Here is an 84928-nt window from a genome sequence, read left to right as displayed (position 1 = left end):
CCAGCAGGCCCAGCAGGTCCCATCGGTCCAGTAGCTCCGTCAGTTCCAGGAGGCCCAGCAGGTCCAATTGGTCCAGTAGCTCCGTCAATTCCAGAAAGTCCAATTGCAGCAGGCCCAGCAGGCCCAACAGGTCCCATCGGTCCCGCAGGTCCTCTAGGTCCCTGTGGCCCCCTATCCCATTTATATTCATTGGAATGGCTATATTCTTTTTCTTTATCAATATTTTCGGAATGATGATAGTTGCTTTCAGCATGTACTTGATGATGATGATGATGATGTTGATGTTCACTATGATTATGTGTATGCCTCAAATTTCTATCAATTTCATTTTTATGATGAATACTTTTGTAATTTCTTCTTTTTCTATAATTATTCATTAGTTCACCTCCTTTCTTGCAAGATAGTTTATAATATGTGCGCCATTGGCATGAGAGATAGGCAGACTATTAATAAAGATTTCAAACTATCAGGGTGTCTACTCTAATTCAAAATTCGAGAAGATTACTTGAGGGTTTCTATCTATATAATTACCGGTGTTTGTTAAGAGTTGATGAAAAAAAGAGTAGGAATGGAAGGGAACTTCTCTAATCGTCCGAAATAAATGTCACGCCTTTAATTTCTTTAGAAGATTAATATAGTATGAATAGTCTTGGCCATATTTCATAAACAAATATGTTGTAAAATTCGATGTTATCTGACAATAATAGATGTACGGACTTCTTAATTTGTTTGAATACTAGATTATAAAAGCGCATACAAATAATGAGTCGGCCAAATTAAAGGGGGAACTTGAGAATGGTATATGCATTTCCAAACACTGAGGGTTCAATTGTTACTTTTAAAGAGAAATATGATAACTATATTAACGGGCAATGGACTGCTCCTGTTAAAGGTGAATATTTTGATAACGTGACACCAGTTACGGGTAAAAGTTTCACTCAAGTTGCTCGCTCAACATCTGAAGACATTGAACTAGCATTAGACGCAGCACATGCAGCAAAAGACGCTTGGGGGAAAACGTCTGTAGCTGAACGTGCAAATATTTTAAATAAAATTGCGGATCGCATGGAAGAAAATTTAGAAGTGCTGGCTGTCGCAGAGACTTGGGATAACGGAAAAGCAGTACGTGAAACATTGAATGCTGACTTACCACTTGCGATCGATCATTTCCGTTATTTCGCTGGTGCCATTCGTGCGCAAGAAGGATCTTTAAGCCAAATCGATAACGATACAGTAGCGTATCATTTCCATGAGCCAATCGGTGTGGTTGGACAAATCATTCCTTGGAACTTCCCATTGTTAATGGCAGTTTGGAAGCTTGCTCCGGCACTTGCTGCAGGAAACTGTGTTGTGTTGAAACCAGCTGAGCAAACACCAGCTAGTATTCTAGTCTTTGCTGAACTAGTGGGCGATTTATTACCACCAGGTGTTATGAACATTGTAAATGGTTTCGGTTTGGAAGCTGGTAAGCCACTTGCATCGAATCCACGTATTGGCAAAGTTGCTTTCACTGGTGAAACAACTACAGGCCGTATGATCATGCAATACGCTTCACAAAACTTGATTCCGGTAACATTGGAACTTGGCGGAAAGTCACCGAACATTTTCTTCGAAGATATTATGGACCAAGACGATGCTTTCCTTGATAAAGCGGTAGAAGGCTTTGTATTATTCGCATTGAACCAAGGGGAAGTGTGTACATGTCCTTCACGTGCACTAGTCCAGGAATCTATCTATGATAAGTTCATGGAAAAAGTATTGGCTCGTGTTGAAGCAATCAAGACAGGGAACCCACTTGATCCGAATACGATGATGGGTGCACAAGCATCAAGTGAACAATTGGAAAAAATCTTGTCTTATTTGGATATCGGGAAACAAGAAGGCGCAGTATGCTTAATCGGTGGAGAGCGTAATAACATTGAAGGTGATTTCGCTGGTGGCTATTATGTGAAGCCAACTGTCTTCAAAGGGAATAACAAAATGCGTATTTTCCAAGAAGAAATCTTTGGACCGGTTGTTTCTGTAACAACGTTCAAAACGCAAGAAGAGGCACTTGAAATTGCAAACGATACTTTATATGGTCTAGGTGCTGGCGTATGGTCTCGTAACATGAACACAGCATACCGTTTCGGCCGTGCTATTCATGCGGGCCGAGTTTGGACAAACTGTTACCACGCGTACCCAGCACACGCTGCATTCGGTGGTTACAAAATGTCAGGTATCGGACGCGAAAACCATTTGATGATGTTAAACCATTACCAACAAACGAAAAACTTGTTAGTTAGCTACAACGAAAACAAATTAGGATTCTTTTGATAGAAAGGGGAATGACCAATGATTGAACGTGTCATCGCAACGGACGCTACGCTTGAACTAATCGAGTTGTTGAAAAGCAAGCATGGTCCCGTCATGTTCCACCAATCGGGAGGTTGCTGTGATGGGTCTGCACCGATGTGCTACCCGGAAGGTGATTTGATAGTGGGAGATCAAGATGTACTACTCGGTTCAATCGGCGACAGTCCCTTCTATATGCATAAGAGCCAATACGACTACTGGAAACATACTCAGTTAATTATTGATGTGGTAGACGGTCGAGGCGGCATGTTTTCACTGGAAGGCGTGGAAGGGAAAAGGTTTCTGACTAGATCTCGCGCGTTCACGGCTGAAGAGAATAAAGAAATTCAAGCAAGCTCAAATTAATAGTTTTTGAAAACCGTTATGTTTCGAGTGAAAACTTGAGGCATTGCGGTTTTTTTGTAATGACCGGAAGGGAAGAAACCCCTCGTGAAAAGGAACAAACCAAATTGAAAGGGAATAAATGCTGCGCAAGAGAATTAAAGGGGATTTCCTAGTGTTTGTAGAAAAGTTATGAAATAGATTTAACCCTAACTCATAAGAGACGGATAAAGTACAATCAACTAAAAGGAGTGACGGGATGGGCTACATATTTTTAGCAATATTAATCGGTGTGATTGCTTGGACACTTTGGAGATTGGGAACTAAACGTCGCTTACCAATGAATCATTACATGCCATTTGATGATGCAATGGAAGGAAAGAAAGATGATAATAATGCGTCATCGCTTCACGATACAAAGCATGAGATTGAATATGAAGAAACCAAACCTAAAAAAGAAGATTAATCTTTAATTGAAAGCGGGTATCGTATGCTATTTCGAAGAAAAATGTACACCATTAAACCTGAAATGCTGGAGACGTTTAATCACTTTTTCCACACCTATTTATTGCCGAATCAATTAACGCATGGTGCACGTTTAATAGGGCGTTGGGTGAACGTGGATAAAACAGAAATTATGGCTATGTGGGGTTACCGTGACCGCGAGGATTTTGAGCGTGTGGATCAGGAGATTCGGGTTTCTGAACTTCATGAAACGGCACAAAACTTCCGAAAAACATTACCACCATTATTTGAGACAAGCTCTGAAGATTTTATGGAATGGACAGGTGATTATTCAACTCCGCGATATGTGGTGGCGGTCTCTGCTTTCATTCAAAATGAAGCGGGGGAAGTATTGTTGGTTCGAAATGGTCACAGATCCGATACATATGAAATGCCAGGGGGACGAGTTGAACCGGGTGAGAGTTTAAAAAAAGCCGTTGCAAGAGAAATATTTGAAGAAACGGGAATCCATGCGAAAATTGGGGACATGGTCGGCGTTTATCAAAATGTCACTAGCGGAGTTTTTTGTATTGTATATGCAGGGAAGGCGGTAGCAGGGACACCTACACCACAACCGGGCGAAACGATAGACGTTCAGTTTGTTGAATTGAATGAAACGAATATCAACGAATGGGTTACAAGAGAGCAATTTGCTACTCGTATTCATGATGCCATGAAACCTGGAAATGTCGCATACGAATCGTACGAAACAAAACCTTATCGTTTGCTTGAACGAGTGGATAGTAAGGAATGAAAATAAACCATTTGTTGTTTTCCGTTTCTGATTTGGAAAGTTCTATTAGATTTTATGAGGAAGTATTCGGAGCCAAGCTAATGATGAAAGGCAGAAAAACAGCGTATTTTGATTTGGAAGGATTATGGCTAGCACTAAACGAGGAAACCGACATTCCGCGAAATGAAATAAAGGAATCCTACACACATATGGCTTTCACAATTACCGAGGAAGAATATGAAGAAACACTAGTCAGGCTGAACCAATTGAACGTTTCGATTTTGCCTGGCAGGGAGCGGGATGAGCGGGATAAAAAGTCCATTTACTTTGAAGACTTGGATGGACATAAGTTTGAATTTCACACGGGCACATTGCAGGATCGACTGGAGTATTACAAAAACGAGAAAGAACATATTGAGTTTTATGGCTAATCTTGAGAATGAGTTTTAGAAAGTAAAAAAGAAAGCTGAACATGGTTGGAATTTAATGTTCATGGGACTGAAGGAATTAGTTGAGACTGGAAAAGTTAGCTATACAGGATAAAAAACGTTTGAGCAATCAAAAGTAGTTTTAGAATACTTGAATAATAACAAATAGGACGCTTTCTTTAGTAAGAATGCGTCTGTTTTTTGACTTATTCTTGAGGATGATTTCACTTCACGGTAGCCTTTTAATCTTACTTAAGAACCGACCTAATTCCCGCTATAGTAAGGAGGCAATTGGCCTTTTTCACTATGTGCAGTCAAACTTCCTCGTTCAACTTTATAGGATATAGTATAAATACCTTCTCCAGCACGTTGACTCCAACGCCAACGTTCTGTAAAGGTAACTAGATAAATTTCCTTTCCGATTTCCTTTGCATTACTTTCTCTAGTCACTTGATAACCATTAATCTTGCCTTCCCACTGACCAACTTCTCTAGGAAAATGATCGATTATCGTTCCATCTCCAGAAGTTGCGAATTCTATGGCATCTCCTTTTGTAAAAGGGGGCAAGAGTGGCGAAGTAACATGGAAATATGCCCATACTATCAGAAGGGAGGCAAGGGGTAAGAGGAAAAACCATTTAATACTTTTACTTTCTGCCACTCTTTTATAAAACCATTTGTCTATCATCGCATATAACAAAGCAGCCAACATCCCAGCTAAAGCAAACTGTCTTTCTTGAAAAAACAACCCGTTTGCTAAGCCAAAAAGACTAAGGATTAACACATAGAGCCAATCGTGTTGTTTAAACCATTTCCGCTGAAAATACTCCATCCCTACAGAAACCAAATTCCCGTAAATAAGAATGATAGCCCCGATGTACATAAAGAAAATAAGAAACCATCCGATGAAATGTTCCCCTTGGTTGTATATGGTTTCTATAGGTCCTTGTGTGCTGAGAATAGCGAGCAACAAAGAAGAAATTGTGGTGGCGACAAACGTTGTTACTAACTTTCTGAAAATAAGGCTTCCGATTTCGTTTTGCATAGACTCCTCCTGTCTGCAATTCCTCTTTATATATGTTCGTTTCTCTTTCCATCTAACATGATTATTCTCAGCCGTTCTTTTAAAGCCTCTTCATTAGTTCACTTAATTTCAAATGACAACGCTTTACGCAGAATGTCTGCATAAACTTCATGCCAATCTTCACAATGCAGGGTAACTTCAAAAGGCTGGATAAAAATCCTTTGAGCAGATTCGTAAATGGCATCAAACGGAAGTATGCGAGTAATATCCATTCGATACATGGCTTGATATCCTATTAAAGGATAGGGACTATTGCTATTCCAAGCTGGGTTTTCACTGTGGTTGACTTCAACATAGCCAAGGTACGTGCAATCTCCCTCAACACACGCTTCCTCCATCACTTCACGTTTCACGCATTCAAGTGGTGATTCATTTTGTTCAATATGCCCACCAGGAAAATTCCATCCGCGGTTTTTTATATCCACTAACAGCAATTTGTCTTGATGAAAGCAAAAAGCATGCACACTTGTTATTAATTCAGGTTGAGGCAGTGTGTAAGACGATATCCAGGTTAATTTTATTCGAGACTTCCCCCAGTTTACATAGGTCGTTGTCATGTTAAAATCCTCCGTTACTAGAGAATGTATTGATAATCCTATTAGATGTCATTTGAAGTAATTAATTTGTATTTACCTGAAAATACCTTCCAAAGGTTCCAAAGGGTGAACGACATAGGTGAATTTATTCTCAAGTACAGCAGGATCATTCTTTGCAATTTCTTCTGCATCTTTCAATTCATTAACATCCACTATTACCAAACCACCGGTATGGTCCATGAAGGGACCTGCTGATTGTTTCATCTCCTCTAATTGCTACAAAGACTATGTTTTAACGCTATCCAAATTTTTAAATCTACGTCATCTACAGGTCCTATATCACTAGACAAATCCCATAGAGTGATACATTCCATTTCGTCATTCGGAATAAAAGTAGTTAAGTTTGCAACTTTACAAAAGTAAATAGGGTTGTATTTTATATGTTGTGAGTTCAGATTACGGATTTTGGCTAATCCTTGAAATTTTAAATTCGGCACCGTTTGTCCTGTTTCTTCAAACAATTCTCGGATGGCACATTCTTTAGCAGTTTCATTTATTTCTCTTTTACCTGCCGGCAACTCCCACCGTTTCCGAAATCGATTAAATGCAAAAAGCACCTTATGATTAATTTGAATGATTGCATAGGATCCTGCCAATGGTTCATATGGATGTAATTCATCCTCATTTAAATGGAGGAACTCAATAAACTCTAATGAATGGTCAACCTCCATTCTTCATGCCTCCTTAATTCGTAAGAAAAGGATTTAATCATTATTGTATTCGTCATCTAAAAACCAAATGCCTTCTTTTTCCATATTAAAGGAGATTGAAATGCCAGAGGAGAATAGAAAGGAGTGGGCAAGAAGTTTTCATTTTTGTAAGAAGAAAATCACTAAAAAAATGTGAAGGAAGGTTATTATGGGTTCAAGAATTATGCATAGTATTATAGCCTATAAGATTACTGAATCAGTTTCAATATCAGATAAAGCTTCATTTATATTAGGAGGGATAGCACCAGATGCGGTGTCTCCTAAAGAGTTATCACATTTCTTTTCAGGCGAAGTAGATGATTATTCAAGAAATGTGGATTATGAAAATTTTATTGAAAAATACAGTTCTGTTAAAAATAATTCATTTATTTTAGGGTATTATTCACATCTCATCGCAGATGACTTGTGGTTAAAGGGGTTTTATTTACCGTGGTTAAAAAACAGGATGGAAAACGATAAAAATATTTTAAATCTGTATCATGGGGATTTTCAAACTCTAAATGGGTTGTTATTGGATTATTATGGAGTCGCAGATGGAATTAAAGAGATTTTTGATAGTAATGGTTCAGTTATAGATATTGAAGAAGTACACTCAAAAGACATTAGTGACTTTATTCCATATGTTTTAGAAGATATGAAATATGAAAATACACACAGTAAACAACAATTAAACGTTTTTACTTTTGAGCAAATCATTGGATACATAGAGACATCAATTCAAAAAGGAATCATACATATAAAACCTCTTCTAAGTTGCTGCGATACAACTAAAGGGCAGTTTAGTTCAATAAAAACCAATGATAAAATGATGTGAGTTACTAACGGTTGGGCTCTATGGCACAGTGTTTTTTGTTGTATGGATGGCTAACGGGGCAGGTTAATGAAAATAAATTTATATTAGTAACGAAGAATGAGGTGGGAGAGTTGAACAGAGTCACGTATTTTATCGTAAATGCATTTACTACAGATCTTTACAAGGGAAATCCCGCGGCAGTATGTTTACTGGATTCAACAATATCTGAGTTGACCATGCAAAAAATTGCTCAGGAGATACCCGTACCAACAACAGCTTTTGTCCAAAAAAGGGGGAATGATTTTTTTCTTAAATGGTTTACTCCAGAGATGGAAATTCCGATTTGTGGACATGGAACAATAGCCAGTGCTTTTATTGTTTGGCAACAATCGATTTTACCCTTAGATTCCCCTATTACATTCCAGACTTTAAGCGGTCCTTTGCAAGCAAGATGGTTTAATGAACTGGTAGAAATAACAATTAAGAAGTACCAATTAGAAGAGATTGAATGTCCTTCAGAACTTGAAGAATGGCTCGGTACGAAACCGAAATATGTAGGGAAAACAGATTTGGATTATATTGTGGAACTAAGTCATGAAGAATACATTGCAGATTTTGAACCTGATTTTTCTGCAATGAAACAGTTTCCTGTACGTGGTGTTTGTATCACGAGTATGTCTAATGAGGAGGGAATTGATATTGTCTCTAGATTTTTTTCACCAGCACAGGGCATTGATGAAGACCATGTAAATGGTTCTACCCACGGTGCATTAGGACCTTACTGGTGTGAAAAGTTATCAATAGAAAGTATTGTCAGCAAACAGCTTTCAAAACGAGGTGGGTTATTATACGTAACACCAAAAGAAAAAGATGTTGCCATTGCAGGTACAGCGGTACGGATATTATGGGGTGAATTATTAATCTAAGTCTCTAATATCGAGCTAAAACAACTAAAAGGTAATAGCTTTTCTTCTACAACTAACGGGGCAGTTTAGTTGAAGAAGAGAGATTTCTTAAAAGGTATTTTAATAAGGATTTGCAGAGTAGTATAAGGAGGTCAAATTCCTTTTGAGAAAAACACAAATAAAAACTCCTTGTGGTTATAATTTCCCCCAAGGAATTTATGTTTTTAGTAAAGCTCTGGGGTTGGATATTGAGTGTTGGTATATATCTAGATGGGACATCCTTTCTGATCCTCTATTACAAGATTATCAGGTGGGTCCTATATAAGTGTTAGGTTTAACAGATGCGGTTACCTGTTTCCACTGATTTTCATTCATACCATAGGTATACGACATAATATTTGAAGGTGTAAAATTTAAAATGTTAGAACCCCAAATTACTTGAGGAGTGGGTGCATTAAAAATCGCCAAAAGATGTGTGTTATCAACTTCATTATTTGTGAATACAGCATATGAAACCCAGAGTTGGGGTACTTGGGGTACCATAATTAAGAAAAAAATTTTCGAATCACTTTACAGAAAAAGCCGGCTCACTATAGTAATAGTGAGGCCGGCTCTTTTCGTATTTTTAATTATTGGTGCAATACAGTTACTGTTTGCGGACTTGTCGTTACTTTAAAGCCTTGCTTGTTTACTACTTCTGCTGAAACTGTATACGTACCGCTTGGAATATCCGCTTCTGGAGTCCATTTTAAGTGAATTTCATGCTCATTTTCAGCTACAATCGTGTCAACTACCGTGCCGTTTACATCTTTAACGTTTATTGTCCAGTTCACACGGTTACTGGCAAACGCATTAATTTGGGCAGGGGTGGTTGTGTTTACGTTGTTGTTTGGATACACGGAGAAATAACTTACAAGCATTTCTTCATTAATATAAGAAGGATCTCCCCAAACCGTATAGCTGTGGTTAAAAGCATGGTCTGCACCTAACACTACCACACTCTTCGGCTCTTCATTTACTAGTACAGAAGTTTGTCCCGGCTGTAAGGATTCATACTTACCGTTATACCAGATGATTGCTGCGTTATATCCGCTACCGCCCTCGTTGTCCACTGCCTTGAAAGAAATTTCATATTGTCCTTCTTTTGGCTGCACTTGAATATCAGATACAACTGGGGCAACAGAATCAACACGGATTGGAAGCTTCACTTCTTGTGGCTTCGCATTTGGGTAATCTAGTGTTGTTTTAATAACAAAGTTGTATGTGCCATCCTTGACTGCTTGTCCTGCCTGGTCTTTTACGTCCCATAAATAACCACTATTCATATAATCACCGTATGCCATAACATTTTTACGGAACTTCCACGGTTTCCCAGTATATTCACTAAAATCGCCTAGGTCTTGAACCATTTTTCCTTGATCATTCTCCACGTACATTTCTGTCTTCTTTAAGTTGCGAAGTGCTGTAAATGTTGGGTATACACCTGGCAAGACAAAGTTTGGAGAAATGACAATTCGGTCCATATTAAAGGTTCCCGTATACGGGTCATATCCCAACGGGAATTGTGCTCCTTCATCGTTCCAAAGCACGGTATATCCTAAGAATGCATCTTTATCCCATGCAACAGGATCAATGTTCTGCGGCTGATCCCAATCTCCATAGTAGCCCATATACGGAACGGTTAACGGAACTGCCGCCTTGCTGTTTTTGCCTGTTGGCACTAGGCGAACAAATCCTTCAACAAACGTCCCTTCCTCCAAGCTTTCAGGTAATACAAGTTTTACGTCTAGGTTCTTTTCTTGACCCGGTTTAATCTTCAATTTCGCACCTTGTGTATGTGTCACTTTCTCGCCATTTATAGATGAAATAGCACCTTTTACATGCTTGCTTGTTAAAGTTAAATATTCTTTAGAATCCAATTTCCCGTCTTCGTCTAAGTCAAATTCTTTTGTTTCTTTTCCATCCGTCAAAACATCTACAAAGACCGTGTATTCTAAATCTTTTACATCTACATTTTTTAAGGCTTCCACATTCAACTTGAAGTTCGTACTTTTTTTATTAATCTCTTTTAACGCTACAGCTCCGGCTTGCTCTAACGGAGTATCCTTGCTTGTCACAATAACAGGTGTTTTAATTGCATCTTGAATTTTCATTAAGCCGGATCCTTGTACACGCGGTGAGTACGGTACTTCATTATTTGTGCGCGGATCTTGTACTACCTGCGCTGTATTCATCAATGCGATTTTTGCCGTTAGTGCTGTATTCTTTGAATGAGATAATCCTTTTTCATATAATGCTTGCATTAACAATGCCGAACCACCTGCAACATGAGGAGTTGCCATGGATGTTCCACTCATAACCTCATATTCATTGCCCGCAACAGTTGAATAAATGTTGCCACCCGGTGCTGAAAGCTCTGGTTTAAAGTCTAACGTATGCGGAGTTCCGACAGATGAAAAGTCGGAAATGGTATTATTATCAGGATTATCAAGCCAAATACCCTTTGTCATATTCATCTTAACAATTTGACCACTTGTAAGCTTTGTGATTAACGCATCTCCTGCAACCTTACTTGTTGTAGCAGCTGGAGTAGATAGATAGCTGAAATTTAGATATGGGAAATCTGCCATTGTGGTTGGCGGTACTAGAATAACTGCTTTCGCACCATTCTTCTTTGCTTCCACTTGAATATAAGAATAAAATGCATAGGGTACTTGCGGTTTCGCAACTACTATTTTGCCTGCGACGTCTTTTCCAGCGAAGTCTGCCTTTCTTCCTTCCCCTACATACACCATTTCATAGCTCTCAGTAGGTGTTAGTACTCTGGAGAGTTTAAAATTAAATTGCGTTTGGTCTTGGTACGGAAGCTGTAAACCGTTTTCTTCTGCAAGCGTGGTTTTATGCATTTTTGTGTTTTCATAGGAAGCAACAGATAACGCATAGGGGCTTACTCCTGGTTCTCCAACTGTTCCAATATCCGGATTCTCAGCATATGGTTTTTCGGAAGAAGGCAAGAGATTATTTTTTGTGCTGTAAGCAGCGTTACCACCTGCTACAACAACTAGCGTGCCTTGTTCAGTTGCTTGACGAATTGCTTTTTGAATTGGGTCGTTCTCTTCGCCAACAAATCCCGCGTCAGAACCTAAGCTCATGTTGATAACATCGGCGCTTAATGTTACCGCGTGCTCGATACCTGCGATGATATCATCTTCATAAGCTCCACCCCCATTATCGGAGAAAACTTTTTCTGCCAACAACTGCACACCTGGTGCAACCCCTTGTACTCCATCGTTTGCTTCATCACCATTAGCTCCTACAGTTCCTGCAACATGCATACCATGTGAACTTCCATATTGACCGCGTGGAATTACGTCTGTATCTTTATCAGCCCAGTCATAACCTGTCGGAACTTTGTCGCTGTACCATACTTCGTTTACTGCTGTTTCTGCGAGTTCCCCTTGAATGTTCTCTTGCGTCCACTTCTCTTTTTCCTTTCCTTTTTTTGTCAACGTCATATCTTTATGAGTATAGTCTAGTCCGGAGTCGACAATCGCAACAAGCAATCCTTCTCCTTCATATCCGTATTGTTCCCATACCTTTTGTGCTTGTACCAATTCTTTGCTTGCCCCCATAGATGGTTGGAACGTCCTTGCGATATGCACGTTTATAACACCTGGAGTTGCCTGAATTTCTTTTACATTACTAAACTCCGTTTCCATACTAAAGCCGTTAAAGCTTTCATAGAATCGATGATTTACTTTAGAAGCTGAATTTTCCTTAGAAATTTGTGCAATTACTTGATCTTGTTTTTGTTTATACTTCGTCTTTTTGTTTTGGACAGATTTTTCCAATATTATTGGCTGCTCTACCTCCACAATCAAGCGCACCTTTTCATCCGGCTTATACGGTTTAGCTAAGCCGTCTTTTTTCAAATTCTTGTATCCAAGCCTATCAGCTGCTTCTATAGCAGCTTGGTTTTGTTCATCTTGGAAAATTTGCAATCCTTGCTTCGCAATCTCCTCTATATTTGGAGAGGAAACCGAATTATTCTGTGGCCCTTCCGCAAACACTGTTGTCGTTAACAACATCGCAGCCAAAGTCGTCGTTGCAAATACCTTGTACGGAAATTTTCTTCTCATTTTTTACCCTTCCCCCTTTTTTTTAATGAAACAAAAAATACTTACTTCTCAATTTTTTAATAGTTTTAAAATTAAGAATATTTCAATATAATTGTATTATTCGCCTAATAGGAAGTAAATGGGGGTAATTAGTTAGGAATAAATAGGGATTTACTTATGAAATTTTAATTAAATTATGTAAAATAATTATTTTCACTAGATAAAAGCGCCTCTAAAACTTACTTCTTCTTACAAATAATATATTGATAGAGCATTTTCTTCATATTAATTATCCCAAATACTAGTTTTCCAAATGGGCTAGTCGGATTAAAGTATTGTTCCTCCTAGCTTTCTAGTCCTTATGTGAAAAACTGACATCTGATATATCCATTTCTTCTAAAAATGTTACATGTAAATAAGAATAAAGGAGTTGATGGTACATGGATGAAGGATTAATTATTAAACTGTATCGTGAACGAGCTGGTTTGACTCAAGCACAACTGGGAAAAGGGATTTGTTCTGTCACTCATGTAAGTAAAATTGAACGTGGACTAACCCAATGTTCAAAAGAAATTATCAATCTTATTTGTGAGCGACTTAACATCGATTTACAAAAAGAATTAGAACAATATGATAGATTGAAAAAGAAGCTGAATGAATGGCTTGAAGTAATGGTCAAACAACAGATGGCAGATATAGAACTTCTCAAACAAGAAATCGAAGACAACACTTTTGTCCATATATCAGAAGCACATCATTTTTATCGTATCCTAGTAGCACGCTATTTCTTAATAAAAGGGGATGTGGAAAAAGGAAAAGACATTTTAAAGAGCTGTCAAGCTCATTGGAATGAGTTGGATCGTTATGAAAAAAATTTGTTGGAACATACATTGGGAATCTATTACCTTACTTTAAATAAAAGTAAAGAAGCAATTCATCATCTGAAGAATATTAACCCGATGGAGTACAATAACCATGAATTTTATTTTCATCTTGCGTCTGCTTCTCATTACACAAATGCTAAAGTAAAGTCCTACTATTATGGAAATCTTGCCTTAACTTATTTTCGAAAAACGAATAATTTCAAAAGAATCCTGGATTCAGAAATGCTAATGTTAGCGCAAATGGCATCTAACGACCTTGATCATTTCGAAGATACAGTTCAGCAATATCAGTCGTTAATCAAAAGCTGCCGAACTTATCAAGAAGAGGCAAAGGAAATCAACGTATGGCACAATTTGGGAGTTTAATACTTTTCAAAGGAATATTACAAAGAAGCAGTTGACGTATATAAAAAAGTACTTGAAATGTGTAAATCATTCCAAAATCCTCATTTAAAGCTAAGCGCGTTAAGAGGATACGTACACAGTTGTCTCCACATAGAGAATCTAAATAACAAGGAAGAATTAAAAAAATGTATTTGTGATGAAAATAAAGTGAAGGAAGAGCAAATTCCGTTAGGTTCCTCTAAAATTGGTGGTCTACCAGATTTGCCGGAAGATTGGGAGTTTCCAAGCTACAACAATCGCTCGCTCTCTTTTTTAGGGCAATTTAACTTAAAGGAAATAAAGCCATATAACGCGGAAAATAATCTTCCGATTAGTGAGATCCTTTATATATTTTATGATGTAGTAGAACAGCCCTGGGGTTTTGAAGAAGACGAGGGTTGTTTTAAGGTTTTATACTTTGAGGGAGACGAAAAAGAGTTAAAAAGGACAGAATACCCGGAAGAGACAGAAGACTACTTCCCTTTACCTGTTTTTAAAGTTACATTCACAAACAAGCTGACATTACCGGAGTATCCAGAAGATATGGAGTTTAGTGATGAGGATGAAGAAAACTACTCTGAAATGAGGCACGAACTTATCCAGCCAAGTGATGAGAAAGGTAACTACGAACCGGCTCATTATATGTTAGGGTATCCATTTAGCATTCAAAATGATGTTTTTGATGAATTTGATTTAAAACCAGAAGAAGCTGTTCTTCTCCTACAGATTGATTCAGATGAAGAAGATTTAAAATTGCTGTGGGGCGATTCAGGCATCATTTATTTCTGTATAGATAAGACCTCACTAGCTAATAAGCAATTCGATAAAGTTCAATTTACATTGCAATGTTTCTAATCCTTAATTAAAACAAAGGGCTACGCTATTAATGTGGCCTCTTTTGTTACTTTATTAAGGTTATATATAAAAATGACAAATTTATACAAGGCATTGATTCAGTGAGAAGTTTTTTTCTTATTCTACTAACGGGTGCTTTAGTTAAAGATCGTGGAGTTGCTTAGGCAGCTCTTTTTTCTTATTTAACTACGGGGCAGGTTAGTTGAAGAACGATTCAATTGTTGAAATTTCAAAAAAGAAATAAAAATAAGGAGTGGTTATTCTGAAAAAAAACTTCCCAATAATACTTCAAACTATTGGTCTTTTAGGGTTTGTTTTAGCCTTTTTACAATATGAAATCGGGTTTTTTATTGGATTCTTTTGTACAGGTATTTTCTTTATATTGGACAAAGAAAGTAAGCAAAAAAACTTCAGTAAAATAGTTGGGGTCTTAGCCCTTTTATATTCATTTTATAACCTATTTACTAAAGTAAATCTTTTCTGATGATGAATAACGTATCCATTATTTAGGCTATATAGAAGTTGTTGAACTAACGGGTGCTTTAGTTGAAGAAAAGGAATACTTCCTAATCGGGGTGTTATGTCAACATACTGTGTATGTCCTATACAATAGGTTTAACGAATAATATACTTGTAATTTACCTTTATTTACTTACCGTTTCGGCGGGAGTAACCCCTTCATTTTGAAAATAAGTTGTTATTATTTTAGTAATAAACCAGTTTGTTCTATAGGGCTCTGGATTCATTTCTACAGTAATAACCTTATGTCCTCTGCCGAAATTTTCATATGAAGTTAGTAAATCATATGAAATTGTATATTGTAACTTTGTATCACTTATTTTATTTACTTTTACAAAATGAACGTTAGCAACCCACGGACTTGATTGTCCAGTCACCCAACCTTTTTCTTCGAACTGTTTCTGTGTAAGTTTTTGAAGAGATGGTGATAGCACAGCATATTGAACAGCACCACTTCGATTTTCTACACCCAATATCCATAATTCCGCAGCTTGTTTGGGGGTTCTAGGTTGCAATCCGTAAATAAATGAATTTAATTGACTCTCCAAATCTTGTCACCTTTCGAACATGCTTTTCTAATAAGATATGTTTCAAATGACTTTTAAGTCAGAGATAAATTGGAACAGGCTCCTTTAATGGAGAGGACTTTTTTCATTTCCTCTTCTAATTCGGACGAAGGGGTCAAACTGAAGAAATATAAAAAAGAAGGTATTGAAATTGTGAATAAGATTAATTTGAAGGAAAAGTAGCCGTCTACTTTCCTTTTTTTTATGAGTTTTTTAAACTCAGTTTATCTCAATTCAGCTTCTCTCCTCAATCAAGTAGCTAAGTAAATCTTTTATTTTTTGCAGCCAGGAAAATAAAATCCACCAGCAGCTATTTATGTGTTTTTGTCTAATTTTTCATAAAAACAATAATAATTTACAAGATATTTACAGAAAATCAATATTGATTGTGTATTATTTTTTTACATAGGTAATTTGTGTGAGTGCATTATTTTATGCTGTTTTGAGGTGGCGTCTATGTATTCCCCCTATTCTGGGAGGTGAACTTCAAAATATCGGCGTGCCAGGATTAAAGCACCGTTTCAGTTTAATGAGAATAGTAGAAGGAGAGAATCAAGGTTCCAATATTGGAAACGAAAGGGGGATTTCCGTGACGAAAAATCTCCTCTCATCCTGATCGATTGGAGGATGCCCACCATCCTTGTAAAGAGGGGCGACCTTCTCCATCACAATGGAGTCGTCGACATGTTCGATATAATCAATGAGTTCCGCATCAAAGTTTCGCTACGGTTTTGTTTTTTACTCAATTTTTCAAGATTTTTGAACAGACTCTTAAAATACTTAAAATATGGAGGTTTTCTGTAATGAAAAGAATTTTATCCATTACCCTCGTATTAACGATGATATTCGTTATGTTAACGACCACCGCAGGCGCATCGGGCGACAAAATCGTCAAAATCGACAATATGCAGCCGATTTACGGTCAAACGATTACCGCCAGTGTGATCAAGGGTAAAGGTTCAAAGGGCAAAAATCTAACATTTCAATGGCAAGTACAGGATTCACGTATAAGCGATAAATATATTAATGTAAAATCGGGTGGTACATCCAAAAGCTACACCGTAACGTTAAATGATATTGGTAAAAAATTGCGTGTTGTAGTTGGTTTACCATCAAATAGTGACAGAAAAACTTCATTGCCCACGAACGCAGTATTAAATGCCAATCCCCTTATTGCATCGATGAAATTCGATAATAATTTAAAGGACGATGCAAATCAAGAGAACTTGGAAGGGAAAGGAAATTATAGTTATGTAGACGGTGTATTACCCGGGACCAAAGCTCTGCACTTAGAAAGTGGAGACGGCAATTATGTCGGTACAAAGCATAGCTTGAATTTTGGTAATGACAGTTATACCACATCCTTCTGGTATAAGGGTGACACTAACAATAATCAGGTAATATTATCAAACAAGGATTTTACTAAGAGCTCTAATGAAGGCTGGGCGATTTATACATCAGCCAATTCGGTCAATATGAATTTAGGATTCCCGACCACATCAGTAAAATTTGGGCGCGACACGTTTAATGCTTCCGATTGGCGTTACGTGACATTTGTTGTAGACAGAGATAAAATGCTCGGATCGTTGTATATTGATGGTTACAAAATGACTGAAACTTCGCTGGGAATCGGATCTTTAGATACATCGAACCCATTAAATATAGGTAGCGACGGATTGGGCAAACATGGCGGTAATTCATTCGATATAGCTGATCTGAATGTTTGGAAAGGTGCATTTAGCAGTGATGTAGTCCAAGCTAATTATAATAGTTACGCTGTAAATAAAGTAGATATGAACGCACTTAACGACACAATATCAGAAGCAAATACACTAATAGCAGACGGACTTGGCAAAGGCTTCAGCGAAACCGATTTTGATCATTTGAAAAAGGTTTTGAATACTGCAACTTCGGTTGCAAGAACGCAAAAAGTAAAATTATATACACAGGAAACCATCAATTATTACGAACGTGAACTAAACAACGCCCTATTCATCTATCAAAAAAGCAATAAAACATTAACTCCCGCCGGTTTAAATATGATTGTGGACAGCGACCCGGAAATCAGTGGTAATCCCGCAACACACGCGCGCATTGAAAAAGATTACAGAACAGAACTGAGACTATTCCCACAGGCCGACGTACTTTTTATTCCTGGCGACGTTACCGGCGGTAACAATGCAAATGAATATGTATGGATGAAAAATCTGACAGACATACATACTAAACTTACAAATGAGGGTTTGTTAAAAAATACGAAGTTTTATATGGTAAGAGGCAACCATGATATGGGCGGAGCCGAACAATTTATTCCTGTCGGTTCGGCGGGCGCGTGGAACGAGTCAACGAATTCATACGATAACAATTTCTTTAACGATTCTTATAGGGTAAAGGTAAAAGGATATAATTTTGTGGGTTTTGACGGAAATTATAACAACGAAAAAACGGTGGGAAAAGCCACCAATTTCCTCGACCAAATTAGAAAAGAAGAGGATTACGATCCAACCAAACCCATATTTGTATCTTCTCACTACCCTATAAGCGGAACCGCGTGGGGATCGGCATGGAGCAGCGCGGCAAGTAATAATGTAGGTAAATATATTGCCGACAATAATTTTTCACAAGTGGTATATATGTCAGGTCATACGCAATACGACCCGACCGACGAACGTTCTCACTATCAAGGTGCGGCTACGTATCTCGACAGCGGTGCGAGTTCATATTCCAGTTATATTGATAACGGACCGTACGGAGGATATATAGAAGGCTCGTATATCAAATACCATACCACACCTCGCATCGCGAATTTCATAGAGGTTTACGGTTCAAAAATTATCATCAAACAGTATAATTTGAGTACAGATGAATATGTAGGCATACCTTCTGTAAAAGTCGTTGGTGAAGGCAAAGATGCCTTTACCTATAGCAGGAGCGATATAAGAGAACTCATAGCTCCGCAGTTTGAAGAGGGTATTACGGTCGATTCCTACAAAAACAACGAACTTGCTTTTACAATAAAGCAAGCAAATGACAATGTGCGCGTTTTGGAATACAATATTCAGCTTATCAACAAGCTCACCGGGAAAGTGGACAAATCGTTTAACAGCCTTTCACTGCCGCTAGACAAACCATTCGATGAATACAGACAGTATAAGTTTACAGATTTGTCGCCGACTACTCCATATATACTCAGGGTATTTGCCGACGATTCCATGTATAACCGTTCGTCGCAGGACATTGACATTGAGGCTCAAAGTGTTAATTTAAACAGCATCACTGCGCCTGCTGACATAACAGGGTTGACAATCGGAACGGCGAAGACAGCGGACGCCCTTGGATTGCCTGCATCAGTATCCTTGGATACTGATGCAGGCAGGGGAGAAGCCAATGTGACATGGAATGTAGATGCTTCAAACTATGATCCCACTGTAAAGACTGCACAAACCTTCGCTGTCAATGGAACTGTAACTTTGCCAACTGGGGTGAAAAATCCCAATAACGTCCCTTTGACAACAAGCACTAAAGTAACGGTTAATAAGATCACTCAGTCTCAAATGACGGCAACGGCGACAAGTCAGGAAACGATTGGTGAAAATAATTCAGCATCCATGGCGATTGACGGAAATTCACAAACTTTTTGGCATACAAAGTGGGATAAATCTGATGTTCTCCCTCAATCGATCACCTTAAATCTTGGAGGAACTTACCCAATCGATAAGGTCGCGTATTTACCAAGGCCATCAGGCAGCAACGGGAATATTACAGGATATAACGTTTATGTAAGTACAGATGGAGTGACCTTTACTAAAGTTGCAAGCGGAACTTGGGCAAACGACAATGCGGAGAAAGTAGCAACTTTTGATCCGACAGATGCATCATATGTCAAGCTCGAAGCAACGGCGGGTGTTAACGGCTGGGCAGCGGCCGCGGAGATTAGCGTCCTTGAAACAGAAACTGTAAAGAATTAGCTTCTAACTTTAAGAGAATTTATTGAACGCTGGATACGGTGAATTAAGGAAAGACCATTACAAGTGAGGATTGGCACATGGTTAAAGATGCAGATATCAATCATAACGACAAGATTAATTTTGCAGATTTAGTTTGGATCGCCAATAAGATTTTGCAATAGCACCAGATAATAAGGAGAGAAAAGTAAATCTTTTCTCTCCACTTTCTATGAAATGAGGTCCCATTATGATTCGACGTTCATTCCTGTCATTGTTTATCATCTTATTATTTTTTGGAACTGCCACAACTTCACTTGCGCATTCCATAGATATGAATTACTCGGATTTAAACATTGAAGGGAACGAGATTCTCTATGATCTTTTTATTGAACAAACAGACTTGTTTCCACAATTCGGTACTGACTTGGATAATCTGGTGAACGATGAACTGGCCTCGCAAAAAATTGAATCCTATCTACAGAAAGGTCTTCGCATAGATGCGGATTCGAAGCCCTTAACGATGGAATTGGTTTCGATGAACATGGCGCAAAAGGGTGCCGTAAGAGGCATGGAAATTCAACTGACGTTTATTGCCGATGAAGAAATCGAACAATTTAATCTTCATTACGATTTGGTGTTTGACGATGCGCCTGCACATACGAGTGTACTCATGGTCCATGCAGGAGAATATTTTCAGCAGGATATGATTGATAGCACTAATAGAGATATTCTGATCAACCTTCCCCAGGACCTTCCTCAGGAACTTCCCCAGCCTGAAATTGGATCCGTCCTATGGAAATACTTTGTACTTGGAATCGAACACATTTTGACCGGGTACGATCATTTGCTGTTTTTGTTATCCTTAGTATTAATCGCATCTCGCTTCAAGGATGCATTGAAAATTGTTACTGCTTTTACAATCGGCCACAGCATAACACTATTCTTGGTGGCCACCGACCGTATTCAGGTCAGTTCGCATTGGGTCGAAGCCTTGATTGCCCTGACGATCTGTTATGTGGCAGTGGAAAATATGTTTGTTCAAAAGGCGAAATGGCGGTGGCTATTGACGGCCTTATTTGGCCTGATTCACGGCATGGGCTTCGCCGGGGCTTTGGCCGAAACGGGACTTCCAAAGAGCAATCTGATTGGCTCACTCCTGACGTTTAATTTAGGTGTGGAAGCGGGCCAGATCATGTTCCTATGCCTATTACTTCCCTTCTTGCTATGGCTGCGAAGGTTCCCATGGTATCGTAAAATGATGATCTCAACGTCTTGCCTTATTTTTGTGCTGGCATTTTATTGGTTGATTCAAAGATTGTAATTAGGCCATTTATTGATCAATACGAGAGTTAGCGGTATTTTTGCTAGCTCTTTTTTTTATTGCGTGTCTAACCAAGTCAGGCACGACTATCTGGTATAGTCCGGTCGAGGTAAGAGCCTAGTGGATGCTCTTCTTTTGTGGGTAATTTTTTAATAAAAGATGTTCTCGATATGGAACCATTATATTTAATGATAAGTATGTCACTCCTATTCTTTACATCAAGGAGTGAATATAGAAAAGCGAAAAAAGAATGGGTAAAAGAATGAACTTGTTCAACTAACGGGGCAGGATAGTTGAACATTAGTCTCAGCTTTTAAAATTAAATTCCTATTATTTTATTGTCCTAAATAAGTGAAATCGTCCATAAATATACTGTGGGTATGTTAAGACTTTAATTAGGATAGGAGTGAATAGGCAATAATGAAACAAACGATGCGCGTTCTTATTTCTGGTGCAAGCATTGCCGGTCCGGCACTCGCTTACTGGCTTCATCGTCATGGATTCAACGTGACTGTAATTGAACGTGCTCCAGCATTGCGCGCGGGTGGATTCGGGGTTGATATCCGTGGTGCAGCCATTTCCGTGCTTAAGGGGATGGGTATACTCGATCAAGTTCGTGCAGCTGACACGAACATGACTGGTGTTTACTTTGTGAACAGCAAGAGCAAGATACAAGGTCAAATAAGCGAAGCAAGTATGGGGAACCAGTATGGTCTGGACATCGAAGTCATGCGAGACGATCTAAGTAACATTTTGTACGATTTAACCAAGGATACTGTTGATTACATTTGGGGCGATTCGATTACCGCTATAAATGAGACTGAAGCTGGTGCAGAAGTTCAATTTATTCATGGCAAGCCACAGACATTTGACCTTGTCATCGGTGCAGACGGGCTTCATTCTAATGTTCGAACCTTAACTTTTGGAGATGAAGCACAGTTTAAACGGACGCTTGGCTGTTATATCTCGATTTTCACTCTCGAGAATTACCTCAACCTCGACCACCGCCAACTGTTATATACGATACCAGGCAAAACTGTAGGTATGTATAGCGCTCGTGACAATACCGAAGCAAGGGGTATGTTCTTGTTTCAATCAGAGGCATTGAAGCACGACCGCAATGCTACAGAATCTCAAAAGAAACTAGTAGAAAATGCCTTCTTAGGCGATTCAGGTTGGGAAACCTCGCATCTACTCAAAACCATGAAAGATGCGACAGACTTTTATTTTGACGAGGTTTGCCAGATTCACATGCCGACATGGTCAAAAGGGCGGATTACATTGGTAGGCGATGCGGCGTATGGTCCATCTCCTCTATCAGGTCAAGGATCTAGCCTGGCGCTTGTCGGGGCTTATGTATTAGCTGGTGAACTTAAAGCTGCAGATGGCGATTTCGCCCGTGCATTTGTAGCCTACGAACAAAAAATGAGAAAGTTTGTTGAGAAGAATCAAAAAATAGGACTAATGGCTGCCAGGAGTATGATTGAAAAATCAAACTTCAAAATCTTTCTACGCAATTTAATGTTGCACATACCCCCGATTATGATCGTACAATTTAAGATGATTTCAAAAATGATAGCCAAAGCTGCTAACGGGATCGAGCTGAAAGATTATTGATATGGATTTATTGGTTGGAGGGTTACTACCAACAAGTGACACGATCAAAAAAGGCTGTCTATTTTCAGTAACCATATAAAATCCGAACAAATTTCTGTTTAGCCAGCTAAGCGCAAACATGCCCTTAAGCCCTTTAAATACATTTTTAGTCTTCCGCAAGCCGGAGCGATTCTTTAGCAGGGATCGCTTTCTTTATTGAGTTAAACAATGAACGGTAGCGGCTGCTCTTTTTCTTTTGAACTTATAAGAAAGCAGAAGTTGATTAATTTTCTCCCGAAAGAGAAGTTGGCTTAGCAGAATCAAGCATTGCCAGCGAAGTAGCACAATAAGAAAAAATCGTCCGATTGAACGGACGATTTTTTTATTTAACATTATGTCAGTTGGATTATATACAAATGTTAAGCCAGTTGCCTTTAAAGGGCAGCTTTCTTTATGGATTAATGTCGAATACTTCCCAATCCGGATGTTATGTCAACACGTTGTGCATACACCATACAAGCCAGTTCATTTTTTTACTACCTGCAGGAAGTATTTTTATGTTTGTAGAATTCTCAAGGGAAAATGCATATGTTATTCTATAGTTGCATTAAGGAAACTTTTTTTCTTCAAGGAAATAAGCTCGGATTTTCTTGCATATTTTTATATAGGAGGTACTTTATGTTTGTAGGATTCTTAAGAGAACATGCATTTGCTTCTAATTCATTACCTGTATTGTTTTGGGCGACTTCTTTTTATGTTTGTAAAATTCTTAAGAGAAAATGCTTATGCTTCCCCAACATGGAAGACTAATGGTTTTTGACCAAAAATGATCACTTCCTGATCCTGATGTTATGTCAACACGTTGTGCATGCTGCACACTCGTTCAGCGATAGAATAGATATGTTACTGAACGCATTTCTTCTTCAACTAACTGAAAATCATCTTTCTTATTGTACTAACGGGGCAGGTTAGTTCAATAAGAAGTTGCAGTTTTGTTAGTAAAGAAAAAGAGGAGGAGAGGATGAAAATGGAACAAGTGAAAAAGTTTTTACGCTCTCTCATCTATAAAAATTACGATGAATTTGCGAAAGTTTTGGGCTACAAAGATTGGAAAGTTGCTGAAGAAAACACGTTTTATGTTTGGCGTCTAGGAGAAGACGCAGGTTGGTATGCGACAGAACTCCCTAATAAAAAGTGGGCAGTTTGGAATGATGAAGGACAACCACCATATTCTATCAAAGTCTTTTTAACGTGGTCCGAATCAATTGAACAACTTCGAAAGTTATTTGAGGAAAAAGGATTACCAGAGGATTACTGGCTACCTGAAGGATTTGATGAGAATGAAAATATATTTATGAAGGAACCAGACAGAGACAAAAAGATGTAAATATAATGAGAATAACGTTATTCAACTAACGGGGCAGGTTAGTTCGATAAGAAAAGCGATAAAAATAGGTATAAGAGATATTGTTAATTTTAATTACGTTCCAGAGGGGGTTTCAAATGAATTCGATCAAAGAAAAATTAGACCTATTACATAATATGATAAAAGAAGTGAATGGGATAGTAGACTTTGATTGGTGTGTAAAATTGTTTTACCCTTATTATGAACACTTTAACGACGATAATTTGAGATATAGGGGGGGGTCCCTTATTGCTTTTTGGGGTCTTTTGATAGAGTGGGAAGACCGAAGTGGATTTCCATTCTATATAGGTATAGAAGGATACAACCGTCACTATTTTGATAAGTATCTCAAAGAGTTTCTAAAACATACTTCCAACATTAAAAAGCAATATCCAAACATTTATTTTGTTATTATTCAAACGCTAAATCATTTAGATAAAAGAGAGGATCTTGAAGGTAAATTTCCTAATATTCCAAGTGACCTATTTAGTACCATTAGAAAAGAATTATTGCAGATTGATGTTCAAAGAATAAACACTGAGATTTATCGAAATGCCTTTAGAGAAGCTGGTATGTCTTATTAAACTAACGGGGCAGGTTAGTTCAATAAGATGAAACTTTGTTTAGTTCATTTTCGCCTAAAAGACAAAGGAGAAATTAAATGAAAAAAGATTTATGGATAGAAGCCGAAGAGTGGGCAGACGGAGAATGGGATGTAGAAGATGTAAATACGGATGTCAAAGTAACATTTTCAGACAGTTCTGTTTGGATGGCAACTTTTTTTACATATAGAAACATTCAAAGCCTAAGAGAAAAGAATGTTAAGACGGGCGAAAGTATGAACGGAGCCTACTTTCATGCTAGTGAAATGGTTTTAATTGATATTGCGAGTAAGGAAAGGATTTATGAAGTTATTAATTATCTTATCGATAACGGTGAGTTTGAGTCTGTATTCACTAAATATCCAGATGTAGATAGTGAAGAAGATCATTCATAACCAGAAAACTTCTTCAACTAACGGGTGCTTTAGTTGAAAATCATCGGGCTGCTTTGGCAGCTCTTTTTTCTTATTCAACTAACGTAGCAGTTTAGTTTAATAAGGCGTGCGTTAAAATAAAGAAAAATACTAGGGAATGATTTGAGTGAAACGATTAAAAATTGGTGATGTTTTTGAGATAGTTACATCAAATGGAATAGGGTTATTTCAATATGTTCATAAAGACGAAACCATTGGAGAGTTAATTCGTATATTACCCTGCTTATTTAAGGAGGGTTATGTTATAGAAGATGAAATAGTGAAAAAGAAGGAATTATATCTTATTCATTTCCCTTTAGGAACTGCATTAAATCAAAAGTTAGTAACTAAAAAAGGTAGTTATACCATTCCACAAGATTTTAAATTACCTAAAAAATTTAGAAGTGAACATATGGTAAATGGTGAATTTATTTGTTGGCACATCATTGATTATGATACTTGGAAAAGAGAAAAAGTCGAAAGAATGACTGAGGAACAAAAGCAACTATCACCGTGGGGAACTTGGAATGACACCTTACTTAAACTGAGATTAGCTGAAGGATGGACATTGGATAGATGGTTTTAGTTTATTAAACTAACGGGGCAGTTTAGTTGAACAAGAAATTATTGTAAGAAGTATATGGTATTATAACAATAAATAAATTAAAGGGGTTGATGAGGATGAGGTTATTATTACTTAACACCACGGGCATCAGTAGAAGAACAAATGGAAAAAGATGTGCGGGAATACCTTTACACAGAACGGGGATATACTGAGGAAGAAATTCGCGAAGTTGATATTAGATTTGACGCTCTGAAAGAAACGGGGATTCAACGCTATAAAGCTATTGTTTATTTTTCAGACGAGCCAGAAACTGATTATGGATTCATGTATATTGATGGGGAAATAGCACCGGCCTATATTGGCAATGGCAAACACAATCCGGAATAAGTGGTTGTGACTAAAAAAAGACTGTATTACCGAATAAACGCAAAAAAAAATCGTATAATTGCAATAATTTTGGGGATTTGCATGAGTTGTTGAACTAATGGGTGGCTTTTTTACAATAAAATTTATCGGTAGTGAACCAACTGTTGAATGCTTACACTGGGAATATATAGATATATATGGACCGTAAAATTAATCTGTCTAATTCAACTAACGGGTGCTTTAGTTGAAGATTCGATTTCTGAAATAATCAATCTTTTTTATAAAAATGAATAGCAATAAACAGGTGAAACCTCGTATTTTCAAAATACGAGGTTTGTTTTTTACCTAGAAATTGATTATGCTCGCTAAATTTTAATTAAAATTTTTTTCAATGGTTACACTAAGATAGTTCAAAGGACAATAATTCGTTTTCTGTTATGTTGAATGATTGTCCAAAAGTGGTAAAGAAACCTGGTACGTTTCTACTTATCTTATTGTTAATTACTTTTAGTATATATAACATTAATTCTTGTTCCAAATCTTCTCTATTTTCAAGAGATGTCTGAAAGAGTGACCTTTTAATTTTAGGCTGAATTAACTCTATTATTGCTCTTATTTCTTTTTCCTCAATAATATTCATTATGAATTCACTCCTTTGTTTCCAACAACTTTTGCTAAGTTTTGTATTGTGTTATCGAGAGATTCAATCTTTCTTTCAAAGCGATGCAATAAATAAATGGTCATGACAATCGGAAAACCAAAGTTGCCTACTAATTGGATCATACTCGCTTCATCTAACATCGTTCATTTCCCCCCTTAGTTTCTTCAATGCTACATTCTTCGTATTAGTAACAAACTGCTGTGAGAGAGCTAAAGTTTTCGCTATCTCAACATCTTTTAACTCCATTACAAATACATAAAATAAAATTTCTCTTTGTTTATTGGTTAATTTTTTTATCGAAGAATGCAATTTAAAATCTGTTATATAATCCTCTAACTTGTTTGAATGAGTTTCTTCTCTGGGAGGTGGTACTTCAATTAAATCTAGTAACGTAGAATTATCTTCGTTTGGTCTATCTAAAATTGATTGATAACGTTGCTTATACAGTCGATTTTTTCTATCTAATTTTTGACTTTCAAAGTGCAAACTTTTTAGTATATAAGCAATCGAACGGATTCTAAAATAAAACTCCTTAAATCTTTCATCTAAAATTTTTTGGTTAATGCCTGTTGGATTCCTAAGATACTCTTGATATAGCTTTCGATTCCTATCATCTTGAAAAAACTCTGCAAGTAGTCGATTTTTATTCATTTCAAACTTCCACCTCCCATTTCTACGAATGTATGTTCGCTTTTTGAGTAAAAAATATAGAACATGAATAAAATCATGTCCTTTATTATTAAAGGGATATATAGTATAAATATAACAACCAGTTTATGCTAAAAAATCTTTTTCTTAGGTTAATTTTACATGATTTTCATAAAAAATCATATATATTTTGATAGTCAAAGCATTGGGGGAGAGGTTCATGCCAATAGAGTTTCACTATTTCTCATTGATTTTATTTGGTTTAATACTAGTTCGAATCTTTTTAAAAGAGAAAAAAGAAAGATTTAAGAAGATTAATGCTTATATAACAGTAGTCAACATTGGAATTCTTCTACTTTTTAATTTAATTACCTATTACTTGTCGGATCAATATCGATTATTTTTCATAAACCAATTTAATACCTATTTATTGATAGTTATATTCATTATTATTCACATTACTCTTATACTTGATATAATCAAAACAAATAAAAAGGACGAAGCTTAGTAGCTATCGTCCTTTTTTATTTTTTTATATAAATATTACCATTTTATATAGTTAATTTGACCGTTTTGAGTCCTTTGTACATTACCGTACTGATCAAGTGCTTCCCATTTAATTTGAATGGCACTTCCATTATCGTACATAGTTGTTCGTAGCCCCCAACCAACGCGTGGGTCTGGCCAATCTTCGTCTTTAGTGTCAAAAGCACCAATTTCTTCCATAGTAAAGGCAGCAGTAAAAAGTGTTACATATTTCGCTATAACTCCAGTTGCTGTAAGCCCTATTGCTGTTCCTACGAAAAGAGCAACAAGTTTACTAGTCTTAAATTGATCGACATCAGCTTGAGTAAAGGTTTTCTTTTGAGTATGTGTGCCAAGCAGTTTTACTGGTCTAATAAAATAATCGTAAATTGCACCTCTAACTGCATCAACTTTGACGTAGTATTCTCCGTAATATGGAACTTCTACATATACAGGGTTTTTAATTACCAAAAGACTTTTTGGATTTTAGTAAAGGGTAGGAGTAGGATAACAGGCAACAGCATCTATAAATCTTGGGTCAATTCCGTAGAATTGCCAGAAGGAACCGTTCCATCTATATCCAGATACTTCACCATATTCCACGCGAGTTGGGTAAAACCAGAATTGGTCCCCATTTATAAGCCATACATAAGTGTTTTGATATACACAGTCAATTATATAGGATACAGAAGGTTTTGTTGGTATGAGAGGTGGGGGAGGGGAAGTTGGTGCCATTGTTCCCTCGGGCTGGAAAAATCCCATGTTATTTCACTCCTTTAATTTAGGGTCTAAATATTATATGTTGAAAAGAAGTAAAAGGATTATTTAACTGGACTATCAAAAACTAAACATTGTGAAGTAATGTACTTAAACTCCCATGAAAATTAAAATCAAAAAAAAGCAAATTAAAGTAGACCCAGAAAACACTTTTTAAAAAAAGGCTGAGCCTTGTAAGATTTATTATTAATCTAATCTGTCAGATAATCAAAAATCCTCCCTAGAGTAAAAAGTATAGGAGGATTGGCTAGTGCAACGACTGAGTAGGATTAATCTTCCACGAGTGCTATCCATAGTTCATCGTCCTCTCTCACCCAGCCGTAGTAATCCTTTTGGAGGCTCTGTGAAAGTATAGTAGACGTTACGTAAAAACCCCACGTAACGAGATCATCCGATCCAGTGACGTGGGGTTTAAGGTTTACACTATTTGACTTGGCGATCGATTTTGATTTGATTCCACACAGCTATACTGACGATTTCCGAAACGTCTTGCAGTTTTTCTTTGCTGATTTTATCTATAGTATCTTGTGGCTTGTGGTACCAAGGCTCAGCGGGATTGTGGATGAATAGGGCAGCGGGAATGCCTGCCTTTGAAAAGGGTACATGGTCGCTGCTATCACCTTGATTGTAAGGTGTTGGTGCACCGTTTAGCTGTGTGCTGGCATCCTGGGCGAGTTCAGTAACAAGGTTAGGCTTATTATCGACCGTTTGCAAGATTAGTTCCCCGGCATCTTTGCTACCGACCATGTCCAAATTGAAATTTGCCACGATTCGGCTGATTTCATTTTTCGGTAACTGTTCGACATAATGATTGGATCCAAGTAATCCAAGCTCTTCCGCACCGAACGTGATAAAACGAATTTCTGTGTCGGTTGGAATGGTTTTCAAGACACGTGCAAGTTCAAGTGTCATGGCAGTTCCTGATGCATCGTCATTAGCACCCGGCGCACTTGCAACTGAATCGTGATGAGCACCGATGACCAATATATCATGAGATGCTTTGTTGGAAACGTTGGGCTTTTTAGTTGCAATGACATTGTGCGATGTATTTTGAGCGGATTTAGCACCTTCAATGTTCAATGAGACAACAGCACGCGGGTTTTTGTTGAGATGAATCAATATCGCTTCTCCTTCTGTCTGGGTCAACAGCACAGACGGAACATAAGCCTTATTTGGTTCACCTAAACTTCCCATGATGGTTCCTGGTGCATTGTTGTAAAATATGACCCCGGCAGCACCTTTCGCAGCCACATTCAACATTTTCTCCTTGAAGCTGATGACGCCACGTTGCAGGAGTATGATTTTTCCGGTAAGGTCCAATTGTGCGATGTCGTTTTTCTGACCAAGTCCCGCGAAGATAACTTCCGCGGTAGCTTTTCCACTAACCGAATATTCTAAAGCCTGCGGATTCAGTTTTTTCGAAAATCGCTCGACATCCAACCCGATGGAATTAGGGGCTGTATAGTCATTGAAAGTGAATGCTTGAACTTCGGCTTTATACCCGTAAGATTCGAATTGCTTTTTGATATAAGCAACTGCAGCATCTTCTTGCTGGGTCCCAGCGACCCTAGGTGTTTTGGATAAAAATTTAATATTGTTATACATATTATCTGCATCAAGAGACTGCAGTATTTTTGTTTCAAGATTGGTTTCTTTTTCATTCTGGGTGGACGTGTAATGAGTTGCGAAAGTGGCGATAGGAGCTATGACACTTAGGCAAAGAATAGCTCCTATCGCAAATTTATAAAATTTATTTTTCATTTTGTTCCTCCATCATGTTAGTTCCATTAGGATGAACAAAAATGAGAATTTTACTAACAAAATTTTTTAATCTTCCTCTACAGGATTTTCTTTTAACCACTCCGCCCCAAAATCAACTAGCTGTTTCATTTGAATGATGCGGCAGTCGGCTTGACCTAATTTCCCTACATGATAGGCATCGGGATGTTCTTTTTCAAATGCTTCTCCAAGGTCTGGGAAACGATCCGAGTCTACATCAAGTGTTTGGTACTCAATCCACTGACGCTCACCGTCCACCAGCATCGCTGCACCCTGATTCATGTAAGTCTTCTTTTCAATTAAATTCTCCGATAGGTGCAAAGCTGTACACGAATCATATCCGACACCAATTAACAGGATTTTAACATTTTCATTTAAAAATGAACCGAGTGGGGAAGTCATTCCAAATGAATCCTCAAGTGGATGTTCCATCATCCATTTTTCAGCATCCTTGCCCCAGGCCATAAAGCTGTGAACAGGGTGATAGCTGCGAATGGTTTTAGGATGACGATGAAAGCATTCCGCTATTTTGCCCATTCCACGTAGTGGGGTCAAATGTGGATCGTAAGCGGGAGTATGTTCTCGGATAGGCGCATGCCATTCTTTTGGAACTGGCGGCAGCATCCAATAGGAAGGCTCTGAGTTCTCGGCAGATTGGGCTGGCATGATAATGGTCCCTTTTTCCGTGATAGTTTCCATCAATGCGTCGATGACAGCTTTTGCACCACCGGCAATCCACCCCATTGATTTGATAGATGAATGAACCATGATAGCATCTCCTGCTTTGATGCCAAGTGTCTGCAACTGTTGTTTCAACGTTTCAACTGATTGGAAAGATGTAGTTTCTTGTACAAGATCAAATTCACTCATGTGGGTGACCTCCGCAATCTTTAATAACTTAATCATATAAGAGTAGAGATAAGATTAACAATCGAATATTTTTTTGAATGAATGAAATGGAACTTTATGTATGCTACTATAATTAGGAAATAAACTGTAAATAATTGGAGGTGTTGAATTTGTTCAACCTGTTTTTAATGATTCATATTGCAGCTGGATGCATTTGTTTGATTACTGGTTTGCTGGCTGGTATTTCTAAAAAGAGAAAAGGCAGACATACAATCAGTGGAGAGATTTATCATGGATTTTTCCTGTTGGTATTTATCAGTACTGTCGTGATGTCTATTATGCACTGGAAAGAAAGTGCCTACCTCTTTTATATAGGAATATTTTCATATGGTCTTGCATTGCTTGGCTATACATCTGCAAAAATCAGATGGAAAAACTGGCTGCGTATCCATATCGGAGGGATGTTGGGATCTTACATAGGGATATTTACAGCCACACTGGTTGTTAACATTCATCGAATACCACTTCTAAACGAATTGCCTGTGCTTATCTTCTGGTTCTTGCCAACCATCATCGGAACACCAATTATATTTAAAATCGGTAAGAAATATCGTCCCGCAAAAAGAGAAAGAAAAACCGTTTTGGAATAAACCAGAACGGCTAAAATTGTTATTCGATTTTCGATACTTTCACAATCGCTTTCCCAAGGTTTACGCCTTTGAAAAGATCGAGAAATGCGTCAATCGTATGATCGAAACCTTCCGTAATCGTTTCCTCGTATTTCAGTTTGCCTTCTTTGAGCCAAGTTGCCAATTCTTTTGCGCCTTCTCCAAAACGAGAAGAGTAATTGCCAACAGTGAAGCCTTGCATCAATGAGCTCGTCTTGATTAAGTATCCTTGAACACGAGGTCCAACGTCCGCTTGTTTATTATTATAAGAAGAAATTGCGCCACATACAGGAATACGCGCAAAATTATTCAAAAGAGGGAAGATAGCATCTGAAATTTCCCCACCCACGTTTTCGAAGTATACATCAATTCCATTTGGACAAGCTTCGCGTAACGCTTGAGCAACATCCTGAGTTTTATAATTTATTGCCGCATCAAAACCCAGTTCCTCGACCAAAAACTTCACTTTCTCATCAGAACCAGCAATTCCAACGACACGCGTGCCTTTAATTTTCGCAATTTGTCCCACGATGGACCCTACAGCACCTGCAGCTCCTGACACAACCACCGTTTCACCTTCTTTAGGTTTCCCGATATCCAGTAAGCCAAAGTAAGCTGTCAAACCAGTCATGCCCAGCACACTCAAATAAGCAGAGGCAGGCGCAATACGGTGATCAATTTTACGGACGGCACTTTCTTTTACCACACTATATTCTTGCCATGGCAATGATCCGAGAACGACATCGCCTTTTTCGAAAAGTGAGGACATCGATTGAACGACTTGTCCTATGATTCCGCTTGATATCATTTCATTCAACTCAAAAGGTGGAATATAAGATTTCGCATCATTCATCCGACCACGTAAATATGGATCCACTGAAATGTAAACAGTTTTTACTACTACTTCACCTTCAAACGCACTGTCAATGGGTGCAGTGACAATTTCGAAATTCTCTTTAGTTGGTGTGCCCGTTGGTCGATTGATTAATTTTATTTGTTTTTGCATTATCTTACCTCCATTTTATATTTTCTTTTATGTAGTAATGTACCTTACATTGGAGGTTTCTACATGAAAAGAGCCCTCAACGAAGGTCAAGGGCTCAAATTAATTTTATTTTGTAACTACAATTTCTTTTTTCTCATCATTTTGCCACGTGATACTTGCTTCAAGTAATGTGTAATTATCTTCAATGCCAAAAGCGCTAACAATTTGGTCAATAATTACTTCTTCAGACATGTTTTCTTTTAATCGCATTTTTACCAATAAAGGCTTCAATTTTGCCATGGCTTCCTTACCAGTAGCCTCACTACTACCATCTGCTACATTTTTGTATTCCGCGTCGGTAGAGTCTTTTTTTTCCTCATAATTTACATCAAGCGCTTCTGGTTGGTCAGGATAATCTACTTCTAGTTCAAATTTCCTAAATTCAAATGATTCACCGGTATCTGCTGGATTATCACCTGGAGCATTATCCTCGATATCATTTCCTGTATTGTTATTGGTCACATCTTTTGTAATCTCGTCCTTATCTCCACAAGCCCCAAGGAAGAGGGCAGAAGAGAGCAATAAACTTGCCACGGTGAATGTCTTTTTCGATTTCATGTATATCATCCTTTCGATATAATTCTTTGTAGTTGGTATATCCCAAAATTCTCTAAATATCCGTTTTTTCTATGCAAATTTAAATAAGAAATGGAAGTAAACAGTATGGATAGTCATAAAATTTTATTAAGCTTATCGAAGTTAACCAATCAGGAAATTACAAATGTAAAACGATTATCGGGTGGTTTCCAAAATGTTGTGTTTCACTTTCAGATGAATAATCGACCTTATATTGCCCGTTTGACACCAATTCTTAAAAGGTCAAAAGCATTGATAGATGCTGAACTGGGATATGTCGAATCACTAAAAAGAAATCAAATACATGTGCCAGACGTAATCACGATTAATGACAAATACATATCAACATTAATAATCGACAATGAAAGCTATTGGCTGACGGTATTTCAATATGTAGAAGATAAAGAAATAGATGTGTCGGATCTCTCTCAGTGGAACAATGCATTCTTTTACGAGTGGGGAAAAACAATTGCAAAATTGCATGGCATCAGTGAAAACATGGAAGAGAAAATCAATCGCCCCGTTTGGATGGATGATGAAGAAATAAATCCAATGCCATCCATGTTGGAAGAGAGTGAACCTTGGCTAAAGGAAATTTACGATGACTACAAGTCAAGATTGGCTACTTTTCCAAAAACCAAAGAACGCTTCGGATTGATTCACAATGATTTGCATCAAGGGAATTTTTTCGTGAAAGCTCAACAACTCATTATTTTTGATTTCGATGATTGTGCTTACAATTGGTTCGTCCAAGATTTATCGACTTCTATTTATCATGCTCTGTGGACGGGAAGCTCGTATCATCCAGAATGGACCACGTTCCAACAAGAATTTTTGAAGCATTTTCTGAAAGGATATACAAGTAGTCGGTCACTCACTGAAGCCGATTTAACCCAACTCACACTGTTCCTACAAATAAGGGAAGTATTTTTGTATCTGTTATTTCAGAAATCCTGGGACCATGATCACTTGGAGCAATGGCAATCAGACAAGTTAATTGAACTTGAAGAGAACTTGCGTCAAAAGAAAGTTCCATATGAACAAGAATTGAGAATGTGGATGAATGAAACTTTTAATCATCATTCTTCGTAAATGTTGGTAAAGGGAGTGGATGATATGACGATGGATAAAGTGAAACAAGATTTGCAAACAACATTTGAACAAGTAAAGAACGCAGTTGGATGGACTACCGATAAACGAATTACGTTATCGATAGCAAATTACTATGTCACGACAGGTAAAACGTTTGACGGTAAACGCTTCTTGGCAACCTCGGACGCAATCAAACAAAAAACTGGTTGGACATCTCCACTCCGCTCACACATTCACTACATGATGGTTGCATTTTTGGCGAAGGAAGATGAAGATCCTGCCATTTCAATTGATAATCTAATGACGAAGCAAGGTAAATTAAAATCAGCAGGGTTCAAAAACAATGTATACAGTTATTTAGCAGCACTTTTGATGAGCGATGATGCAACTCTACAAGGACTACATGCCGAACAAGCAAAACACTTATATGATGCGATGAAATCACATCACCCATTCCTGACGCAGCCTGATGATGTGCCGTATGCAGTCATGCTTGGAAAATTACCGGGCGATACGAAAGAAAGAGCAGCCACTATGAATCGCTATTACACGGAACTTAGACCACAAGGTTTTTATATGGGGAATGAACTTCAATGGATGTCGCAAGTTCTTACATACAATAGTTCGAGCTATCAAGCTAATCTGGTTGGGCAAGCTGTGCATATACGAGATCAGCTGAAAAGTGCCGGAATCAAAGTGAAATCCATGCACTATGTCATGATCGGATTTTTGGCTGCCTTGGAAATTAAAGATGTAGAATTGCAACATGTCATTGATACGTACCGTCAACTGGAAACAATGAAGCTTTTCAATTGGTACAAAGATATGATTTTACCTATCGCAGTCCAACTCGAAACGAAACACATTATCGATAATGAAGGAACAACCTCAGTCAGTTTTGCCACTACCATTGAACTAATGTTGCAAGCGCAACAAGCCGCCATGATTGCTACGATGGCAGCAACGAATGCGGCAGTCGCGTCAAGTGTTGGAGGAGAATGATAGAATAATGAAGAATGTATATATATCAACCTCAGGAGGTGTATCTTTTGAAAAAAACCGGACTTTGGATTAATGGAGATTGGCGCGAAGCAAGTGAAACATATGATTTGAAAGCTCCCTATGATGGAAAATTACTTGCAAAAGTGGCAAAGGGATCACCGGATGATGTGAAAGTAGCAATTGCTGGTGCCGAACAGGCTTTTCATTCCTTCAAAAAATGGACGGCATATGATCGGGCAGAAATTTTATATAAAGTGGTCAACATTATGCGAGAGCGTAAAGAAGAACTCGCAATGACATTGGCACAAGAAGCGGGAAAACCGTTGAAAACGGCACGTGGTGAAGTAGATCGCACGATTGCGACCTATCAATTTGCTGCAGAAGAAGCGAAGCAGTACCGTGGGGAAACCATTCCGATGGATGCTGCCCCTGGAGGTGCGAACCGAATCGGATGGACAAAAAAAGAGGCTATTGGCGTTGTTGCGGCAATCACGCCCTTTAATTTCCCATTCAATTTAGTGGCGCATAAACTGGGACCTGCTTTTGCAGTTGGAAATACGGTAGTCTTAAAGCCGGCAACACAAACACCATTGAGTGCATTGGTTATGGCTGATATTTTCAAGGAAGCTGGTTTGCCGGATGGTGCCCTTCAAATTATAACAGGGAGCGGGAGTGATTTAAGTGACTCACTCATTACACATCCAGCGGTCAAAAAAGTGACATTTACCGGAAGTGTTCCTGTCGGATTGAAAATTAAAGAAAAAGTAGGTCTACGCAAAATTACGCTTGAGCTGGGTTCAAACGCAGCCTTGATTGTGGAGCCAAGTGTGCCAATCGAAAAAATTGTTAAACGTTGTGCGGAAGGGGCATTCAGCTTTTCAGGACAAGTATGTATTTCTTTACAACGCATTTACGTAAACCGCGAAGTGTACGATGAATTCGTGCAAGGATTCGTGGAAGAAACGAAAAAATTAATAGTGGGTGATCCACTGGATGAACAAACCGATATAGGTTCCATGATCCATCCGGACGAAGTAAAACGCATCGTTGGCTGGATTGAAGAAGCCAAATCGCAAGGAGCAACTGTGGCCACAGGTGGCGAATTTACAGAGCGTCAGTTGCATCCAACTATTTTGACAGGTGCTAAAGAAGACATGAAAGTTGTATGTGAGGAAGTCTTTGCACCCATTGTTTCCGTCATTCCTTACGATACACTGGATGAAGCAATTGAGTGGGTGAATGCTTCACAATTTGGATTGAATGCAGCGATTTACACCAATGTCTTAACGGATGCTATGAAGGCCGCAGATGAAATTGAAGCGGGAGCCGTCATCATAAACGACATTCCTACTTTCCGTACAGACAACATGCCGTATGGTGGCATCAAGATGAGTGGATATGGGCGTGAAGGCATTAAGTTTGCCGTCGATGAAATGACCGAACTGAAATTTATTACGATGAAAACCGTATTTTAGAAGTGACGAAGCAACCCAATTGTAAAGCTCAATTGGGTTGCTTTTTTTCTGACCATTCGCTGTGGGTTTTCATCCATTCAAGTTGGTTTTATGACCAATCAATCAAGGTTTTTGTCCATTCAAGTTGGTTTTTCGTCCACTCAATCTCAGTTTCTGACCATTCGCTGTGGAATGGACACGATTCTTCTTCAGAAAGACACATCACCATTCCTGTTTTATTAAAGGAGAAGGAGTAACGGGAATAAAAGAGAATTAGTTAAATTAAACTTGAATGATTGAATGTAGTTTTATCGGTGTGAGTATTACTAATTAGAGCGAGGTGAAAGAAAGATGAATAGTTTAATCGCAACACTGTTTTTATTGTTCGGGTGCCTTATATTGACGTTGACTTATTTTAATACTTTTATGGAACCAATTGGTATTCGATGGTTGGCGGTAGGATTAATTGCAACAGGTATTTCAATATTTGCAAACGAGCTCATGAAAATAAATGCTGAACAAGATGCACAAAGGATAGCTGGGAAATAGACAAAGGTGCCAGTGATAACATTTATTCGTTTAATAATAGTTGATATTTTTATTTCCAGAAGCCCGTGCAACCAATCGAATTAACCAAATCCAATAAACAGGAATCGGGCAATAAAATCACATCATGAGAAAGATTATTCTATGTTAAAACAACGTTATAACTTTGCTGTACTGATCGTCAAAACTGTAATTTCCAATTACGTAAAAGTGAATTTTTATTTCACTTCAGCCACAAAGGTGTAGGAAACTTCACCGTTTTTCCATTTTGCTAACACTTCATATATATATTGACCTTTACTTGCAGGAACCGTTATTTGATTATCTTTCAATGTAATTTCTTTTTCTCTTCCATCCTTATTCCATAAGTAAACATATAGTTCGGGATTTTCTTCAACATCAATCGTCACTTTTTGATTCTGTTCTAAAGCAATGGCTTTGAAATCTTCAGCGATTTGGTATGGGGAAGCGGAGTCAGTTTGGACAACCTGAGTTTCAGAACCTTGTTTTCTTTCCCATTTATAACCTCCAACTACCATTTCATGTTGTGCATTATTAACTCTAACGACTCCAGAAATAGATGGAGGAAATTCATTTTCATTGACCTTAACTTCTTTTCCTGCGGTAACCGTATCGTTCGAACATCCAGTAATCCAAAGCGAAGTAAATAATAAAATGGCAATTAACAAAGGTTTCATTTTCAAATTTCTTCCTCCTTTATATAACTTTGACGAGTAAGGAAACATAAGTGTTTCACTTTCCTAAGGAAGATGAAAAAATTTAAACTGTAACGCACGAGTTTTATTCGGCCTCAACTAGTATTTATTCCGTTTCCCCCAACTCTCTCCTGAAAAAAGACCACATACGAATGCGCATGAGGTCCAAACTAGTTTTATACGATTTCCACTGATTTCGATGCAGCAATCAACTCTCTGATACTATCAAGATTTCCTTCATGCAATGCATCAACTATACGGCTTCCCACAATGACGCCGTCTGCCAGTTTACCCATTTCCCGAACCTGCTCAGGCGTGGAAATCCCGAAGCCTGCCATGACTGGAACTGGGCTCACTTCTTTAAGCTTCGCCAAATGGTCTCCGACGTTCATAGCAAACTCTGCGCGCGCACCCGTAATGCCCGTCACCGTAACGGCGTACAGAAATCCTTCTGAAGCTTTTGCAATTCGCTCAATACGCTCGGGAGGGCTTGTTAAACTGACCAATTGAATGAGAGCCAAATCGTGTTTTGAGAACTCATCCTTCACCATCCCACTTTCTTCAAGTGGCAAATCTGGAACAATCAATCCACTCACGCCGACATTTGCACAATCCTTAGCGAATGCCTCTATGCCATAACGGAACACCGGATTCAAATAGGTCATCAAGACAATCGGAATCGTAACTTCACTATGAACTCGTTCGATTTCTTCCAATACACCACGCAAGGTCACACCTTCAGCCAACGCACGTTTCCCAGCCTCTTGAATGGTCGGTCCATCTGCAACGGGATCTGAAAAAGGAATTCCTAGTTCTACCGCAGTAGCACCAGCATCTTGAAGAAACAGTAATTGTTCACGGAGTTTTGATAACCCTCCGTCACCGGCCATGACATAAGGAATAAATGCTTTTCCACCTGTTTCGACTTGTTGTTCTATGGCAGTTTGCAACTTCAGTTTAGTCATTCGTTCCACCTCCAAGCGCATCACGCACTGTGACAACATCTTTATCTCCACGACCAGATAAACAAATCACGACAATTTCATCTTTATCCAAATCAGCAGCCAGTTCAGCGGCAAAATGAATCGCATGAGCTGATTCGAGAGCGGGGAGAATGCCCTCCGTACGAGCTAACAGTTGAACACCCGCCAAAGCCTGTTCGTCTGTTACTGATGTGTATTCAACACGGCCATTTTCATGTAAGTAGCTATGCTCGGGTCCTATTCCTGGATAATCGAGTCCTGCTGAAATAGAGTGTGCTTCTTGAATCTGACCTGCATCATCCTGCAGTAAATACATTAGTGCTCCGTGCAAAACTCCTACAGAACCTTTCGTCAATGTGGCGGCGTGCTTATCGGTATCCAGTCCTGCACCAGCAGCTTCGACGCCGAATAATTTCACGTCTTTGTCTTCTATGAAGGGATAAAACATTCCCATGGCATTACTGCCTCCACCAATACAAGCAACAATCGCATCTGGCAGACGGCCTTCTTTTTCAACGATTTGCTTACGCGTTTCATCCCCAATGACACGCTGGAAATCACGCACAATTTTAGGGAAGGGGTGTGGTCCTAAAACCGAACCCATAATGTAATGAGTATCCTCGACATTTGTCACCCAATAACGCAGCGCTTCATTAACCGCATCCTTCAACGTTCGACTGCCTTGGGTTACGGAAATAACTTTCGCACCAAGCAGCTCCATGCGGAATACATTCAGTTGCTGACGACGGACGTCTTCTTCTCCCATGAAAATCACACACTCTAAATCCAGCAGTGCACAAACCGTTGCAGTTGCCACACCATGCTGGCCAGCGCCTGTTTCAGCAACGACTTTTCGTTTACCCATACGGACCGCAAGAAGTGCCTGTCCGATTGTGTTGTTGATTTTGTGAGCGCCTGTATGATTGAGATCTTCACGTTTCAAGTAGATCTTGGCGCCGCCCATTTTTTTCGTCAAACGCTCAGCAAAGTAAAGGGGATTTTCCCGTCCCACATAATCTTTCAAGTAGTAGCGGAATTCCTCAAGAAATGCTTCGTCCTTGATAGCTAAGTCGTAAGCTTCCTCAAGTTCAATCACGGCTTGCATTAATGTCTCGGGGACGAATCGACCGCCGAATCTGCCATAATGACCGGTAGTGTTTGGTTGGTTGTAGGTAGTTTGCATGCTCATCTCTCCTCACCTCGAACTGCACGGATAAACGTGCGGATTTTTACTGCATCTTTTCGTTGCTCCGTCTCGACTCCACTGGATACATCCACCATAAAAGGATTGACGGTTTTAATTGCTTCTCTTACGTTGCTTTCATTCAGACCGCCAGCTAATATGACTTTCTTAAGTGGAATATTAGCTTTTTCAAGGAGTTTCCAGTCAAATGACTGCCCCGATCCTCCGCGAAACTCCACACCTGGTGCATCAAACAAGAAATAATCGACTTCAAATTGCGAAGCCTTTCGCACATCTTCAAAACTTTTTATCGATAAGGCTTTAATGGTAGGAAGGAATATTTGTCGAACATATTCGGGTGCTTCATCTCCATGTAGTTGAACCATATCCAATGATACTTCTCCTGCGATGCGATTCACTTCATCCGGTGTTTCATTGACGAATACACCAATTCTCAACACATCATTTGGAACTGCACTAGCAAGTTTCTTGGCGGTTTCAACCGTTAGCTGGCGTCGACTAGGAGCGAATACAAAACCAATTGCGTCTGCTCCAGAATCAACTGCTGTTTTTACATCTTCCAGTTCCATCAATCCGCAAATTTTGACTCTTGTCATCACAATTCACCACGTTTCACGTGAAACGAACGCAATATTTCGTCAATATTTTCACTACCCATTAACGTTTCTCCAACCAGCACGCCGTGCGCTCCAGCATCCGCAACTAAAACAGCATCTGAGATGTTGCCAATCCCACTTTCACTAATCAAAACGCGTTGTTCATGAAAAGGGAAGTGAGCGGCAATTTGCGATGTGTTTGCTAAATCTACTTCGAACGTTTTGAGATTACGATTATTTACGCCGATTATTTTTGCATTAATCGCCAACGCTCTCTGCAATTCTTCGACATCATGAACTTCAACCAAAACTTCAACATCCAACTTACTAGCATAGTCAAATAATTCACTAAGACTCTGTTGATCAAGCGCAGCGACAATCAACAGAATGATAGATGCGCCAGCACGTTTTGCCTCTTCAATCTGCAAAGGGTGAATGATAAAGTCCTTGCAGAGGACGGGAAGATTGACGGCTGATGATACTGCATGTAAATCATCCATCGAGCCTTTGAAAAATTGTTGATCAGTCAATACAGAAATTGCAGCTGCACCAGCTTTTTCATAAGCGAGTGCCTGCTGTACGGGATCGACATTACCATCAATCAAACCTTTCGAGGGGGAGGCGCGTTTAATTTCAGAGATGACTTGTAAGTGCTGCGTGTTATATAAAGTCTCAAATAAAGAAGGCTTATCAGTAAGTGTTTTAGAAAATTCAAATGGTCCTTCTTGTTCCAATAACTCTATCACTTCCAGTTTTTTTACTTCTAAAATCTGCTCTAAAATCGTCATGCGTTCACCTCCAAATGACTTCGATTTTGACTGTAAGTGACGACTGATTCCAACACACTGAGTGCACTACCTGTTTCAATGCTTTTTCGTGCTTGGTGAACGCCTTCTTGAATGGTTGAAACGATGTCTGCCGCAAACAAACCGATTCCCGCATTCAACAATACGGTATCCAGATAAGGCGAAGATTCACCCCGTAGCACGCTTTTTAAAATGGCTGCGTTATCCTTGGCGTCCCCACCGCGAATTGCTTCAAGTGGAGCAAATGACAAGCCCATTTCTTCGGCATTCAATGTAAAAGGGATGTAGTCGCCGTTTTTCATAAGTACGAGGTGGTTGTCTCCGGATAAAGAAGCTTCATCCATTCCATCGGCACCACTCAAGACGATTGCTCTTTTTCGGCCCAGACGATATAGGACTGCTGCGATATCCATCAATTTATCCTGGCGATATACGCCGACCATTTGGGATGTTAATGTCACGGGATTGGTTAATGGGCCAATCATATTGAAAATTGTCGGTTTTCCCAGAGACTTACGAATGGATTGAATCCGTTTCATTTTCGGATGGACATATGGGGCGAATAGGAAAGCGATATTCGTTTGATTTAATAAGTCTTCCACTTCGCGTGGTTGGAAATCCAAAGCAATGCCGAGCTCTTCGAGTACATCCGCGCTGCCCGTTCTGCTCGAAATGCTGCGGTTCCCGTGCTTGGCGATTTTCAGTCCTGCTCCCGCCAAGACAAAGGCAGAAGTGGTGCTGATATTAAAACTTTGGGAACCATCGCCTCCAGTTCCGCAATTATCGAATACATGGGGGGAGGTAACAGGAATCTGTGTAGCATTTTCACGTAACACTTCAACAAGTGCAGTTATTTCTTCGGTAGTTTCGCCTTTTTTTGATAGGGCACTTAAAAAATTCGCGATATCCACGCCTGCAATATCTTCTGAAAACATGGCGTTCGTTGCTTCTCTCATCTCACTGTACGTCAGTGACGTTCCACTACGTACACTCTCTGTAAATCTTCTCATCTCAATCTCTCCTCTGACTAAATCTCTACTGGCTGAGCTATATCTGTTAAAAAAGCTTGAAGGATTTTATCCCCATCACGCGTTCCAATTGATTCTGGATGGAACTGCAAGCCATAAAGCGGGTAATCCAAATGTTGAATTGCCATAATACTTTGATCGTCCATCGAAATGGCTGTTGTCTTAAAACATGAAGGCAGATCCTCCAATACGAGCGAATGGTAGCGCATGACGGGTAAGGGTTGCGGCAGGTAGGCAAACATTCCTGCATGTGAATGCCGAATGGCAGATACTTTTCCATGCATGACCAGTGTTGCCCGTTTGATTTTGCCACCAAATGCCACTCCAAGAAGTTGGTGACCCAAGCACACCCCGAGCATTGGGATGGTTTGATGGAATTCATTGATGATTGATAAAGAGTGCAACTTGTCATTTGGTGACCCAGGACCGGGCGATAGCACGATTGCTTTTGGGTTCAACTGACGGATTTCATCTATCGAAATTTCATCATATCTGACAACTTTTACTTCTTCACCGAGCATCGATAAGCTTTGATACAAGTTGTACGTAAACGAATCGTAGTGGTCTAGCAGCAAAATCATGACAGCACCTCCAATAACGACTTCGCTTTGTGCAACGTCTCTTCGAATTCTGCTAGTGGATTGGAATCATAGACAATGCCTGCACCTGCCTGGACATAAGCGGTTTGATTTTTGATGACCAATGTTCGAATGGCTAACGCGATATCGATATTGCCATTAAAACCGATGTAACCAACTGCTCCGGCATAAACGCCTCGTTTTACATTTTCCAACTCTTGAATGATTTGCATGGCACGAATTTTCGGTGCACCCGATACCGTTCCTGCAGGTAAACAAGCGACTAGTGCATCAAGAGGATGCTGATCATTACGCAACGTGCCAGCAACTTCGGAAACGATGTGCATGACGTGCTGGTATTTTTCAATGCTCATGTATTTCGTTAGATGGACGCTGCCCACTTCGGTAATACGACCCAAATCATTTCTTCCCAAGTCCACCAGCATCCGGTGTTCGGCAAGTTCTTTCGGATCGGCGAGCAATTCTTTTTCAAGTTGTGCATCTTCTTCAGGTGTGTGACCTCGTCGTCTAGTTCCAGCAATCGGATTTGTCGTCACCCGATTACCTTGAATGCTCATTAAACTTTCTGGAGATGCACCGAGCACTACATGTTCATCAAAATCTACGTAAAACATATAGGGGGAAGGATTGTCTTTCCGTAATTTCCGGTAAAGCATGAAAGGGTCACCTGTATACGTTGCCTGCAATCGTTGAGATAACACAATTTGAAAAATTTCTCCCGCCCGGATACATTCTTTTGCGCGCACTACGTTATCGATAAACGCTTGTTTGCTCACATTGGATGTGAAGGGAAGGGTAGATTGTACACATTCTTCTTCACATTCCTTTCCTGCCAGTTGGCGTACAACATCATTGATAAGAGAAGGGGCTGTGCCGTTATGCAAAATGGTGACATCTTGTTTTTGATGGTCATATACAACGACGGTTTCATAAACGAGCAAATGGATATCGGGCATATCACGTTCGTCAGGGAGGGCTGGCCCAATGTCTTCATAGTGTGCGATGACGTCATAGCCAATGTAGCCAATTGCACCACCATTGAAAGGGAATTCCAGGTCATCTTCAACAATGGGAAGTAACGTTTTCAATAATTCGATAGGCTTTCCGCAGTGCACGGTGATTTCACCTGTTAGAAGTGAATGCTCTATCAAATCGTTGGCTGAACCACGAAATTCTTTCACTGGATTTGCGCCGATGAAGGAATAACGACCCGACGCTTCATGTTTCAAAGAACTTTCCAGCAGGAATTTCCGCGTTCCCTGTAACCTTTTGAAAATGGCGATGGGCGATAAAGTGTCCCCGTTGATGGTAATTCGTGCTGTTTTTACTGAATGTGTTTGCATGTAAATCTCTCCTCTGCTCAGCTCATTTGCACCCGGAAAACAAAAAAATCCTCTGTACATGAACAGAAGAGTTCATGTACAGAGGACGGAATGACCGTGGTGCCACCTCAAATTAAAAGCCAATAACGGCTTTCGCTTTAGGACCTGTAACGTAGATCACACGTTTTCCCGTACTGACATTCTGGGAAACTCTCCAAAGACCATTCACACCAAGTTGCCTATCAGCTTCCACCAGCCGCTGACTCTCTATGAAGACGCACTTGTGCTACTATTCTTTGTCATCGATTTTTCTCAACTCAACTCATCTCAACTCTTGGTGTTCTCACCGGCGATGTCGCTCCCGACACCTTCTGCCTAAATCCCGAACAAAAAAGTTGTTCCTATCGTAGTACGCATGAAAGAAGATGTCAACTGAAATCTTTTTGTAGAAAAAATTGAGGGCAGATGTGTGTCGGTGTCTATGCCATTTTATCCGTGGGGACTAGCAATTTAATTGGGGTCCCTTCGGATATATTTTGTGGTCTTCAAGTATTTTGTTGGAAGTGGAATTTCTCTCCGTCAAATCATTTCGGGAAACGAAAAAAACCCTCAAACTATATTGAAATATTCTAAAAAATTTGATATCTTTTAATAATAACAATAAGTAAAAATTCATAATAATAAAAATATGAGTCAATGGCATGAGGGGGACATCAAGAATATGAAATTTTTTATCTCGATCGATATGGAAGGGATTACAGGTTTACCTGATCACACTTTCGTAGATTCGAAGAAACACAACTATGAACGCGCCCGTCGTATCATGACAAACGAAGCAAATGCCATTATTGAAGGCTTACTGAAAAAAGGGGCTACCGATATTTTGGTGAACGATAGCCATTCACAAATGAACAACTTACTTGTTGAAGATTTGAATCCTGAAGCCATGCTGATCACGGGTGGAGTGAAACCTTACTCAATGGTACAGGCACTCGATGAAACTTATGATGGTGCGATTTTCGCAGGCTATCATTCACGTGCAGGACAACCAGGTGTAATGAGTCACTCGATGATTTTTGGAGTGCGAAACATGTTCATCAATGACGTGGAAATTGGAGAGCTTGGGTTCAATGCATATGTGGCGGGTCATTTTGGTGTACCGGTCATCATGGTTGCTGGAGATGACGGAGCATGTCGTGAAGCAGCGGCACTCATTCCAAACATCACAACAGTTGCAGTAAAAGAGTCAATCACTCGCCAAGCGGTCAAAACGATGCATCCGGAAAAATCACATGCACTGCTGACTGAACAAATCCAAAAAGCAGTGGACAATCGTCATTTGGTTAAACCACTTACCCCACCAAAAACCCCAACGTTGCGAATTGAATTTGCCAACTATGGTCAAGCCGAATGGGCAGCCATTATGCCTGGCTGTGAAATAGAACCTGGAACAACGATTGTGAAATTTGAAGCAAAAGATATTTTGGAAGCGTATCGAGCAATGTTAGTTCAAGTGGAACTGGCGATGCAAACGACGTTCTGTTAAGGGGGACTTAATATGTTCTCATATACCATCAAACGTTTCTTTATGATGATCATGACCATTCTGATCATTGCGACCCTGACATTTATCTTGATGCACTCAATTCCAGGATCGCCGTTCAATGAAGAACGTACGACAAATGAAACGATTCAAGCCAATTTAGAACGCTTTTACAAGCTGGATGAACCACTTCCGGTCCAATATTTGTACTACCTAAAATCCATTGTCACGTTGGATTTTGGACCTTCAATCAAAAAACCGAATGAAACGGTTAATGAACTGCTCTCTCGTGGCTTCCCGATATCCTTTGAGCTCGGGATGGTAACCATTTTGGTAGCAGTAATTTCGGGTGTTTTACTCGGAACCTTTGCAGCACTGCGTCATAACGGGATTATTGATTACTTTGCAATGACATTTGCGGTAATCGGAATTTCCGTACCAAGCTTCGTACTGGCTACATTGCTTATTCAAAAACTGGCAGTAGATTATAATATTTTCCCACCAGCCACCTGGTCGAGCCCGATGCATATGGTACTTCCGGTGCTCGCTCTTGCTACGGGTCCAATGGCCATCATTGCACGTTTAACGCGTTCGTCGATGCTTGAAGTATTGACGCAGGATTACATAAAAATGGCGAGAGCAAAAGGATTGTCACCGTTTCGCATTGTTGCACGACATGCGTTGCGCAATGCCTTAATGCCAGTTGTCACAATTATGGGGACGATGCTTGCTGGGATTCTGACAGGAACGTTCGTCATCGAGAAAATATTCGCAATTCCCGGGATGGGAAAATACTTCGTTGAAAGTATCAACAACCGGGATTATCCGGTCATTATGGGAACGACCGTATTCTACAGCACGATTCTCGTAGTTATGTTATTCATTGTCGATTTGGTTTATGGATTCCTAGATCCACGTATTAAATTGCATAAGAAAGAGGGGGATGCGTGATGACTATCAACCACGAATCGACACCCGTATCACCCAACCGAGTACCTGATGAATGGTTCCGTAAGAAAGATAGAGATTTAGTCGAAGCGGAAGCCGTTGTTCGACCTTCATTATCCTATTGGAAAGATGCATGGCGTCGACTTCGCACAAATAAGCTGGCAATGACGGGTTTAATTTTCTTAGTTCTTTTGACGTTACTTGCGATTTTTGGTCCGATTTTCTCTCCGCATCCCGTGGATGGCATGGATTTGCCGAACCAAAACAAAGCACCTTCAAGTGAACACTGGTTTGGGACGGATGAAATGGGACGCGATGTCTTTACACGCACCTGGTATGGCGCTCGTATTTCATTGTTTGTGGGACTTGCCGCAGCATTGATTGACTTCTTTATCGGTGTGATTTACGGCGGTTTTAGTGGCTACAAAGGTGGACGTACAGATGCCATAATGATGCGTATCATTGAAGTCCTGTATGGCTTGCCGCATTTATTAGTTGTTATTTTATTATTGGTTGTAATGGGTCCAAGTTTAACGACAATTATTGTCGCTCTGACCGTTACCGGATGGGTCGGAATGGCCCGAATTGTAAGGGGACAAGTACTGCAAATCAAAAACTATGAATTCGTGACAGCGTCCAAATCATTTGGAGCAAAAACACCACGAATCATTCGACGAAACTTATTGCCGAACACCATGGGTCCAATCATTGTCCAAATGACCTTGACGGTTCCGAGTGCCATTTTCGCGGAAGCCTTCCTGAGTTTCCTTGGACTCGGTATTCAAGCCCCATTTGCAAGTTGGGGTGTTATGGCGAATGATGCCTTGCCAGTTATCCTATCAGGTCACTGGTGGAGACTATTCTTCCCGGCATTCTTCATTTCATTAACTATGTTTGCATTTAACGTCCTTGGTGACGGACTACAAGACGCACTTGATCCGAAGTTAAGGGGGTGACACATATGAACGAACAGCAACTAGAAAACGCCCGGGAATTGGCGAGAGAAAGACGCGCGGAAGTCGGTCGTACTCAACAAGCGGTTGTGACGGCGCACACGCAAAAAATGAAACGTAAAAAAGTCATAACCGAGGACATCATTTTGTCGGTAGACAATTTACATGTGTCATTCAAAACATATGGTGGAAATGTACATGCCGTCCGTGGTGTTTCCTTTGCTCTCCGAAAAGGAGAGACGCTTGCAATTGTAGGCGAATCGGGTTGCGGAAAATCCGTGACATCCAATGCCATTATGGGGCTTATTCCACAGCCGCCGGGGCGTATTTTAGATGGCAAAGTGATGTTCAAAGATGTCAATCTTACGAATATGACGAAAAAAGAACTTCGCAAAATACAGGGTGTCGACATCTCAATGATTTTCCAAGATCCGATGACGGCACTCAATCCGACACTTACCATTGGCGAGCAGTTGATGGAGGGTGTGCTCACACATACCAAAGCAAGCAAAGCGGAAGCGAAAGAAAAAGCGCTAGCCATGCTTCGCTTAGTAGGTATCCCAAATCCGCAAGAACGTTTAAAACAGTATCCTCACCAGTTTTCAGGCGGAATGCGTCAACGGATTGTTATTGCCATTGCGCTCATTTGCGAACCGGAGTTATTAATCGCGGATGAACCGACAACTGCACTAGATGTAACGATTCAAGCGCAAATCCTCGAATTGTTTGAAGAAATTCAAGCAAAAACAGGAGTATCGATTGTTCTGATCACTCATGACCTGGGAGTTGTAGCAAAAATCGCAGATCGTATTGCGGTGATGTATGCTGGCAAAATCATTGAACTCGGTACGAAGCGTGAGATTTTCTATACGCCACAGCATCCGTATACGCAAGGCTTGCTCAATTCGGTTCCGCGTCTCGATTTGATTGCGGAAGAACTGCAGCCAATTGAAGGGACACCACCTGATTTATTTGCGCCACCTACAGGGTGTGCATTTACAGCGAGATGTCCATTTGCAATGGAAGTTTGTGAACACGTACATCCAGACACAACGGTTAAAACAGCTACTCATCGCGTCGATTGTTGGTTACAGGACGAACGTGCACAAGCGTTTTTGGAAATAGCTCAAAAATAGGATGAACGCACTTAGGTGCATAATCATAAAGCATGAACACAATTCCAAGGGGGAAAACACACATGAAGAAATGGCTCTTGTTTTTACTGACAGCCGTATTCGCACTTGTACTATCAGCATGTACAGCGAATAATGATGCAGGCGAAAAGCCAGCTGACAAAGGCGGAGACGACAAAGAAACAGAAACAGCTGAAGAAAAAGTGCTTTACTTGAACAACGGCACCGAGCCAACATCATTCGATCCATCGGTCGGCTTTGATGCTGTTTCTTGGAATGCATTGAACAACTTGATGGAAGGGTTAACTCGTTTAGGCGAAGACCATCAGCCAGAAGAAGCAACGGCTGAAAAAATTGAAGTATCTGAAGATGGTTTGACATATACATTCCACATTCGTGAAGATGCAAAATGGTCTAATGGAGACGCAGTTACTGCTAAAGACTTCGTATATGGCTGGACACGCATGTTGGATCCGAACACAGCTTCACCAGCGGCTTTCCTTGGTTACTTCATCGAAGGTGCAGAAGCATTCAACACAGGTAAAGGTAAGATTGAAGATGTAGCAATGAAGGCATTGGATGAAAAAACATTTGAAGTAAAATTAACTGCACCAACTGATGCATTTTTGAATATCATTACAAACCCAAGCTTTTTCCCAATCAATGAAAAAGTGGCAACAGAAAACGCACAATGGTTCACTGAATCAGAATCATTCGTAGGAAACGGTCCATTCCAATTAGCATCATGGGAACATGATGTGAAAATGGTATTTGAGAAAAACCCAGAGTATTGGGATGCTAAAACTGTGAAGCTAGATAAAGTAGAGTGGGCAATGGTCAACGACTCCAATACAGAGTACCAAATGTACCAAGCGAATGAACTAGATGTATCTGACGTTCCATCTGAATTGGCTGCTGATTTAATGGACAGCGAAGAAGTATCAATTCAAGACCAGGCAGGTACTTATTTCTATCGTTTCAACACAACAATGGAGCCTTTCACGAACGAAAAAATTCGTAAAGCTTTCGCAACAGCAGTCAACCAAGAAGAGATTGTTGAATTCGTAACGAAAAACGGTGAAAAACCAGCGCATGGTTTCGTTTCTTACGGCTTCCAAGGTCCGGACGGTTCTGAATTCCGTGACACGGTTGGCAATTTAGTAGAATTCAACGCTGAAGAAGCGAAGAAATTGTTAGAAGAAGGTATGAAAGAAGAAGGCTACGATAAATTACCGACTGTTACTTTAACGTACTCAACTTCAGATACACATCAAAACATTGCGGTTGCTTTGCAAGCGCAGTTTAAAGAAGCTTTAGGCGTGGACGTGGAATTAGCGAATGTAGAAGGAAGTGTATTCTCTTCTGAACAAAAAGAATTGAAATATCAATTGTCCCGTTCTTCATTCTTACACGACTATGCAGATCCAGTGAACGCGATTGAAAGCTTCGTTACAGGTTCATCAATGAACCGTACTGGTTGGTCAAATGCAGAATTCGATAAACTGATTGCCGATGCAAAAAAAGAAACAGATGCAGAAGCTCGCTGGCAGTTATTGATGAATGCTGAGAAAGTATTAATGAAAGAAATGCCGATTTTCCCAATCCACTTCTATAACCAAGTGGCATTGCAAAAACCAAGCGTTTCTGGAATTGTGCGTCACCCAGTAGGTTACCTAGACCTTAAATGGGTAGACAAAAAAGCGGAATAATATAGAAAAGCGCAGCAGGCCATGATAGACCGACTCCGACGTTGGAACTGTCGAATCGAAAACCTGTTTTCGAATGAGACAGTGAAACGGAGGTGCGGTCTGGCCTGCGGAGCTAGACACAACTGATTTCGAATGAAATACCCATAAATTTATACTTTCAAGACAATAAAAACAAGAAGTTGCGGCGTCTCAATCTGGCGCCGCACCCTTCTGTTTTCAAAAGAAGTTATACTTAGGCGAATAACTTTTTTTGAAAATAGAAGAGAGGAGCAATATAAGCATGCGCATACGACCAACACGATTACAAAAAGGGGATACGATTGGCATTATAGCCCCGTCAAGTCCTCCCAACTTAGAAAGCTTGCAACGCTCGCTCACATTTTTAGAACAACTGGGATTAAACGTCAAAATGGGCAAATATATCGAGAACGTGCACGGCTATTTGGCTGGTACCGATGATGAACGTCTGGAAGATTTACAAGCTATGCTTGCTGATCAAAGCATAAAAGGGATCATTTGTGCAGGAGGCGGTTACGGGGCAGGGCGTTACGCTGACCGAATCGACTTTCAATTAATGGCGGAACAACCGAAAATTTTATGGGGCTATAGCGACATCACATTCCTCCATACAACAATCGGCCAATTCGCCAATGTAGTGACATTCCATGGACCGATGCTTGCATCGGATGTAGGGAAAGATACGTTCCATGATTTGTCCGCACGTATGTTCAATCAGCTGTTTGAACCAATCGAACTGCATTATACCGAAGATATTTCTCCATTGACCACATTAGGTGGTGGGAATGCACAAGGGGAACTTGTCGGTGGGAATCTTTCATTGCTAGTGAGTGCACTGGGCTCTAAATATGAAATCGATACTCGTGGCAAGTTACTGTTGATTGAAGACGTGGATGAAGAACCATATAAAGTAGACAGCATGTTGAATCAATTACGATTGGCTGGGAAACTTCAAGATGCAGTTGGCATCGTAGTTGGGGATTTTGCCCGAGCAGTACCTAAAAAACGAAAAACGACATTGACACTTGGTGAAGTATTGGAACATTACTTGGGTGATTTAGGAAAACCAGTCGTTTCTGGTTTTAAAATCGGTCATTGTGAACCACACTTTGCCGTTCCACTAGGAGTGGAAGCAAGACTCGATGGCGATGCCAAAACATTGACCATCTTACCAGGAGTTAAATAATCGGGAGGGGAAACTACCATGATTCTACATTCAATTGAAACCTTTTCGGTTGCGGTACCGCTCACAAAACCGTTTAAAACCGCACTTCGTACCGTGACGATTGCTGAATCCATATTTGTGAAAATTACAACTGAAGATGGAAGTGTCGGTTGGGGGGAAGCACCCCCTACCCACGTCATCACAGGTGATTCGCTTGGGAGTATTCAGTTTGCTATCGATCATGTGATAGGCCCCCAACTGATTGGACTTGATTTACATCATTCGGAGCGGGTATTCCAAAAATTGCATCGCTCCATGGTAGGGAATTCAAGTGCTAAAGCAGCACTTGATATGGCCCTCCATGATTTGCTTGGCCAACTTGCAGGGATTCCGCTTGTCACATTGCTTGGTGGATACCGAGATACACTAGAAACGGATTTCACGGTCAGTGTCAATGATGCGGAAGAAATGGCTGAAGACGCAGCTCGTTATGTAAAAAAAGGATTTAATGTATTGAAGATAAAAGTAGGCATCGATGATATCGAGAAAGACGTTGAACGAATTCGTGCAATCCGTGAAAAAATCGGCTATGAAACGAAGCTTAGACTGGACGCTAATCAAGGCTGGGAAGCGAAAGAAGCGGTCCGAGCAATTGGGCAGATGGAAGATGCCGGGCTTGAAATCGAACTCATCGAGCAGCCCGTGAAAGCGAATGATATCGAAGGTTTACAGCATGTGACCTTGAATACACATACGCCAATTATGGCGGATGAAAGTATTTTCACACCGAAAGACGCAATACGCGTTCTTCAGCTTCGAGCAGCGGATTTAATCAATATCAAACTGATGAAAGCTGGTGGCATTTATCAAGCGTTGAAAATCAATGCTTTAGCAGAAAGTTATGGAGTGGAATGCATGACTGGGAGCATGATCGAGACGAAACTCGGAATTTCCGCAGCGGCTCATTTTGCTGCAAGCCAGCCAAACGTGACACGCTTTGATTTTGATGCGCCGTTGATGCTTGCAGAAGATATCGTCGAAGGTGGCATTGTTTATGACGGTCGACATATTCGTTTCTCTCGTGAGTCAGGGCTCGGAATACATACAGATTTAATGAATAAACGATTTCATCGTAAAGGGTAAGGGGGATTTTCATATGCTAGTTCAATCATCCACGACTTGGGCTTGTTCGGTAGCGGTGGCGACAGTATGGACTTCGCCTGAGTCTGCACGTACTCAAGACACCCATGGGCTTGAAAATCCAGTCCGTTTCACAAAATGGCTGGAAGCAATGAAGTATGAGGATTTGCTTGATTTGTGCAACGATAACCGCGTGCAAACACAAGTCCTTTACGGGGAACCTGTATTGATTGAAGAGATCGTTGGTGACTGGGCAAAAGTAATCTGCACATGGCAACCTTCCAAAAAGGACGGCCGTGGCTATCCGGGATGGATACCCGTTGCTCAATTAAAAGAAATGGAACGCATCTCAGATTTCGGCTTTGCCAAAGTGACACAGCCTAGAGCGCAACTTTGGACGAAAGATTTAAAGCCTTTGCTGGTGGTTCCTTTCAACACGATTCTTCCTATACTCGATAATAATGAACAATTTACTTTAGTTTCAACACCTCATGGTGAAGCCCTTATTTCAAGCGAAGAAATCGAGCATGGGCCAGGAATTGAAGCTTTCATTGAACGTTCAGGGGATGACGTAGTGGCGAGTGCCATGCGATTTTTGGAGCTTCCATACTTCTGGGGCGGAATGTCTTCGTACGGCTACGATTGTTCAGGGTTTAGCTACAATATGTTAAAAGCGCATGGTTATTTCATCCCTCGGGATGCGGATGATCAAGCAAGAAATGGTGAAGAAGTGGATATGGCCAACATGACTCAGTGGGAGATTGGCGATTTATTGTTCTTTGCGAACGTAGGGTCTAGCAATGTTCGGCACGTCGGTATTTACACAGGCAACGGGCAAATGATTCATTCGCCTTCCACTGGACAACACATTGAAGTAATAGAACTTGAAGGAACAAAGTTCGTAAAAGAATTGTGCGCCGTAAGACGCTACGCAAGAGCTGAGGGGGAAGCGTCATGACTGGTCAAGTATTGCTTGAAGTAAAAGATCTGAAACGCCATTTTGATATAGGCAAGAATCAAACATTAAAAGCTGTGGACGGCATCAGTTTTGAAATTTACCAAGGAGAAACATTCGGACTTGTTGGTGAATCGGGCTGTGGCAAATCAACTGCAGGACGGACGATTATGGGTTTATATAATCGGACGGAAGGGGAAGTAACGTACGGTGGGAAAAATGTACATACGATGGGCGAAAACGATCGTTATGCATTTTTGCGCAACATGCAAATGATATTCCAAGATCCGTATGCATCACTTAATCCTCGTTCAACTGTTTTTGAAATCATTGCAGAACCGATGGAAGTCCATGGGTTACATAAGAAAAAAGAAGATATGCAACGACGGGTTTATCAGTTATTGGAGGATGTTGGACTCAATCGCGACCACGCCAACCGTTATCCGCATGAATTCTCGGGAGGACAACGTCAACGAATCGGCATCGCGCGTGCGCTGGCACTGGATCCAGACTTCATCATTGCCGATGAACCAATTTCGGCACTCGATGTATCCGTTCAAGCCCAAGTCGTTAAGCTACTGCAAAAACTGCAAAGCGAAAAAGGCCTGACGTACTTGTTCATTGCGCATGACTTGTCGATGGTCAAATACATCTCGGACCGTATTGGTGTAATGTACTTAGGACATATGGTTGAATTGACGACGAGTGAACAACTGTATGCAAATCCACTTCATCCTTATACGCAAGCGTTGTTATCCGCCATTCCGATTCCAGATCCGGACATTGAAGAATCACGCGAACGTATTTTGCTCGAAGGGGAATTGCCGAGTCCAATCAATCCACCTTCAGGCTGTGTGTTCAGAACGCGTTGCCCGATGGCGATGGAAGTCTGTGCGAATGTTAAACCCGCTTGGCAAGAACAGGAACCAGGCCATTTTGTGGCATGTCACTTGTACGAGTAACTGCGATTGTATAAAGCTTGAAACTTTTCATTCGCAGTAGTGTTTTGTATGATGAGACTATCCAGCAATGAAGGGGAGAACATCATGACAAATACAGTACCCATGAGCCAGTCGCGAACAATCCAAACACATTTGGTTTTACCGCCCGATACGAATCACCACGAAACGATTTTCGGGGGTAGAGTTCTATCTTTTATAGATGAAATAGGTGCTATTACTGCGATGAAACATTGCAATAAGCCTGTTGTTACGGCTTCAATCGATTCAGTAGATTTTCTATCATCCGCTCGAGTTGGGGATGTGTTGGAGATGGAAGCAATCGTGAGCTCAACTGGCCGCACTTCCATGGAAGTGTATGTACGTGTGCAATCGATGAACTTGTTGACAGGAGAAACAAAGTTAACGACGGAATCCTTCTTGACGTTTGTAGCGGTAGAAAATGGAGTTCCAATGCCTGTCCCAGGAATACTGCCTGAAACTGAAAACGAACACCGCCTATTTGAATCAGGTCCTGCAAGAAGAGAACATCGGAAACAACGAATTCAAATGAAATTATAGAAAGAAAGCGGTGGCTTACAGGCTGCCGCTTTTTTTTCTTGCTGACTGGGGCAACTATTGGCTTGATTGGGGCAACTTTTCATGTAACTGGGGCAACTAACCATTTCCCTCCTAATTTCCCACTAATAAAAAGTGATTTAAATCAAAACGGTGATATTTAATGAAAAACGAGAGAGTACATTTGCGACTAGCAAGCCGCAGAGCGAGAAGCGTGAGACCCAGAAGTATACGGTTTTCATATTTGACGTGTTTAAGTAAAGAAGGAATAAATGTGATTCTTATGGAATTTATAGGTAAAATATGCATATAACATCATTCAGTTTTGAAGGGGGAATTCCAGGATGAAGATGCGAAAAGAAGTAACACCTAAATTCTTAATAATAATGTGCGTGGCGTACAGTCTATTTGTCATTAGCCAATGCTTACAAGTCATGTACACACCATCTACAGTTTTAAAAGTAGTCAACTTGATCGCTATCGTCTTTCTGTCTGGAGTAATCGGAGCATTTATCCGAGAGATTTTCATTTTGAAAAAGAAGCGATTGTTAGAAGAGATGAATAACGACGAATCACCACAACTGGGAGGGAAATAAATGGTCACATTAAAACCTATGAGACAAGAGGATTTTCAGCAATACCTTGAAATTGCAGTAGAGGACTATGCTAAAGACAAAGTAGCTTCAGGGAATTGGAGCGAAGCGGAAGCATCGGAGCTTTCCAAAAATGAATTTAACCGTCTGTTGCCTGACGGTGAAAAATCGAAAGGGAATTACATATTTTCTATCTTCCATGATCAACAAATAGTCGGAATGATATGGATGGCACAAAAATCTCCTGAAAAAGCTGATGAAGGTTATATTTATGATTTTAGTATTTTAGATGAATATCAAGGAAAAGGATATGGCAAGGAAGCAATGAGAGAAATTGAAACAATTGCGAAAGAACTAGGAATGTGCAAAATTGGACTTCATGTTTTTGGTCACAACCAAGTCGCGCGGGGCTTATACGAGAAGATGGGCTACGAAATCACCAATATAGTCATGGCGAAGTCAATTTAAAAATCCTTTTAATACGATAAGCGAAAAAGTCCTAGAATCAAGACAGGTATACAAGGGGGCAATGCTCTATCCTACCTATTTGGTGCTCTATAAATAGTTCCTTACACAATAAGTTTGGTTATCCTACATTCTTCTATAACTATGAATAAAGATCGCCAGTCCACTACAATTAAAAACTACGGAGTGATAATGATGGATATTAAAATAGATGATTTATCGGGCTCTGAAATTACTAAATTGATAAACGAGCATCTTCATGGTATGACACTGCATTCACCACCAGAAAGTATACATGCTCTCAATCTTGAGCAGTTGCAACAACAAGATATTACATTTTGGAGTGCATGGGAAGGAAATGAATTGGTTGGATGTGGGGCACTTAAAGAAATTGATGGTCAGCATGGAGAGATCAAATCAATGCGAACCTCTTCATTCCATCTTCGCAAGGGGGTTGCAAAAAGACTACTTCATCACATAATTGAAGAAGCCACACGACGTGGCTATCGGAAGTTAAGTTTGGAAACGGGATCAATGGATTCTTTCGATCCAGCTAGAAGACTTTATGCAAGGTTTGGGTTCAACTATTGTGACCCGTTTTCCGATTACAAGGAGGACCCAAATAGCGTATTTATGGTAAAGAATTTATAAATTTGCTCGTACCTATCTATAGCGAAAGAGTAGTGAATATATTTCGGCTCTTTATATAATCACAAGTAACCCTGAAGGTTTCGATTATGAAGAAATGTTTAAGGAAGAGGACTTCAGTAGGGGATTTTTAGTATTGGCTAAATTAACGGTCCATTTGTTTAATGACAGCATGAACATAACACCATATTTTGCTCCACAATCGCGCCCGTTTGTGGAACAAGAAAATTATTCTTTTCTGCCGTATTAACATAACCCAAGTACTAGTTCAAGGCACTTTCTATATTCATCCTCTTCTAGCTGAACATGTATTTAGGGAAGCAGAAAGTTTATTGAAATTATAGCTATTTGAAGCAAGTCTCAGAAGATAAAATTAATACTACTGAGGTTTAAACCTCAGCAGCTTCTTTTCCATTTATTGTTTTGGTAGCAAATAGCTTTTCTTTAAGAGTTGGCATAATCATACCATCTACCCCATATCTTCCAGCATTTATAGCAGAAACAAGGATAAACATAGATAATAGAACAAGTTGTGGATTGGTACTTGTGGTGCCACTAAACAGATAAGCGAAGTTCATAGCCAGGCCAAAAAAGACAGCTGTTTTAGTGAAACAACCCACCAATAAACCTATCCCGACGAGGAATTCTCCCCAAGGTACTAACGTATTAAATATCTCTACATTAGGGATGGCTACATTTTCAAGAAATACAACCCACCATCCCTGAACAGCCGGATGCTCTCCTGTTGCATTTGCCAACGCACCCTGTAAGAAACCAGAAGCATCGAATTGTCCGCTTGCTATTTTCCCCCAGCCAGCCATAACCCACGTATATCCGAGATACACACGCAATACAGCCAAAAGAATAGAGACATTTTTGTTATGCCTTAAAAGATCAATAAACATACTTTTCCTCCAATAATTTAAAAAATAATTACTAGAAGATAATAACATAATTGATAATGATTTTCGTTATCAATTATATTAAAAATATGTTAAAAAGATTTCACTACCATCGGAAGTAATATAGTCCACGTTAAAGATACAGATTATACATTGTAACGAACTCCTTTGGGCTCCAAGAGGGTTCACAGAAGGATGGTTTGACTTATCAAATAACCGAGGAAATTAGTTAAAGAAATACATGGTTATTTGGTAAGGTGAATCACTTTAGTGATTCACCTGTGAGATAAATTAATCCCAAATACGGGCGTTCGGTGGGAAGATGTTATTTTAGTGAAAATATTAGAGCACAGTCAGCATATTTACTACTTTATTGAACCTTTAAAGGTCCCTTCGCTTCTTCTGCATGGGACATGTCGCCAATCATAGTCAATTCGCGTCTATCAGTATCGATTTCTAACACTGTCAGACTCGTTCCGTGAATGAAAGGTGGATCCCACAATAAATCAAGATCAGCTCCACTGAAGTGATTAATCAAGCATTTCTTAACGACGCCATGCGTGACAATTAGGACGTGACCATTCGGGTGAGCTGCAGCAATTTCTTCCACTGCACGTAATACGCGTTCTTTCAACATGTGAAAACTTTCCCCGGAAGTCGATTCATATTGGCTCGGGCGTTCATAATAGGTTTTGACTTGCTCCGCATAATCACGATCAATATCAGAAGATAGCATTCCTTGCCATTCACCTACATGGATTTCACGTAAATCTTCTTTTTGAATAAGAGGAATGTTACGTTCCCCAATAATGAGTTGAGCTGTATGAACCGTTCGTCCACTTGTACTACTATATACAGCGTCGAGTGGGACATCATTAAGACGCGTTCCTAGTTGAGACGCTGCTGCCATTCCTATGTCAGTTAAAGGTGAGTCTGCCCAGCCTTGCATGCGCGATTGTACGTTCCATTCTGTTTGTCCATGGCGTGTAATATATAGGGTTAGCATCCAATTCCTCATTCCTTTTAATCGAATATATCTCTTATTTTACCAAATGTGAAACTTTTTATCAGGTTTTGCGTAGTACATATAAAGGAGCGAAACATACATGCTAGCAATCTTCGATAAATACCAAAACATCATTATCAGCATTATCTTAGTTTTCTACATCGTTAATTCCATCTACATAGGTTCTGATGGATTATCCTTAATGTTGTTCATACTGGTAATCCTCATGCAAATCATCCGTTTGAGAAATTATATTAAGCAATTGTCCTTTGTACAATTACTCGCACTCTTCGGTATATTGGCGGGTTCTATTGTTGCACTGGTACTGATTTTCATGAGTTTGAATCATTTAATCGGTGCAGGTATTCTGTCATTTCCTGACTGGATGATCATGGTCCTTCAAATTACCTTGATTATTTTGTTTATCTTAACTGTGAGTGCAATCATGCGTAATTTATATCAACGTTTTACCCAGTCAAAAGTATAGAAAAAAGGATGCCTTTATCAGAGGGCATCCTTTTCTATTAGTTTAATAAAGTTGATAAAATTACTTTTTAATAAATATTACTCTTTAATTACAATTTAGTGAAATTCAGAAACAAGCAAACCATATAAGTACATGTCATGACGCTTCCCGTTACGTTGTAAAAACTCTCGGAACGTTCCTTCGGGCTTAAAACCAAGAGATTCATAAAGTTTGATGGCACCTACGTTATAGCCGAATACCGTCAGCTGCAAACGATGAAGATTCAGTTCATTGAAACCATAATTCATCAACAATTGCATGGCTTCTTTCCCAAATCCTTTGCCGTGAAATTCTGGCCCAAGAGCTATGGACAGCCAGCCTACACGATGCGACCATAAAATATCTTCGATGGCACAAACACCTAAAAATTGCTCCGAATCAATCGGTCGAATGGCAAAGCGAAAACTACGATCAGAATGGTCCATTAACTGTTCTGCATTTTTTTCTGATTCTTCACGAATGGGAAAGGCATTATAAAAACGTCCAAAAGATTCCAAGCCATTCCACAGTCGATACGTTGGCAAATCTTCTTTTCTCATTGCAGTCAAACGAATTTTAGAGCCAATAAACATCGAATATTCTCCTTGTCATAAGTTTTTCTTATTGTACTTCATTATATCATCGTCATTTTCTTAATTCGAGACACGAAGTACAATACAGTTAATAAGAAAGACAGGTGATTAAGTTGGATTATTTTCTATTGTATTTTATAGGGGTAACCGCAACGACAATCGGCACATTGGCAGGTGGCGGGGGCCTTATCAGTTTGCCAACGATGTTGTTGCTCGGCATGCCGATTCATTCAGCTATTGGGGCAAATAAAGTTTCCAACACGGTAAGTTCATTCTCAAGTTTCTTTACATTGTATAAACGAAAACAAATATCGTTGAAGGATTCTCTTTGGCTAATCCCAATCAGTTTGGGTGGAGGCGTGACCGGGGGATTTATTGCTTCACAGCTGTCCGCAAATAATTTGTATGCACTGGCAATTTTTCTTCTGGCATTTGCATTTGTTACTTCATTTATTGGCAAAGGTAATTTCACAGGCGAAGAACCATTGAAATTAACAAAGGTCAGTGGACCAGGGCTGTTTGGTATTGGAATTTATGATGGACTTTTTGGTCCGGGACAAGGCACGTTAATGCTATATTTGTTCAGCTACTTGAACATTGCGTATGTGAAATCAGTGGGATTGGTCAGGCTGGCTACTTTTTCAAGCTGTTTCGGCGCAGCAATCAGTTATATTATATCTGGAGCTATTATTTGGCCATTGACCCTTGCTTTGATGGCGGGGTCTATTACCGGAGCTCAGCTTGGAGTCCGTATCGCAGAGAAAATAAAACCTCAATACGTAAAGCCCATCTTACGTGTCGTGACTGCGTTACTCATTTTGCAATTGGTTGTTGAAAACATCCTATAGTATCATTGAAAACTTTCTTTCAAACCGACATACTGATAAAAAGGAGTGATGACCATGAACAAGCAAGATATTCAAGAGAATTGGGTAAAAAACGTGGATCCACAAGAGCAAATAGAGAGCTCGCATGAGCATTATGATGAAGAAAAATTTTGGAATAAAATTGTGAAGTATGGCAAAAAAGCAGGAGAAAAAACAGTGTATACAAGCTTGTTGCTTTATTTCACAGCTCAAAATCCAGCGGTGCCGAAATCTGCTAAGCTGACCATTGCGGGAGCACTTGGCTACCTAATCTTCCCGGCAGACGTACTTCCAGATTTCATTCCAGTTGTCGGTTTGGTAGATGATGCAAGTGTAATTGCTTATGCTTTATATCAAGTGATTTCCCATATCGATGAACCAACGAAACAACAGGCATACGAGAAAATGAAATCCTGGTTTGGAACAACTGACAATAGTATAGAAGACCTTATGTTGCCTAAAAAATAAAAAGAGCGGACCGATGACGGTTCGCTCATTTACAATTCGTCTAACATATGTCCAAACTCGTGTAACAATGTACGTCCACTAGAATTACTGCCCTCAGTTAAACCGACAAACAACCCCACTTGGCCTTTGTACATAAATAAGCCCACATCATGCTCGACATCATCCAATTCGCCTGTTTTGTTGAAGAAAACAAATTGATCGCTTTTGACACCAGCTGGAACTTTATTCTGAAATTGCTGCTTTTCAAGGATTTGAAGCATGTCGTGAAAAGCGTGTGAGCTGACCATATGTCTTAAGCAGGCAACCATATCGCGACCACATGTGACATTGTCCCGGCCCTCCGAAATAGCAACCAGATCTCGCATTTCCCGACCCAATACGGTTTTTGTCATTCCGAGATGTTGTATATAAGAATTGAGCCGTTTCAACCCGTAGCGTCTGATTAGTATGTTAGTTGCCGTATTATCCGAAACCACCATCATGAGAGCAAGTAAATCACGAATTGAAAATAATCTTGGTTGTGTAACAAGTGTTTGCAATACGCCTGATCCATCCACGATGGCTTCTGGGGATACTTCCATCTCTTCATTTGAATCCTTTGCATGGTGCAAACCATATAAGAAAATAGGAAGCTTTATGACGCTTGCTGATTTGAAGATTTCATCAATATTTTTCGAATAACGAACGACTCCAACTGGATACTCCATATGTAAACAATATTTCTCGGGAAATAATGTAAAGCCCATCTGAACCCCTCCTTTCTACTAGTTTAATTCAAAAACTTTTCCAAATAAATCCTTAATATGAAATAAAAACGAAACCAAGAGTCATGTGTTTCGTATATAAATATGGACGTAGATTGGATAGAACTTTTTAACTAGTCATTTCGTCTTAGTAAGTAAATGAAGGATGTCTCATATTAAGGAAGGTGAAAAGCGTGGAACAACAACCAATCGTTGAATTAAAGAACTTGTCAAAAACCATTGGCAAAAAGAAAATTATCGATAATTTGAACCTGCAATTATTCCCTGGTCAAATTACGGGTTTTCTGGGGCCAAATGGTGCTGGTAAAACAACAACGATTCGCATGATGGCCGGTTTAATGAGGCCGACAAGCGGAGAAGTAGTGGTGGAAGGTCAAACACTGACAGACCACTTTGAAGAAACAATGAGCAAAGTAGGGGTAATCGTCGAAAATCCGGAAATGTACAAGTACATGTCGGGGTGGAAAAACTTACTGCATTTCGCACGCATGAACAAAACCATTTCAAAAGAACGCATCGCTGAAGTCGTCGATCAAGTAGGCATGCAAAATCGTATTCATGAAAGGGTTTCTACTTATTCGCTAGGTATGCGTCAGCGTCTAGGCCTTGCACAAGCATTGCTGCATCGTCCGAAGTTTTTGATTTTGGATGAACCAACCAATGGTCTGGATCCTGCCGGAATACGTGAATTCCGTACATACTTGCGTAAAATCGCTGTTGAAGATGGCGTGTCAGTATTCGTATCGAGTCACTTGCTTTCAGAAATTGAACTGATGTGTGATCGAATCGCCATTATTCAAAACGGACAACTTATTAATATCCGTGAAATTAATCAAGAAGAAGAAGCTCATTATTATATTGAGGCGCAACCGGCTGACCAGGCACGTGAACTATTATCAACACAAGGATTAACTCTTGAAAATAGTGGGGCTGGCTTCATTGTCAAAGTTGAACAGGACCAGATTCCTTCCATCATTCAGGCGATGGTCTCGGCGAATCTTCAAGTGTTCGCTGTGCACCCGTTCCGTAAAACATTGGAAGATCAATTCCTCGAAATGACTGGAGGTGGCCAAATTGCTGAATCTCATAAGAAATGAATGGATGAAACTGTGGCATAAAAAAGCCACTTGGATAATGGCTGGGTTATTGGTCCTCATATTAATCGGGATTACAGGCATCATTAATTGGGCGATTGACCGAACGGTACAACCGTCAGACCAACCCACTTGGGAAGAGGATGCGGCTGTAAATCAAGCAAATTTAACAGCTGAACTGGCAAAGCCAAATCTTGATGCCGAGACTAAAAAACAGTTAAAAGAAGAACTGGCCATCACTGAATACCGCTTAGCGGAAAACGTGGCACCGTTCAGTCCCGGTGATAGAGAACAAAATTTGATGGATTCCCATACGATGCTTACATTGGTTCTAATGTTTGCCGTCATTGCGTCCGCTAGTATAGTGGCATCTGAATTTTCTCAAGGAACGATTAAAATGTTGTTAAGCAGACCTGTGAAACGGTGGAAAATTCTAACGTCCAAATACATCACATCATTGCTTTATGCATTAGTATTATCCATCATTGCCTTAATTGCGAACGTAGTTGCTGGATATATATTCTTTGATGCTGGAAGCGGTGCGATGCTGGATGTTCGTGGCGGGGAAGTAGTTGAAGTATCTTACTGGGGACGGGTTTTAGCCTTATATGGCTTAACTTATATCGGAATCATGGTATTCACGACATTTGCATTTATGATTGGAAGTGTTTTCCGTACAAGTTCACTTGCCATCGGATTATCGATCTTTCTGATGTTTATGGGTCCAAATATTGTCTTTTTCTTAAGTAAATACGAAATTACGAAATACATCCTGTTTGCGCATACTGATTTAACTGGTTACATTACAGGCAATATGTTCATTTCAGGCATCACCTGGCCATTGTCAGCCGCTGTGTTGACTGTATATGTCGTATTGTTCTTATTCATCAGCTATTGGTCGTTTACAAAGCGAGACGTTACAGCTTAATTATGGTAGAGTCGTTCCTTTTCGGAGGAGCGACTTTTTTATTCATTCGCCTAATCGTCAGTTTGAATCATTGAAAGCTCTGGAGAATTTACGTAAGATGAAAAGCAGCGTGTGGGAAAGGAGGAGTTCGTGTGAAACGATTATGGACCGTTTTGAATATTATATTGTGGCTCGTCATCGGCGGACTCTTCTTTGTTTGGATCCACAAGGAACTAGAATTTAGAGAAGAACTTCAAGAACGCCCTTTACCGGAAGGTTTGCATCCCATCGTGGCAGAAAAGAGCAATCAATTGATCGGAAAAGCTGAGGAAATCGGTATTCCGATATTAATCAGTGATAGCTTCCGTTCCGTCGAATCTCAAGATGTCCTTTATGAAAAAGGACGCTCGATTGAAGGTGACATCGTCACGTATGCACGCGGCGGTGAAAGCTATCATAACTACGGACTCGCCATCGATTTCGTCCTGCAAAACAGTGACGGGACGATTAGTTACGATTTACAGCGTGATTTGAATGGCAACGGGGAAGCGGACTGGTACGAAGTTGCAAGCATTGGCAAAGACTTAGGCTTTGAATGGGGCGGAGACTGGCCTAGCTTCAAGGACTACCCACATTTAGAATATACTTTCGGCTTATCGATCAGTGACTTGCAAAACGGCTGGCGGCCAGAGGATAAGGTGGAAAAATGAAATAGAATCAAATAGCCCTCCTCGAAAGTCTTGAGGAGGGTTTTAAGGTTCTATAAAACAGCCAAAATTACTTTACTATTTCGACAGCCTCCAATAATTTCTTCGTCTTCCTATCTCCTCAACTCTTTTTTAGACAGTCTTTAAGTTAATTTATCCTCATTTTCAGCAAACCATTGTATTGCTTTCTGTTCCATTTCTTTGACGAATAAATTTTTTGCCGGACTATATTCGCTGTTATTCTCAAACTGTTGAGCTAACTTTTCTTTAAAGTGACTATATTTAACCACATCTTCTGGATGAGAACGCAAATAGTCGCGGAAAATTAAGTGGCGAGCTATTTGTGGATTGTCGTATTGATAGAAATGAATATGATGAGTTCTGTTTTCTCCGCCTTTTCGGAATAACCTTCTTCCATCAATACCGTATTCTCCGACCACATCGTATCCTAAAGAATCCATTTTCTCATTTAAGGAATCAATTTGATGAATGTCTTTTACGAGACACATCATATCGATTACTGGTTTTGCTTTTAGACCATGAACAGAAGTACTGCCGAAATGTTCAAATTTAATGATTTCATCTCCGAAAATTTCACTTAAAAAATAAACTTCTTTTTGAAACATAAGTGCCCAGTTTTCACTGAAGTCAGTAAGTCGAACTTTCATTTATTTCCCCTCCGCACAGCTCGATTTAATAGTTTCCTAAAAGGTTTACTCAAAAACACTCAAATCCACCCGTCCATCACTTAAGAAAGCAACGTCTTCACCCTGAAGTAACATACGTTGCAACTCTTTCGATTCTTCATTGGGCACAGCAATTTCACCACGTGCATTGACCACGCGGTGCCATGGCAAGCCATGTTTTTCACTCATCGTATGTAAAATCCGTACCACTTGTCTTGCTGCGCGGGGGCTCCCCGCCATGCGCGCGACTTGTCCGTAGGTAACGACGTATCCCTCTGGTATTTCTTTTAATATCCGAACTACTTCTGCCGTGAATGGTTGCAAGATGCTGTTACCTCCTTTGACATTTCCGCTCTACCCTAACTACTTTCATTGTAATCAAACCTCGTTCATCATGTCGACTTAATATGGTATATTACGGGTAACAAAGTATTTAATGTAAAGTTGTGGGTAGCCGCTATGTCAAAAATGACTGCTGAGGAAATATTAAAAGCTATGGAAGAAATGGATAATGGGGAACGTATTAAACTATTAACAGTATTAGCTGTAAAACATTTTGGAAGGAAACCACCTACAATAGAGGAAATAGCTAGACTAAACTATATAGCCTTTTATCCTGAGGACTTTGAGGGCAAATGAAAAAGAGGCTATTAGCTGTAATTAGCCATACCTAGATACACATATGTTTTGGCTGTGAAATTGTTCGCTGGGAAGGAAAAGGACGAGATTGTTATGTCCGCGATCCATTCGGAATGGTCTTTAATGTGTGGGAAGAATAGGAAAGATAATCGATAGAGTTGTTTAGTGGCTACAGGTCAGTATACAATGAGGGAAGTTCAATGAACTGACAAAGGAGAATGCCACATGGAAATTACAAATCACATGGTTGAAAAAATGAACGACCCTACGGGCATTATTGTTGGAGACCGTTTTGAGTTTCTGCTTGCCGTTGAAGTTGATGAAGATGATGAGTTATATACAGAAGGCGGATTAGAATTGCGTGTCATTTTGGCTGTCGAAGAGGATGTACATCGCATCGTGCAGTATCATTTTACCGATAAAGCTTCAAATGAAGTTTTGGATTTTGCTTTAGAAGATGATGAAGAGGCAGAAATTCTCGCGTATTGCAAAAATACATTGGCATAAAATAAAACCCTTTTTCAAAGCTCGTTCTTATCAGAAGATAAGATCAAGCGATGAAAAAGGGTTTTTTATTAATATATTTTAAGGTTATCGATAACGGATAACCGGACTGCTGATAAAAACAATTATACCAAATTCCACCATTCCGCAACAGGATAGTCATCAGAACCAATTACAACAGACTGTCCAATTTTTGGTGTCGTAATAGCTACGTCACGTGCTTTCGCAGCTTTTGTGACGCGCTCAATAGGATCGGTCCATGCGTGAAACGCAAGTGTAAAAGCGGACCAGTGGATTGGCATCATCAATTTACCATTTAAATCGAGATGGGCTTGTACCGTTTCTTCGGGTTTCATATGAATGGTTGCCCAACGATCGTCATACTGGCCACATTCCATCATAGTGAAATCAAATGGACCATACTTTTCGCCAATTTTTTTAAAATGCGTATCATACCCGCTATCCCCACTATAAAAAATACTCGTTTCTCCACTGCGAAAGACCCAAGAACCCCATAAAGTAGAATTGTGATCGAACAGACTGCGGCCAGAGAAGTGACGTGCAGGAGTACTGATAAATTCAATGTCTAAATGGTCAAAAGTGTCCCACCAATCGAGTTCTTTAATTTTTTCAGGTGCTACACCCCAACCTTCCAATCTACTCCCGACACCAAGAGGGACGATAAATTGCCCGACTTTGTGCTTCAGCAAATGAACAGAATCGATATCCAAATGATCATAATGATCATGAGAGTAAAGGACGATATCAATAGCGGGTATATCATTAATGTCAAATGGCAATTTCTCACTATATCTCTTTCCACCGATCTGAGGAAAAGGGGAAGGAGAGCTACCAAGCATAGGATCGATGAAGATGGTTTTACCATGAAGGTTCAGTAATATAGTTGAATGTCCGAACCATGTCACATTTGCTTGTGAATCAAGAAGGTGATTCCATTGGAAATTCTCCATCGGAAGCGATCGAACTGGTGTCAGATCAGGATTTTTTTGAACATAATCTTTAATCATGGAGCCTAAAGTTTTTAAATCATTAGACATAGTCGTATCTGAGGTATTCTTGAATTTGTTTTTTTCATAGTTGGGGGATGCTATTAATGTTAATTTCTTCTTGGCGTTCGGAGCTTTCCCAAATGCCGGATAATGCTGCAAAAAGAGAGTGGAAGCAGTAGCAAATGCTGCCACTCCGAATAAAGTTTTTTTCATCAATGGCACCTCAAATGTGTTTTGGGTTATAAAATTTTTCTGATATATGTAGCATAAAAGAAATAAAGAAATTAGTCATATTTTAAGAGAAATGGTTAAGTGCATTTATTGACTCTAATTATTCTGTCTAGTTATCGATAAACATTCAACTTCCTCCAAAAACGTGAGGAAGTTTTTTTATGTAAATTTAATCGTTTCAGTGTCCATTTAATTCCAAAAACCACAAAATCCATAATGACGATAAATAATCGTTCAGACATTATTTATCCGCTTACATGCATGTTATTTGCTATAAATGGATGAATATTCTTTAAATTCTATTTATTCTATATATTTATCGTGTCGAATCGTGTTACTGTAGTACACATTACTTCGTGCAACGAAGTGAAAGAGAAAAGTAATGGGGGTAGGGAATCAATATGTCACAGATGCTAGCTTTAAGTATTTTAGTTTTCATTCTTTTTATTGGGGATGTCGTCGCGATCCGTACGAAAGCGTGGGTTCCTTCAATTTTTATCAGTGCCGTTCTTTTCTTAATCGGCTATTGGACATTCTTTCCCGCAAACATTGTAGAGTTATCAGGAATTCCATCAGTTGTAGCAGTCATGTTAATTTACTTGTTAATTACCAATATGGGCACCTTGCTATCTTTGCAGGAACTGATAAACCAGTGGAAAACCATTTTGATTGCATTGGCAGGAATTCTAGGAATCATTGCTGGATTATTTGGAATCGGTACTTTCCTATTCGGCAGTGAAACAATAATTGTAGCCATTCCACCTTTAGTGGGCGGGCTTGTATCGGCACTTATTATGTCTGAAGGCGCCGCAGAGGCAGGACTTCCAAGCTTAGCTGTTTTCGCCATCGTTATTTACGTGATGCAAGGGTTCGCAGGGTATCCTTTGACATCAGTCATGTTGAAAAAAGAAGGAAAACGTTTGCTTCAACAATTGCGCAATGGGGAAATTGATTTGAAGCAAGTAGGGGAAGAAAATGAAGAGACACATTCAAGAGAATTAAAATTATTTAACTGGATGCCTGAAAAATACAATACGGAATTCTTCAAATTTTTCCGCTTGGCTTTTGTCGGATTTTTAGCGTACCAAGTATCTACATGGCTTGCACCATTTGTGACCATCAGTCCATTTGTTCTCTGTTTACTATTTGGAGTAATCGCGAGAAGCGTAGGATTCTTGGAAAAACACCCGTTGAAAAAAGCGAACGGATTCGGATTCGCCGTTTTAGGGTTAATGCTGTTCATTTTGGACGGCCTGAAAGCAGCAACGCCAGATATGATGATTGATCTAATCTATCCGTTGATTGGCTGTATTGTCATCGGTGTAGCTGGCATGTACGTGTTTTCGTTCATCATGGGCAAGGTGTTAAAAGTAAGCAAAGAAATGGCGTTTGCCGTATCTTTAACGGCCCTATACGGATTCCCGGCGGACTACATCATCACTAACGAAGTCATCAATGCGTTAACTCAGGATGAAAGAGAACGGGAAGTGTTAACAAGTCACATGTTACCACCAATGTTGGTTGCCGGCTTCATCACCGTAACGATTGTTTCCGTTATATTAGCAGGTATATTCGTTGGATTCCTATAATCGACAAACAAAAATGACCTTTCCGAATGAATGGAAAGGTCATTTTTAGGTTGAAATGAGTTACTAGTAAAATTAGATGTCAAGGTAGACAGAATTGCGATCCAGGTAGACAGAATCCCATTCCAGGTTGCACAAATCTTAGATTACAGTGAATATCTTGAACTCACGCAACTATTCAACCTATCGCTCGCATGCAAATTGGTCTTTATCACGGTCCATTTTCGGTTGATAGGCCGGATGGTCACTCGGCACTCCGTTCGGATACTTGGTACGGAGGTGCGTACAATTATCGAACCATTCCGTTGTTCCTGCGGGATTGGTAGTCGCAGAACTATTTGAAGCTCCTCCAGTTGAACTTGAAGAGTTATCGCTGCTGGAACTGCTCTTTGAAGAAGTCTTTGATGAGCTTGCAAATCCTGAATCCGTGGCGTAGTCCTCAATTGCCCAGAATCCGGCTTTCTTCGACTGAGCTTCTTTTTGTGCTTCTTCATAAGGATTTAAATGACGAGTATTTGGTGGATAGACATACGCAACGCGTGCCAATCCTTCACGGATCAATGTTTCCTGTACACTTTTGCCGTCGACGTATACATAAGCCAATAGACGTCCGTATTTATCGCGTTTTTCACCAATATCAAATTCAAGTGTTAACTTTCCACTGTTTACGAGAGCACGATTTCGCTCCTTGGCTTCAGGCCCGAAAGGTTGTTTTCCTAAACGTGGGTGACTCGTCTCCGGTGTATCGATTAACAAGTAACGGACCGGTTCGTCCACGCCTTTATACATCACGCGAATCGTATCCCCGTCCGTCGTCGAGACCAATGTCACCGGGATTTGATCCGTCGTACCTTGTTGAGGTGCTGTTATGATTTTCGTAGCGGACTTAGTTTCCGCTGTCTTTCCGGTAGTTGCTTTATTGGCAGGCTTTTCGTCTTGCTTTGAATCGTCCACGACGCTTTCTTGATCTGCAGAACCGGAATCTTCGTCTGTCGTCTCTTTTACAACAGGCTCATATTTCTCATCGTCCATGCTTGTCGTGCCACAACCAGAAAAAATAAGGGCACTACCTACAATCAAGCATGTTAATTTATTTTTGAAACTAAAAGTCACTTTTAATATCCTCCTTGAGATTTCCTTTTCTAGTATAACAACAACCTCCGTCTATAAAACATAATATTTAACAAAGTGTGTTGCCATACCAATTGACCGAAAAGCTACACAAAAAACCTCCTCTGGATTTCTGAGGAGGTTTGGTTAATTTTTCGATGAAACGACCAAAAATCGTACATCGTTTTCGGTATGGTTGAACCAATAATGTGTCTTACGTGCATCGAATAAAATGGATTCTTGTTCACGGAGTTCCGCTCGATTGCCATCCATTTCGACCGTTAATACGCCTTCTACTACGAACAGAAATTCATGTCCACCGTGTGAAAATGCATTCCCTTCATTTTCTCCTGGTTGAAGTGTGACTAAAATAGGGGAAAAGCTGGCATCTCGAACTCCATGGGATAAGTCCTTGTAATAAAAACGCTCTCTTCGGATAGCCAAATTGTCATGTGAATATTCTTCTGCAAAAAATACACTCGGATTTACACCTAATGCGTCTGCAATTTTCTTTAGCGATTCAAGCGTAACACTCGATTTTCCCCGTTCCACCTGTGATAAAAAACTAATGGATACCCCGGTTTGTTCAGACAAAGCCTTTAACGTCATTTTCCGTTCTTTGCGAAGACTTTTTAATGTATCCCCAATTGATTCTTGTGGCATAAGAATTCCTCGCTTCATCTAATCTCTTACTCTCATAATACATCACTCAAACAGCAATGAAATATAAATTGTGACAAAGTATTGACAGAAAATTTATAACTGTCTAAAATGAATCTCGGAAGATAAATTAAAGTGTCACTTCAATTTTCATTTTTCACAAGGGGGATTTATGATGGATAAAAAACAAACCCGTCGCATCTTGATTGCGAGTTTAGTAGGGAGTTCAATCGAGTGGTTTGACTATTTCTTATACGGAACAGTTGCTGCACTTGTTTTCAACCAACTATTTTTCGTTAATGAAGATCCGACTGTAGGACTTTTATTAGCATATGCGTCATTTGCTTTAGCTTTTTTCATCCGTCCGTTTGGCGGCGTGATATTCAGTCATATCGGTGACCGCATTGGGCGCAAGAAAACACTCGTCTTAACGTTAAGCTTAATGGGGATTGCTACGTTTGGAATGGGCTTATTGCCAACTTACCAAGCAATAGGCGTTTGGGCTCCTATCTTATTGATTACACTTCGCTTAGTGCAAGGTTTGGGAATCGGTGGGGAATGGGGAGGCGCACTTTTACTCGCAGTAGAATATGCACCACCTGAAAAACGTGGATTGTTTGGTAGTATCCCGCAAATGGGCGTAACAATCGGGATGTTGATGGGAACGATCGCTTTATGGGTGATGACGTTACTTCCTGAAGAGTCATTCATGACCTGGGGATGGCGTGTGCCATTTATTTTAAGTGCTTTATTAGTTATTTTTGGTTTATGGATTCGTAAAGGCATTGATGAAACACCTGAATTCAAAAAAGTGCAGGAATCTGGCGATATTCCAAAATTGCCGATTGCAGATACACTGAAATACCACTGGCGTGAAGTGTTGATAGCTATTGGAGCAAAAGTGGTGGAGACTGCACCTTTCTATATTTTCAGCACATTCGTGGTGTCGTATGCAACAACAAATTTAGGATATACACGAACATCTACATTAACTGCCGTTATGATTGCTACCGTCGTTACGACGATATTAATCCCAATCATGGGGAACTTATCGGATAAAGTAGGACGCAAAAAGTTATACGTTGCTGGTACGGTCGGCATGGCACTCTTTGCTTTCCCATACTTCTGGATGATTAAACAAGGGTCAGTTGCATTATTGATCATCGCAACAGTTATTGGACTCGGAATCATTTGGGCACCGATTACAGCGGTTCTTGGCACGATGTTTTCGGAAATCTTTGATGCAAAAGTACGCTATACGGGCATTTCATTAGGCTATCAAATCGGTGCAGCATTAGCGGGTGGTACAGCTCCACTTGTGGCTACGGCATTACTAGCACGTTTTGATAATTCGTATGTACCGGTTGCACTTTACATCGTGTTCACTGCACTTATTTCACTAGTTGCAATTTGGGCTGTGAAAGATCGCAGTCGACAACAATCTAAACGAATCGTGGTAGGAAAAGAGAGTCGCGCGTAAGCGGCTCTTTTTTTCTCTTAAGTTCAGCTCACCACACGAAATCATTTATTAGTGTGGGAAGTAATGTTTTTTGTTAGGAGGAAGACCATGTTAATCATCAACGAACAACAGATTCAACAACTCTATAAAATGGTTGATGCCATTGAAGATATCGCAGCGGTATTAAAGGCTAAAGAAGCAGGGAAAATCAATAACCCCCATCGCACAGTACTCGAATTTCCTCAACACGAAGCATCCGCATTATATATGCCGAGTGCCGATATGGCTGGCGAAGTAACAGCGGTCAAAGTAGTAACGATTTTTCCAGGAAATCCGACCGAAGGAAAGCCAACAACACAAGGGGTCGTGCTACTTTCCGATGCGACCAATGGCGAGCATGTCGCAATGATGAACGCATCGTATTTGACACGACTGCGAACAGGTGCACTTAGTGGCATCGCAACGGATTTATTGGCAAAAAAAGATAGCCGAATCCTAATAGTCATCGGAACAGGTGCAATGGCTTTTGAACAAGTTCTTGGCGTGCTGGCGGTTCGTACCATCGAGAAAATCATCTTGGTTAATCGGACACCGGAAAAAGCGCAAGCATTTGGCGAGAAATTACGTACATTTGGAGTGAACGTGCCTTTTGAAATCGAAATTGATGTTTCAAAAGCGGTGAAGCATGCGGACATTATTTGCTGTGCCACCCGATCAAACGAACCTGTATTCATGGGATGTGATTTACAACCAGGAACCCATATAAATGGCGTAGGTTCCTACTTGCCTCATATGCGTGAAGTGGACGAAACAACAGTGTTGAGTGCAGGCAAAATTGTGGTGGACGACCTTGCTGGCGTAAAAGATGAAGCTGGTGAATTGATGCACGCAGCAGATAGTGGAAACTGGTCATTTGAAGACGTTCATGCCCAACTCGGAGAACTTGTTGTTGGAACGAAGTCGGGAAGAGAAGTACAAGAAGAAATCACCTTCTTCAAATGCGTAGGAGCTGCCTATTTCGACCTTGCTGTTGCAAAAGGCGTCTATTCTAAAGCAAAAGAAGCAGGGATTGGTATGGTTGTAGAAGTTTAATATCTTATAACAGTATAAGAGCATCGGCTAAGCCGATGCTCTTTTGTTAAATCCATTCAATGTGAAGTTTCAGTATGTGCGGTGATTTCTTCGGCAAGGTCATGTTTCACCAAATGTTCGCCCAGATGGTCGCTGCTACAAAAAATCAACCCTTCGTACACCACGCAGATATCTTCTTCATAAATTTCCCCGTTACAGAAATCGCAGTTATAGATCACGATCGCTTGTTGTGGATCACTAGGCAGTCCTGCACCTGTAATCATTGGATTTTCAATTTGCATCCAAATCCTCCTTGTTTTTAGTATTTAGTTTCTCTGAAAATGAGTTATGCCTTATTTTTCACTAATTTTTGCAGTTGACTCAGAACATCGGCAAACTTCATTTCATCTGCTGCATCCCGGAAATCCCGAAAAGGATTCCCTTTGTTTTTCAGGCGTTCCAAAACGGCGGGTATGGAAAATAGATCAGGTTTCAAGGAATCGTCTACTTCATTCCAAGTTAACGGTGTGGCAATCAAACCTTTTTCAGTTCCTCTAGCAGAATAGGGTGCGATGATGGTTTTCCCTTCATGGTGCTGCACATAGTCCAAATACAATTTGTTGTGGCGGTTCTTAATCAAGCGCTCTGTTGTAAACCATTGAGGTTCCTGTTCGCATAAAAAATCACAAACAAATTTTGTGAACACGCGTGTTTCGGTATAAGAAAAACGATCAAAAGGCAAAGGAATGTAAACTTGCAAACCTTTGCGACCAGAAGTTTTCACAAAGGATTCAAGACCAAATTGATCAAAGATAGCTTTCATTCGCTGCGCGGCTTCTATGGCCAATGAAAACTCTTGAACGGATGGAGGATCCAAGTCAAACACAATCTCAGTCGGCTTTTCTGTTCCTATTGTCTGGAAAGGAATATGTAACTCTAATGCCAACTGATTCCCAAGCCATAGTAAGGATTCCAGGTTATTGCACACCATATGTGTGATGTCATCTCCTGATGAGGTCGCAAGAAAATCCGGAAATGTATCAGGTGCATTTTTTTGATAAAAACTTTCACCTTCAGCACCATGCGGGAAGCGGATGACGGTCAGTTGTCTATCCTGCAAGAAAGGCAACATATGGGGAGAGACATGTTGCAAGTAAAGTAAGTAATCATCTTTGTTCAAACCTAATAATGGCCACACGGGCTTGTCCGGATTAGTGATTTTTACATTTTCGGGTAAAGGATAAAGCTGACGTTGCATTTGTTTCCAATCGCAATCGGCAGGGTCTTTGTCAAAGACGAATGCATGAAATCGCGGTTCCCTTAGGTGTTTGCCATCGAAATCAATGCATGCAATTTCTACGCAAATGGATGGTTCAAGTTCCCATACATTCGAAGAAATTAAGGTGCCATTTGATTCGAATAACGTCCTTAATGTATTCATTTCTTCTTTTTTCAGCCCGTGGCGAAAAGTAACAACTTCAATCAACTGTCCTTTGCCATAAATGGATCCATGGAAAAAACCATTGTTGTGATCGTATTTGGATAAAATGACCGTGACATATCTCCAGTTTTTAATTTTCATCCAGTTGCTGGTGCGTTTATCACTTTGCCATTTGCTCATTTTTTCTTTGGTAACGATACCTTCACCATTACTTACTTTTACTTCATTCCACAATTTCTTGCTGTGTTTGTTTTCCTCAACCATTTGAATTCGTGCAAAATCCTGATAATCGACGGAATGTGGCAAGTTGAGGGATTTAAACACCTTACGCATAAGCTGCTTACGCTTTGAAAAAGGAACACTTTGTTGCGTTTCGCCTTTGCAGGTTAACAAATCAAATGCAACATAATGACAAGGGAATTCCTGAGCATGTTTACTGATGACGCTTTGTGTTCGCATGCGGCTTCTCATTTGTACAATGGAAAAGTTACTTTGTTGGTCATTCACCAAATAAACCAGTTCTCCGTCAAGCATCAAGGGCAAAAATGAGCGGATATTCTCATAAATGTCCTGACAATAATCAATGATTTCCGGAAACATCGGATTGAGCACTTTGCCATTCCGGCTTTTGAGAGTGGGCGTTTCATCCACCCATTCAAGAAGGCAACGAAAGCCATCGTATTTCACTTCGTACAACCAGTCTTTTCCTGTTGGAATTTCTGTTGCAGTAGTTAAAAGCATCGGCTTCAATTTTTATCCTACTCTCCATTGTTTTTCCTAGCTTTTGTAATTTTCCGAACCTGATACATAAATATAGGCAAAAAAAGCATAGTAAGAAAAAGAAATGTAGGTGGTGAATCGAATATGCATACTGTTTGGAAAGGAAGTATCAGCTTTGGACTGGTCAATATTCCAGTTAAGCTTCACGCTGCGACAGAAAATAAGGATATTAAATTACGACAATTACACAAAGAGTGCAACACGCCAATCAATTACCAAAAGGTATGTGCCGGTTGTAAAAAAGAAGTACAAAGCGAAGACATTGTAAAAGCTTACGAGTATTCGAAAAATAAATTTGTGGTGTTGGACGACGATGAACTGGAGAAATTGAAAAAGGAAAATGAAGACAAAGCAGTGGAAATTATTGATTTCGTGAAATTGGAAGAAATCGACCCCATTTACTTTGAAAGAAGCTACTACATGGCGCCGGATGGGGGAGGAGGGAAAGCGTATTCCCTTCTGCAAAAAGCATTAACTGAATCCGGGAAAATTGGCGTTGCCAAAATTATGATCCGTTCAAAAGAACAGCTAGCAGTAGTGCGAGTTTACGACGAAATTTTAATTATGGAAACGATTCATTTTCCAGATGAAGTACGAAGTGCGAAAGAAGTCCCAAATATCCCGAGTGAACCGGCTATCGTTCAGAAAGAACTTGATACTGCCTTGTTATTGGTGGAGCAATTAACGACGACGTTTGAACCCGAAAAATACACGGATGACTACCGTACTGCACTGATGGAATTGATTGAAGAGAAGAAAACTGGTAACGAGACCGTAACGGCGAGTGAGAAACAAGCTGCAGCACCTTCAAATGTGACCGATTTAATGTCTGCACTTCAAGCGTCGCTGGATAAAACCAAAAAGAAAAAGCCGGTTCCCCGAAAGAAGAAAGCGGCAAAAACGTCTTAACATACATTGGACCTGGTCCTTTGTATGTTTTGCTTTTTCTGGCGTATCTCCTGTACCATTAAAGCAAAGGAGGGTTGTCGGGTGATGAATAAAGAACAACACGCCATGATTGTTTACACGGAAGTAGAACGAAAAATCGACTTTTATTACAAGCTACAGAAAATCGCCACGCATCATGAACTAACCATCACATCTGAAAACGTGACGACAGCCAGAACAAAATTCACGCTTAATCAGGTACTGGATGTTTCCTACAGGCCTTTTTCTTCAGAAGCGGGAATTTTATACCTCCATACCAATCAAGGCGTTTTTCCATTTAACATTCACAGCAATCCGCAAACCTTTATCGATACTTTTCGCTCGTTCAAATAATGTGGGTAATCTTGCATTCGTGATGCCTGAATAATCTAAACTAAAAAGAAAACAAAAAGAAGCCGTTAAAGCTGACGGCTTCTTTATAAACTGACTTCTGGCTTAGGGTTTAAAAGACTTACCTCGAAAATATCAATGATTTCAATAAACCGTTCGGCTTCTCTAAAAACATGATCCGCTAAAAGAGGATGAATATCACTCTTAATCCGGCATGCTTCAATTAAATCACGGGCTGTTTTCTTGAAGTCCCTTAATGCAACGACGGACACCCGATTTTGATCTAAAAAATGATCGAGTAGAGGGGTCGTTTCTGATTGTGGTCTCATGCTATCCAAGTCAATTGCCTGGAACATTAACTGATCAAAATCGTTGCTAAATTCTCTTGCCTGATCTACCAATTTTCGTTCGCTTGGGTCTAATAAATGCCCGATAAACTTCGCATGGTCCGCCATAATCTTAAGGAAGAATACATTTTCTTCAATGATGGCCTCGGGTAAAGGCTGTAATTTACCTTCATTCAAATCTTTTAATCGATTAGCAAAATAAGCGGCTTCTCTACTCGTATGATCAACCAGTAAAGGGTAGTTATTTGACGTGATTTCACAACGAAGAATGAGTCCTAATACTTTTCGCTTATACGCCCAAATGGATGCAACTGCTTGATACACCTGCGTGTTGAAAGCTTTAATCTGTCGTGGATCGGTATGCACTGAGTAACCGGCTAATTGCTCTTCAATTCTTTCAAAGACAGCAATGAACTGTAGAGCTTCCTCAATAAGCTTTTTGTCATTTGCAGAAAATCCTAAACTTAAAAATAGAGCATGTTCTTTCATAATTCTTGCCCAAAATCGAATTTCGTCTAATGACCTTACCACAAACTCGTTCGACATCAATTCGCCTCCGTTCGTCTGCCTACAAATAATTGTATGCCAGGCTTTGTCAAACATGCTTTAATTTAGACAAAATTGAAGCTACAAACAATCCTCAGTTGCACCCAAGTTAGCTACTAGATAAAAAATGAATCCAAAAGATAAGGCATAGGGAACAAATCACAAAAAAGAGGATGGCTTTAGAGCCGTCCTCTTTCATTTACCGATTATTTTTCAATAAACGTCAGTTCATTCGTTAATACGTTCAGGTGTCTTTGGGTGTTCTCATAGTGCGTTTGATAGCCAGGTAAATAAGATTCCGTTAACAAATGCATAGGGATGACTTCGAAGTCACGCTTGTTTTTGTAGTAACCATAAGTCGGTACGAAACTAGGGTGATCCAATTTGATAACCGTTTTCTCCGAATCCACGACCTTCGTTATTTCCACGCCACCAATGCCACCTGTCAATTTCTCCAAGCCCTCTTGGCTAGATAAAAAGTTTCCTAAACTATACATGACGAATGTTCGCGTTCCGTCCGGCCGTTCAATCCAATCAACGGGTTGAAGAACGTGAGGATGATGGCCAATGATAATATCAACGCCCATGCTTGAAAGCTCATTGGCTAAATTAATTTGTGTGTCGTTTGGTGTTTTTTCATATTCATTTCCCCAGTGCATGGATACGACCACCACGTCCGAAATGGTTTTCGCCTTTTTCACGTCCTGTTCAATTAACGGCAAGTCAATCAAATTAATCAAATAAGGTTTGCCTTCAGGAACTGGCATGCCGTTCGTGCCATAACTATAGGACAGGAAAGAGAAAGTGATGTCATTCTTCGTGACAGTCCGTACCATATTCCGGTCGTCTGGCGATTTGAAAGCACCCGTATATGGCATCTCAATATGATCCCAATAGTCTATGGCGTTAAGAATGGCTTTTTCTCCCCTATCCAGCGTGTGATTGTTTGCGATGGTCACTAAATCGATTCCCGAGTACTTCAACGCATCTCCAATTTCATAAGGACTGTTGAACTTGGGGTAACTGGAAAGCCCCAGCTCTGGACCCCCAATCATCGTTTCTTGATTGGCAACTGCAATATCGGCACTTTCGATAAAAGGCTTCACTTTTTCGAACATGGCCGTAAAATCATATGTTCCGTCAGTCGTTTTTGCATCTTTATATACGGGTTGATGTAGCAGGATATCGCCAATTGCAACAAGTTTCGCGGTTGTTACCACGGGTTTTTCAATTTTGAATGCTTTGACTGTAATTGGCTTTACAGGTCTTTTTGCCATTTCAGTTTCCATTGCATTGGCGACAGGTATACTGTCGATTGGCAATTCAGGGGCAGAAAAATGTGAACAGCCAACGATTAACATACATAAGGCGATTAATAAATAGTACTTTTTCACGACGTTCCTCCAAAATATTCATTAGCTACGATATAAAAAGAGTGATAACAACTTGTATCGCAAATTAGTAACTAGTGTTGACAAAAGATGCGACGATAATACGTATGTAGCAATGAAGATTGATATGCTGGAAGAATGAAAAGTTCAATAATAGTATCTTGTCATGAGGTTATTCTATAAATAGATGAAAAGTCCTGCTGAAATGAGTTCCTATAATTGACAAAATTCTGAAATTCGCATATTCTGAATTTGTAAAAGAAAGATCCGAAAGAGGAGTTTATTTATGAGTGTGGCAGTTCTTAACTAATCCGTCATTTTAATACGGTCTTGAAAGTAGCAAAAAACCAAGAAAATGCTTGGTTTATTTAGGTTGCGCTTTTCAAGAATTGTTAAGAACAAGCATCATAGCAAAGAAGAATGAAATTTCCAGCTATGGCATGTATTTGTCATCGCTTTTTTTGTGTCTATAAACGGTCATTTGTTTGATTTTCGTCAACCAAAGCCGATTTTGTGCACAAATCAGGGATTCCATTATATGCAATATCTTCTAAGCCGTCATGAGTGTTTTCATGTCGGCTTTTTTATTTGGAAAAAAGGGAGGATTTAATAATGAATCAACAAACCATTGATGTATTGGGATATCAAGAAATTTTACAGGAAGTAGGGAGCTTTGCGATTACGGAGCGGGCGAAGAACTCAATCGAGGGATTGCGACCGACCACGAATAAGAAAAGTATTGAACATGGATTAGGTGAGGTGCATGAAGCACTGCAAATTATGAAAATCAGTGCCAGTGTGCCGATTCATACATTAAGTGATATGGAGCAATACATCGAACAGGCAAAGAAAGGATTGTACATTCGGGCTGATCAATTTACCCGTGTCCTTTCTTTCCTGGATCACTGTAATAAACTGAAGCGCTTTATGAAAGATAAACAGTACGCAGCACCTACTATACATTTGTATGCGGAATCAATAGGGGATTTAAATGAGTTGGAAGCTGAACTGACGCGCTGCTTGAGACACGGTCAAGTTGACGATTATGCTACGAAAGAACTTTCAACTGTTCGAAGACAGTTATCCATGCAACTGGCTAAGGTGAAGGAACGAGCACAAACGATGGTGAAGTCAAAAACGTTTGCGCAGTTTTTGCAGGAAGCGATGGTTTCCGAAAGAAATGGACGCTATGTGTTTGCCGTCAAAAGGGAATACCGAACTAAAGTAAAAGGGACTGTTATTGATACCTCTGCATCAGGCGCTACGTTATTCATGGAGCCGAAAGAACTGGAAGAAATGCAGGAATCGATCGAGTACTTGAGAATTTCAGAAGAGCATGAAGTGGAGAAGATATTGTACGAACTGACCGAAAAATTCTTAGAACAAGAACTAGCAATCAACATTGCTATGGACACGATGCATCATTATGACATTATTTTTGCGAAAGCAAAGTACAGCGTCTCCATTGATGGGGAACGTCCGACGTTGAACGAGGACTATATCATTCATTTGAATGGGGCGAGGCACCCTATGCTGAAAGGGAATGCAGTTCCTTTATCCTTCCATTTCGGAGAAAAAGATCGGGCACTGGTCATTACGGGTCCGAATACTGGCGGGAAAACCGTCACGCTAAAAACCATCGGACTGCTGACCATGATGGCACAAACAGGTTTGTTCATTCCAGCGGAAAAGGGAAGTTCACTCCACATTTTCCATCGAATCTATGTGGATATAGGAGATGGCCAGAGCATCGAAGCGAATTTAAGCACATTCAGTTCACGCCTTTTGAACATTATCGACATTTTAAAGAAAACCGATAATCAATCACTTGTACTACTGGATGAGCTTGGTTCTGGAACGGATCCGAGTGAAGGGATGGCGTTGGCCATCGTCATTTTGGAGCAATTGTTTGAAAAAGGAGCAACACTCTTTGCAACGACCCATTACAGTGAAATGAAAGATTTTGCCGACCGGAAAGAAGGGTTTGTGAATGGCTCGATGGAGTTCAATCTCGAGACACTGCGACCAACGTATCGTTTGTTATTGGGGGAAAGCGGGAAAAGCCAGGCGTTTGATATTGCATTGAAGCTTGGATTGCACCCGCAGTTAATCAGAAAAGCACACGACATATCGTATAAAGGAGAGCAGACATATCCTCATGATGCAAGCGAGGCTGATTTGAAGGACCTTCATTATGTGCAGCAAATCACGACAAATAAATACGCCAGAAAAACTCGACAAAATAAGGAAGCCATTGAAGAAAAGGTAGCGCAGTTTGAACAAGGAGACAATGTCACGATACCCGCTACGAATGAGACGGGGATTGTATATAAAGGACCTGACAGCAATGGGAATTACATCGTGCAAGTGAAAGGCGAAAAGAAAGCCTTTAACCATAAAAGATTGCAGCTTCACATTAAAGGAAGTGAACTGTATCCTGAAAACTATGATTACGATATCATTTTCAAATCCAAAAATTATCGGAAAGTGAAGAAACAGCTCAATCTCAAGCATGTTAAAGGGTTAAGTCTCGAGGATGAGGAGTAATTAACTAAATGCAATATTAATGCTAAATAAGCCACAGAAAGCACATAGCTTTTTGTGGCTTATTTTATGAAAAAAATGATTTATTTTCACAATATGTAGTGTCGAAAAATAAAGTTAACACCATATATTGATTTACATGGATTTGCGTTATATAATAAAAATGTAAAGTAAATGGTAATAATTATGAAGGAAAAACCCTTCAATCAAGCTTATCGCAACCATAGCCCTGTGTTTAAAACGCTTTTCTGACTGACCGCTAGAACTTATGTGCTCTCAAAAATCATATGGGTATGGAGGAAGGGAAATATGAATACGCCAACGATAGGTAAAACGAACGTAACGTTGAAACAAATCAACAGTAAAAAAAGAGAAATGTATAAGAAAGCAAAGCACTTGGGTATGAGTCATCCCAACGTCGTCATGTGCAGTCAAGAGTTGGATGAGTTACTCAACCACTATCAAGGGATTTATCAATTCAATTTTGTCGTATAGCTTAAGATTAGCCAATAAAGAGTGCGAAGCAAGGTGATCATGTCACTTCGCTTCGCTTTTTTTTGTATGGGGCTGCGAATATAAGGTTCGCGAATAGAAGTGTCAAAAGCGTGAATAGACCGGCTGGAAACGCGAATAGCCTATTTTTCAAGTTATACAGGGTTGCCCATAATATGTCTCACTCTAGTAAAAAAAGCGATAACGGTCTGAAAAATGGGAAAATGCATTTTTTTCTTGCGAAATACCTAGAATTTCCACTCATATCATATAATAAGAAGTACAAATAAAGAGAAAAGTAGGGTGTTCTATGTATCCAACGAAATACAGAAGACGCAATACCGTCGCTTTTACCGTGCTTGCTTATTTCACATTCTTTGCAGGTGTAGTCATGTTCGCAATCGGTCTTTACAATGCGGATAATTTACAACTAAATGAAAAAGGCTATTACATCGCAGTCATGATCTTGGTGGCAGTGGGTGCAATCCTAACACAAAAAGTGACACGTGATAATGCGGAAGATAACGATATTTTGGCAGAACAGGAAAGACAATTTAACAATACACGAATTCCAAGTGGGTCGAAGGAATCGTAATGAAAACTGAAATAGTTAACAAATTGCACTCCATTTTGGGGTGTTTTTTGATGGAATGAAAAGACACTCTTGAATTGGAACTTTTTTACTTTCAGTACGTATAAAGAGACACATGCGTTAATTTAATCTTGAATCGTTTAATATCTTTATGTATTCCTTGTAGAATGGACGCAACTGCCTGCAGAGGACATTCTTTTAAAAAGTGAGTATAAGGCAAAATAAATTGATTTATAGATGAAATCTGAGGAGGGGAACTTTTGTTTATTGTAAATGTAGAGGGCGCAATTTATCACGATGGAAAGTGGTTGTTAATCAGACGCAGTGAAAAAGAAGAACATGCGGGTGGATCGCTGTCTTTGGTTGGGGGCAAGGTAGAAATAGAAGGAGTTTCATCGGATATTTTAGAAAGAACACTAAAAAGAGAAATTGCGGAAGAAGTGGGCATTGAAGTTTCAAATCTTCGGTATGTGAATAGCTCATCATTTGTTACGGATTCAGGCATCCATGTAGTAGATATTATATTTCTTTGCGACCACCATTCGGGAGAAGCGTATGCTAAGAGTCCAGATGAAGTGGACGTCGTTCTGTGGATGACCACTGAACAAATCGTAAATCATCATGATGTACCGGGTTACTTGAAGGACAATATCAAACTTGCGGATAGATTAGCTCAACAACATACAATAGTAAATTTTTAAAGTCATGATTAAAGATACAGAGGGGATAAGAATGAAGAATAATCCTAGGAAAAAAGAAATGGTTTTTAAGAGACATGGACAGATGGACAGGGAGATTCGAGATTCGATCCTAATTGAAATTATTTTAGGCATCCTCACCTTTATCCCGAGACTAATCATTCGTGTAGTAAGGAATTTATTTTAATTGGACTAGTTAACGATAAATGTATGGAAAGAAATCAAAATGAAAAACACCATCCAACAACCAATATTAAGCACCCAAATAGTAAAACGTATGATATAGTACGGCTGCGATAACTGCAATTTCCTGTGTTGTTGCTTGAATGACAACGGTATCAATTGTTGAGATTTTAGTCGCAGAAAGTCTCGAAACAGTGGCAACGTGTGTATTGTTGCATTTCAAGTGACCGACACCT

General features: G+C 39.8%; 89 protein-coding genes, 2 pseudogenes and 1 other annotated feature (1 of these 92 running past the window's edge). Of the genes and pseudogenes, 52 read left to right on the top strand and 39 right to left on the bottom strand.

The window, feature by feature from the left end:
* Positions 1-377 (bottom strand): annotated as a pseudogene (locus HMPREF1210_RS18230) (collagen-like protein); the annotation flags it as partial.
* Between the two features lie 418 nt (positions 378-795).
* On the opposite strand from HMPREF1210_RS18230, the gene adh reads away from it, so the two are divergent.
* From adh to fosB, 5 genes are all read left to right on the top strand, one after another.
* The gene (gene adh / locus HMPREF1210_RS11225) at positions 796-2316 is read left to right on the top strand and encodes an aldehyde dehydrogenase (RefSeq protein WP_016428808.1); all 1521 of its coding nucleotides are present in this window, start codon (positions 796-798) and stop codon (positions 2314-2316) included.
* A gap of 18 nt (positions 2317-2334) precedes the next feature.
* On the top strand, positions 2335-2700 hold the full coding sequence (locus HMPREF1210_RS11220; RefSeq protein ID WP_016428807.1) for a DUF779 domain-containing protein: 366 nt from the start codon (positions 2335-2337) through the stop codon (positions 2698-2700).
* 235 nt (positions 2701-2935) lie between these two features.
* Entirely contained in the window at positions 2936-3142 is a 207-nt protein-coding gene (locus tag HMPREF1210_RS11215; protein ID WP_016428806.1) for a hypothetical protein, read from the top strand.
* A 24-nt stretch (positions 3143-3166) separates the two neighbouring features.
* Positions 3167-3934 carry an NUDIX hydrolase gene (locus HMPREF1210_RS17385; RefSeq protein ID WP_016428805.1) on the top strand — a complete coding sequence of 256 codons (768 nt, stop codon included), beginning with the start codon at positions 3167-3169 and terminating at the stop codon, positions 3932-3934.
* Positions 3931-4344: a metallothiol transferase FosB gene (gene fosB / locus HMPREF1210_RS11205; RefSeq protein ID WP_016428804.1), complete on the top strand. Its 414-nt coding sequence runs from the start codon at positions 3931-3933 to the stop codon at positions 4342-4344. The genes HMPREF1210_RS17385 and fosB overlap by 4 nt, the downstream gene beginning before the upstream one ends.
* Before the next feature lie 261 nt (positions 4345-4605).
* Here fosB and HMPREF1210_RS11200 read toward each other — a convergent pair whose 3' ends face one another.
* The 4 genes from HMPREF1210_RS11200 to HMPREF1210_RS11185 all read right to left on the bottom strand — a co-directional run bounded on the left by HMPREF1210_RS11200 (position 4606) and on the right by HMPREF1210_RS11185 (position 6691).
* The gene (locus tag HMPREF1210_RS11200; RefSeq protein ID WP_016428803.1) at positions 4606-5385 is read right to left on the bottom strand and encodes a hypothetical protein; all 780 of its coding nucleotides are present in this window, start codon (positions 5383-5385) and stop codon (positions 4606-4608) included.
* A 98-nt stretch (positions 5386-5483) separates the two neighbouring features.
* Positions 5484-5981, bottom strand: coding sequence for an NUDIX hydrolase (locus HMPREF1210_RS11195; RefSeq protein WP_016428802.1), 498 nt, complete (start codon positions 5979-5981; stop codon positions 5484-5486).
* Positions 5982-6053: 72 nt separating this feature from the next.
* A complete protein-coding gene (locus HMPREF1210_RS17730) occupies positions 6054-6224 on the bottom strand; it encodes a YciI family protein (RefSeq protein ID WP_081637813.1) in 171 nt (56 codons plus the stop codon).
* A gap of 5 nt (positions 6225-6229) precedes the next feature.
* The gene (locus HMPREF1210_RS11185) at positions 6230-6691 is read right to left on the bottom strand and encodes an NUDIX domain-containing protein (protein WP_016428800.1); all 462 of its coding nucleotides are present in this window, start codon (positions 6689-6691) and stop codon (positions 6230-6232) included.
* 187 nt (positions 6692-6878) lie between these two features.
* Between HMPREF1210_RS11185 and HMPREF1210_RS11180 the strand changes: the two genes are divergently transcribed.
* Both HMPREF1210_RS11180 and HMPREF1210_RS11175 read left to right on the top strand, forming a co-directional pair.
* A complete protein-coding gene (locus tag HMPREF1210_RS11180) occupies positions 6879-7544 on the top strand; it encodes a zinc dependent phospholipase C family protein (RefSeq protein ID WP_016428799.1) in 666 nt (221 codons plus the stop codon).
* Between the two features lie 101 nt (positions 7545-7645).
* The gene (locus HMPREF1210_RS11175; protein WP_369758005.1) at positions 7646-8449 is read left to right on the top strand and encodes a PhzF family phenazine biosynthesis protein; all 804 of its coding nucleotides are present in this window, start codon (positions 7646-7648) and stop codon (positions 8447-8449) included.
* 285 nt (positions 8450-8734) lie between these two features.
* Here the strand turns inward: HMPREF1210_RS11175 and HMPREF1210_RS18435 are convergent.
* Both HMPREF1210_RS18435 and HMPREF1210_RS18560 read right to left on the bottom strand, forming a co-directional pair.
* Positions 8735-8968, bottom strand: a pseudogene (locus HMPREF1210_RS18435) (cupin domain-containing protein); the annotation flags it as partial.
* A gap of 89 nt (positions 8969-9057) precedes the next feature.
* Positions 9058-12567 (bottom strand): S8 family serine peptidase, encoded by a 3510-nt coding sequence (locus tag HMPREF1210_RS18560; RefSeq protein WP_016428797.1) that lies wholly within the window; start codon positions 12565-12567, stop codon positions 9058-9060.
* A gap of 419 nt (positions 12568-12986) precedes the next feature.
* Between HMPREF1210_RS18560 and HMPREF1210_RS18080 the strand changes: the two genes are divergently transcribed.
* Entirely contained in the window at positions 12987-13796 is an 810-nt protein-coding gene (locus HMPREF1210_RS18080) for a helix-turn-helix transcriptional regulator (protein WP_016428796.1), read from the top strand.
* Between the two features lie 186 nt (positions 13797-13982).
* A complete protein-coding gene (locus HMPREF1210_RS18225) occupies positions 13983-14669 on the top strand; it encodes a YwqG family protein (RefSeq protein ID WP_196930521.1) in 687 nt (228 codons plus the stop codon).
* Positions 14670-15313: 644 nt separating this feature from the next.
* Here HMPREF1210_RS18225 and HMPREF1210_RS11160 read toward each other — a convergent pair.
* Entirely contained in the window at positions 15314-15736 is a 423-nt protein-coding gene (locus HMPREF1210_RS11160) for a hypothetical protein (protein ID WP_016428794.1), read from the bottom strand.
* A gap of 821 nt (positions 15737-16557) precedes the next feature.
* Here HMPREF1210_RS11160 and HMPREF1210_RS11155 point away from each other — a divergent pair.
* The 8 genes from HMPREF1210_RS11155 (at position 16558) to HMPREF1210_RS11120 (ending at position 25990) form a co-directional block, all read left to right on the top strand.
* The gene (locus HMPREF1210_RS11155) at positions 16558-19722 is read left to right on the top strand and encodes a discoidin domain-containing protein (RefSeq protein ID WP_016428793.1); all 3165 of its coding nucleotides are present in this window, start codon (positions 16558-16560) and stop codon (positions 19720-19722) included.
* Positions 19723-19948: 226 nt separating this feature from the next.
* Positions 19949-21022, top strand: a complete 1074-nt coding sequence (locus tag HMPREF1210_RS11150) for a HupE/UreJ family protein (protein WP_016428792.1) — start codon at positions 19949-19951, stop codon at positions 21020-21022.
* A gap of 420 nt (positions 21023-21442) precedes the next feature.
* Positions 21443-22639 carry an FAD-dependent monooxygenase gene (locus HMPREF1210_RS11145; RefSeq protein WP_016428791.1) on the top strand — a complete coding sequence of 399 codons (1197 nt, stop codon included), beginning with the start codon at positions 21443-21445 and terminating at the stop codon, positions 22637-22639.
* A gap of 1000 nt (positions 22640-23639) precedes the next feature.
* Positions 23640-24005, top strand: a complete 366-nt coding sequence (locus tag HMPREF1210_RS11140; RefSeq protein WP_016428790.1) for a hypothetical protein — start codon at positions 23640-23642, stop codon at positions 24003-24005.
* A gap of 116 nt (positions 24006-24121) precedes the next feature.
* On the top strand, positions 24122-24607 hold the full coding sequence (locus HMPREF1210_RS11135; RefSeq protein ID WP_016428789.1) for a hypothetical protein: 486 nt from the start codon (positions 24122-24124) through the stop codon (positions 24605-24607).
* A 77-nt stretch (positions 24608-24684) separates the two neighbouring features.
* Positions 24685-25020 carry a hypothetical protein gene (locus HMPREF1210_RS11130; protein WP_016428788.1) on the top strand — a complete coding sequence of 112 codons (336 nt, stop codon included), beginning with the start codon at positions 24685-24687 and terminating at the stop codon, positions 25018-25020.
* A 145-nt stretch (positions 25021-25165) separates the two neighbouring features.
* Positions 25166-25624 carry a hypothetical protein gene (locus tag HMPREF1210_RS11125; RefSeq protein WP_016428787.1) on the top strand — a complete coding sequence of 153 codons (459 nt, stop codon included), beginning with the start codon at positions 25166-25168 and terminating at the stop codon, positions 25622-25624.
* A 141-nt stretch (positions 25625-25765) separates the two neighbouring features.
* A complete protein-coding gene (locus tag HMPREF1210_RS11120) occupies positions 25766-25990 on the top strand; it encodes a hypothetical protein (RefSeq protein ID WP_036659572.1) in 225 nt (74 codons plus the stop codon).
* 379 nt (positions 25991-26369) lie between these two features.
* On the opposite strand, the gene HMPREF1210_RS11115 is transcribed toward HMPREF1210_RS11120, so the two are convergent.
* The 7 genes from HMPREF1210_RS11115 to HMPREF1210_RS11085 all read right to left on the bottom strand — a co-directional run bounded on the left by HMPREF1210_RS11115 (position 26370) and on the right by HMPREF1210_RS11085 (position 31229).
* Entirely contained in the window at positions 26370-26609 is a 240-nt protein-coding gene (locus tag HMPREF1210_RS11115; RefSeq protein WP_016428785.1) for a hypothetical protein, read from the bottom strand.
* A complete protein-coding gene (locus HMPREF1210_RS17715; RefSeq protein ID WP_016428784.1) occupies positions 26609-26770 on the bottom strand; it encodes a YvrJ family protein in 162 nt (53 codons plus the stop codon). The genes HMPREF1210_RS11115 and HMPREF1210_RS17715 overlap by 1 nt, the downstream gene beginning before the upstream one ends.
* Positions 26760-27281 (bottom strand): sigma-70 family RNA polymerase sigma factor, encoded by a 522-nt coding sequence (locus HMPREF1210_RS11110; protein ID WP_016428783.1) that lies wholly within the window; start codon positions 27279-27281, stop codon positions 26760-26762. The genes HMPREF1210_RS17715 and HMPREF1210_RS11110 overlap by 11 nt, the downstream gene beginning before the upstream one ends.
* A 540-nt stretch (positions 27282-27821) precedes the next feature.
* Positions 27822-28274 (bottom strand): hypothetical protein, encoded by a 453-nt coding sequence (locus HMPREF1210_RS11100; protein ID WP_016428781.1) that lies wholly within the window; start codon positions 28272-28274, stop codon positions 27822-27824.
* 15 nt (positions 28275-28289) lie between these two features.
* On the bottom strand, positions 28290-28565 hold the full coding sequence (locus tag HMPREF1210_RS11095) for a hypothetical protein (protein ID WP_016428780.1): 276 nt from the start codon (positions 28563-28565) through the stop codon (positions 28290-28292).
* Positions 28566-29003: 438 nt separating this feature from the next.
* Positions 29004-30341 (bottom strand): M28 family peptidase, encoded by a 1338-nt coding sequence (locus HMPREF1210_RS11090; RefSeq protein ID WP_016428779.1) that lies wholly within the window; start codon positions 30339-30341, stop codon positions 29004-29006.
* A gap of 66 nt (positions 30342-30407) precedes the next feature.
* On the bottom strand, positions 30408-31229 hold the full coding sequence (locus tag HMPREF1210_RS11085; protein ID WP_016428778.1) for an aminoglycoside N(3)-acetyltransferase: 822 nt from the start codon (positions 31227-31229) through the stop codon (positions 30408-30410).
* A gap of 143 nt (positions 31230-31372) precedes the next feature.
* On the opposite strand from HMPREF1210_RS11085, the gene HMPREF1210_RS11080 reads away from it, so the two are divergent.
* The gene (locus HMPREF1210_RS11080; RefSeq protein ID WP_036659570.1) at positions 31373-31858 is read left to right on the top strand and encodes a hypothetical protein; all 486 of its coding nucleotides are present in this window, start codon (positions 31373-31375) and stop codon (positions 31856-31858) included.
* Positions 31859-31877: 19 nt separating this feature from the next.
* On the opposite strand, the gene HMPREF1210_RS11075 is transcribed toward HMPREF1210_RS11080, so the two are convergent.
* Positions 31878-32882: an NADP-dependent oxidoreductase gene (locus HMPREF1210_RS11075; protein WP_016428776.1), complete on the bottom strand. Its 1005-nt coding sequence runs from the start codon at positions 32880-32882 to the stop codon at positions 31878-31880.
* A gap of 105 nt (positions 32883-32987) precedes the next feature.
* Complete coding sequence (locus HMPREF1210_RS11070; RefSeq protein ID WP_016428775.1) at positions 32988-33479, bottom strand: YusW family protein; 492 nt, start codon at positions 33477-33479, stop codon at positions 32988-32990.
* Positions 33480-33584: 105 nt separating this feature from the next.
* Here HMPREF1210_RS11070 and HMPREF1210_RS11065 point away from each other — a divergent pair, with 105 nt between their 5' ends.
* From HMPREF1210_RS11065 to HMPREF1210_RS11050, 4 genes are all read left to right on the top strand, one after another.
* The gene (locus HMPREF1210_RS11065; protein WP_016428774.1) at positions 33585-34589 is read left to right on the top strand and encodes a phosphotransferase enzyme family protein; all 1005 of its coding nucleotides are present in this window, start codon (positions 33585-33587) and stop codon (positions 34587-34589) included.
* A gap of 24 nt (positions 34590-34613) precedes the next feature.
* The gene (locus tag HMPREF1210_RS11060; protein WP_016428773.1) at positions 34614-35591 is read left to right on the top strand and encodes a DUF4003 family protein; all 978 of its coding nucleotides are present in this window, start codon (positions 34614-34616) and stop codon (positions 35589-35591) included.
* Positions 35592-35638: 47 nt separating this feature from the next.
* Entirely contained in the window at positions 35639-37066 is a 1428-nt protein-coding gene (locus HMPREF1210_RS11055) for an aldehyde dehydrogenase family protein (RefSeq protein WP_016428772.1), read from the top strand.
* A 330-nt stretch (positions 37067-37396) separates the two neighbouring features.
* Positions 37397-37594 (top strand): hypothetical protein, encoded by a 198-nt coding sequence (locus HMPREF1210_RS11050; RefSeq protein WP_016428771.1) that lies wholly within the window; start codon positions 37397-37399, stop codon positions 37592-37594.
* Between the two features lie 215 nt (positions 37595-37809).
* Here HMPREF1210_RS11050 and HMPREF1210_RS11045 read toward each other — a convergent pair whose 3' ends face one another.
* From HMPREF1210_RS11045 to trpE, 8 genes are all read right to left on the bottom strand, one after another.
* Positions 37810-38289 (bottom strand): hypothetical protein, encoded by a 480-nt coding sequence (locus tag HMPREF1210_RS11045; RefSeq protein WP_231391138.1) that lies wholly within the window; start codon positions 38287-38289, stop codon positions 37810-37812.
* Positions 38290-38483: 194 nt separating this feature from the next.
* On the bottom strand, positions 38484-39272 hold the full coding sequence (gene trpA / locus HMPREF1210_RS11040; protein WP_036659568.1) for a tryptophan synthase subunit alpha: 789 nt from the start codon (positions 39270-39272) through the stop codon (positions 38484-38486).
* Positions 39265-40473 carry a tryptophan synthase subunit beta gene (trpB, locus tag HMPREF1210_RS11035; RefSeq protein ID WP_036659566.1) on the bottom strand — a complete coding sequence of 403 codons (1209 nt, stop codon included), beginning with the start codon at positions 40471-40473 and terminating at the stop codon, positions 39265-39267. The genes trpA and trpB overlap by 8 nt, the downstream gene beginning before the upstream one ends.
* 2 nt (positions 40474-40475) lie before the next feature.
* On the bottom strand, positions 40476-41090 hold the full coding sequence (locus tag HMPREF1210_RS11030) for a phosphoribosylanthranilate isomerase (protein WP_016428767.1): 615 nt from the start codon (positions 41088-41090) through the stop codon (positions 40476-40478).
* The gene (gene trpC / locus HMPREF1210_RS11025) at positions 41090-41878 is read right to left on the bottom strand and encodes an indole-3-glycerol phosphate synthase TrpC (protein ID WP_016428766.1); all 789 of its coding nucleotides are present in this window, start codon (positions 41876-41878) and stop codon (positions 41090-41092) included. Before trpC ends, HMPREF1210_RS11030 begins: the two co-directional genes overlap by 1 nt.
* Positions 41875-42906, bottom strand: coding sequence for an anthranilate phosphoribosyltransferase (gene trpD / locus HMPREF1210_RS11020; RefSeq protein ID WP_016428765.1), 1032 nt, complete (start codon positions 42904-42906; stop codon positions 41875-41877). The genes trpC and trpD overlap by 4 nt, the downstream gene beginning before the upstream one ends.
* Positions 42907-42923: 17 nt before the next feature.
* Positions 42924-43505, bottom strand: coding sequence for an aminodeoxychorismate/anthranilate synthase component II (locus HMPREF1210_RS11015; RefSeq protein WP_016428764.1), 582 nt, complete (start codon positions 43503-43505; stop codon positions 42924-42926).
* Complete coding sequence (gene trpE, locus HMPREF1210_RS11010; protein WP_016428763.1) at positions 43502-44866, bottom strand: anthranilate synthase component I; 1365 nt, start codon at positions 44864-44866, stop codon at positions 43502-43504. Before trpE ends, HMPREF1210_RS11015 begins: the two co-directional genes overlap by 4 nt.
* A gap of 78 nt (positions 44867-44944) precedes the next feature.
* Positions 44945-45157: a binding site (T-box leader), on the bottom strand.
* Positions 45158-45566: 409 nt separating this feature from the next.
* On the opposite strand from trpE, the gene HMPREF1210_RS11005 reads away from it, so the two are divergent.
* The 13 genes from HMPREF1210_RS11005 (at position 45567) to HMPREF1210_RS10945 (ending at position 57635) form a co-directional block, all read left to right on the top strand.
* A complete protein-coding gene (locus HMPREF1210_RS11005) occupies positions 45567-46391 on the top strand; it encodes a M55 family metallopeptidase (protein ID WP_016428762.1) in 825 nt (274 codons plus the stop codon).
* Between the two features lie 12 nt (positions 46392-46403).
* Positions 46404-47339 (top strand): ABC transporter permease, encoded by a 936-nt coding sequence (locus HMPREF1210_RS11000; RefSeq protein WP_016428761.1) that lies wholly within the window; start codon positions 46404-46406, stop codon positions 47337-47339.
* Positions 47339-48292: an ABC transporter permease gene (locus HMPREF1210_RS10995; protein ID WP_016428760.1), complete on the top strand. Its 954-nt coding sequence runs from the start codon at positions 47339-47341 to the stop codon at positions 48290-48292. Before HMPREF1210_RS11000 ends, HMPREF1210_RS10995 begins: the two co-directional genes overlap by 1 nt.
* 107 nt (positions 48293-48399) lie before the next feature.
* A complete protein-coding gene (locus tag HMPREF1210_RS10990; RefSeq protein WP_036659937.1) occupies positions 48400-49425 on the top strand; it encodes an ABC transporter ATP-binding protein in 1026 nt (341 codons plus the stop codon).
* A 62-nt stretch (positions 49426-49487) separates the two neighbouring features.
* Positions 49488-51131, top strand: coding sequence for a peptide ABC transporter substrate-binding protein (locus HMPREF1210_RS10985; protein WP_016428758.1), 1644 nt, complete (start codon positions 49488-49490; stop codon positions 51129-51131).
* Positions 51132-51411: 280 nt separating this feature from the next.
* A complete protein-coding gene (locus HMPREF1210_RS10980; RefSeq protein WP_016428757.1) occupies positions 51412-52335 on the top strand; it encodes an LD-carboxypeptidase in 924 nt (307 codons plus the stop codon).
* 18 nt (positions 52336-52353) lie between these two features.
* Positions 52354-53457, top strand: coding sequence for a mandelate racemase/muconate lactonizing enzyme family protein (locus tag HMPREF1210_RS10975; RefSeq protein WP_016428756.1), 1104 nt, complete (start codon positions 52354-52356; stop codon positions 53455-53457).
* A gap of 13 nt (positions 53458-53470) precedes the next feature.
* On the top strand, positions 53471-54412 hold the full coding sequence (locus tag HMPREF1210_RS10970) for a C40 family peptidase (RefSeq protein WP_016428755.1): 942 nt from the start codon (positions 53471-53473) through the stop codon (positions 54410-54412).
* A complete protein-coding gene (locus HMPREF1210_RS10965) occupies positions 54409-55371 on the top strand; it encodes an ABC transporter ATP-binding protein (protein ID WP_016428754.1) in 963 nt (320 codons plus the stop codon). Before HMPREF1210_RS10970 ends, HMPREF1210_RS10965 begins: the two co-directional genes overlap by 4 nt.
* 84 nt (positions 55372-55455) lie before the next feature.
* Complete coding sequence (locus tag HMPREF1210_RS10960; RefSeq protein WP_016428753.1) at positions 55456-55929, top strand: acyl-CoA thioesterase; 474 nt, start codon at positions 55456-55458, stop codon at positions 55927-55929.
* A gap of 341 nt (positions 55930-56270) precedes the next feature.
* A complete protein-coding gene (locus HMPREF1210_RS10955) occupies positions 56271-56522 on the top strand; it encodes a hypothetical protein (protein WP_016428752.1) in 252 nt (83 codons plus the stop codon).
* Complete coding sequence (locus HMPREF1210_RS10950) at positions 56523-56987, top strand: GNAT family N-acetyltransferase (RefSeq protein WP_016428751.1); 465 nt, start codon at positions 56523-56525, stop codon at positions 56985-56987.
* Positions 56988-57179: 192 nt separating this feature from the next.
* Positions 57180-57635, top strand: coding sequence for a GNAT family N-acetyltransferase (locus HMPREF1210_RS10945; protein ID WP_036659564.1), 456 nt, complete (start codon positions 57180-57182; stop codon positions 57633-57635).
* A 386-nt stretch (positions 57636-58021) separates the two neighbouring features.
* Here HMPREF1210_RS10945 and HMPREF1210_RS10940 read toward each other — a convergent pair whose 3' ends face one another.
* Positions 58022-58537, bottom strand: coding sequence for a DoxX family protein (locus tag HMPREF1210_RS10940; protein WP_016428749.1), 516 nt, complete (start codon positions 58535-58537; stop codon positions 58022-58024).
* A 367-nt stretch (positions 58538-58904) separates the two neighbouring features.
* Positions 58905-59540 (bottom strand): histidine phosphatase family protein, encoded by a 636-nt coding sequence (locus HMPREF1210_RS10935; RefSeq protein WP_016428748.1) that lies wholly within the window; start codon positions 59538-59540, stop codon positions 58905-58907.
* 100 nt (positions 59541-59640) lie between these two features.
* Here HMPREF1210_RS10935 and HMPREF1210_RS10930 point away from each other — a divergent pair, with 100 nt between their 5' ends.
* Complete coding sequence (locus HMPREF1210_RS10930; RefSeq protein WP_016428747.1) at positions 59641-60027, top strand: hypothetical protein; 387 nt, start codon at positions 59641-59643, stop codon at positions 60025-60027.
* 95 nt (positions 60028-60122) lie between these two features.
* Here HMPREF1210_RS10930 and HMPREF1210_RS10925 read toward each other — a convergent pair whose 3' ends face one another.
* Positions 60123-60638, bottom strand: coding sequence for a GNAT family N-acetyltransferase (locus HMPREF1210_RS10925; protein ID WP_016428746.1), 516 nt, complete (start codon positions 60636-60638; stop codon positions 60123-60125).
* Between the two features lie 113 nt (positions 60639-60751).
* Here HMPREF1210_RS10925 and HMPREF1210_RS10920 point away from each other — a divergent pair, with 113 nt between their 5' ends.
* On the top strand, positions 60752-61486 hold the full coding sequence (locus HMPREF1210_RS10920) for a sulfite exporter TauE/SafE family protein (RefSeq protein ID WP_016428745.1): 735 nt from the start codon (positions 60752-60754) through the stop codon (positions 61484-61486).
* A 54-nt stretch (positions 61487-61540) separates the two neighbouring features.
* Complete coding sequence (locus HMPREF1210_RS10915; protein WP_016428744.1) at positions 61541-61972, top strand: YkvA family protein; 432 nt, start codon at positions 61541-61543, stop codon at positions 61970-61972.
* A 29-nt stretch (positions 61973-62001) separates the two neighbouring features.
* Here HMPREF1210_RS10915 and HMPREF1210_RS10910 read toward each other — a convergent pair whose 3' ends face one another.
* Positions 62002-62718, bottom strand: coding sequence for a serine hydrolase (locus HMPREF1210_RS10910; protein WP_016428743.1), 717 nt, complete (start codon positions 62716-62718; stop codon positions 62002-62004).
* Positions 62719-62909: 191 nt separating this feature from the next.
* On the opposite strand from HMPREF1210_RS10910, the gene HMPREF1210_RS10905 reads away from it, so the two are divergent.
* The 3 genes from HMPREF1210_RS10905 to HMPREF1210_RS10895 all read left to right on the top strand — a co-directional run bounded on the left by HMPREF1210_RS10905 (position 62910) and on the right by HMPREF1210_RS10895 (position 65447).
* Complete coding sequence (locus tag HMPREF1210_RS10905; protein ID WP_016428742.1) at positions 62910-63833, top strand: ABC transporter ATP-binding protein; 924 nt, start codon at positions 62910-62912, stop codon at positions 63831-63833.
* Positions 63811-64758: an ABC transporter permease gene (locus HMPREF1210_RS10900; protein ID WP_016428741.1), complete on the top strand. Its 948-nt coding sequence runs from the start codon at positions 63811-63813 to the stop codon at positions 64756-64758. Before HMPREF1210_RS10905 ends, HMPREF1210_RS10900 begins: the two co-directional genes overlap by 23 nt.
* A 131-nt stretch (positions 64759-64889) precedes the next feature.
* Positions 64890-65447: a M15 family metallopeptidase gene (locus HMPREF1210_RS10895; protein WP_016428740.1), complete on the top strand. Its 558-nt coding sequence runs from the start codon at positions 64890-64892 to the stop codon at positions 65445-65447.
* A gap of 140 nt (positions 65448-65587) precedes the next feature.
* Here the strand turns inward: HMPREF1210_RS10895 and HMPREF1210_RS10890 are convergent, their stop codons facing one another.
* Both HMPREF1210_RS10890 and HMPREF1210_RS10885 read right to left on the bottom strand, forming a co-directional pair.
* On the bottom strand, positions 65588-66112 hold the full coding sequence (locus HMPREF1210_RS10890) for a GrpB family protein (RefSeq protein WP_016428739.1): 525 nt from the start codon (positions 66110-66112) through the stop codon (positions 65588-65590).
* A 45-nt stretch (positions 66113-66157) separates the two neighbouring features.
* A complete protein-coding gene (locus HMPREF1210_RS10885) occupies positions 66158-66454 on the bottom strand; it encodes an MGMT family protein (protein ID WP_016428738.1) in 297 nt (98 codons plus the stop codon).
* A gap of 135 nt (positions 66455-66589) precedes the next feature.
* Here HMPREF1210_RS10885 and HMPREF1210_RS10880 point away from each other — a divergent pair, with 135 nt between their 5' ends.
* Both HMPREF1210_RS10880 and HMPREF1210_RS10875 read left to right on the top strand, forming a co-directional pair.
* Positions 66590-66769, top strand: coding sequence for a hypothetical protein (locus HMPREF1210_RS10880; protein WP_036659562.1), 180 nt, complete (start codon positions 66590-66592; stop codon positions 66767-66769).
* A gap of 225 nt (positions 66770-66994) precedes the next feature.
* A complete protein-coding gene (locus HMPREF1210_RS10875; protein WP_016428737.1) occupies positions 66995-67276 on the top strand; it encodes a DUF6509 family protein in 282 nt (93 codons plus the stop codon).
* A gap of 122 nt (positions 67277-67398) precedes the next feature.
* Here HMPREF1210_RS10875 and HMPREF1210_RS10870 read toward each other — a convergent pair whose 3' ends face one another.
* Entirely contained in the window at positions 67399-68496 is a 1098-nt protein-coding gene (locus HMPREF1210_RS10870; RefSeq protein ID WP_016428736.1) for an MBL fold metallo-hydrolase, read from the bottom strand.
* 419 nt (positions 68497-68915) lie between these two features.
* Between HMPREF1210_RS10870 and HMPREF1210_RS10865 the strand changes: the two genes are divergently transcribed.
* Complete coding sequence (locus tag HMPREF1210_RS10865; protein WP_016428735.1) at positions 68916-70103, top strand: hypothetical protein; 1188 nt, start codon at positions 68916-68918, stop codon at positions 70101-70103.
* Positions 70104-70283: 180 nt separating this feature from the next.
* On the opposite strand, the gene HMPREF1210_RS10860 is transcribed toward HMPREF1210_RS10865, so the two are convergent.
* Positions 70284-71213 carry a thermonuclease family protein gene (locus tag HMPREF1210_RS10860; RefSeq protein ID WP_016428734.1) on the bottom strand — a complete coding sequence of 310 codons (930 nt, stop codon included), beginning with the start codon at positions 71211-71213 and terminating at the stop codon, positions 70284-70286.
* A gap of 144 nt (positions 71214-71357) precedes the next feature.
* Positions 71358-71873 (bottom strand): helix-turn-helix domain-containing protein, encoded by a 516-nt coding sequence (locus HMPREF1210_RS10855; protein ID WP_016428733.1) that lies wholly within the window; start codon positions 71871-71873, stop codon positions 71358-71360.
* Positions 71874-72045: 172 nt separating this feature from the next.
* On the opposite strand from HMPREF1210_RS10855, the gene HMPREF1210_RS10850 reads away from it, so the two are divergent.
* Positions 72046-73350, top strand: coding sequence for an MFS transporter (locus HMPREF1210_RS10850; protein WP_016428732.1), 1305 nt, complete (start codon positions 72046-72048; stop codon positions 73348-73350).
* A gap of 87 nt (positions 73351-73437) precedes the next feature.
* On the top strand, positions 73438-74421 hold the full coding sequence (locus HMPREF1210_RS10845) for an ornithine cyclodeaminase family protein (RefSeq protein ID WP_016428731.1): 984 nt from the start codon (positions 73438-73440) through the stop codon (positions 74419-74421).
* Between the two features lie 56 nt (positions 74422-74477).
* Here the strand turns inward: HMPREF1210_RS10845 and HMPREF1210_RS10840 are convergent, their stop codons facing one another.
* Both HMPREF1210_RS10840 and HMPREF1210_RS10835 read right to left on the bottom strand, forming a co-directional pair.
* Positions 74478-74702, bottom strand: a complete 225-nt coding sequence (locus tag HMPREF1210_RS10840; protein WP_016428730.1) for a hypothetical protein — start codon at positions 74700-74702, stop codon at positions 74478-74480.
* 44 nt (positions 74703-74746) lie between these two features.
* Positions 74747-76591, bottom strand: a complete 1845-nt coding sequence (locus tag HMPREF1210_RS10835; RefSeq protein ID WP_016428729.1) for a DNA ligase D — start codon at positions 76589-76591, stop codon at positions 74747-74749.
* Between the two features lie 114 nt (positions 76592-76705).
* Here HMPREF1210_RS10835 and HMPREF1210_RS10830 point away from each other — a divergent pair, with 114 nt between their 5' ends.
* Positions 76706-77530, top strand: coding sequence for a Ku protein (locus tag HMPREF1210_RS10830; RefSeq protein ID WP_016428728.1), 825 nt, complete (start codon positions 76706-76708; stop codon positions 77528-77530).
* A gap of 84 nt (positions 77531-77614) precedes the next feature.
* Positions 77615-77902: a hypothetical protein gene (locus HMPREF1210_RS10825; RefSeq protein ID WP_016428727.1), complete on the top strand. Its 288-nt coding sequence runs from the start codon at positions 77615-77617 to the stop codon at positions 77900-77902.
* A gap of 83 nt (positions 77903-77985) precedes the next feature.
* Here the strand turns inward: HMPREF1210_RS10825 and HMPREF1210_RS10820 are convergent, their stop codons facing one another.
* Both HMPREF1210_RS10820 and HMPREF1210_RS10815 read right to left on the bottom strand, forming a co-directional pair.
* Entirely contained in the window at positions 77986-78792 is an 807-nt protein-coding gene (locus tag HMPREF1210_RS10820) for a DUF2935 domain-containing protein (protein WP_016428726.1), read from the bottom strand.
* Positions 78793-78998: 206 nt separating this feature from the next.
* Positions 78999-80186, bottom strand: coding sequence for a CapA family protein (locus HMPREF1210_RS10815; RefSeq protein WP_016428725.1), 1188 nt, complete (start codon positions 80184-80186; stop codon positions 78999-79001).
* A gap of 609 nt (positions 80187-80795) precedes the next feature.
* On the opposite strand from HMPREF1210_RS10815, the gene HMPREF1210_RS10810 reads away from it, so the two are divergent.
* The 4 genes from HMPREF1210_RS10810 (at position 80796) to HMPREF1210_RS10795 (ending at position 84512) form a co-directional block, all read left to right on the top strand.
* Complete coding sequence (locus HMPREF1210_RS10810) at positions 80796-82730, top strand: MutS2 family protein (RefSeq protein WP_016428724.1); 1935 nt, start codon at positions 80796-80798, stop codon at positions 82728-82730.
* A gap of 306 nt (positions 82731-83036) precedes the next feature.
* Complete coding sequence (locus HMPREF1210_RS10805) at positions 83037-83222, top strand: aspartyl-phosphate phosphatase Spo0E family protein (protein WP_016428723.1); 186 nt, start codon at positions 83037-83039, stop codon at positions 83220-83222.
* Positions 83223-83529: 307 nt separating this feature from the next.
* Positions 83530-83814 carry a YiaA/YiaB family inner membrane protein gene (locus tag HMPREF1210_RS10800; protein ID WP_016428722.1) on the top strand — a complete coding sequence of 95 codons (285 nt, stop codon included), beginning with the start codon at positions 83530-83532 and terminating at the stop codon, positions 83812-83814.
* 257 nt (positions 83815-84071) lie between these two features.
* Positions 84072-84512 (top strand): NUDIX hydrolase, encoded by a 441-nt coding sequence (locus HMPREF1210_RS10795; RefSeq protein ID WP_016428721.1) that lies wholly within the window; start codon positions 84072-84074, stop codon positions 84510-84512.
* Positions 84513-84762: 250 nt separating this feature from the next.
* Here HMPREF1210_RS10795 and HMPREF1210_RS10790 read toward each other — a convergent pair whose 3' ends face one another.
* Positions 84763-84928, bottom strand: partial view of a hypothetical protein gene (locus HMPREF1210_RS10790; RefSeq protein WP_016428719.1) — the 3' portion only. 353 nt of this gene lie beyond the right edge of the window; 166 of the gene's 519 nt are visible here — the last part of the coding sequence; its start codon lies beyond the right edge, outside the window; it ends in the stop codon at positions 84763-84765.

The organism is Paenisporosarcina sp. HGH0030 (genome assembly GCF_000411295.1).
GTDB lineage: Bacteria > Bacillota > Bacilli > Bacillales_A > Planococcaceae > Paenisporosarcina.
The sequence above is the reverse complement of the archived record's forward strand: the minus strand, read 5'-3'. Positions and strand labels throughout refer to the sequence as shown.

What these genes read in the sequence shown, in the direction of transcription:
- adh (WP_016428808.1), top strand. Translation starts at nt 796, where the DNA reads ATGGTATATGCATTTCCAAACACTGAGGGTTCAATTGTTACTTTTAAA.
- HMPREF1210_RS11220 (WP_016428807.1), top strand. Translation starts at nt 2,335, where the DNA reads ATGATTGAACGTGTCATCGCAACGGACGCTACGCTTGAACTAATCGAG.
- HMPREF1210_RS11215 (WP_016428806.1), top strand. Translation starts at nt 2,936, where the DNA reads ATGGGCTACATATTTTTAGCAATATTAATCGGTGTGATTGCTTGGACA.
- HMPREF1210_RS17385 (WP_016428805.1), top strand. Translation starts at nt 3,167, where the DNA reads ATGCTATTTCGAAGAAAAATGTACACCATTAAACCTGAAATGCTGGAG.
- fosB (WP_016428804.1), top strand. Translation starts at nt 3,931, where the DNA reads ATGAAAATAAACCATTTGTTGTTTTCCGTTTCTGATTTGGAAAGTTCT.
- HMPREF1210_RS11200 (WP_016428803.1), bottom strand. Translation starts at nt 5,385, where the DNA reads ATGCAAAACGAAATCGGAAGCCTTATTTTCAGAAAGTTAGTAACAACG.
- HMPREF1210_RS11195 (WP_016428802.1), bottom strand. Translation starts at nt 5,981, where the DNA reads ATGACAACGACCTATGTAAACTGGGGGAAGTCTCGAATAAAATTAACC.
- HMPREF1210_RS17730 (WP_081637813.1), bottom strand. Translation starts at nt 6,224, where the DNA reads ATGAAACAATCAGCAGGTCCCTTCATGGACCATACCGGTGGTTTGGTA.
- HMPREF1210_RS11185 (WP_016428800.1), bottom strand. Translation starts at nt 6,691, where the DNA reads ATGGAGGTTGACCATTCATTAGAGTTTATTGAGTTCCTCCATTTAAAT.
- HMPREF1210_RS11180 (WP_016428799.1), top strand. Translation starts at nt 6,879, where the DNA reads ATGGGTTCAAGAATTATGCATAGTATTATAGCCTATAAGATTACTGAA.
- HMPREF1210_RS18560 (WP_016428797.1), bottom strand. Translation starts at nt 12,567, where the DNA reads ATGAGAAGAAAATTTCCGTACAAGGTATTTGCAACGACGACTTTGGCT.
- HMPREF1210_RS18080 (WP_016428796.1), top strand. Translation starts at nt 12,987, where the DNA reads ATGGATGAAGGATTAATTATTAAACTGTATCGTGAACGAGCTGGTTTG.
- HMPREF1210_RS11155 (WP_016428793.1), top strand. Translation starts at nt 16,558, where the DNA reads ATGAAAAGAATTTTATCCATTACCCTCGTATTAACGATGATATTCGTT.
- HMPREF1210_RS11150 (WP_016428792.1), top strand. Translation starts at nt 19,949, where the DNA reads ATGATTCGACGTTCATTCCTGTCATTGTTTATCATCTTATTATTTTTT.
- HMPREF1210_RS11145 (WP_016428791.1), top strand. Translation starts at nt 21,443, where the DNA reads ATGAAACAAACGATGCGCGTTCTTATTTCTGGTGCAAGCATTGCCGGT.
- HMPREF1210_RS11140 (WP_016428790.1), top strand. Translation starts at nt 23,640, where the DNA reads ATGAAAATGGAACAAGTGAAAAAGTTTTTACGCTCTCTCATCTATAAA.
- HMPREF1210_RS11135 (WP_016428789.1), top strand. Translation starts at nt 24,122, where the DNA reads ATGAATTCGATCAAAGAAAAATTAGACCTATTACATAATATGATAAAA.
- HMPREF1210_RS11130 (WP_016428788.1), top strand. Translation starts at nt 24,685, where the DNA reads ATGAAAAAAGATTTATGGATAGAAGCCGAAGAGTGGGCAGACGGAGAA.
- HMPREF1210_RS11120 (WP_036659572.1), top strand. Translation starts at nt 25,766, where the DNA reads ATGGAAAAAGATGTGCGGGAATACCTTTACACAGAACGGGGATATACT.
- HMPREF1210_RS11115 (WP_016428785.1), bottom strand. Translation starts at nt 26,609, where the DNA reads ATGAATATTATTGAGGAAAAAGAAATAAGAGCAATAATAGAGTTAATT.
- HMPREF1210_RS17715 (WP_016428784.1), bottom strand. Translation starts at nt 26,770, where the DNA reads ATGTTAGATGAAGCGAGTATGATCCAATTAGTAGGCAACTTTGGTTTT.
- HMPREF1210_RS11110 (WP_016428783.1), bottom strand. Translation starts at nt 27,281, where the DNA reads ATGAATAAAAATCGACTACTTGCAGAGTTTTTTCAAGATGATAGGAAT.
- HMPREF1210_RS11095 (WP_016428780.1), bottom strand. Translation starts at nt 28,565, where the DNA reads ATGGGATTTTTCCAGCCCGAGGGAACAATGGCACCAACTTCCCCTCCC.
- HMPREF1210_RS11090 (WP_016428779.1), bottom strand. Translation starts at nt 30,341, where the DNA reads ATGAAAAATAAATTTTATAAATTTGCGATAGGAGCTATTCTTTGCCTA.
- HMPREF1210_RS11085 (WP_016428778.1), bottom strand. Translation starts at nt 31,229, where the DNA reads ATGAGTGAATTTGATCTTGTACAAGAAACTACATCTTTCCAATCAGTT.
- HMPREF1210_RS11075 (WP_016428776.1), bottom strand. Translation starts at nt 32,882, where the DNA reads ATGCAAAAACAAATAAAATTAATCAATCGACCAACGGGCACACCAACT.
- HMPREF1210_RS11070 (WP_016428775.1), bottom strand. Translation starts at nt 33,479, where the DNA reads ATGAAATCGAAAAAGACATTCACCGTGGCAAGTTTATTGCTCTCTTCT.
- HMPREF1210_RS11065 (WP_016428774.1), top strand. Translation starts at nt 33,585, where the DNA reads ATGGATAGTCATAAAATTTTATTAAGCTTATCGAAGTTAACCAATCAG.
- HMPREF1210_RS11060 (WP_016428773.1), top strand. Translation starts at nt 34,614, where the DNA reads ATGACGATGGATAAAGTGAAACAAGATTTGCAAACAACATTTGAACAA.
- HMPREF1210_RS11050 (WP_016428771.1), top strand. Translation starts at nt 37,397, where the DNA reads ATGAATAGTTTAATCGCAACACTGTTTTTATTGTTCGGGTGCCTTATA.
- HMPREF1210_RS11045 (WP_231391138.1), bottom strand. Translation starts at nt 38,289, where the DNA reads ATGAAACCTTTGTTAATTGCCATTTTATTATTTACTTCGCTTTGGATT.
- trpA (WP_036659568.1), bottom strand. Translation starts at nt 39,272, where the DNA reads ATGACTAAACTGAAGTTGCAAACTGCCATAGAACAACAAGTCGAAACA.
- trpB (WP_036659566.1), bottom strand. Translation starts at nt 40,473, where the DNA reads ATGCAAACTACCTACAACCAACCAAACACTACCGGTCATTATGGCAGA.
- HMPREF1210_RS11030 (WP_016428767.1), bottom strand. Translation starts at nt 41,090, where the DNA reads ATGACAAGAGTCAAAATTTGCGGATTGATGGAACTGGAAGATGTAAAA.
- trpC (WP_016428766.1), bottom strand. Translation starts at nt 41,878, where the DNA reads ATGACGATTTTAGAGCAGATTTTAGAAGTAAAAAAACTGGAAGTGATA.
- trpD (WP_016428765.1), bottom strand. Translation starts at nt 42,906, where the DNA reads ATGAGAAGATTTACAGAGAGTGTACGTAGTGGAACGTCACTGACGTAC.
- HMPREF1210_RS11015 (WP_016428764.1), bottom strand. Translation starts at nt 43,505, where the DNA reads ATGATTTTGCTGCTAGACCACTACGATTCGTTTACGTACAACTTGTAT.
- trpE (WP_016428763.1), bottom strand. Translation starts at nt 44,866, where the DNA reads ATGCAAACACATTCAGTAAAAACAGCACGAATTACCATCAACGGGGAC.
- HMPREF1210_RS11005 (WP_016428762.1), top strand. Translation starts at nt 45,567, where the DNA reads ATGAAATTTTTTATCTCGATCGATATGGAAGGGATTACAGGTTTACCT.
- HMPREF1210_RS11000 (WP_016428761.1), top strand. Translation starts at nt 46,404, where the DNA reads ATGTTCTCATATACCATCAAACGTTTCTTTATGATGATCATGACCATT.
- HMPREF1210_RS10995 (WP_016428760.1), top strand. Translation starts at nt 47,339, where the DNA reads ATGACTATCAACCACGAATCGACACCCGTATCACCCAACCGAGTACCT.
- HMPREF1210_RS10990 (WP_036659937.1), top strand. Translation starts at nt 48,400, where the DNA reads ATGAAACGTAAAAAAGTCATAACCGAGGACATCATTTTGTCGGTAGAC.
- HMPREF1210_RS10985 (WP_016428758.1), top strand. Translation starts at nt 49,488, where the DNA reads ATGAAGAAATGGCTCTTGTTTTTACTGACAGCCGTATTCGCACTTGTA.
- HMPREF1210_RS10980 (WP_016428757.1), top strand. Translation starts at nt 51,412, where the DNA reads ATGCGCATACGACCAACACGATTACAAAAAGGGGATACGATTGGCATT.
- HMPREF1210_RS10975 (WP_016428756.1), top strand. Translation starts at nt 52,354, where the DNA reads ATGATTCTACATTCAATTGAAACCTTTTCGGTTGCGGTACCGCTCACA.
- HMPREF1210_RS10970 (WP_016428755.1), top strand. Translation starts at nt 53,471, where the DNA reads ATGCTAGTTCAATCATCCACGACTTGGGCTTGTTCGGTAGCGGTGGCG.
- HMPREF1210_RS10965 (WP_016428754.1), top strand. Translation starts at nt 54,409, where the DNA reads ATGACTGGTCAAGTATTGCTTGAAGTAAAAGATCTGAAACGCCATTTT.
- HMPREF1210_RS10960 (WP_016428753.1), top strand. Translation starts at nt 55,456, where the DNA reads ATGACAAATACAGTACCCATGAGCCAGTCGCGAACAATCCAAACACAT.
- HMPREF1210_RS10955 (WP_016428752.1), top strand. Translation starts at nt 56,271, where the DNA reads ATGAAGATGCGAAAAGAAGTAACACCTAAATTCTTAATAATAATGTGC.
- HMPREF1210_RS10950 (WP_016428751.1), top strand. Translation starts at nt 56,523, where the DNA reads ATGGTCACATTAAAACCTATGAGACAAGAGGATTTTCAGCAATACCTT.
- HMPREF1210_RS10945 (WP_036659564.1), top strand. Translation starts at nt 57,180, where the DNA reads ATGGATATTAAAATAGATGATTTATCGGGCTCTGAAATTACTAAATTG.
- HMPREF1210_RS10940 (WP_016428749.1), bottom strand. Translation starts at nt 58,537, where the DNA reads ATGTTTATTGATCTTTTAAGGCATAACAAAAATGTCTCTATTCTTTTG.
- HMPREF1210_RS10935 (WP_016428748.1), bottom strand. Translation starts at nt 59,540, where the DNA reads ATGCTAACCCTATATATTACACGCCATGGACAAACAGAATGGAACGTA.
- HMPREF1210_RS10930 (WP_016428747.1), top strand. Translation starts at nt 59,641, where the DNA reads ATGCTAGCAATCTTCGATAAATACCAAAACATCATTATCAGCATTATC.
- HMPREF1210_RS10925 (WP_016428746.1), bottom strand. Translation starts at nt 60,638, where the DNA reads ATGTTTATTGGCTCTAAAATTCGTTTGACTGCAATGAGAAAAGAAGAT.
- HMPREF1210_RS10915 (WP_016428744.1), top strand. Translation starts at nt 61,541, where the DNA reads ATGAACAAGCAAGATATTCAAGAGAATTGGGTAAAAAACGTGGATCCA.
- HMPREF1210_RS10910 (WP_016428743.1), bottom strand. Translation starts at nt 62,718, where the DNA reads ATGGGCTTTACATTATTTCCCGAGAAATATTGTTTACATATGGAGTAT.
- HMPREF1210_RS10890 (WP_016428739.1), bottom strand. Translation starts at nt 66,112, where the DNA reads ATGAAAGTTCGACTTACTGACTTCAGTGAAAACTGGGCACTTATGTTT.
- HMPREF1210_RS10880 (WP_036659562.1), top strand. Translation starts at nt 66,590, where the DNA reads ATGTCAAAAATGACTGCTGAGGAAATATTAAAAGCTATGGAAGAAATG.
- HMPREF1210_RS10875 (WP_016428737.1), top strand. Translation starts at nt 66,995, where the DNA reads ATGGAAATTACAAATCACATGGTTGAAAAAATGAACGACCCTACGGGC.
- HMPREF1210_RS10870 (WP_016428736.1), bottom strand. Translation starts at nt 68,496, where the DNA reads ATGAAAAAAACTTTATTCGGAGTGGCAGCATTTGCTACTGCTTCCACT.
- HMPREF1210_RS10865 (WP_016428735.1), top strand. Translation starts at nt 68,916, where the DNA reads ATGTCACAGATGCTAGCTTTAAGTATTTTAGTTTTCATTCTTTTTATT.
- HMPREF1210_RS10855 (WP_016428733.1), bottom strand. Translation starts at nt 71,873, where the DNA reads ATGCCACAAGAATCAATTGGGGATACATTAAAAAGTCTTCGCAAAGAA.
- HMPREF1210_RS10850 (WP_016428732.1), top strand. Translation starts at nt 72,046, where the DNA reads ATGGATAAAAAACAAACCCGTCGCATCTTGATTGCGAGTTTAGTAGGG.
- HMPREF1210_RS10845 (WP_016428731.1), top strand. Translation starts at nt 73,438, where the DNA reads ATGTTAATCATCAACGAACAACAGATTCAACAACTCTATAAAATGGTT.
- HMPREF1210_RS10840 (WP_016428730.1), bottom strand. Translation starts at nt 74,702, where the DNA reads ATGCAAATTGAAAATCCAATGATTACAGGTGCAGGACTGCCTAGTGAT.
- HMPREF1210_RS10830 (WP_016428728.1), top strand. Translation starts at nt 76,706, where the DNA reads ATGCATACTGTTTGGAAAGGAAGTATCAGCTTTGGACTGGTCAATATT.
- HMPREF1210_RS10825 (WP_016428727.1), top strand. Translation starts at nt 77,615, where the DNA reads ATGAATAAAGAACAACACGCCATGATTGTTTACACGGAAGTAGAACGA.
- HMPREF1210_RS10820 (WP_016428726.1), bottom strand. Translation starts at nt 78,792, where the DNA reads ATGTCGAACGAGTTTGTGGTAAGGTCATTAGACGAAATTCGATTTTGG.
- HMPREF1210_RS10810 (WP_016428724.1), top strand. Translation starts at nt 80,796, where the DNA reads ATGAATCAACAAACCATTGATGTATTGGGATATCAAGAAATTTTACAG.
- HMPREF1210_RS10805 (WP_016428723.1), top strand. Translation starts at nt 83,037, where the DNA reads ATGAATACGCCAACGATAGGTAAAACGAACGTAACGTTGAAACAAATC.
- HMPREF1210_RS10800 (WP_016428722.1), top strand. Translation starts at nt 83,530, where the DNA reads ATGTATCCAACGAAATACAGAAGACGCAATACCGTCGCTTTTACCGTG.